This is a genomic window from Streptomyces griseoluteus (assembly GCF_004784465.1).
In the GTDB taxonomy this organism is placed as follows: Bacteria; Actinomycetota; Actinomycetes; order Streptomycetales; family Streptomycetaceae; genus Streptomyces; species Streptomyces griseoluteus.
On record NZ_SRRU01000001.1, the window covers coordinates 1 to 113922 of the forward strand.

At 70.9% G+C, this 113922-nt stretch carries 109 protein-coding genes, 2 rRNA genes and 1 riboswitch (1 of these 112 only partly in view); of the genes, 77 read left to right on the forward strand and 34 right to left on the reverse strand.

The window, feature by feature from the left end; translation table 11 throughout:
* From E5082_RS00005 to E5082_RS00055, 11 genes are all read left to right on the forward strand, one after another.
* Positions 1–106: ribosomal RNA gene (locus tag E5082_RS00005) — 23S ribosomal RNA — on the forward strand; the annotation flags it as partial.
* An 83-nt stretch (positions 107–189) separates the two neighbouring features.
* Positions 190–306 (forward strand): 5S ribosomal RNA (gene rrf, locus E5082_RS00010).
* A gap of 61 nt (positions 307–367) precedes the next feature.
* Complete coding sequence (locus E5082_RS00015; RefSeq protein ID WP_135789268.1) at positions 368–1012, forward strand: HAD family hydrolase; 645 nt, start codon at positions 368–370, stop codon at positions 1010–1012.
* Positions 1013–1104: 92 nt separating this feature from the next.
* Complete coding sequence (locus tag E5082_RS00020; RefSeq protein ID WP_229919011.1) at positions 1105–1878, forward strand: VC0807 family protein; 774 nt, start codon at positions 1105–1107, stop codon at positions 1876–1878.
* 43 nt (positions 1879–1921) lie between these two features.
* Entirely contained in the window at positions 1922–3175 is a 1254-nt protein-coding gene (locus E5082_RS00025; RefSeq protein ID WP_229919010.1) for an MFS transporter, read from the forward strand.
* On the forward strand, positions 3126–4298 hold the full coding sequence (locus tag E5082_RS00030) for an acetoin utilization protein AcuC (RefSeq protein ID WP_135789270.1): 1173 nt from the start codon (positions 3126–3128) through the stop codon (positions 4296–4298). Before E5082_RS00025 ends, E5082_RS00030 begins: the two co-directional genes overlap by 50 nt.
* Positions 4299–4393: 95 nt before the next feature.
* On the forward strand, positions 4394–5209 hold the full coding sequence (locus tag E5082_RS00035) for a phosphatase (protein ID WP_135789271.1): 816 nt from the start codon (positions 4394–4396) through the stop codon (positions 5207–5209).
* 129 nt (positions 5210–5338) lie between these two features.
* Entirely contained in the window at positions 5339–5551 is a 213-nt protein-coding gene (locus tag E5082_RS00040; RefSeq protein WP_051781202.1) for a helix-turn-helix domain-containing protein, read from the forward strand.
* A gap of 133 nt (positions 5552–5684) precedes the next feature.
* A complete protein-coding gene (locus tag E5082_RS00045; protein WP_003948845.1) occupies positions 5685–5783 on the forward strand; it encodes a 30S ribosomal protein bS22 in 99 nt (32 codons plus the stop codon).
* 180 nt (positions 5784–5963) lie between these two features.
* On the forward strand, positions 5964–7025 hold the full coding sequence (locus E5082_RS00050) for an NAD-dependent epimerase/dehydratase family protein (RefSeq protein WP_135789272.1): 1062 nt from the start codon (positions 5964–5966) through the stop codon (positions 7023–7025).
* Positions 7026–7039: 14 nt separating this feature from the next.
* Positions 7040–8056 (forward strand): lysophospholipid acyltransferase family protein, encoded by a 1017-nt coding sequence (locus tag E5082_RS00055; protein ID WP_135789273.1) that lies wholly within the window; start codon positions 7040–7042, stop codon positions 8054–8056.
* 102 nt (positions 8057–8158) lie between these two features.
* Here the strand turns inward: E5082_RS00055 and E5082_RS00060 are convergent, their stop codons facing one another.
* From E5082_RS00060 to E5082_RS00070, 3 genes are all read right to left on the reverse strand, one after another.
* Positions 8159–9406 (reverse strand): DUF5667 domain-containing protein, encoded by a 1248-nt coding sequence (locus tag E5082_RS00060; protein ID WP_135789274.1) that lies wholly within the window; start codon positions 9404–9406, stop codon positions 8159–8161.
* 166 nt (positions 9407–9572) lie between these two features.
* Positions 9573–10352, reverse strand: coding sequence for an ECF subfamily RNA polymerase sigma factor, BldN family (locus E5082_RS00065; RefSeq protein ID WP_135789275.1), 780 nt, complete (start codon positions 10350–10352; stop codon positions 9573–9575).
* A gap of 285 nt (positions 10353–10637) precedes the next feature.
* On the reverse strand, positions 10638–11564 hold the full coding sequence (locus tag E5082_RS00070; RefSeq protein WP_135789276.1) for an HAD family hydrolase: 927 nt from the start codon (positions 11562–11564) through the stop codon (positions 10638–10640).
* A 117-nt stretch (positions 11565–11681) separates the two neighbouring features.
* On the opposite strand from E5082_RS00070, the gene E5082_RS00075 reads away from it, so the two are divergent.
* The 10 genes from E5082_RS00075 (at position 11682) to E5082_RS00120 (ending at position 26779) form a co-directional block, all read left to right on the forward strand.
* Positions 11682–11963 (forward strand): glutaredoxin family protein, encoded by a 282-nt coding sequence (locus E5082_RS00075; protein ID WP_190045423.1) that lies wholly within the window; start codon positions 11682–11684, stop codon positions 11961–11963.
* A 221-nt stretch (positions 11964–12184) separates the two neighbouring features.
* Entirely contained in the window at positions 12185–12943 is a 759-nt protein-coding gene (locus tag E5082_RS00080; RefSeq protein WP_135789278.1) for a redox-sensing transcriptional repressor Rex, read from the forward strand.
* Positions 12940–14649 carry a glutamyl-tRNA reductase gene (locus E5082_RS00085; protein ID WP_135789279.1) on the forward strand — a complete coding sequence of 570 codons (1710 nt, stop codon included), beginning with the start codon at positions 12940–12942 and terminating at the stop codon, positions 14647–14649. The genes E5082_RS00080 and E5082_RS00085 overlap by 4 nt, the downstream gene beginning before the upstream one ends.
* Positions 14646–15605 carry a hydroxymethylbilane synthase gene (gene hemC, locus E5082_RS00090; RefSeq protein WP_135789280.1) on the forward strand — a complete coding sequence of 320 codons (960 nt, stop codon included), beginning with the start codon at positions 14646–14648 and terminating at the stop codon, positions 15603–15605. Before E5082_RS00085 ends, hemC begins: the two co-directional genes overlap by 4 nt.
* Positions 15602–17305 carry a bifunctional uroporphyrinogen-III C-methyltransferase/uroporphyrinogen-III synthase gene (locus E5082_RS00095; protein WP_135789281.1) on the forward strand — a complete coding sequence of 568 codons (1704 nt, stop codon included), beginning with the start codon at positions 15602–15604 and terminating at the stop codon, positions 17303–17305. The genes hemC and E5082_RS00095 overlap by 4 nt, the downstream gene beginning before the upstream one ends.
* A 654-nt stretch (positions 17306–17959) precedes the next feature.
* On the forward strand, positions 17960–18415 hold the full coding sequence (locus E5082_RS00100) for a hypothetical protein (RefSeq protein ID WP_341869137.1): 456 nt from the start codon (positions 17960–17962) through the stop codon (positions 18413–18415).
* A gap of 74 nt (positions 18416–18489) precedes the next feature.
* Positions 18490–20661 carry an N-6 DNA methylase gene (locus E5082_RS00105; protein WP_167513955.1) on the forward strand — a complete coding sequence of 724 codons (2172 nt, stop codon included), beginning with the start codon at positions 18490–18492 and terminating at the stop codon, positions 20659–20661.
* Positions 20662–20754: 93 nt separating this feature from the next.
* A complete protein-coding gene (locus E5082_RS00110) occupies positions 20755–22371 on the forward strand; it encodes a class I SAM-dependent DNA methyltransferase (protein ID WP_135789284.1) in 1617 nt (538 codons plus the stop codon).
* A complete protein-coding gene (locus E5082_RS00115; protein ID WP_135789285.1) occupies positions 22368–23561 on the forward strand; it encodes a restriction endonuclease subunit S in 1194 nt (397 codons plus the stop codon). Before E5082_RS00110 ends, E5082_RS00115 begins: the two co-directional genes overlap by 4 nt.
* A complete protein-coding gene (locus tag E5082_RS00120; protein ID WP_190045422.1) occupies positions 23558–26779 on the forward strand; it encodes a type I restriction endonuclease subunit R in 3222 nt (1073 codons plus the stop codon). Before E5082_RS00115 ends, E5082_RS00120 begins: the two co-directional genes overlap by 4 nt.
* A 60-nt stretch (positions 26780–26839) precedes the next feature.
* Here the strand turns inward: E5082_RS00120 and E5082_RS00125 are convergent, their stop codons facing one another.
* Positions 26840–27019, reverse strand: a complete 180-nt coding sequence (locus tag E5082_RS00125) for a DUF397 domain-containing protein (protein ID WP_135789286.1) — start codon at positions 27017–27019, stop codon at positions 26840–26842.
* Positions 27016–27855, reverse strand: coding sequence for a helix-turn-helix domain-containing protein (locus E5082_RS00130; RefSeq protein WP_135789287.1), 840 nt, complete (start codon positions 27853–27855; stop codon positions 27016–27018). Before E5082_RS00130 ends, E5082_RS00125 begins: the two co-directional genes overlap by 4 nt.
* A 385-nt stretch (positions 27856–28240) precedes the next feature.
* On the opposite strand from E5082_RS00130, the gene E5082_RS00135 reads away from it, so the two are divergent.
* The gene (locus E5082_RS00135; RefSeq protein ID WP_135789288.1) at positions 28241–29239 is read left to right on the forward strand and encodes a helix-turn-helix domain-containing protein; all 999 of its coding nucleotides are present in this window, start codon (positions 28241–28243) and stop codon (positions 29237–29239) included.
* Positions 29240–29304: 65 nt separating this feature from the next.
* Positions 29305–30297 (forward strand): porphobilinogen synthase, encoded by a 993-nt coding sequence (gene hemB, locus E5082_RS00140; RefSeq protein WP_135789289.1) that lies wholly within the window; start codon positions 29305–29307, stop codon positions 30295–30297.
* A 47-nt stretch (positions 30298–30344) separates the two neighbouring features.
* Here hemB and E5082_RS00145 read toward each other — a convergent pair whose 3' ends face one another.
* The 3 genes from E5082_RS00145 to argS all read right to left on the reverse strand — a co-directional run bounded on the left by E5082_RS00145 (position 30345) and on the right by argS (position 33714).
* Positions 30345–31520 carry a flotillin family protein gene (locus E5082_RS00145; protein ID WP_135789290.1) on the reverse strand — a complete coding sequence of 392 codons (1176 nt, stop codon included), beginning with the start codon at positions 31518–31520 and terminating at the stop codon, positions 30345–30347.
* A gap of 13 nt (positions 31521–31533) precedes the next feature.
* Entirely contained in the window at positions 31534–31785 is a 252-nt protein-coding gene (locus E5082_RS00150; RefSeq protein ID WP_135789291.1) for a hypothetical protein, read from the reverse strand.
* A 159-nt stretch (positions 31786–31944) separates the two neighbouring features.
* Positions 31945–33714, reverse strand: a complete 1770-nt coding sequence (gene argS / locus E5082_RS00155; protein WP_135789292.1) for an arginine--tRNA ligase — start codon at positions 33712–33714, stop codon at positions 31945–31947.
* Between the two features lie 97 nt (positions 33715–33811).
* Between argS and lysS the strand changes: the two genes are divergently transcribed.
* Entirely contained in the window at positions 33812–35608 is a 1797-nt protein-coding gene (gene lysS, locus E5082_RS00160) for a lysine--tRNA ligase (protein WP_135789293.1), read from the forward strand.
* A gap of 59 nt (positions 35609–35667) precedes the next feature.
* On the opposite strand, the gene E5082_RS00165 is transcribed toward lysS, so the two are convergent.
* From E5082_RS00165 to E5082_RS00175, 3 genes are all read right to left on the reverse strand, one after another.
* Entirely contained in the window at positions 35668–36894 is a 1227-nt protein-coding gene (locus tag E5082_RS00165) for a DUF2637 domain-containing protein (protein WP_135789294.1), read from the reverse strand.
* 97 nt (positions 36895–36991) lie between these two features.
* A complete protein-coding gene (locus E5082_RS00170; RefSeq protein WP_190045421.1) occupies positions 36992–37864 on the reverse strand; it encodes a DUF3558 domain-containing protein in 873 nt (290 codons plus the stop codon).
* A gap of 126 nt (positions 37865–37990) precedes the next feature.
* On the reverse strand, positions 37991–38827 hold the full coding sequence (locus E5082_RS00175; protein ID WP_135789295.1) for a DUF3558 domain-containing protein: 837 nt from the start codon (positions 38825–38827) through the stop codon (positions 37991–37993).
* A gap of 263 nt (positions 38828–39090) precedes the next feature.
* Between E5082_RS00175 and E5082_RS00180 the strand changes: the two genes are divergently transcribed.
* The gene (locus E5082_RS00180; RefSeq protein WP_135789296.1) at positions 39091–40284 is read left to right on the forward strand and encodes an RtcB family protein; all 1194 of its coding nucleotides are present in this window, start codon (positions 39091–39093) and stop codon (positions 40282–40284) included.
* A 6-nt stretch (positions 40285–40290) separates the two neighbouring features.
* Here the strand turns inward: E5082_RS00180 and E5082_RS00185 are convergent, their stop codons facing one another.
* Both E5082_RS00185 and E5082_RS00190 read right to left on the reverse strand, forming a co-directional pair.
* On the reverse strand, positions 40291–41064 hold the full coding sequence (locus E5082_RS00185; RefSeq protein ID WP_135789297.1) for an SDR family NAD(P)-dependent oxidoreductase: 774 nt from the start codon (positions 41062–41064) through the stop codon (positions 40291–40293).
* A gap of 51 nt (positions 41065–41115) precedes the next feature.
* Entirely contained in the window at positions 41116–41454 is a 339-nt protein-coding gene (locus tag E5082_RS00190; RefSeq protein WP_135789298.1) for a YnfA family protein, read from the reverse strand.
* A 111-nt stretch (positions 41455–41565) separates the two neighbouring features.
* Between E5082_RS00190 and E5082_RS32745 the strand changes: the two genes are divergently transcribed.
* The 4 genes from E5082_RS32745 to E5082_RS00210 all read left to right on the forward strand — a co-directional run bounded on the left by E5082_RS32745 (position 41566) and on the right by E5082_RS00210 (position 44959).
* The gene (locus tag E5082_RS32745; RefSeq protein WP_229919009.1) at positions 41566–42201 is read left to right on the forward strand and encodes a hypothetical protein; all 636 of its coding nucleotides are present in this window, start codon (positions 41566–41568) and stop codon (positions 42199–42201) included.
* Positions 42202–42223: 22 nt separating this feature from the next.
* Positions 42224–42718, forward strand: coding sequence for a MarR family winged helix-turn-helix transcriptional regulator (locus E5082_RS00200; RefSeq protein ID WP_135789299.1), 495 nt, complete (start codon positions 42224–42226; stop codon positions 42716–42718).
* 109 nt (positions 42719–42827) lie between these two features.
* Positions 42828–43532 carry a response regulator transcription factor gene (locus E5082_RS00205; protein WP_135790082.1) on the forward strand — a complete coding sequence of 235 codons (705 nt, stop codon included), beginning with the start codon at positions 42828–42830 and terminating at the stop codon, positions 43530–43532.
* Positions 43532–44959: a sensor histidine kinase gene (locus tag E5082_RS00210; RefSeq protein ID WP_135789300.1), complete on the forward strand. Its 1428-nt coding sequence runs from the start codon at positions 43532–43534 to the stop codon at positions 44957–44959. The genes E5082_RS00205 and E5082_RS00210 overlap by 1 nt, the downstream gene beginning before the upstream one ends.
* 19 nt (positions 44960–44978) lie before the next feature.
* Here E5082_RS00210 and E5082_RS00215 read toward each other — a convergent pair whose 3' ends face one another.
* The gene (locus E5082_RS00215; protein ID WP_135789301.1) at positions 44979–45278 is read right to left on the reverse strand and encodes a hypothetical protein; all 300 of its coding nucleotides are present in this window, start codon (positions 45276–45278) and stop codon (positions 44979–44981) included.
* Between the two features lie 198 nt (positions 45279–45476).
* Entirely contained in the window at positions 45477–45959 is a 483-nt protein-coding gene (locus E5082_RS00220; RefSeq protein ID WP_135789302.1) for a hypothetical protein, read from the reverse strand.
* A 184-nt stretch (positions 45960–46143) separates the two neighbouring features.
* Here E5082_RS00220 and E5082_RS00225 point away from each other — a divergent pair, with 184 nt between their 5' ends.
* Entirely contained in the window at positions 46144–47406 is a 1263-nt protein-coding gene (locus E5082_RS00225; RefSeq protein ID WP_135789303.1) for a hypothetical protein, read from the forward strand.
* Positions 47407–47468: 62 nt separating this feature from the next.
* Here the strand turns inward: E5082_RS00225 and E5082_RS00230 are convergent, their stop codons facing one another.
* On the reverse strand, positions 47469–48107 hold the full coding sequence (locus tag E5082_RS00230; protein ID WP_190045420.1) for a hypothetical protein: 639 nt from the start codon (positions 48105–48107) through the stop codon (positions 47469–47471).
* A 347-nt stretch (positions 48108–48454) separates the two neighbouring features.
* Here E5082_RS00230 and hemL point away from each other — a divergent pair, with 347 nt between their 5' ends.
* The 8 genes from hemL to E5082_RS00275 all read left to right on the forward strand — a co-directional run bounded on the left by hemL (position 48455) and on the right by E5082_RS00275 (position 56537).
* Entirely contained in the window at positions 48455–49771 is a 1317-nt protein-coding gene (gene hemL / locus E5082_RS00240) for a glutamate-1-semialdehyde 2,1-aminomutase (RefSeq protein ID WP_135789305.1), read from the forward strand.
* Between the two features lie 50 nt (positions 49772–49821).
* Entirely contained in the window at positions 49822–50478 is a 657-nt protein-coding gene (locus E5082_RS00245; RefSeq protein WP_135790083.1) for a histidine phosphatase family protein, read from the forward strand.
* Between the two features lie 81 nt (positions 50479–50559).
* Positions 50560–51855, forward strand: coding sequence for a polysaccharide deacetylase family protein (locus E5082_RS00250; protein WP_135789306.1), 1296 nt, complete (start codon positions 50560–50562; stop codon positions 51853–51855).
* Positions 51856–51958: 103 nt separating this feature from the next.
* Positions 51959–52549, forward strand: a complete 591-nt coding sequence (locus E5082_RS00255; protein ID WP_167513956.1) for a TlpA family protein disulfide reductase — start codon at positions 51959–51961, stop codon at positions 52547–52549.
* Between the two features lies 1 nt (position 52550).
* The gene (locus tag E5082_RS00260) at positions 52551–53324 is read left to right on the forward strand and encodes a cytochrome c biogenesis CcdA family protein (RefSeq protein WP_190045419.1); all 774 of its coding nucleotides are present in this window, start codon (positions 52551–52553) and stop codon (positions 53322–53324) included.
* 3 nt (positions 53325–53327) lie between these two features.
* The gene (gene resB / locus E5082_RS00265; protein ID WP_135789307.1) at positions 53328–55019 is read left to right on the forward strand and encodes a cytochrome c biogenesis protein ResB; all 1692 of its coding nucleotides are present in this window, start codon (positions 53328–53330) and stop codon (positions 55017–55019) included.
* Entirely contained in the window at positions 55016–56116 is a 1101-nt protein-coding gene (ccsB, locus tag E5082_RS00270; RefSeq protein ID WP_135789308.1) for a c-type cytochrome biogenesis protein CcsB, read from the forward strand. The genes resB and ccsB overlap by 4 nt, the downstream gene beginning before the upstream one ends.
* A gap of 25 nt (positions 56117–56141) precedes the next feature.
* Complete coding sequence (locus E5082_RS00275) at positions 56142–56537, forward strand: SRPBCC family protein (RefSeq protein ID WP_135789309.1); 396 nt, start codon at positions 56142–56144, stop codon at positions 56535–56537.
* A 15-nt stretch (positions 56538–56552) separates the two neighbouring features.
* Here the strand turns inward: E5082_RS00275 and E5082_RS00280 are convergent, their stop codons facing one another.
* Positions 56553–57947, reverse strand: coding sequence for a condensation domain-containing protein (locus E5082_RS00280; protein ID WP_135789310.1), 1395 nt, complete (start codon positions 57945–57947; stop codon positions 56553–56555).
* Between the two features lie 138 nt (positions 57948–58085).
* Positions 58086–58544, reverse strand: a complete 459-nt coding sequence (locus E5082_RS00285; RefSeq protein WP_135789311.1) for a nucleoside deaminase — start codon at positions 58542–58544, stop codon at positions 58086–58088.
* A 101-nt stretch (positions 58545–58645) separates the two neighbouring features.
* On the opposite strand from E5082_RS00285, the gene E5082_RS33635 reads away from it, so the two are divergent.
* The gene (locus E5082_RS33635) at positions 58646–58897 is read left to right on the forward strand and encodes a hypothetical protein (RefSeq protein WP_373310124.1); all 252 of its coding nucleotides are present in this window, start codon (positions 58646–58648) and stop codon (positions 58895–58897) included.
* A gap of 18 nt (positions 58898–58915) precedes the next feature.
* Here the strand turns inward: E5082_RS33635 and E5082_RS00300 are convergent, their stop codons facing one another.
* Complete coding sequence (locus E5082_RS00300) at positions 58916–59191, reverse strand: PLD nuclease N-terminal domain-containing protein (RefSeq protein ID WP_135789312.1); 276 nt, start codon at positions 59189–59191, stop codon at positions 58916–58918.
* Positions 59192–59266: 75 nt separating this feature from the next.
* Between E5082_RS00300 and E5082_RS00305 the strand changes: the two genes are divergently transcribed.
* The 8 genes from E5082_RS00305 (at position 59267) to E5082_RS00340 (ending at position 67344) form a co-directional block, all read left to right on the forward strand.
* The gene (locus E5082_RS00305; RefSeq protein ID WP_135789313.1) at positions 59267–60724 is read left to right on the forward strand and encodes a menaquinone biosynthesis decarboxylase; all 1458 of its coding nucleotides are present in this window, start codon (positions 59267–59269) and stop codon (positions 60722–60724) included.
* A gap of 79 nt (positions 60725–60803) precedes the next feature.
* On the forward strand, positions 60804–61703 hold the full coding sequence (gene mqnP, locus E5082_RS00310; RefSeq protein ID WP_135789314.1) for a menaquinone biosynthesis prenyltransferase MqnP: 900 nt from the start codon (positions 60804–60806) through the stop codon (positions 61701–61703).
* A 75-nt stretch (positions 61704–61778) separates the two neighbouring features.
* A complete protein-coding gene (locus E5082_RS00315) occupies positions 61779–62429 on the forward strand; it encodes a UbiX family flavin prenyltransferase (RefSeq protein ID WP_135789315.1) in 651 nt (216 codons plus the stop codon).
* Between the two features lie 67 nt (positions 62430–62496).
* A complete protein-coding gene (locus E5082_RS00320) occupies positions 62497–62952 on the forward strand; it encodes an Lrp/AsnC family transcriptional regulator (protein ID WP_135789316.1) in 456 nt (151 codons plus the stop codon).
* 62 nt (positions 62953–63014) lie between these two features.
* Entirely contained in the window at positions 63015–64178 is a 1164-nt protein-coding gene (gene mqnE, locus E5082_RS00325) for an aminofutalosine synthase MqnE (protein ID WP_086694190.1), read from the forward strand.
* A 51-nt stretch (positions 64179–64229) separates the two neighbouring features.
* Complete coding sequence (locus tag E5082_RS00330) at positions 64230–64754, forward strand: GNAT family N-acetyltransferase (protein WP_135789317.1); 525 nt, start codon at positions 64230–64232, stop codon at positions 64752–64754.
* 94 nt (positions 64755–64848) lie between these two features.
* The gene (locus E5082_RS00335; protein ID WP_086694192.1) at positions 64849–65136 is read left to right on the forward strand and encodes a DUF4229 domain-containing protein; all 288 of its coding nucleotides are present in this window, start codon (positions 64849–64851) and stop codon (positions 65134–65136) included.
* A gap of 243 nt (positions 65137–65379) precedes the next feature.
* Positions 65380–67344 (forward strand): AMP-dependent synthetase/ligase, encoded by a 1965-nt coding sequence (locus E5082_RS00340; RefSeq protein ID WP_244321562.1) that lies wholly within the window; start codon positions 65380–65382, stop codon positions 67342–67344.
* Here E5082_RS00340 and E5082_RS00345 read toward each other — a convergent pair.
* Positions 67331–67993, reverse strand: a complete 663-nt coding sequence (locus E5082_RS00345) for a class I SAM-dependent methyltransferase (protein WP_135789319.1) — start codon at positions 67991–67993, stop codon at positions 67331–67333. The two genes, E5082_RS00340 and E5082_RS00345, sit on opposite strands and share 14 nt — an antisense overlap.
* 213 nt (positions 67994–68206) lie before the next feature.
* Positions 68207–68410: a cold-shock protein gene (locus tag E5082_RS00350; protein ID WP_030813734.1), complete on the reverse strand. Its 204-nt coding sequence runs from the start codon at positions 68408–68410 to the stop codon at positions 68207–68209.
* Positions 68411–68695: 285 nt separating this feature from the next.
* On the opposite strand from E5082_RS00350, the gene E5082_RS00355 reads away from it, so the two are divergent.
* The 6 genes from E5082_RS00355 to E5082_RS00380 all read left to right on the forward strand — a co-directional run bounded on the left by E5082_RS00355 (position 68696) and on the right by E5082_RS00380 (position 74746).
* Entirely contained in the window at positions 68696–69544 is an 849-nt protein-coding gene (locus E5082_RS00355) for a menaquinone biosynthetic enzyme MqnA/MqnD family protein (protein ID WP_135789320.1), read from the forward strand.
* Between the two features lie 55 nt (positions 69545–69599).
* Positions 69600–71165: a serine/threonine-protein kinase gene (locus tag E5082_RS00360; RefSeq protein ID WP_135789321.1), complete on the forward strand. Its 1566-nt coding sequence runs from the start codon at positions 69600–69602 to the stop codon at positions 71163–71165.
* Positions 71158–71874, forward strand: coding sequence for a prepilin peptidase (locus E5082_RS00365; RefSeq protein ID WP_135789322.1), 717 nt, complete (start codon positions 71158–71160; stop codon positions 71872–71874). The genes E5082_RS00360 and E5082_RS00365 overlap by 8 nt, the downstream gene beginning before the upstream one ends.
* Before the next feature lie 143 nt (positions 71875–72017).
* Positions 72018–73232 (forward strand): cyclic dehypoxanthinyl futalosine synthase, encoded by a 1215-nt coding sequence (gene mqnC, locus E5082_RS00370; protein ID WP_135789323.1) that lies wholly within the window; start codon positions 72018–72020, stop codon positions 73230–73232.
* 7 nt (positions 73233–73239) lie between these two features.
* Entirely contained in the window at positions 73240–73839 is a 600-nt protein-coding gene (locus tag E5082_RS00375) for an imidazolonepropionase-like domain-containing protein (RefSeq protein WP_135789324.1), read from the forward strand.
* 211 nt (positions 73840–74050) lie between these two features.
* Positions 74051–74746, forward strand: coding sequence for a demethylmenaquinone methyltransferase (locus E5082_RS00380; protein ID WP_135789325.1), 696 nt, complete (start codon positions 74051–74053; stop codon positions 74744–74746).
* Positions 74747–74750: 4 nt separating this feature from the next.
* Here E5082_RS00380 and E5082_RS00385 read toward each other — a convergent pair whose 3' ends face one another.
* Positions 74751–75059, reverse strand: coding sequence for a PASTA domain-containing protein (locus E5082_RS00385; protein WP_268255647.1), 309 nt, complete (start codon positions 75057–75059; stop codon positions 74751–74753).
* A gap of 119 nt (positions 75060–75178) precedes the next feature.
* Complete coding sequence (locus E5082_RS00390) at positions 75179–75712, reverse strand: GNAT family N-acetyltransferase (protein ID WP_167513957.1); 534 nt, start codon at positions 75710–75712, stop codon at positions 75179–75181.
* A 20-nt stretch (positions 75713–75732) separates the two neighbouring features.
* Between E5082_RS00390 and E5082_RS00395 the strand changes: the two genes are divergently transcribed.
* On the forward strand, positions 75733–77067 hold the full coding sequence (locus tag E5082_RS00395; protein ID WP_086693599.1) for a geranylgeranyl reductase family protein: 1335 nt from the start codon (positions 75733–75735) through the stop codon (positions 77065–77067).
* A gap of 15 nt (positions 77068–77082) precedes the next feature.
* On the opposite strand, the gene def is transcribed toward E5082_RS00395, so the two are convergent.
* Complete coding sequence (def, locus tag E5082_RS00400; protein WP_135789328.1) at positions 77083–77703, reverse strand: peptide deformylase; 621 nt, start codon at positions 77701–77703, stop codon at positions 77083–77085.
* 128 nt (positions 77704–77831) lie between these two features.
* Positions 77832–78662 (reverse strand): C40 family peptidase, encoded by an 831-nt coding sequence (locus E5082_RS00405; protein ID WP_135789329.1) that lies wholly within the window; start codon positions 78660–78662, stop codon positions 77832–77834.
* A 764-nt stretch (positions 78663–79426) separates the two neighbouring features.
* On the opposite strand from E5082_RS00405, the gene E5082_RS00410 reads away from it, so the two are divergent.
* From E5082_RS00410 to nuoN, 14 genes are read left to right on the forward strand one after another with little or no spacing between them, the layout of a single operon-like run.
* The gene (locus E5082_RS00410; RefSeq protein WP_030813697.1) at positions 79427–79786 is read left to right on the forward strand and encodes an NADH-quinone oxidoreductase subunit A; all 360 of its coding nucleotides are present in this window, start codon (positions 79427–79429) and stop codon (positions 79784–79786) included.
* A 14-nt stretch (positions 79787–79800) separates the two neighbouring features.
* Entirely contained in the window at positions 79801–80355 is a 555-nt protein-coding gene (locus tag E5082_RS00415) for a NuoB/complex I 20 kDa subunit family protein (protein ID WP_130331281.1), read from the forward strand.
* Positions 80352–81095 (forward strand): NADH-quinone oxidoreductase subunit C, encoded by a 744-nt coding sequence (locus E5082_RS00420; RefSeq protein WP_135789330.1) that lies wholly within the window; start codon positions 80352–80354, stop codon positions 81093–81095. Before E5082_RS00415 ends, E5082_RS00420 begins: the two co-directional genes overlap by 4 nt.
* Positions 81092–82414 (forward strand): NADH-quinone oxidoreductase subunit D, encoded by a 1323-nt coding sequence (locus E5082_RS00425; RefSeq protein WP_135789331.1) that lies wholly within the window; start codon positions 81092–81094, stop codon positions 82412–82414. The genes E5082_RS00420 and E5082_RS00425 overlap by 4 nt, the downstream gene beginning before the upstream one ends.
* Positions 82411–83268 carry an NADH-quinone oxidoreductase subunit NuoE gene (gene nuoE / locus E5082_RS00430; RefSeq protein ID WP_135789332.1) on the forward strand — a complete coding sequence of 286 codons (858 nt, stop codon included), beginning with the start codon at positions 82411–82413 and terminating at the stop codon, positions 83266–83268. The genes E5082_RS00425 and nuoE overlap by 4 nt, the downstream gene beginning before the upstream one ends.
* Positions 83268–84617 (forward strand): NADH-quinone oxidoreductase subunit NuoF, encoded by a 1350-nt coding sequence (nuoF, locus tag E5082_RS00435; RefSeq protein ID WP_135789333.1) that lies wholly within the window; start codon positions 83268–83270, stop codon positions 84615–84617. The genes nuoE and nuoF overlap by 1 nt, the downstream gene beginning before the upstream one ends.
* Positions 84614–87118, forward strand: coding sequence for an NADH-quinone oxidoreductase subunit G (locus tag E5082_RS00440; RefSeq protein WP_135789334.1), 2505 nt, complete (start codon positions 84614–84616; stop codon positions 87116–87118). The genes nuoF and E5082_RS00440 overlap by 4 nt, the downstream gene beginning before the upstream one ends.
* Complete coding sequence (gene nuoH / locus E5082_RS00445) at positions 87115–88476, forward strand: NADH-quinone oxidoreductase subunit NuoH (RefSeq protein ID WP_135789335.1); 1362 nt, start codon at positions 87115–87117, stop codon at positions 88474–88476. The genes E5082_RS00440 and nuoH overlap by 4 nt, the downstream gene beginning before the upstream one ends.
* Complete coding sequence (gene nuoI, locus E5082_RS00450; protein ID WP_135789336.1) at positions 88469–89068, forward strand: NADH-quinone oxidoreductase subunit NuoI; 600 nt, start codon at positions 88469–88471, stop codon at positions 89066–89068. The genes nuoH and nuoI overlap by 8 nt, the downstream gene beginning before the upstream one ends.
* The gene (locus E5082_RS00455; RefSeq protein WP_135789337.1) at positions 89065–89907 is read left to right on the forward strand and encodes an NADH-quinone oxidoreductase subunit J; all 843 of its coding nucleotides are present in this window, start codon (positions 89065–89067) and stop codon (positions 89905–89907) included. Before nuoI ends, E5082_RS00455 begins: the two co-directional genes overlap by 4 nt.
* Positions 89904–90203, forward strand: coding sequence for an NADH-quinone oxidoreductase subunit NuoK (gene nuoK / locus E5082_RS00460; RefSeq protein ID WP_030742982.1), 300 nt, complete (start codon positions 89904–89906; stop codon positions 90201–90203). Before E5082_RS00455 ends, nuoK begins: the two co-directional genes overlap by 4 nt.
* A 15-nt stretch (positions 90204–90218) precedes the next feature.
* Positions 90219–92165 carry an NADH-quinone oxidoreductase subunit L gene (nuoL, locus tag E5082_RS00465; protein ID WP_135789338.1) on the forward strand — a complete coding sequence of 649 codons (1947 nt, stop codon included), beginning with the start codon at positions 90219–90221 and terminating at the stop codon, positions 92163–92165.
* Between the two features lie 5 nt (positions 92166–92170).
* Positions 92171–93742: an NADH-quinone oxidoreductase subunit M gene (locus E5082_RS00470; RefSeq protein ID WP_135789339.1), complete on the forward strand. Its 1572-nt coding sequence runs from the start codon at positions 92171–92173 to the stop codon at positions 93740–93742.
* Positions 93739–95388: an NADH-quinone oxidoreductase subunit NuoN gene (gene nuoN / locus E5082_RS00475; protein WP_135789340.1), complete on the forward strand. Its 1650-nt coding sequence runs from the start codon at positions 93739–93741 to the stop codon at positions 95386–95388. The genes E5082_RS00470 and nuoN overlap by 4 nt, the downstream gene beginning before the upstream one ends.
* A 66-nt stretch (positions 95389–95454) precedes the next feature.
* Here the strand turns inward: nuoN and E5082_RS00480 are convergent, their stop codons facing one another.
* Positions 95455–96057, reverse strand: a complete 603-nt coding sequence (locus E5082_RS00480; protein ID WP_135789341.1) for a Uma2 family endonuclease — start codon at positions 96055–96057, stop codon at positions 95455–95457.
* 247 nt (positions 96058–96304) lie between these two features.
* Here E5082_RS00480 and recQ point away from each other — a divergent pair, with 247 nt between their 5' ends.
* The gene (gene recQ / locus E5082_RS00485) at positions 96305–98287 is read left to right on the forward strand and encodes a DNA helicase RecQ (RefSeq protein ID WP_135790086.1); all 1983 of its coding nucleotides are present in this window, start codon (positions 96305–96307) and stop codon (positions 98285–98287) included.
* Positions 98288–98297: 10 nt separating this feature from the next.
* Here the strand turns inward: recQ and E5082_RS00490 are convergent, their stop codons facing one another.
* Both E5082_RS00490 and fahA read right to left on the reverse strand, forming a co-directional pair.
* The gene (locus E5082_RS00490) at positions 98298–99236 is read right to left on the reverse strand and encodes a M56 family metallopeptidase (RefSeq protein ID WP_135789342.1); all 939 of its coding nucleotides are present in this window, start codon (positions 99234–99236) and stop codon (positions 98298–98300) included.
* 187 nt (positions 99237–99423) lie between these two features.
* Positions 99424–100650 (reverse strand): fumarylacetoacetase, encoded by a 1227-nt coding sequence (gene fahA / locus E5082_RS00495; protein ID WP_135790087.1) that lies wholly within the window; start codon positions 100648–100650, stop codon positions 99424–99426.
* 245 nt (positions 100651–100895) lie between these two features.
* Between fahA and E5082_RS00500 the strand changes: the two genes are divergently transcribed.
* From E5082_RS00500 to E5082_RS00510, 3 genes are all read left to right on the forward strand, one after another.
* Positions 100896–102167 carry a carboxylate--amine ligase gene (locus tag E5082_RS00500; RefSeq protein ID WP_135789343.1) on the forward strand — a complete coding sequence of 424 codons (1272 nt, stop codon included), beginning with the start codon at positions 100896–100898 and terminating at the stop codon, positions 102165–102167.
* A 44-nt stretch (positions 102168–102211) separates the two neighbouring features.
* Positions 102212–103414, forward strand: coding sequence for an FAD-dependent oxidoreductase (locus tag E5082_RS00505; protein WP_135789344.1), 1203 nt, complete (start codon positions 102212–102214; stop codon positions 103412–103414).
* Positions 103415–103479: 65 nt separating this feature from the next.
* On the forward strand, positions 103480–104298 hold the full coding sequence (locus tag E5082_RS00510) for an HAD family hydrolase (RefSeq protein WP_135789345.1): 819 nt from the start codon (positions 103480–103482) through the stop codon (positions 104296–104298).
* A gap of 70 nt (positions 104299–104368) precedes the next feature.
* Here the strand turns inward: E5082_RS00510 and E5082_RS00515 are convergent, their stop codons facing one another.
* Positions 104369–104851, reverse strand: coding sequence for a transglycosylase SLT domain-containing protein (locus tag E5082_RS00515; RefSeq protein ID WP_135789346.1), 483 nt, complete (start codon positions 104849–104851; stop codon positions 104369–104371).
* 4 nt (positions 104852–104855) lie between these two features.
* Positions 104856–105055: riboswitch (cyclic di-AMP (ydaO/yuaA leader) on the reverse strand.
* A gap of 585 nt (positions 105056–105640) precedes the next feature.
* Between E5082_RS00515 and E5082_RS00520 the strand changes: the two genes are divergently transcribed.
* The 4 genes from E5082_RS00520 (at position 105641) to E5082_RS00535 (ending at position 109925) form a co-directional block, all read left to right on the forward strand.
* Positions 105641–106651 (forward strand): polyprenyl synthetase family protein, encoded by a 1011-nt coding sequence (locus E5082_RS00520; RefSeq protein WP_135789347.1) that lies wholly within the window; start codon positions 105641–105643, stop codon positions 106649–106651.
* Between the two features lie 248 nt (positions 106652–106899).
* Positions 106900–108078 carry a LolA family protein gene (locus tag E5082_RS00525; protein ID WP_135789348.1) on the forward strand — a complete coding sequence of 393 codons (1179 nt, stop codon included), beginning with the start codon at positions 106900–106902 and terminating at the stop codon, positions 108076–108078.
* A 25-nt stretch (positions 108079–108103) separates the two neighbouring features.
* Positions 108104–109066: an ABC transporter ATP-binding protein gene (locus tag E5082_RS00530; RefSeq protein ID WP_135789349.1), complete on the forward strand. Its 963-nt coding sequence runs from the start codon at positions 108104–108106 to the stop codon at positions 109064–109066.
* Positions 109053–109925 (forward strand): ABC transporter permease, encoded by an 873-nt coding sequence (locus E5082_RS00535; RefSeq protein WP_135789350.1) that lies wholly within the window; start codon positions 109053–109055, stop codon positions 109923–109925. Before E5082_RS00530 ends, E5082_RS00535 begins: the two co-directional genes overlap by 14 nt.
* 13 nt (positions 109926–109938) lie before the next feature.
* On the opposite strand, the gene E5082_RS00540 is transcribed toward E5082_RS00535, so the two are convergent.
* On the reverse strand, positions 109939–110520 hold the full coding sequence (locus tag E5082_RS00540) for a flavodoxin family protein (RefSeq protein ID WP_135789351.1): 582 nt from the start codon (positions 110518–110520) through the stop codon (positions 109939–109941).
* A 183-nt stretch (positions 110521–110703) separates the two neighbouring features.
* Here E5082_RS00540 and E5082_RS00545 point away from each other — a divergent pair, with 183 nt between their 5' ends.
* Positions 110704–111735: a tetratricopeptide repeat protein gene (locus E5082_RS00545; RefSeq protein WP_190045417.1), complete on the forward strand. Its 1032-nt coding sequence runs from the start codon at positions 110704–110706 to the stop codon at positions 111733–111735.
* 6 nt (positions 111736–111741) lie between these two features.
* On the opposite strand, the gene E5082_RS00550 is transcribed toward E5082_RS00545, so the two are convergent.
* The 4 genes from E5082_RS00550 to E5082_RS00565 all read right to left on the reverse strand — a co-directional run.
* The gene (locus E5082_RS00550; RefSeq protein WP_135789352.1) at positions 111742–112104 is read right to left on the reverse strand and encodes a hypothetical protein; all 363 of its coding nucleotides are present in this window, start codon (positions 112102–112104) and stop codon (positions 111742–111744) included.
* An 11-nt stretch (positions 112105–112115) separates the two neighbouring features.
* On the reverse strand, positions 112116–112589 hold the full coding sequence (locus tag E5082_RS00555) for a VOC family protein (protein WP_135789353.1): 474 nt from the start codon (positions 112587–112589) through the stop codon (positions 112116–112118).
* A gap of 90 nt (positions 112590–112679) precedes the next feature.
* Positions 112680–113636: an EamA family transporter RarD gene (gene rarD, locus E5082_RS00560; RefSeq protein ID WP_135789354.1), complete on the reverse strand. Its 957-nt coding sequence runs from the start codon at positions 113634–113636 to the stop codon at positions 112680–112682.
* Between the two features lie 141 nt (positions 113637–113777).
* Positions 113778–113922: the end of an SDR family oxidoreductase gene (locus E5082_RS00565; RefSeq protein WP_135789355.1), read on the reverse strand. The gene runs 719 nt beyond the window's last position; only the last 145 of its 864 coding nucleotides appear in the window; its start codon lies off the right edge, out of view; the stop codon is at positions 113778–113780.

Consider the following 113922-nt stretch of genomic DNA (forward strand, 5'->3'; position numbering starts at 1 on the left):
CTTGAGAGGGTAAGGCTCCCAGTAGACGACTGGGTTGATAGGCCAGATATGGAAGCCCGGTAACGGGTGGAGTTGACTGGTACTAATAGGCCGAGGGCTTGTCCTCAGTTGCTCGCGTCCACTGTGTTGGTTCTGAAACCACGAACAGCCTCATGTGCCACACATGACGGTTTGATAGTTTCATAGTGTTTCGGTGGTCATAGCGTGAGGGAAACGCCCGGTTACATTCCGAACCCGGAAGCTAAGCCTCACAGCGCCGATGGTACTGCAGGGGGGACCCTGTGGGAGAGTAGGACGCCGCCGAACTAATTTTATGGGAAACCCCCGCACCTTTGGTGCGGGGGTTTCTGCGTTTAGGGTCAGGGATATGCGCTACGACCTCATCCTCTTCGACAACGACGGCGTCCTGGTGGACAGTGAGCCCATCTCCAATCGGCATCTCGCCGCGTATCTGACCGAGCTGGGGCACCCGACGACCTACGACGAGTCGATACGGGACTACATGGGCTCCGCCATGCACCGCGTGCACGACATCGTGCTGGAGCGGTCCGGGGAGAGGCTGCCCGTGGACTTCGACGACGTCTTCCACGCAAGGGTGTTCGCGGCGTTCGAGGAGGAGCTGCGGCCCGTGGCCGGCGTCGAAGGGGTGCTGGAGAAGCTGACCGCCGACGGGGTGCCGTACTGCGTGGCCTCTTCCGGGAGCCATGAGCGGATTCGGGTCGGGCACCGGGTGACCGGGCTGGACCGGTGGTTCGACGACGACCGTATCTTCAGCTCGCAGGACGTCGGCCGGGGCAAGCCCGCTCCCGACCTGTTCCTGCATGCGGCCGAGCGGATGGGAGCCGCGCCCGAGCGGTGTCTCGTCGTGGAGGACTCCCCGCTGGGCGTACAGGCGGCTCGGGCCGCCGGGATGGACGTGTACGGGTTCACCGCGATGACCCCGCCCGAGAAGCTCGCGGACACCGATCAACTTTTCGCCAGCATGGGCGAGTTGGCTGACCTGCTGGTGTGACCGTGGACATCGGGCGGACCTGACGGATGTCATGCCGACCTCTGGACGTTCGTTTCTGTCGGCCGGGCCCCCTCGGCCGCCAAGCTGAGGGCATGACGAAGAACACGGGGAACCAGGGCCAGGACAGCCGGCTCCAGGACCAGCACCGCCCGCCGAGCGCGCTGGAGAACTTCAAGCCGCTCCTCATCGATGTGGCGCTGCCGCTCGGCTCGTACTACGTCTTCAAGGAAGCCTTCGGGATGAGCACGTTCGCCGCTCTCGCCTGGAGCAGTGTCGGGCCCGCGCTGCGGACGGTGTGGAGCCTGGCGCGGAAGCGGTCGGCCAATGGCCTCGCGCTCCTCATCCTGACCGTGAACGTGGTCGGCCTGGCGCTCAGCTTCGTCTCCGGGGACCCGCGGCTGATGCTCGCCAAGGACGGGGTGGTCAGCAGCACGGTCGCCCTTGGCATCCTTGTTTCCGTGGCACTGGGGCGGCCGATGATGACCGAGGGGATGAAGCCGTTCCTGGTGAAGGGGGACCCCGCCAGGGAGGGAGCCTGGCAGCGGCTCACCACCGGGGCGGCGGCCGGGTCCGCCGACTTCCGGCGCAAGGAGCGGGTGTTCTCCCTCGTGTGGGGGGTGGCGCTGCTCATCGAGTGTGTGGCACGTGTGGTGGGGTCGTACACCATTCCGGTCGACACCATGGTGTGGCTCGGTGGGGTGTTGATGGCCGTGGTGATGGTGGGGACCTTCGTGGTCAGCGGCGCGGTCGCGGTCGTGCCGCTGGAGTGCCTGCTGAGCGAGGAGACCTCCGCGAAGCACGGTGACCCCGTGGAGCCCGCCGGGCCGGCCCAGGACAGCCGTACCAAGCTCGCCGCCGCAGCCTGACCCGGACCGACCCGCACCGGCCGAAGATGAGCACAACTCATCTTTGGCCGGATCTGTTCAGCGCACCGCCCAGGGCCCTACGCTCGCCGCCATGACTGACGTGCTGCGGCGGGGCAGGGCCTCGCTGGCGTTCGGTTTCTTCGTGCAGGGCGTCGCCTTCGCCCTGCTGGTGACGCGCATCCCGGCCATGCAGGACCGGTACGGGGTGTCCGACGGGCTGCTGCCGGTGTTCCTGGCGGCGGTGCCGATCCTGGCCGGGGTCGGCAGTGTGACGACCGAGCGGCTGGTGCGCCGGGTGCGGCCCAGCCTGCTGCTGCGCTGGTCCCAGCCGGTGGTGCTGCTGGCGCTGCTCGGTGTCGGTGCCGGGGATCAAGTGGCCGAGCTGGCAGTCGTCCTGGGGGTGTTCGGGCTGTCCGTGGGGATGCTGGACGCCTCCATGAACATGCTCGGGGTGAGCCTGCAGCGGGCGTACGGGCGCAGCATCATGCTCAGCTTCCACGCGGCGTACAGCCTGGGCGGAATCCTCGGGGCGTCGCTCGCCTGGGTGGGCGCGCACGAGGAGCTGACGCTGTGGATGTCGTATCTCCCGGTCGTGGTCGTGCTGTTGCCGGCCGTGCTGGTGGGGAGCCGTTGGTACGTGGACGGCGAGGCGGAGCCTGCGGAGGCGGCCGAGGCCAAGGGGGTCGCCTTCCGGTTGCTGCTGCCGCTGTGTCTGGTGATGACGTTCGCGTACATCGGGGACTCGACGGTCTCCAACTGGAGCGCGAAGTACGTCAAGGACGTGCTGGGCGGGTCGGAGCAGTTGGCGACCGTTCCCTACAACGTGTACATGGTGACCACGCTGGTGGGGCGGGCCGTCGGGGATCTCGGGGTGCGGCGGTTCGGGGCCGTGGCGGTGGTGCGGCTGGGGGCGCTGGTGGCGGCCTGCGGGTTCGTGGTGGTGGCGGTGGCGCCGGGGGCCTGGGTGGGGATGCTCGGGTTCACCCTGCTGGGGATCGGGCTGTGCGTGCTGGTGCCGCAGACGTTCGCGGCGGCGGGACGGCTGTTCCCGGGGGCGTCGGACGCGGCGGTGGCGCGGCTCAACATCTTCAACTACGTCGGTTTCCTGATCGGTTCGCCGTTGGTGGGGGCGCTCGGGGACGCCTGGAGCTACCGGGGCGCGATGCTCGTACCGATGGCACTCGTGCTGGTGACGACGGTGTACGCCCGGTCGTTCGCGTCCGGCGGCGACCGATACGGTGGCGGGCATGAGCGGCCGCGCACAGTTGATGTGGGACGAGGCAGTAACGGGCTATGACTTCGGCCCGGACCATCCGATGGCTCCGGTGCGGCTGGAGCTGACCCGGAAGCTGGTGGCGGCCCTCGGCCTGGACCGGGAGCTGGAGGTCGTCGCGGCCAAGCCGGCCGGGGAGTCGACGCTGCGGCTGGTGCACCGGGAGGACTACATCGACGCGGTGCGGAGCGCCTCGGCGGACCCGCGCGCGGCGGACGGGTCCTACGGTCTCGGGACGGTCGACGATCCGGCGTTCGCCGGGATGCACGAGGTGTCCGCGCTGATCGCGGGCCAGTCGGTGGCGGCCGCCGAGGCCGTGTGGCGGGGGGACGCCGACCACGCGGTGAACTTCGCGGGCGGGCTGCACCACGCGATGCCGGGCGGGGCGTCCGGGTTCTGTGTGTACAACGATGCCGCGCTGGCCATCGCCCGGCTGCTGGAGCTGGGCGTGGAGCGGGTCGCCTATGTGGACGTGGACGTGCATCACGGGGACGGGGTGCAGGCGGCGTTCTGGGAGGACCCGAGGGTGCTGACCGTCTCGCTGCACGAGCATCCCCGCACCCTGTTCCCGGCGACCGGGTGGCCGCAGGAGACGGGCGCGGGTGCGGGGGAGGGGGCGGCGGTGAACGTGGCGCTGCCCGCCGGGACCGGGGACGCCGGGTGGCTGCGGGCGTTCCACGCGGTGGTCCCGGAGCTGCTGGCGGAGTTCCGGCCACAGGTGCTGGTGTCGCAGCACGGGGCGGACACGCACTTCGAGGACCCGCTCGCGCATCTCGCGGTCTCGCTGGACGCGCAGCGGGCGGTGCAGGTGGCCTGCCACGAGCTGGCGCACACCTACGCGGGCGGCAAGTGGCTGGCGCTGGGCGGCGGCGGGTACGCGGTGGTCGACGTGGTGCCGAGATCGTGGACGCATCTCGTGGGCATCGCGGCCGGGCGGGAGATCGCGCCGGAGACGGTGATCCCCGAGGGGTGGCGGCAGGAAGTGTACGCGCGCACCCGGCAGTTGGGGCCGCAGCGGATGACCGACGGCCGCTGGCCGGTGAGCTGGGCGCCCTGGGAGTCGGGGTACGACCCGGCCGACCGGCTCGACCAGGCGGTACTGGCCACCCGGCGCGCGGCGTTCCCGCTGCGGGGTCTGCTGGCCTGAGCGGGGGGTGGCGTGGCGAGTAATCGTTACGCCAACCGTGCGGTCTTTTTCCGTTCCCCGTCCGGTCGCCCGCCCGAGGGGCCACGATCGCACTCGTGTCGGACACTGGTGCCCTGCGCGCGCATCTGCTCGCCGCCCGTCTCGCCGGGGAGGTCGCCACCGCGCGGGAGGACAGCCTGCGCAACTACCGCCTGTTCGCCGCACGCGACCCCCGCGCGCTGATCGGGATCGATCCGGAGCGGTCCTGGGGGCAGCGGGAACTGCTTGGTCTGATGGCGGACCGGTGCGGGGTCTCGGCCGATCCGCTGCATACTTCGGGCCGGGACGTGATCGACCCGGAGCGGACGCTGGCCGCGCTGGACGCCTTCGCGCTGGCGATCGCCGGCGCGGCCCGGCGGGGGGTGCCGGTGCTGTTCGGTACCGGGCACCCGCGGCAGCTCCTGGGGTTCTACGCCGCCCTCGCGGACGCGGTGTCGGCGGCGGGATGTGAGATTCTCACCCCCGCGCAGGGTCGCTGTGTCGACATATTGACCCGGTTCGGTCTACGCACGCACCACCTCGACTACGTACGAGGGGTTGCCCTGGTGCGGGAACCGGCGAGCGGGCGCCGGGGTGGTGAGCCGGGTGCGCACAGCCATTCGCCGCTCCCGGTTCGGCTCGCGCTGGCGGCCGCGGCGGAGTCCGGCGGGCCCCTGCCCGGCCTGGTCGTGGGGGATCACGGATGGGTCTGCGGCGCAGGTCAGTTGGGGTTCGAGGCGATCGGTCTGGCGGACTCCGACGACCCCGCGCCCTTCGTCGGTGAGGCCGAGGGAACGGTGTCCGTGGTCGTTCCGCTTGACGACGCCGTACGGTCTGGTCACTACCGCCCGCTCACCCGCTACGTACTCAAACGAGCGTGTCTGTCACAGTAGGCCGCCGATGGGGACACCTCTTCCCCATTCGCATCACCCGCCCCTAGTCTGGGGAGTGAGCACGCAACGACGAAGAGTCACCGGAAGGGGAAGCCGGTGGCCGTCGAGTGCGGAAGGTTCAGGTGTGTCATGGCTGGTGCAGGCGAGAGGCCGTTGAACGAGGTCCAGTTCCTCACCGTGGCGGAGGTCGCCTCGGTGATGCGAGTGTCGAAGATGACCGTGTACCGCTTGGTGCACAGTGGTCATCTGCCCGCGATCCGGGTGGGGCGGTCCTTCCGCGTCCCCGAGCAAGCGGTTCACGAGTACCTCCGGGAGAGCTACGTGGGGGTGGAAACGGCCTGACGGCGGTCCGGAAGATCCCGGAACAAGCCCTCGATTACGACCACGGCGCTCGGGCGGGTAGGCTGACCCCTCGTAGGTCGTATGGGCCCATGGCGCCCAACAACCGAGTCATGAGAAGTGAGCGAGGGTAGTCGTGGGCTCTGTTATCAAGAAGCGGCGTAAGCGGATGGCCAAGAAGAAGCACCGCAAGCTGCTCAAGCGCACGCGCGTTCAGCGCCGCAACAAGAAGTAAGCGGCACCGCGCGAAGACGCGTCCCCGGTGGCCCCCTGTCCGACAAGGACCGGGGGCCACCGGCATGTCCGGTTCTCCTTCCGGTGACGGTGACCCGATAGGTTGGCCGCACACGGGGAACGCGGACGAGGACGCGGTCCTCGTGCGCGCTCCCGCGAGGTCGGAAGAGAGGCGCTGGTCTTGGGAAAGGTCGTGCTCGTCACCGGAGCCGCCCGGCAGCTCGGCGGCCGGTTCGTGCGGCGCGTCCAGCGGGACCCGGAGGTCGACCGGGTGATCGCCCTGGACGCCGTACCGCCCGCGCACGACCTTGGCGGGGCGGAGTTCATCCAGGCCGACATCCGGCAGCCGACCGTCGCCCGGGTGCTCGCGGAGACCGGCGCCGACACGGTCGTCCACATGGACGTGACCGGCACGGCGCTGGGCGGCGGCAGCCGGGCCACGGTCAAGGAGACCAATGTCATCGGCACCATGCAGCTGCTCGGCGCGTGCCAGAAGTCGCCCGCCGTCAAGCGGCTGGTGGTGAAGTCCAGCACCAATGTCTACGGCTCCGCCCCGCGCGACCCGGCCGTCTTCACCGAGACCACTCCCGCCAAGTCGCTGCCCAGCGGCGGCTTCGCCAAGGACGCCGTCGAGGTCGAGGGGTACGTACGCGGGTTCGCCCGGCGCCGGCCCGATGTCGCGGTGTGCGTGCTGCGGTTCGCCAACATCCTCGGGCCCACCCCGGACACCCCGCTCGCCTCCTACTTCGCGCTGCCCGTGCTGCCGACCGTGCTGGGCTACGACCCCCGGCTGCAGTTCGTGCACGAGGACGACGTGATCGAGGTGCTGCGGATCGCCTCGCACGAGCCGCGCCGGGGCACCCTCAACAGTGGCACCTTCAACATCGCGGGCGACGGGGTGCTGCTGCTCTCGCAAGTCTCGCGCCGGCTCGGCCGGCCCACCGTGCCACTGCTGCTGCCCGCGGTCACCTGGGCCGGGTCGCTGGTGCGTACGCTCGGTATGACGGACTTCTCACCCGAGCAGATCCGGCTGCTCACCCACGGCCGGGTGGTCGACACCGGCCAGATGCGCGACACCCTCGGGTTCGTGCCCACGTACACGACGGCGGAGACGTTCGCGGACTTCGCGCGCGGACAGGGTCCCGGGCTGCTGCCGCCCGAGACGCTCGCGGAGGCCGTCGATCGGGTCGCCGTGCTGACCGCCGGGAGCGGCGCCCGTGTCCCGCAGCCCGGCGCCAACTGAGGAGAGCGGCAACGATGGCGGACGCCAAGGTCATTCCGTTCGACGACGACCGGTCCCGCGGGGGCGCGGGGCAGCGGCCGCAGCGCCGCCGGAGCACGGGGGGCCGGCCCGGCGCGGTCCAGCCGCTGCCCACCAGAGGGGACGCCCATGACGAGAAGCCCCCGGCCGAGGACCGCGCGCGGGAGGCGGCCGACGCCCTGGAGCAGCGGGTCGCGCGCGGCCTCGCCTTCCTGCGCCGCCGGCTCACCGGGGAGTACGAGGTCGACGACTTCGGGTACGACGAGGAGCTGACCGACCAGGTCCTGATGTCCCTGCTGCGCCCGGTGTACGAGAAGTACTTCCGGGTCGAGGTGAAGGGCATCGAGAACATCCCGGCCGAGGGCGGGGCGCTGATCGTCGCCAACCACTCCGGGACGCTGCCGCTGGACGGGCTGATGATGCAGGTCGCCGTGCACGACCGGCATCCGGCCGGCCGGCATCTGCGGCTGCTCGCGGCCGACCTGGTGTTCGTGCTGCCGGTCGTCAACGAGCTGGCCCGCAAGCTCGGTCATACCCTCGCCTGTGCCGAGGACGCCGAACGGCTGCTGGGCCAGGGCGAGCTGGTCGGGGTGATGCCGGAGGGATTCAAGGGCATCGGCAAGCCGTTCGGGGAGCGGTACAAGCTCCAGCGGTTCGGCCGGGGCGGGTTCGTCTCCACCGCGCTCAGGCAGGGGGTGCCGATCGTCCCGTGCTCGATCGTCGGCGCCGAGGAGATCTACCCGATGATCGGCAACGCCAAGACGCTGGCGCGGCTGCTGGGTTTCCCGTACTTCCCGCTGACGCCGACCTTTCCCTGGCTGGGGCCGCTCGGGGCGATCCCGCTGCCGACGAAGTGGACCATCCAGTTCGGCGAGCCGATCCCCACGGACGGGTATCCGCCGGAGGCGGCCGAGGACCCGATGCTGATGTTCAACCTCACGGACCAGGTGCGTGAGCAGATCCAGCACACGCTGTACAAGCTGCTGGTGCAGCGGCGTTCGGTGTTCTTCTGAGTTCTTCTCACAGAGGTCTTTTGAAGGCCGTGCGCAAGGCGTACGTGAAAGCGGGGCGCCCCTGCTCGGAAAGGGGCGCCCCGCTCTCGTACGCGCTACGGGCTACTCGGCGTCCTTGCTGTCGATGCCCAGGCCGGGCAGGAGGCCCGGCAGGAGCGGCGGCAGGGTGACGTCCGGCTTGCCCGACGGGCCGGACGACTTGCCCGCGGACGGCGAACCGCCCTCGGAGCCACCGGTCTTCGGCGGGTCCAGCAGACCGCCGGTGTTGCCGCCGAGGAGTCCGTCGCCGCTGTCGCCGGTGGCGGAGCCGCTCGGGGTGCCGGGGCTGCTGTCCCGGTCCTTGGCCGCCGACGGGGTGTCACCGGTGCTCGGGGAGCCGGACCGGTGGCCGCTCGCGGAGCCGGACGGGGCCACGCCGGGACGCCCGGCGCTGTGACCGTCGTCGCCCTTGGTGGCGGGCGGCTTGGGCAGCAGCGACTCCAGCGGGGCGACCTCTTCGTCTATGGCGTCGAAGACCGAGGAGACCTCGTCCTTCACATCGCCGAGCTGGACCGGGAGCCGGTCGCTCAGCGTGCTCCACACCTCGCGGTGGGAGCGGGAGAAGGCGGAGAGGGCCTGGATCGGGCCGAGGGAGCCGGGGTCCGCCTCGTAGGCGGCGTGCAGGAGGCGGTGGCCCTCGGTGACGTCGTTGCGCATGCCGGAGAGGGTGCGGCGGATCTCACCGATGGACTCGTGGTCCAGCTGGCCGCTCCGGTCGCGCTCCATCAGCCTGCGGGCCTCGTTCAGCCGGGTGGAGGCGTGGTCCAGGTACGCCTGGCCGCGCTCCCCGTCGCCCTGGCTGAGGTAGTTGAGCTGGAAGTCCTCGATGCCGCGCTTCAGTCCGTAGAGCGAATCGCCGGGCAGGGCCTCGGAGCTGGCGGCGGCCACTCCGCCGAAGGCACCGGCGGCCACGCCCACGCTGAGTCCGCCCGCGGTGAGCCCCTTGGCCAGCCGGGACCTGGGGCGCAGCTTGCTCAGCGGGCCGGCCCGGTGCGCGCCCCGGCCTGCGGAACGCTGCCCGGGTACCGACGCCGGAGCCGCTCCGCCCAGGGTGCCCTCCTGGAGCATGGCCTCCATCGCGGCCACCAACTGGGCCCGCTGGACGACCTTGACCTCCGGGTCGAGCTGGGGCCTGGGCAGCTCACCGAGTCCTTCCGCCAGGGCCAGCAGCTCGCCCTGATCGGATCTGTCGTCGGCGGGCGGTGGTTCCGCCCGGTGTGCGTGCTCGGCCGCCGTGTCCCGGTCGGACTGCTCCTCCAGGGCCTGGGCGAAGGCGTTCGCCCGCCGGTGCGCCGATACGTTCGCAATCACTGGCGGCACCTCCTCTCGTCATGACGGTCGACTCACAGGGAGCCTGTATCCCGCACAACGAGCGGCTCGGCACTTGGGTTACGGACGTCGGGCCGTCGGATCGCAAAACCAACTCACTTTCACCAAGGGTGAGTTGGCCATCGCTCTGCGTCGCGGGCGGGCGCCCTCAGCGGGCGTCTTCCGGGAGGAGCCGGGCGAGCGTGCGCACGGCCCGGTACTGGAGGGTCTTGATGGCGCCCTCGTTCTTGCCCATCACCCGCGCGGTCTCGGCGACCGACAGGCCCTGGAGGAAGCGGAGCGTCACACACTCCTGCTGCTGGGGGTTGAGCCGGCGCACCGCGTCCAGCAGCGCGGCGTTGGAGAGCGACTCCAGGACGGAGTCCTCGGGGGAGCGCGCGACCTCGTTGGCGTCGAGCATCTCGCCGGTGGTGACCTCCAGCCGGAAGCGGCTGGACTTGAAGTGATCGGCGACCAGGTTGCGGGCGATCGTCACCAGCCAGGCGCCGAAGTCGCGGCCCTGCCAGGTGAAGGTGCCGATCCGGCGCAGGGCGCGCAGAAAGGTCTCGCTCGTCAGGTCCTCGGCCGTGGCCTTGCCGCCGACCCGGTAGTAGATGTACCGGTACACGGTGTCGCTGTACTGGTCGTAGAGGCGGCCGAACGCGTCCGCCTCACCTGCCTGGGCGCGTTCGACCAGGTCCATCATGCGGGCGCTGTCACTGTCCGCGGCCGGCCGGCGGGCGGCGGGCGCGCCCGTGGAGCGGGCTCGTCTGCCGACGGCCGCGCCGCGTTCGGCCAGTGCGTAGCACGGACCGAGGGGCGCGGCGCCGGCGAAGGCGGGGACGGTGTGCGCGGTGGGGACGAGGCCGCGCAGCGTGTCTTTGACCGTTGCGACAGTTGCGCGCAGCGTAGCCAGGCCCGAGGCGTCAACCCCGACGTGTGGGTACACGGGACTCCCAGAGGCAGAGCTTCCATCACGTGCAGTGCGGGACCTTTCACCCGTCGTAGCGACGGAGGGGTACCGGTTTGCGTCTGAGGAGAATAACGCTTCGTGAAGACCCTGCTACACCCAGTTGCTCAAATCGTCGATTAGGTCGCCTGTGTTAGCGATTGGTGACCCTTCAACTTGCGGAAAGTGACCGCTTGTTGATCGAAACTGGGCTGATTTCTGTGAAAGCTGAGGCGTGTTCGAAGGACAGATGCATACTTCGGGCGCGCGGGAGCCGTGGCCGGATCAGCGGCGGCGGCGGCTCAGGGCGATCGCCGCGGCCGTGCCGCCCGCCACCGCGCCGACCCCGGCGGCCGCCGGGATGCCGACCTTGGCGGCCTTGCGGCCGGTGCGGTAGTCGCGCAGTCGCCAGTCCTTGTCGCGGGCGTGCCGGCGCAGCTTGGTGTCCGGGTTGATCGCGTAGGGGTGGCCGACCAGGGAGAGCATCGGGATGTCGTTGTGGCTGTCGCTGTACGCGGCGCAGCGGGAGAGGTCCAGCCCCTCGGCGGCGGCCAGCGCCCGTACCGCCTCCGCCTTGGCCGGGCCGTGCAGCGGCTCGCCGACCAGCCGGCCGGTGTAGACGCCGTCGACGGACTCCGCGACCGTGCCGAGCGCGCCTGTGAGGCCGAGGCGGCGGGCGATGACCTGGGCGATCTCCACCGGGGCCGCCGTCACCAGCCAGACCTTCTGGCCCGCGTCCAGGTGGGCCTGGGCGAGCGCGCGGGTGCCGGGCCAGATGCGGTCGGCCATGTACTCGTCGTAGATCTCCTCGCCGATCGTCTCCAGCTCGGCCACGCGGTGGCCCTTGACGATGGAGAGCGCCGAGTCGCGGGCCTCCTGCATGTGCTCGGGGTCCTCGACCCCGGCCAGCCGGAACCACGCCTGCTGCCAGGCGAACCGGGCGAGTTCCCGGGTCTCGAAGAACTTCCGCTTGTACAGACCGCGCCCGAAGTGGAAGAGCGCGGCGCCCTGCATCACGGTGTTGTCGAGATCGAAGAAGGCGGCGGCCCGGTCGTCGCCGAGCACGGGGAACTCCGGTTCCCGCCCGGCGCCCGCGGGTTCCGGGTGTTCCTGCGTGGACTTGCGGGCGGCCTCGGCGGAAGCCTCGCCTGCCAACACGCTCCGCGCCGTGGCGGAGCGCCTACGGGGGGTGAGCCATCCAAGAGCGGCCATGGCGTGAGCATAGCCAGTCCGTCGGGCGGTTCCGGAGCCATGAGGTTCGGAGTCTGTGAACTCCGGGCATACGTACCGCTCCGGGCAAGGGCCGAGGCGGGGACACGGGGCGGGACAATGACTCGTATGAGTCCCCTCTTCCGGCGCAAGGCCGCTCCCCAGGAGCGACTGGTCACCCTGATCCGCAAGCCCGGCTGTCATCTGTGCGACGACGCGCAGGCCGTGATCGAGAAGGTCTGCGGCGAGCTCGGCGTGTCCTGGGAGGGGCGGGACACCACCGAGGACCGCGCGCTGCACGACCAGTACTGGGAGCAGATCCCGGTCGTCCTGGTCGACGGCGAGCAGCACACCTTCTGGCGGGTGGACGAGGGACGGCTGCGCCGCGCGCTGAGCGGGTGACGGACGGCTCCGGAGGGGCCTTGGGGGCGCGAAACGCGGCGAGTGTGTAGTTTTGCCCCCAGGTAGGGCCCCGCAACGGGCATGCGTGACCCCGGTCACGTTGGCCGGGCAAATCGGACACCATCTTTGTGCACACGTTCACAAAGACATAGCCTTCTTGTCGACGGGGCGGTCCGGGGAAGCATGACCGCTCGCAGCCCCGCTCTACCCGCAGGAGCACCGTGGCAACTGGCCGAACTCACCGACCGGCGACCCGCAGCCGAGGGATTCCCGAGGCCACCGTCGCCCGGCTTCCGCTGTACCTCCGAGCGCTGACGGCCCTGTCGGAGCGCTCGGTCCCCACGGTCTCCTCCGAGGAACTGGCCGCGGCGGCGGGCGTCAACTCCGCCAAGCTCCGCAAGGACTTCTCCTACCTGGGCTCCTACGGCACCCGCGGTGTCGGGTACGACGTGGAGTACCTCGTCTACCAGATCTCCCGCGAGCTCGGCCTCACCCAGGACTGGCCCGTCGTCATCGTCGGTATCGGAAACCTCGGCGCGGCCCTCGCCAACTACGGCGGCTTCGCCTCCCGAGGCTTCCGGGTCGCGGCGCTGATAGACGCCGATCCCGCGATGGCCGGCAAGCCGGTCGCGGGCATCCCGGTGCGGCACACCGACGAACTCGAGAAGATCATCGAGGACAACGGCGTCTCCATCGGCGTCATCGCCACCCCCGCCGGCGCCGCCCAGCAGGTCTGCGACCGGCTCGTGGCCGCCGGGGTCACCTCCATCCTGAACTTCGCGCCGACCGTGCTGACCGTCCCGGACGGCGTCGACGTGCGCAAGGTCGACCTCTCCATCGAGCTGCAGATCCTCGCCTTCCACGAGCAGCGCAAGGCCGGCGAGGAGACCGCGGCCGGCGACGGAGCCGTACCCGCCAAGCGCTCGAGCGCCGACGGCCAGGGACCCGACGGGGACGTGCCCGCCGTGATGCCGGCATGAGCCTCCTCGTCGTAGGGCTGAGCCACCGCAGTGCCCCGGTCAGCGTGCTGGAGCGGGCCGCGCTGAACGCGGACGCCCAGGTCAAGCTGCTCCAGGACACCGTCGCCGCCGACCCGGCCACCGAGGCCGCGGTGCTCGCCACCTGCAACCGCATCGAGCTGTACGCCGACGTCGACAAGTTCCACGCCGGTGTCGCCGAGCTGTCCACGCTGCTCGCCCAGCACAGCGGGGTGGGCCTGGAGGAGCTGACGCCGTACCTCTACGTGCACTACGAGGACCGGGCCGTCCACCACCTGTTCTCGGTGGCCTGCGGGCTGGACTCCATGGTCGTCGGCGAGGGGCAGATCCTCGGCCAGATCAAGGACGCCCTCGCCCGTGCCCAGGACCTGCACACCGCGGGGCGGCTGCTGAACGACCTCTTCCAGCAGGCGCTCCGCGTCGGCAAGCGCGCCCACTCCGAGACCGGCATCGACCGCGCCGGGCAGTCCCTGGTCACCTTCGGCCTGGAGCAGCTCGCCGCGGACACCGACGTGCCGGGCTGGGCGCGGGGCCGTACCGCGCTGGTCATCGGCGCCGGGTCGATGTCCTCGCTGGCCGCCGCCACGCTGGCGCGGGCCGGGGTCGGCGAGATCGTCGTCGCCAACCGCACCTTCGAGCGCGCCGAGCGGCTCGCGCAGATCCTCGCCGACGCCGAGGGCGCCACCGCCCGCGCGGTCCGGATGGACGCCGTGGCGGCCGAACTTACACGTGCCGACGTGGTCGTCTCCTGTACCGGCGCGACCGGTCTCGTACTGACGGCGGACGCCGTCGCCGAGGCCGTCGCCGGCCGCACCGGGGAGCCGGCGGCCGACGTGAGCGCCGAGGCTCCGGCCGGAACCACCGACCTGCCGCCGGCCAGTGCCGGCACCGACGAGAACTGCCCGCTGGACCTGGCCTCCGTACAGGGCACGCCCGGCTTCTCCGTGCACGGCGAGGCCGCCGTCGCCGGGATGGACGCGGCCACCCTGGAGCAGCACGCCGCCTGGGTGGGCGAGGGCACCTCCCTGCGGGAGCAGGGCCGCGAGCACGACGCGGGCGGCCGCTTCACCCCCGACGCCGACGCCGAACTGATCGCCGCGCTCGCCCAGGCCGTCGCCACCGCGGGCCGCGTCCCCGAGTACCGCAGGCCCGAACCGGTCGCCGGGATCCCACGCCCGGCCCCGGCCGTCTTCCTCCTCGACCTCGCCATGCCCCGCGACATCGACGCGGCCGTGCACCGGCTTGCCGGGGTGCGCCTGGTGGACATCGAGTCGCTGGCCGAGGCGTCCGCCGACGCCCCGATGGCGTCCGACGTGGACCAGGTTCGGCGTATCGTCTCCGACGAGGTCGCGGCGTTCGGCGCGGCACAGCGGGCGGCGCACATCACGCCCACCGTGGTCGCGCTGCGCACCATGGCCGCCGACGTCGTCGCCGCCGAGATCGCGCGGCTCGACGGACGCCTGCCCGGCCTGGACGACCGCCTGCGCGGCGAGATCCGGCAGACCGTGCACCGCGTGGTGGACAAGCTGCTGCACGCGCCGACCGTACGGGTCAAGCAGCTCGCGGCCGAGCCCGGAGGCACCGGGTACGCGGACGCGCTGCGCACCCTGTTCGACCTCGACCCGGAGACGGTCGCCGCCGTCTCGCGGGCCGTGGACAACACAGACGAGAAGGACCGACCGGCATGACTGACAAGGCACTGCGACTGGGGACGAGGCGGAGCAAGCTCGCCATGGCCCAGTCCGGGCAGGTGGCGGACGCCGTGAGCCGGGTGACCGGCCGGCCCGTCGAGCTGGTCGAGATCACCACGTACGGCGACGTCTCCCGGGAGGCGCTGGCGCAGATCGGCGGCACCGGGGTGTTCGTCACGGCGCTGCGGGACGCGCTGGTGCGCGGCGAGGTGGACTTCGCGGTTCATTCGCTCAAGGACCTGCCGACCACGCAGCCCGGGGAACTCGCGCTGGCCGCCGTGCCGGTGCGGGAGGACCCGCGGGACGTGATAGTGGCCCGCGACGCGCTGAAGTTCACCGACCTGCCGCGCGGCGCGCGCATCGGCACCGGCTCGCCGCGCCGCATGGCCCAGCTCAACGCGTACGCGCGGACCCACGGGCTGGACATCGAGACGGTGGCGATCCGCGGCAACGTGGACACCCGCATCGGGTACGTCCACGAGGGACGGCTGGACGCCGTCGTGCTCGCGGCCGCCGGACTCAACCGGATCGGCCGGATCGACGAGGTGACCGACTTCCTGTCGGTCGACACGGTCCTGCCCGCCCCCGGCCAGGGGGCCCTGGCGATCGAGTGCGCGGCATCTGACGCGGACCTCGTCGCGGCCCTCGGCGAACTCGACGACCCGCACACGCGGGCCGCCGTCACCGCCGAGCGGTCACTGCTCGCCGCGCTGGAGGCCGGCTGCAGCGCCCCTGTGGGTGCGCTGGCCGACCTCTTGATCGACGGGCCTGTAATCAAGGAAATGCGCCTGCGCGGCGTCGTCGGCACGACCGACGGCTCGCGGATGGTGCAGCAGTCCACCACCGGTTCCGTGCCCCTGACGCACGACGGGGCGATGGCACTCGGGCGCGAACTCGCCACCGAGATGCTCGCCCAGGGCGCGGCCGGTCTGATGGGGGAGCGAGCACATTGAGCCCCACCGCCTTTCCCGCCGGTCCCGAGCACGGGCACGTCACCTTCCTGGGTGCCGGACCCGGAGATCCGGGACTGCTGACTCTGCGCGCCGTGGAGGCGCTGTCCCACGCGGACGTCCTGGTCGCCGAGCACGAGGTGCTCGACGTGATCCGGACGCACGCCCGGCAGGGCGTCTCCGTCGTGCCGACGGAGGCGGTCTCCTCCCCGGACGCGCTTCCGGGCGCACCGCAGCTCACGGTGGTTGACGGTGCGTCAACTCCCGCTGTGGCCCCGGCCCCTGCCCAGGATGCGGCTCATCTTGTCATGGAGGCCGCACGGGGCGGCAGGCGGGTGGTCCGTGCGGTCGCCGGTGATCCGGGACTGGACACCGACGCCGCCGAGGAGATGCTCGCCTGCGCCGCCGCCGGGGTGCCCTTCGAGGTCGTCCCCGGTGTCGCGGCCGCGACCGGCGTGCCGGCGTACGCCGGTGTCCCGCTGCGCGACGCGCACGGCGCCGACGTGCGGTTCGTGGACGCGCGTACCGCCTCCGACCGGTGCTGGACGGAGGTGGGTGCCTCGGACGGCACGGTGGTCGTCTCCACCTCGCTGGACTCCGTCGCGGCCGCCGCCGCGGAGCTGGTGTCGGCGGGCCGCAAGCCGGACACCCCGCTCACCGTCACGGTCGCCGGTACGACGACCCGGCAGCGCACCTGGACGGCCACGCTGGGCACGATCGCGCAGACGCTGAAGCAGGCCAAGGTGCTGCCGTCCCCGGACGGCGGCCGCCCGGTGATAGCCGTGGTCGGCGAACGGTCCGCCGCCGCCCGCCGCGACCAGCTCTCGTGGTTCGAGTCCAAGCCGCTGTTCGGCTGGAAGGTCCTCGTGCCCCGCACCAAGGAGCAGGCCGCCTCGCTCTCCGACCAGCTCCGCTCCTACGGCGCGGTGCCGCACGAGGTCCCGACCATCGCCGTCGAGCCGCCGCGCACCCCGCAGCAGATGGAGCGCGCGGTCAAGGGCCTGGTCACCGGCCGCTACGAGTGGATCGCGTTCACCTCGGTCAACGCGGTCAAGGCGGTGCGCGAGAAGTTCGAGGAGTACGGGCTGGACGCGCGTGCCTTCGCGGGCATCAAGGTGGCCGCGGTGGGCGAGCAGACCGCCAACGCGCTGATCGCCTTCGGTGTGAAGCCGGACCTGGTGCCGAGCGGTGAGCAGTCGGCCGCGGGCCTGCTGGAGGACTGGCCGCCCTACGACCCGGTCTTCGACCCGATCGACCGTGTCTTCCTGCCGCGGGCCGACATCGCCACCGAGACCCTGGTGGCCGGGCTGATCGAGCTGGGCTGGGAGGTGGACGACGTCACCGCGTACCGCACGGTCCGCGCGTCGCCGCCGCCGGCGGACACCCGTGAGGCGATCAAGGGCGGCGGTTTCGACGCCGTGCTCTTCACCTCGTCCTCCACGGTCCGCAACCTGGTCGGCATCGCCGGCAAGCCGCACAACGTGACGGTGATCGCCTGTATCGGTCCCGCGACCGCCAAGACGGCCGAGGAACACGGTCTCCGCGTCGACGTCATGGCTCCGGAGCCCTCCGTCCACAAGCTGGCCGAGGCCCTGGCCACGTTCGGTATGAAGCGCCGCACGGCGGCGCTGGAGGCGGGCGACCCGGTGACCCGGCCGAGCGAGCGGCGGCCGGGTGCGCGGAGGCGTCGGTCGACGACGTAGTCCCGACCGGTGGTCTGCATGCACTGAGCGGTATCTGAACGCCCCGCTGTCCCCATGGACAGCGGGGCGTTCGAGCGAGTGTCGGGCACAGGAGCGTCACCAATTTTCAGGGTCGTGAAAGAAGCTAGGCACCTCTGAGAAGCGGGCTTCTCAGAGGTGCCTAGCTTGAAAGTGTTGACCTTGCGTTGCTGGACCTACTACTGTGGTTCGTGGGCGCCGCAGCCGAGGCGGTGTCGACCCAACCTGCCTGGCCCTAGAAGCAGTTGTGCCCCTGAGTCCGCCCGAGTCGAGCGGGCGGAGTCAAGGGTCACAACCAAGCACTGCCAAGGGCTGTTTGCGATGCAGTGACAGGGATCCGAGGCTTACTCGACAGACTCTACCACGGTCGGGTAACGGGGGAAAGGGAGCGGGATGACTCAGCGTGAGCGAGGGGCTGATGAGGACGGCCGGTTAATCGAGGTCATCTCTCCGGAGCGGTTCCAACCGTTCCTGCACAGGTGCGGAGGCGACCGCACTCGCGCGCTACGGCTGTACGCCTGGGACTCCGAGGTGGCCCGTGCTCTGCAGAGCCCCTTGCGTGACCTCGAAGTGAGCCTGCGAAACCGGCTCCACCGCCAGCTCGTGGGACGTCATGGCCAGGAGGCCTGGTGGGACGTGCCGAAGGCACGGCCCAACTACAAGGGCCAGGACATGCTGGACCGGGCTCGGGAGACCCTGGAGGACAGGCGACCATACCGCCCGTTCGCCCCGTGCGACATCGTCGCGCAGCTGTCGTTCGGCTTCTGGGTCAGCCTGCTCGGGCGTGGTGGCCGTGACAACTACGAGATGAAGTACTGGAACTCCTCGCTCCGTCATCTCTTCCGTGAGCATCGTGGTGGTCGAGAGGACCTGTACAAGAAGTTCCAGTTCATGCTCACGCTGCGGAACCGCATCGCGCACCACGAGTGCGTCTTCCAGCGGCATCTGGAGCGGGACCTGGACACCGCGCTGATGTTGCTGCGGTACGTCTCGCCGGAGATGGCCGACCGGCATGACAAGTACGGGCAGGTGCCCGCGGTGTTGGCGCGTAGGAAGGCCGTGCTCTCCGGAGAGGAGCCGATGCGGCTGTGAGGCCGTGGCTATAGAAGGGGCCATCACGGAAGTAGGGGCCACCGCGGAGGGGACGGAAAGGAATGGGAACGAGTATGACGACGCGGATGCCGGGGCGCGCGGACGAGGCGTCGTTGGTCTCGCTCGGTGAGATCAAGGAACTCGCCGAGGTCGGACGGCCCACCGTCAGCAACTGGCGGCGCAGGTTCGCCAAGGAGGTCCTGGGAACCGGCGGCAACGGACGCATGCCGTTCCCCGATCCCGTGGGAGGCAGCGACAGCAAGCCTCTTTTCGACGCCGGGGACGTGGCGTCCTGGCTGGACCTGCGCCCCATCCCCGACGCGGAGCCCGAGGAGGACGGCACCGTCCCCACCTACGGTGACCGGTTTCGGCGCGGGCTGCGGTTGCGCGGACTGGTGGCGTTGCGTCATGAGCTGGGTTCTGAGGACCGGCTCATCGTCGACGCGCTCGCTGTGTGCGCCATGGCGGGTGAAGGGGGCGACTGGTACCCGGAGTATCTCCCCGAGCACCTGCTGGAGGACGCGGAGAACGCTGATCCCCGTGTTGTCCGTGCCGTCCGCGACCTCATCGAGGAACTCGGCTCGCCGGCCGCTGCGGCTGACACCGTGCTGGGTCTGGCCGAACGACTGGAGTCGGACCTGACGACGGACACGACGCCGCTCGCTGTAGCAAGGCTGATCAGCACGCTGGCCGGTCCGGTAGGGGTGCTGTCGTCCGGCCCTGATCATCCAACGGTGATCAACCTGTGTGCAGGCACCGGGGAGCTGTTGTTCGCGCTCGACAGCATCAAGGGACGCGGGGGCATCGTCGCGGTGGAACCCGATCCGCTGCGCCGCAAGCTTCTCCTCTACCGGCTGTTCGCACACCACTGCACTGCCGTGGACATCTGCGCGCAAGCCGAAGAACTGGACACGCTGCGCCCGTGGGAACAGCGGGAGCTCGACCTGGACCCGGACCGTCCCTGGGGAATCCCGTCCGGCGACATCGTTCTCGCCGACCCGCCCTACGCCGCCGGGGAGCGGGAGTTTGACGAGGGCGGCCCGCTCGGCTGGGCCCTGGAGGCCGTGAACCGGCTGAAGCCTGGCGGCCGGGGTCTTGTCGTCGTGCCGTCCTGGACCCTGAGCCGACCGCGTGGCACGACACCGACACCGAACATGCGGATGCGGGAAGAACTGCTGAGCCGGGACGCGGTGGAGGCGATCATTCAACTGCCGCGCCGAATCCATCCGTTCCGCACGGGTGCGGAGCACGCGCTGCTGGTGTTGCGTGGTGAGGCGGCACCGGAGCAGCGGGGCGAGGTGCTGTTGGTCGACGCCGACCGGATCGCCCGCCGTGTCGGCGGCGCGTGGACGGCATACGTAACCGAAGTGGTGGATGCCGGGCGGTCCCCGGTGGACGAGGAGGCCGGGTACTTCCCCGTGTCGGCCGCAGGGCCGAGGGCAGACACGCTTTTGGACGGCCGCTCGGTCCTGCCGGCGCACCGGCTCGCCTCGAAGGAACAGGGCCTGGACCACTTCTCGGCCACCCTGGACGCGCGCCGTGAGGCTGCCGTCGCTCTGCCGGGGCTAAAGGAGTGGATCGGCAATCTGGGCATTGCCCGGCGGCCTGAGGACAGTGCGGTGACGCACCGCAAAGTCGGCGAACACCTGAGGGCCGGCCAGCTCCGGCTGCTGGCCGGGCACCGCATCCGCGAATCGGACATCGGGGACGCCGGTCTGATGGTCATCGGCCGCGAGGAGATGCTCGGCGCGCTTCCGCTCGGTCGGCGGCGGATCGCGTTGGAAGACCTGGCCGAGTACCCGCAGGCCCAGACCACCGAGCGCGGCGACGTCTTCCTCCTCGCCGAGCACGGGGTACGCACGCTTGTGGACGACGCGGGCGGCTGTGTATTGCTCGCCCCCGTCCAAGGGCTGCGGATCCGGGCATACCGGAAGTTCCTGGCCGGGGAAGTACTGTCCGACGAGGTGTGGATGCGGCCACACCCGCTCTCCCAACTGCTCGCAGCCCCGCGCAACCAGCATCGTGGCAGCGGCTCGCTGGTGCGCAGGGTGAGCGTGCGGGACATGGACCTGCCCGAGCTGCCACCCGAGGAGGTCGCCGAGCTGGAGGCCATCCTGAAGGAGACCGACCGACAGCGCGCCGACGTACGGCGGCAACTCGCGGCACTGGACAACCTGGCCCTGCGGCTGGCGGCCGGAGTCGCCGACGGGGACCTGGCGCTGCGCCGCAGACCCGGCTCCGCCTGAGGCGCGTCGGGCACAGCGACGAGAAACACGGCTGCGCCGGCCAACACGGCGTACGACGAAGAACACGACGATTAGGAAAGAAGTGAGGCACCCGTGCCGCCACGGAAGAAGAAGACGGCTGAACCCCAGGACATGAAGAAGGTGCTATGGGCGGCGGCGGACAAGCTGCGCGGCAGTCTGGACGCCGCCGGGTACAAGCACTTCGTCCTGGGCCTGGTCTTCCTCAAGTACGTCTCCGCCGCCATGGCCGAGAAGCGGGCCCAGTTGGAGGCCGAACTGCGCGAGGAGGGCGGCTGGAGTGAGGAGGACATCCTCGCCACCCTCGAAGAGCGCCGCGAGTACACCGGCTCCGGCATCTTCTACGTGCCGCCGGCCGCCCGCTGGGAGAGCGTGCTGGAGCGGGCGAAGGGCACGGTCGAGGGCGAGAGCGTCGGCGAGACCATCGACGCGGCCATGCGCGCCATCGAGAAGTTCAACCCGGCGCTGAACCGGACCCTGCCGAAGATCTACAACAGCGGCCAGGTGGACGAGGAACGCCTCGCCGGCCTGGTGAAGCTGCTGGACCGGCTGGTCTTCCAGGAGCAGCTGGGCGAGGACGGCAGGCGCAAGGGCGCGCGGGACATCATGGGCGAGGTCTACGAGTACTTCCTCGCCGAGTTCGCCCTGAAGGAGGGCCGCAAGGGCGGCGAGTACTTCACCCCCGAGAGCGTGGTGAAGCTCCTGGTCGAGGTGCTGGAACCGAAGCAGGGGGAGCGGGTCTACGACCCGGCGTGCGGCTCGGGCGGCATGTTCGTCCAGGCGGAGAAGTTCATCGAGACGCACGGCGGCAACCCGCTGAACGTCGCCGTCTACGGCCAGGAACTCAACCAGACCACCTGGCAGCTGGCCCATATGAACCTGGCGATCCACGGGGTCGAGGCCAAGCTGGGCGACGAGCCCGCCGACACGTTCCGCAACGACCAGCACCCGGAGCTGAAGGCGGACGTGGTCATGGCCAACCCGCCCTTCAACATCTCCGACTGGGGCGGGGAACTGCTCGGTATGGACAAGCGGTGGGTGTACGGCACCCCGCCGGTCGGCAACGCGAACTACGCCTGGCTCCAGCACATGATCAGCAAGCTGGCCCCGGGCGGCCGTGCGGGCGTCGTCCTTGCGAACGGCTCGATGAGCAGCAAGCAGTCCGGCGAGGGCGACATCCGCCGCGCGATCGTCGAGGCCGACGTGGTGGCGTGCATGATCGCCCTGCCGGGCCAGCTGTTCCGGTCCACTCAGATCCCGGCCTGTCTGTGGTTCCTGGCGGAGGGCAAGGGGCGGCACTCGGCTTGGGCCCCCGGGCGCAAGGGCGAAGTGCTGTTCATCGACGCGCGTGAGTTCGGCGAGATGGAGAACCGCACGCTGAGGAAGCTGACGGAGACGGAGATCGTCCACCGCATCGGTGACACGGTGCGTGCGTGGCGGGGCGTGGAGGGGGCCGGCCCTTACGAGGACGTGCCGGGCTTCTACGTGAGCGCTTCGCTGGATGTCATCGCCGAGCACGACTTCGTGCTGACGCCGGGGCGGTACGTGGGTACGGCTGAGGCGGAAGTGGACCCGGACGCGGAGCCGGTGGCGGAGAAGATCGCCCGCCTGACGGCTCTGCTGCGGGAGCAGTTCGCGGAGTCGGAGCGGTTGGCGAAGGTTGTGGATGAGCAGATGGGAAGGTTGACGTGAACGGCTGGTGCAAGCGCGAGCTTGGTGATTTGTGCGAGCGGATCACAGTTGGACATGTTGGTTCAATGGCCTCTCGATATGTGACAGCGGGAGTCCCGTTTCTCCGATCGCAGAACGTCAAGGCCGGTCGTCTGGACCTGTCTGCGCTGAAATACATCGATCAAGAATTTCATGCCCAGTTGTCCAAGTCCAGGCTCGATGCTGGTGACCTGGTCATTGTGCGTACGGGTGAGCCGGGCACGGCGGCCGTTGTTCCGAAGGGAATTGGCCCGCTGAACTGTGCGGATCTTGTCATCGCCAAACCAAGGCGTGATGTATCTGCTGAGTTTCTTAGCTATGCCATCAATGAGACTGCTCAGGAATTCGTGAGAGCGCATACAGTCGGGGCTGTACAGCAGCATTTCAATGTCACCTCTGCGAAGAAGCTCGTTTTGCACGTGCCGCCCATGGCTGAGCAGCGGGCCATCGTCGAAGTGCTCGGCGCCCTGGACGACAAGATCGCGCTCAACGAGCGGATCCGCGAGACGACTCTAGGCCTTGCTCGTGCCTGCTACGAGGAATCCGGGGCCGGCGGTGAGCCGGAGTTTATCCGTGACCTTGCTGAACTCTTCGACGGTCCGCACGCCACTCCGCAAAAGACGGAGACCGGCCCATGGTTCCTCAGTATCAGCAGTCTTAAGAACGGCTATCTCGACCTATCCGAGTCGGCACATCTTTCGGAGGAGGACTTTCCCCGCTGGACGCGGCGCGTGCACCCGCAAGCCGGAGATGTTCTCTTCTCCTACGAGACGAGGCTCGGTGATGCAGCGCTTATGCCGTCCGGAATTCGCGGCAGCCTCGGGCGTCGGATGGCATTGCTGCGCAGCAAGTCCGCTACTATCAGCGGCTCCCTGCTGCTGCACGCGTATCTCAACCCGGCATTCCAAGAGGAGATCAAGCGGAGGACCGTCCACGGCGCTACGGTCGATCGACTGCCACTCAAGGAGATGCCTGGCTGGCGCATTTCGCTACCTGCTCAAGGAGAGCGAGAGCGACTGTCCGCAAAGTTCGACGCGCTGCACGCCTCCGTAACACAGGGCGCCAACGAGAACCGCACCCTCGCCGACCTCCGAGACACCCTCCTCCCTCAACTGCTTTCCGGCCAGCTGCGCGTCAAGGACGCCATCCGTACCGTCGAGGAGGTCGTATGACCGCAGGTGCCGAGCCGCCGATAGACCGGCTGACCGAGAAGGAGCTGGAGTCGCATGCGCTCGAACTGCTCGCCGAGTACGGATGGCAGCACATTTCGGGGCCGGAGCTCGGTCCCGCCTACGGCGTGCGGGCGGACTGGGACGATCTGGTCCTCCGCCCGCGCCTGCTCAAGGCCATCCGGGGCCGCTACCCGCGCCTGCCCGACCACGTGGCCGACGACGCTCTCACCGAACTGCTGCGCTGGCACACCCGGAACGACCTCCGCGAGAACCACCGGTTCTACGAGCGCCTGACCGGCGGCGTCCGTATCCCTTACGACGACCCCGCCACCGGCGAGAAGCGCCACGCCACCATTCGCCCCGTCGACTTCGCCGACCCGCACGGCAACGACCTCGTCGCCGCCTCCCAGGTACGGGTGCGCAGTACCAAGAACCGGACCTTCGTCTTCGACATCGTCCTGTACGTCAACGGCCTGCCCCTCGCCGTCGTAGAGCTGAAGAAGGCCGACAGCAACGACAGCGCCCGTACCGCGTACGACCAGCTCCAGGGCTACCGGCGTGAGCTGAAAGAGACCGGCGCCTTCCACACGCTCCTCCTCACCCTCGTCTCCGACGGCATCACCGCCCGCATGGGCACCCCCTTCACGCCCTGGCAGCACATGGCCCCCTGGCACGCCGACGAGCATGACGTGATGCTCCGCAAGGACGAGCGCCAGGACGGCCGTGCGTTGGAGCGGATGATCTACGGCGCGTTCGAGCCCAACCGCTTCCTGGACCTGATCGCGAACTTCCTGTCCTACTCCGCTCCGGAGTCCGGCGCCGTCGACACGGTCAAGCTCGCCAAAGCCCACCAGTACATCGCCGTGAACGCCGCCGTAAGGGCCACCGAGTCCGCCGTGGCCACCGACGGTCGTGCCGGCGTTGTCTGGCACACGCAGGGTGCCGGCAAGAGCGAGGAGATGCTGTTCTATGTCGGCAAGGCGGCCCGCACTCCCGAGCTGTCCAACCCGACCTTCGTTCTTCTCACCGACCGCATCGACCTGGACACCCAGCTCTACGAAACCTTCGCCACCAGCCGCACCCTGGGGAAGATCACCGGGCCTCCGGAGAAGGCCGTGGACGCGGGCCAGTTGCGGCAACTGCTCCAGCGGCAGGAAGGCGGCGGCGGAGTCGTCTTCACCACGTTGCAGAAGTTCCGCCTCACTGAGGAGGAGCGGGCAGCCGGGGTCCGGCATCCGCTGATCTCTCCGCGCCGCGACGTGATCGTCGTCGTAGACGAGGCGCACCGCAGTCACTACGACTTCATCGACGGCTACGCCCGCAACCTGCGTGACGCCCTGCCCAACGCCACCTTCATCGCGTTCACCGGCACGCCCATCGAGAACCGCGTCGGCAGCACTCGGGGTGTCTTCGGCGAGGACATCCACACCTACGACCTCACCCAGGCCGTGGACGACGGAGCGACCGTCCCCGTCTTCTACGAGCCGCACCTGGTCCGGGTACGCCTGCCCGCGGACGTCGACCTCGACGACCTGGACGCACGCGCCGAGGGGTTGATAGAGGGGCTGTCGGAAGAGGAGAAACGTAAGGCCCGCCGGGAGTTCGGGAAGTACGAGAACCTGATCGGCGCCCAGGATCGGATCAGGGAACTCGCCGGAAAGGTGCTCGCCCACTGGGACGCGCGCAGCAGCGAGATGGTCAAGCTCACCGGTTACCGGGGCAAGGGGATGATCGTTTGCGCGTCCCGGGTCATCGCGGCTCGGCTCTTCGAGGAGATCACCCGCCAGCGGCGTGACTGGGAGGGTGAGCGAGACCCGAAGTCCCAGTTGCTGACGGACGACAGCGGCCGGATCAGGGTGGTGTTCACCGGCAATCCGGCCAAGGACGACGAGGAGGTCGCCGACTACGTCCGCACCCCCGCCCAGCTCAAGAAGATCCAGCAGCGGGTGACCGACGCGGACGATGAACTGGAACTCGTCATCGTCCAGTCCTTGTGGCTGACCGGCTTCGACGCTCCGCCGCTGCACACCCTCTACCTCGACAAGCGCATGCGAGGCGCGGCCCTCATGCAGGCCATCGCCCGAGTGAACCGCACCTGGCCCGGCAAGCCGTCCGGTCTGGTAGTCGATTTTCAGGGCGTGATCCGGGAGATCAAGGAGGCTCTGGCCGAGTACTCCGAGCAGGACCAGAAGCATCCGATGCTCGGCGCGGACCTCGACGGGGCTGTCAAACTCGTACGGGAGAGTCACCAGCACATCGACGCCCTCCTCGCGGGCTGCGCCTGGCGGAGCATCCGCGACGCGGGCGGACCCGGCGCCTACCGGGAAGCCCTGACGGAGGCGCTGGAGTTCCTGATCACGCCGGAACCAGGGCTGGAGCCCGGCAAGGCCACCCGTAGGCAGCGGTTCATGCACCACGCCAAGCTGCTGCAGCAGGCGTTCTCCCTCTGCCCGACCGACCGGCGGGTGCAGGACCTGCTCCCCGACATCCGCTTCTTCGAGGCCGTACGCACTTCGCGCGAGAAGTACGCCATGGACGAGCGGGAGGAACAGGGCATCGCCACTGCCGCCGACGTACGCCTGCTGATAGCCCAGTTCAACGAGTCCGCCGTCGCCGCCGACGGCGTGGTGGACATCTACGACGCGGCCGGCCTGACCAAGCCCGACCTGTCCCACCTGGACGACCGGGTGCTGCGCGACCTCCAGGCCAGCAAGCACCCCAACCTCGCCATCGCGGCACTGCGGCGCGCGCTGATGAAGGAGATCAAGGACGCCCACCCCAACAACCTGACCCGCCAGCACACCTTTACCGAGAAGATGCAGCGCGCCATGAACCGGTACACCAACGGCCTGCTGACGGCCGCCGAGTTTATGAAGTTCCTGGTGGAACTGGCGCGGGAGGTGTCGGCCGACCGCGGCAGGGCGAAGAAGCTCGGCCTGAGCGAGGACGAACTCGCCTTCTATGACGCCCTCGCCGCCGACCCTTCCGTGCTGGAAGAAATGGAAGACAGCGTCCTCGCCAAGATCGCTCATGAGCTTTACGAGCAGATCCGGAATGATGTCACGGTCGACTGGAAGGTGAAGGAGCAGGCCCGGGATCGGATCATGGCCCGAGTGCTGCGTCTGCTGCGCAAGCACGGCTATCCGCCGGGCAAGCGGCCTGCGGCGATCGAGCGGGTGCTGAAGCAGGCCGAGGAGATGGCGGAAGGCCTGGCCTGATCAGCAGAAGTGTGCCCTCGCAGCCGCGGTGGCGGATGCGAGGGCACCTTCGCTCGTGTGTCAGCGCCCGGAAGCGTACGGCAGGAAGGTCGCCCAGGCGGTGGGGGTGAGGGCGAGGCGGGGGCCCTCCGGGTTCTTGGAGTCGCGGATGAGGATGTGCTCCGGGTCGGGGGCGGCCACCTCGATGCAGTCGGGCCCATCAGGCGTGCTGTAGCTGCTCTTTATCCACTCCAGCTTCATGTCTCTCCAAGCACTTTCTCGATGAAGGCCAATGACTCCCGAGGGGTGAGAGCCTGTGCGCGGATGATCCCATAGCGGATGTCCAGCACCTGGACCTCTTTCGGGTCGGTGATCACGCGGCTGACGAGTTGGACCTCGTTGTGTCCGGCAGTGCTGCCGTCCCGCAGCCGTAGCAGCCTGAACGAACCCGCCAGACCGGCGTTGTCCTCCCGGTCCAAGGGCAGGACCTGCAAGTCGACGTTCCTGAACCGACCGGCGTCCAGCAGGTGTTCGAGCTGCCTTCGCATGACCATCCTGCCACCGACAGGGCGCCGCAGCGTCGACTCACATTGGACGAAGCTGAAGACTCGCAGGGGCACTTCCGTGAGGATGTCCTGGCGCGCCAGGCGGGCGGCAACCTGCTGTTCCAGCTCCTCCTCGGTGAACGGAGGCCGTCGGGTGGCCATCGAGGCGCGCACGTACTCCTCCGTCTGCAACAGCCCATGGATCACGGAGTTGTTGTACGCGCACAACTCGACCGCATCCGCCTCCAGTTTCTTCAGATCCCGCACCTTCTTCGGGTACCGGACCTCCGCCACGTCCTGCTTGAGCGCGGCGATCTTCCCGCCCGCCCCCAACACCTCGTCGGCCCCCTCCAGGTACTCCGGCCGGGGAATGCGGCGCCCTCTCTCCACGGAGGAGACCAGTTCCTCTCCGTACCCGATGGCCGCGCCGAACTCCGCCTGTGTGAGGCCGGCCGCCTCCCGCCACAGCTTCAACTGGCGGCCGGCCGCCCGGATCACCGCCCCGGCCTCGTCGTCCTCCAGCTCCGAGTCCCAATCCCTCACGCTCGCCATCCCTTCGTGCACTCCTTGTGCCCAACAGGGCGTTTTCACAAGGTACGCAGGGGTGAATACGCTGTGTGACGTGATTTGGTGAAATCGCCTCAGTCGTCGGCCCACCGGTGCCAGGGAGTCCGTAGGGCGGTCGGGTGGGAGCCGGGGCCGCGGGACGTAAAAAGACCAAAGAACCCGGGGAAAGAACCTACCTACCAAGCCAAACTCCGAGTCGATCACTCGGCCGGGTGAAATGGGGTGAACCGGCTGGCGTGGCGCAGCCGTTGGGGTGCACTCTCACCACGAGGCGTTGACGCGCCTTGACAAACCCACACATGCATCGGCCCCCGCCGGGACGGCAATCCCAGTGCGAGGGCCTGACCAACGAGGAAGAAGCAGCTTCCCCATGGCTGAGAAGAAGCCTAACTCCGTCCCGCGCCGGATTCATGAGGTTCGGCGGACCGACACCCCGTCCGGTGTCACCCACGTACGGGCCCACCAGCCGGACCGGTTCACGGTCGTCGGAAACCACCTGGCCCAGCACCCAATGTTGTCGCTGACCGCCATCGGCCTCGCCGCGCACATCCTGTCGCTGCCGGAGGGCGCCCCCGTGGACATCCGCAGCCTTGCCGAGCGCTTTCCCGAGGGGCGCGACCGAATCGCCTTCGCCCTGCGCGAGCTGGAGACGCACGGGTACCTCCGGCGGGTGCGGGAGCGTACGGAGAGCGGGCGGATCGCCACCCGCACCTACGCTCACCACCTTCCGGTCCACGTACCCGCCGTACCCGGTCCTGCCGCGGCGCCCCGAGCCCGCAGGCCGGTGTCCCGGCCCTCGCGGGACGCCCAGACCCCGCCGCAGGAGGAGGACCGGGGCGCGGGCCGGGCGGAACCGGCGCCCACCGGGATGACTGCTGTCCCCTCGGCGACGCCGGCACCCGAGGCTCCCGTCGTGGCGGTCTCGCCGCCCCCTTCCCCCGCACGGGCGGACCAGCCCGACCCACCCCCCGCCGAGGCCACACCACACCCCCGCGACGACAGGGCCGTCGCGCTTCTCGCAGGCCTGCGCCGCTGCGACGACCGGCTCACCCTGTCCCGCAGGGACGTGTACCGGCTCGCGCCCGCCGTCACCGCCTGGTTCGACGTCGGTGCGACCGCCGCCACCGTCATCCACACCTTGACGGCGGGTCTGCCGACGGCCCTGGAGAGTCCGGCGGCGCTGATCGCCTACCGCCTGCGCAATCAGATCCCGCTGCCCCTGCCCGAGCCCACCGTGCTGCCTGCCCGTCCCGCGACCGCACCCCATCCCATGCGGAACTGTGACGGCTGCGACCGCGGATTCCGCGCACCGGAACCCGGGCGTTGCCGCGATTGCCGGGCCGCTCCCGCGACGATGTACGCGGCCTGAAGCCGCCCCAGGGGCCGACTGTGCGTCGGTAAAGGCATGGGAGGAGCGGGCGTAGCGTAGACGGCATGTCGAAGTACGGTTCCTTTCCCGGTGCGCGGCCGCGGCGGCTGCGGACCTCGCCCGTCATGCGTCGGATGGTCGCGGAGACGCGGCTGCATCCGGCCGACTTCATCCTTCCGGCGTTCGTCCGGGAGGGCGTGAGCGAGCCGGTGCCGATCGCCGCGATGCCCGGTGTCGTGCAGCACACCCGCGACAGCCTGAAGAAGGCCGCGCTGGAGGCCGCCGAGGCGGGCGTCTCCGGGATCATGCTCTTCGGGGTGCCGGAGGAGTCGAAGAAGGACGGGCTCGGCACGCCGGGCACCGACCCCGACGGCATCCTTCAGGTCGCCCTGCGCGACGTGCGCGCCGAGGTCGGCGACGACCTGCTGGTCATGGCCGACCTGTGCCTGGACGAGTTCACCGACCACGGCCACTGCGGGGTGCTGGACGCCGAGGGCCGCGTCGACAACGACGCCACCCTGGAGCGGTACGCCGAGATGGCGCAGGTCCAGGCCGACGCGGGCGCCCATGTGGTGGGCCCGAGCGGCATGATGGACGGCCAGATCGGGGTCGTCCGGGACGCGCTGGACCAGATCGGCCGGGAGGACGTGGCGGTCCTCGCGTACACCGCGAAGTACGCCTCCGCCTTCTTCGGGCCCTTCCGCGAAGCGGTCGGCTCCTCCCTGCAGGGCGACCGCAAGACCTACCAGCAGGACCCGGCGAACCTGCGCGAGTCGCTGCGCGAGCTGGAGCTGGACCTCGCCGAGGGCGCGGACATGGTCATGGTCAAGCCGGCCGGGCCCTACCTGGACATCCTGGCGCGGGTCGCCGACGCGGTGGACGTGCCGGTCGCCGCGTACCAGGTCTCCGGCGAGTACTCGATGATCGAGGCCGCCGCCGAGAAGGGCTGGATCGACCGCGACCGGGCCATCCTGGAGTCCCTGACGGGGATCAAGCGGGCCGGGGCGCGGAACATCCTCACCTACTGGGCCACCGAGGTGGCGCGGAAGCTGCGCTAGCGGGTCGCCGGTCACCGCGCCCGATGCGGCGCGGTGACCGGGGCCGGCTACTTCGCCCCGTCACCCTCGGAGGTGCGCGGACCCTGGATCTCCAGGCGGCCATTGTGCTGCTCGGGGTGGTCCGACGGCTGGGCGGCGCCGTTCTGGCCGCTGAGGTTGTTGCGGACCGAGTCCAGGATCGTCAGGCCCTGGGCGACCAGCCCGGCCGCTATCTCGCCGAGGCCGTCCGCGCCGTTCAGGACGTTGACGTTGGCCCCCTTGAGGCCGCCCGCGGCCTCCTTCACGATCTGCGGGAGCTGGTCGATCAGCATCCGGTCCAGGGCGACCCGGTCGTGCGAGGCCGCCGCCTCGGCCTGGATCTTCATCCGCTCGGCGTCCGCGATGGCGAGCACCCGGACCCGCTCCGCCTCCGCCTCCGCGGGCTTCACGATCTCCGCGACCAACTCCTGCTGACGCAGCTTCGCCTTGCGCAGCGCCAGTTCGGTCTGCGCGGCCAGCACCTCCTGCTGCGCGTGCGCCTGCGCCAGCGGACCGGCCTGGGCGGCCTCGGCCTGAGCGCGGTCCACCTGCGCCGAGTACTCGGCCTGCACCACCGCGGTCTGCCGGGCGTACTCCGCCTGCTTGCGGGCCGCGACCTGCTCCGCCTCGGCGGCGGCCTGGTTGGCCTGGGCCTGGGCGATCTGGGCCTGGCGCCGGATGGCCGCCTTGTGCGGGGCGGACATCGCGTCGATGTAACCGGTGTTGCCGTCGTCGATCGACTGGATCTGGAGCGAGTCCACGATCAGGCCGATCTTCGCCATCTCCGTCTTCGAGGTGTCCAGCACCTCGGCGGCGAGCTTCTGCCGCTCGGTGACGATCTCCTCGACCGTCATGGAGCCGATGATCGCGCGCAGGTGGCCCGCGAAGATCCGCCCGGTCAGCACCGACATCTGCTCCTGGTCGGAGAGGAAGCGCTGGCCTGCGTTGATGATGCTCTCCGGGTCGTTGCCGACCTTGAACGCGATCACGGCGCGGACGTGCAGGGCGATGCCCTGCTTGGTCACACAGGTCTCGGTGACCTCGGCCTCGCACATCGACAGCGTGAGGAAGCGGACCTTGCGGAACACGGGGAGCACGAACTTCCCGTGCCCCGTCACCACCCGGAACGGCGCGCCCCCCAGTCCCCGCCTGCCACCCGAGATCAGCATCGCCTCGTCGGGAGCGGGAACGCGGTAACCGAACATACTGCTCGTCTCCTCAGTCGACGCCGGCGGACATCCCGCCCAGCGTGTCCAATGGATCGCCCCACGCGATGACATCGACCTCACGCAGCCCCCGTGACTCGATCACGAGTACGGTCGCCCCGCGCGGCAGCGGCTCCTGCGACCAGGCGAGGAAGGTCTCGGAGCCGCCTCTGACCCGCACCAGGATCTCGCCGGGACCGGCGGAGCCACGCGTGCCGATGAGCAGTTCCCCCGTGCAGCCGATCACGGCTTCGTCCTGTGCCATCGCCCGGCTGCCTCCCGTCGTTTCTGGTCCTCCGGTCCGACGATAGACCCGCTGTTGACGGGCGTACACCAAGGTTTTCTCTGGCTTTTGAAGGGCCGCCGGGCATGCGAATCGGCCCGGTCCGCACAGGGCGGGCCGGGCCGATCCGGGTCGTACGGGTCAGAGCTTCCCGGGCGTCCGGATGCCCAGCAGCGCCATGCCCTCGTGCAGGGTGCGCGCGGTCAGGTCGACCAGGAACAGGCGGTTCTCCACCTGGGCGGGGGAGTCGGCCTTCAGCACCGGGCACTGGTCGTAGAACGACGTCAGCAGCGAGGCGAGCTGGTAGAGGTAGGCGGCCATCTTGTGCGGCTCCCGGGCCGCGGCCACCTCCAGGACCGTCTCCGCGAACTGGTCCAGGTGCAGGCCCAGCGCGCGCTCCGCCGGGGCCAGCGCCAGCTCCGGGTGGGCGGCGGGGCGGGCCTCGCCGGCCTTGCGGAGGATGGACTGGATACGGGCGTACGCGTACTGGAGGTACACCGAGGTGTCGCCGTTGAGCGAGACCATCTGGTCCAGGTCGAACTTGTAGTCCCGCACGGCCGAGGTGGAGAGGTCGGCGTACTTCACGGCGCCGACGCCGACGTACCGGCCGTTCTCGACGATCTCGTCCTCGGTCAGGCCCACCTTCCCGGCCTTCTCCCGGACCACCGCGGTGGCCCGCTCGACGGCCTCGTCCAGCAGGTTCTCCAGCTTGACCGTCTCGCCCTCACGGGTCTTGAACGGCTTGCCGTCCTTGCCGAGGACGGTGCCGAAGGCCAGCTGGACGGCGGTCACGTCGTCGTTCAGCCAGCCCGCGCGGCGCGCGGTCTCGAAGACCATCCGGAAGTGCAGGGCCTGCCGGGCGTCCACCACGTACAGCAGGGTGGACGCCTTGAGGTTGAAGACGCGGTCGCGGATCGCGGAGAGGTCGGTGGCCGCGTACCCGTAGCCGCCGTCGGACTTCTGGACGATCAGCGGGACCGGGTTGCCCTCCGGGCCCTTGATGTCGTCGAAGAACACGCACAGCGCGCCCTCGGAGCGGACCGCGACGCCGGACTCCTCCAGCAGGCGGCAGGTCTCCGCGAGCATGTCGTTGTACCCGGACTCGCCGACGATGTCGGGGTCGCGGACCTCCATGTCCAGCTTGTCGAAGACGGAGAAGAAGTAGATCTTCGACTCGTCCACGAACTTCTGCCAGATGGCGAGGGTCTTCGGGTCGCCCGCCTGGAGGTCGACCACCCGGCGCCGGGCACGGGTCTTGAACTCCTCGTCGGAGTCGAACAGCCTGCGCGCGGTCTTGTAGAGGCGGTCCAGGTTGGACATCGCCTCCTCGCCGGACACCTCGGACTCCTTGTGGTCCAGCTCGTGCGGGTGCTCGTCCAGGTACTGGATGAGCATGCCGAACTGGGTGCCCCAGTCGCCGATGTGGTGCCGGCGGACCACGTTCTCCCCGGTGAACTCCAGCAGCCGCACCATCGCGTCGCCGATGACCGCCGAGCGCAGGTGGCCGACGTGCATCTCCTTGGCCACGTTCGGCTGCGCGTAGTCGATCACCGTGGTGCCGGGGTGCGCGGCGTACGGCACGCCGAGGCGGCCGGTGTCGTCCGTGTACCGGGCGGCCAGGTTCTCGGTGATCGCCCTGTCCGCGACGGTGATGTTGAGGAAGCCGGGGCCGGAGACCTCGACGTCCGCGATCACCTCGCCGGTGACGATGCCGGAGACGACCCGGGTCGCCAGCTCACGCGGGTTGGCCTTGGCCTTCTTGGCGAGCGCGAGGATGCCGTTGGCCTGGTAGTCGGCCCGGTCACTTCGTCGCAGCAGCGGGTCCGCGTCCGCGGCCTCCGGCAGGGCGGCCGAGAGGGCGGAGGCGAGATGCTGCTGGACGGAGTCGCTGAGGGACGTGACCGAGGCCATAGGTAAGGGTGCCGTTCTCCTCGTGGGAATGGATGGTCCCGGCCAGTATCCCACGGGGGGTAAAGGCGTTTTTTCGCGCGCGGGAGTGTCTGGGATTATGGGAGGAGGCCGGCGGAGGACAACCGCCGGACCGACACCCCGAACTGAAGGAGCACCGATCGTGGCTCAGAGCCCCGACACCGCCGACTGGGTCTCCCGTTTCGCGGACGACGTCATCCAGGAGTCGGAGCGTCGGGCTCCGGGCAAACCGGTCGTCGTCGCCTCCGGGCTCTCCCCGTCCGGCCCGATCCACCTGGGCAACCTGCGCGAGGTGATGACCCCGCACCTGGTCGCCGACGAGATCCGGCGACGCGGGTACCAGGTCAGGCACCTGATCTCCTGGGACGACTACGACCGCTACCGCAAGGTCCCGGCCGGGATCGCGGGCGTCGACGAGTCCTGGGCCGAGCACATCGGCAAGCCGCTGACCTCGGTCCCGGCGCCGGCGGGTTCCGCGTACCCGAACTGGGCCGAGCACTTCAAGGCCGCCATGGTCGAGGCGCTCGCCGAGCTGGGTGTGGAGTTCGACGGGATCAGCCAGACCGCGCAGTACACCTCGGGCGTCTACCGCGAGCAGATCCTGCACGCGATGAAGCACCGCGGTGACATCGACGCGATCCTCGCCCAGTACCGCACCAAGAAGGCGCCGGGCAAGAAGCCGCAGCAGAAGGCGGTCGACGAGGCCGAGCTGGAGGCCGAGGAGGGTTCCGGCGCGGCCGCCGAGGACGACGGCAGCTCCGGCTCCGCGGGGTACTTCCCGTACAAGCCGTACTGCGGCGAGTGCGGCAAGGACCTCACCACCGTCACCTCCTACGACGACGACACCACCGAGCTGGCCTACACCTGCGCCGCCTGCGGCTTCGGCGAGACGGTCCGGCTCAGCGAGTTCAACCGGGGCAAGCTGGTCTGGAAGGTCGACTGGCCGATGCGCTGGGCCTACGAGGGCGTCATCTTCGAGCCCTCCGGCGTCGACCACTCCTCGCCGGGCTCCTCCTTCCAGGTCGGCGGCCAGATCGTCGGGATCTTCGAGGGCGAGCAGCCCATCGGCCCGATGTACGCCTTCGTCGGCATCTCCGGCATGGCCAAGATGTCGTCCTCGCGCGGCGGTGTGCCCACCCCGGCCGACGCGCTGAAGATCATGGAACCGCAGCTCCTGCGCTGGCTGTACGCCCGCCGCCGCCCCAACCAGTCCTTCAAGATCGCCTTCGACCAGGAGATCCAGCGCCTCTACGACGAGTGGGACAAGCTCGCCGGCAAGGTCGCCGAGGGCTCCGCGCTCCCCGGTGACGTCGCCGCGTACACCCGCGCGGTGGGCACCGCCGCCGGTGAGCTGCCGAAGACCGCGCACCCGCTGCCGTACCGTACGCTGGCCTCGGTCGCGGACATCACCGCCGGACACCAGGACCAGGCGCTGCGCATCCTGTCCGAGCTGGACCCGGCCAACCCGATCACCGACCTCGCCGACGCCCGCCCCCGGTACGACAAGGCCGAGGCGTGGATCAACACCTACGTCCCCGCCGACCAGCGCACCGTCGTGCGCGAGGAGCCGGACGCCGAGCTGCTGAAGTCGCTGGACGACGAGGCCCGCCAGTCGCTGCGCCTGCTGCTCGACGGGCTGGCGGACAACTGGTCGCTGGACGGCCTGACCCACCTCGTCTACGGCGTCCCGAAGGTACGCGCCGGCTTCTCCGCCGACGCCACGCCCAAGGAGCTGCCGCCGGAGATCAAGACGGCCCAGCGGACGTTCTTCGCCCTGCTGTACCACCTGCTCGTCGGCCGGGACACCGGCCCGCGCCTGCCCACGCTGCTGCTGGCGGTCGGTCAGGAGCGGGTGCGGGCCCTGCTCGGGGAGTAGGCCGCGCATACGAGGAGGGGGCGCCCGGTGTCATCACCGGGCGCCCCCTCTTTCGCGTGTCACGCGATGTGGTCCTCCTCCAGCTCCGCCATGTGGCGCTGCTGGAAGCGCTCCACCAGGGCCTTCAGCCGGCCGGAGTCCGGTGAACTGCCGTAGGTGGCCTGGATGTTGTCGCCGAGCACCAGCGGGGTCGGGTAACTGCCGTCTATCGACCGGCGGAAGACCTGGTACAGGTCCTCCTCGTCCGGCTCCGCCGGCCCTCCGCCCTCGCCCAGCTCGCGGGTGCGATGGGGGCCGACGGGTATCGGGAAGCTGCCGGTCTCCTCCGGGGAGGGCTGCTGGAACCGCTCCGGGGGCTGCTCCTCGTACCAGTCCCCGTACTGCTCCTCGGGGAAGTACTGGGGGTCCGGGCCGGGGTCGAAGGCCGGGTCGTAGCCGCCGTGGTAGTCGATGTCACGCGGGGGTGTGTGGAACCACGGGCTGCTCTCGTCCTCGGCCTCCGGGGGCGGTCCGGCGGGCGTCGGCCCGGCCGCGGGCGCCTGCGCGGGCGCGGCCTGGAGCGCGGCCTGGGCCGGCTGGGGGAGTCCGGGTGCCGGTTCCGGTGCCGGGGGCAGCAGGACGGGCTCGATGCCCGCCGCCGCGAGGCCCGCCGGGGCGGTCTCCGCGAGCGGGACGCCGTAGCGGGCCAGGCGCAGCGGCATCAGGGACTCCACCGGGGCCTTGCGGCGCCAGGCGCGGCCGAAGCGGGAGCGCAGCCGGGCCTGGTAGACGAGACGTTCCTGCTCCAGCTTGATGACCTGCTCGTAGGAGCGCAGCTCCCACAGCTTCATCCGCCGCCACAGCAGGAAGGTGGGCAGCGGGGAGAGCATCCAGCGGGTGAGGCGGACGCCCTCCATGTGCTTGTCGGCGGTGATGTCCGCGATCCGGCCGACCGCGTGCCGGGCCGCCTCCACGGAGACCACGAACAGGATCGGGATCACCGCGTGCATGCCGGTGCCCAGCGGGTCGGGCCAGGCGGCGGCGCCGTTGAAGGCGATCGTCGCGGCCGTGAGCAGCCAGGCCGTCTGACGCAGCATCGGGAAGGGGATGCGCATCCAGGTCAGCAGCAGGTCGAGGGCGAGCAGTACGCAGATGCCCGCGTCGATGCCGACCGGGAACACGTACGAGAAGTTCCCGAAGCCCTTCCGCAGGGCCAGCTCCCGGACCGCCGCGTACGAACCGGCGAAGCCGATACCGGCGATGACCAGCGCGCCGGTGACGACCACGCCGATCAGAACGCGGTGCATCCGAGTCAACTGCATTGGCGCGGCCACTCGTACTCCCTCCCTTGCGTGTTGTTGCGCGCAACAGAGTGGCACAGGTGTGCGCCGAACGTGGTGCCGGTCAGCCCTTCTTGGGGGCGGCGGAGGACGCCGAGCCCTTGGGGGAGGGGGACTTGGAGGTGCCCTTGGAGGGGTCGGCCGAGGGGGAACTGCCCTCCGCGGAACGGCCGTTGGCACTGGCCACCGCCGTGACCGCCTCCTTGGCCGCCTTCTTGGCGTCCGCCGTCAGGTCGTCCGCGTCCGGGGTCTTGTCGCCCGCGAGACCGGCGCCGTTGTAGTCGAGGGTGATCACGACGTTCTCCACGCGCGCGACCACCGTCTGCTGCTTGAAGGCGCCTTCCTTCTTCTTCAGGTCGTAGTGCACCGCGGTCGCCTCGTCGCCGGTGTTGCCGAGCGCCTCCGACTTGGTGTTCTTCGCGCCCGAGGCGGCCTTGGCGTCCTGGACCTGGCGCGTGTAGTACGCGTGCGCCTGGTCGTTGCCGCTGCCGCGCGAGGTGTCGGAGTCGAAGCGGAGCAGGGAGACGTTCAGCCAGCGGAACTGCGAGCCCTTGACGCCGTTGTTGTCCAGGCTGGTCCAGGAGCAGGAGGACCGGTTCGCGGTGTCGTCGCCCGATCCCTTCTTGCCGTCCGTGTCCGCCTCCGGGACCAGGTCGCCCAGCGTCTTCCTGGGCAGCACCTTGCACGGCTCGGGCAGCTTGCGGAACACCGACGCCTGCACGGTCGGGGAGGGCTTCGCCGAGGGCTGCCCGGAGCCGCTGCCGGCCGACGGCTTGGCGGAGGCACCCGCCTTGCCCGGGGCATCGCCGGAGTCCGAGGAACAGGCCGCGGTGATCAGTACCGCGGGAACGGCTGCCGCGCACACCAGGGCACGGCTCAGACGCGTGGCACGCGGTCCACGCTGGGCACGGTCGTCTCGCTGGGCTGCTCGCTGCATGGTTCCTTCACTCGTGACGCTCGGTGTTCGTGCGGGTTCCTGCGGGGCCACCGTACGCGGTACGCGCGGCCCGCGGTCGCCGGTCGAGCGACTTCGGGGAGGGGGACCAGGGCGGGCGAGGGGGCGTCAGCCGTCCAGCACGTCGGCCAGTTGAGAGGCCAGATCGCGTGCCCTGTCCTGCATTTCCTTGCTGTCCGGGACCACACCGACGGCCATCGGCTGTTCCTCGTAGTCGATGGTGACGACCACGTTGGACGTGCGGAACACCACAGTCACCGTCCGGGGTTCGGCGGTCGAACCGGACGAGCCGAGCTGGTCGTCCAGGTACGCCTCGTCACCGAGGTCGGGCAGGACGCGGGGCTGGAGGTCGGTGGGCGCGGCGCTGCCGGAGCCGCCCGCCGCCGGGTCGGTGGAGGCGTCCGAGGAGGGGCTGCCGGAGGGGTCGGCGGACGGGGAGGGGGTGCCGCTGCCGCTCGGGCCGGTGCTGGGGGAGGCGGGCGCGGAGAGGGAGGGCACGGGGACGTCGGCGGCCTTGGCCATGCCCTGGAACAGCTTCTGCGCCTGGGTGTCGTCACTGACCGCCCCGTCGTACGACACCACGCGCTCGAAGTCGACCGAGAGCCGGTCGGTGGCGAGGGTGGACTCCACCTTCCAACGGCAGCCCACCTTGCGGTCGGTGTCGTAGGTCAGCGCGGGCACGCCCCGGTACGCCTTGTCGCGCTGGTCGGGGTCGGTGAGCTGCTGGATGCCGGGGAGCAGGGTGCCGAGAGTGTCGTGGCCGACGGCGCCGCAGGGCTCGGGCAGGGTGCGGTACCGGCCGGGCTGGGCGGCGGCCGGGGCGGAGGCGGCGTCACCGGGGTTGGCGTCGTCGGTGGGCGTGCCGCCGCCGGAGCCCGAGCTGCAGCCTGCCAGCAGGGCCGCGAGGAGGGCGGCGGTGCCGGTGATGTACGCCTTCCGCTGCACGGTCGGGCTCCTTAGGACGGTGTGCGACCCGACGGCGGTGCCCGGTCGATGCTCCAGTGTCCCCGCTGGTTAATCGCTTGCCGCGGCGGGGCGCCTGCTGGACACAATGTGTATCGCACGCACCGCCGTGGTCGCCGGTCCCCTGTCCCATTTCACCGGCCCTGGCGCCGCTTTTGCGTTCTGCCGGTTCGGGTGACTTCCGTGAGCAATGACCCTTGCCCGGCCTATGAGTTGTCACGTCACCTTTGGGGGATTGATCGGTTATGTCGTACGTGGAGATACCGGGCGCCCGCGTCCCGGTGCGGATGTGGACCGACCCGGCCACCGTGGAGGACGGCGCGCTGCGCCAGCTCCAGAACGTGGCCACGCTGCCCTGGATCGAGGGGCTCGCCGTGATGCCGGACGTGCACTACGGCAAGGGCGCGACGGTCGGCTCGGTCATCGCCATGCGCGACGCGGTCTGCCCGGCGGCGGTGGGCGTCGACATCGGCTGCGGCATGTCCGCGGTCCGGACCTCCCTCACGGCCAACGACCTCCCCGGCGACCTCACCCGCCTCCGCTCCCGCATCGAACAGGCCATCCCGGTCGGCCGGGGCATGCACACCACCGCCCTCGACCCGTCCCGCTTCCACGCCCTCCCCACCGCGGGCTGGGACACCTTCTGGTCCCGCTTCGACACGGTCGCCCAGCCGGTCCACTTCCGCCGGGAGCGGGCGGCTCTGCAGATGGGGACGCTGGGCAGCGGCAACCACCTGATCGAATGCTGCCTGGACACCGAGGGCGCGGTCTGGCTCATGCTGCACTCCGGCTCCCGCAACATCGGCAAGGAACTCGCCGAGCACCACATCGGCGTCGCTCAGAAGCTCCCGCACAATCAGGGGCTGGTCGACCGCGACCTCGCGGTGTTCGTGTCGGACACCCCGCAGATGGCCGCGTACCGCAACGACCTCTACTGGGCGCAGGAGTACGCGAAGTACAACCGCACCCTCATGATGGCGCTCCTGAAGGACGTCATCCGCAAGGAGTTCAAGAAGGCGAAGCCGTCCTTCGAGCCGGAGATCTCCTGCCACCACAACTACGTGGCGGAGGAGCGGTACGACGGCAAGGACCTGCTCGTGACCCGCAAGGGCGCGATCCGGGCCGGCTCCGGTGAGTTCGGAATCATTCCAGGCTCGATGGGGACCAGTTCGTACGTCGTGAAGGGACTTGGGAACGAGAAGTCCTTCAACTCGGCCTCGCACGGCGCCGGCCGGCGGATGAGCCGGTCCGCCGCGAAGCGCCGGTTCACCGTGCGGGACCTGGAGGCCCAGACGCGAGGCGTCGAGTGCCGAAAGGACGCGGGCGTCCTGGACGAGATCCCGGCCGCCTACAAGGACATCGACCAGGTGATGGCCCAGCAGACGGACCTCGTCGAGGTCGTCGCCAAGCTGAAGCAGTTCGTCTGCGTGAAGGGCTGAGGCGCCTCACAGTTCCCGGTGGACCTTCGTGTTGCTGGCCTGGGCTCGGGGGCGGAGGACCATCAGGTCGATGTTGACGTGGCTGGGGCGGGTCACGGCCCAGGTGATGGAGTCGGCCACGTCGTCGGCGGTGAGGGGGGCCGCCACGCCCTCGTAGACCTTGGCGGCCTTCTCCGTGTCGCCGGCGAAGCGCGTGAGGGCGAATTCGTCGGTCTTGACCATGCCGGGGGCGATCTCGATGACGCGGACCGGCTTGCCGACGATCTCCAGGCGGAGGGTCTCGGCAAGGACGTGCTCGGCGTGCTTGGCGGCGACGTAACCCGCGCCGCCCTCGTAGGTGGAGAGGCCGGCGGTGGAGGAGACGACGACCACCGTGCCGTCGCCGCTCGCCTCCAGCTTGGGCAGCATGGCCTGGGTGAGGTTGAGGGTGCCGAGGACGTTCGTCTCGTACATCGTGCGCCAGTGCTCCGGGTCGGCGCTGGCCACCGGGTCCGCGCCGAGCGCGCCGCCCGCGTTGTTGACCAGGACGCCGATGGTGCGGAACGCCCCGGCGAACTCGTCCACGGCCGCCCGGTCCGTCACGTCCAGCGGGTACGCGGTGGCCGAGTGGCCCGCCTCGGTCAGCTCCTTCGCCAGCGCCTCGATACGGTCCGCCCGGCGCGCGGTGAGCACCACCCGGTACCCGGCCTCGGCGAGCCGCCGCGCGGTGGCCGCGCCGATACCGCTGCTCGCGCCCGTGACGACGGCGATACGGGACGCGGCGGAGGGGGCGCTGGCCATGGGCTGCTCCTGGGAGAGGGATCGCGGACTCGCGTCCAGCCTAGGCGAGCCTCAGCCGGCGTTCCTCGGGGCCCACATGATGACGGCCATGCCGGCCAGGCAGATCAGGGCGCCGGTGAGGTCGAAGCGGTCGGGGCGGTAGCCGTCGGCGACCACGCCCCACAGGATCGACCCGGCGACGAAGATGCCGCCGTACGCCGCGAGGATGCGGCCGAAGTGGGCGTCCGGCTGGAAGGTGGCGACGAACCCGTACGCGCCCAGCGCCAGCACCCCGCCGGTCATCCACAGCCAGCCGCGGTGCTCGCGCACGCCCTGCCAGACCAGCCACGCGCCGCCGATCTCGAAGAGGGCGGCGACGACGAACAGGGCGGCGGAGCGCAGGATCAGCATGGGGGAAGCCTGGCACGCGCCCTGCGTTCACCTGTTGGAGGGCGCCTGCGGTCCGGCTCGCGTGGCATACATCGGGTGGGCGGAACGGTGACGGGAACGGGAGTGGTCGGCGTGCGCGTACGGACGAGGGCATGGCTGCTGCTGGTCGCCTGCGCGGGCGCGGCCCTGTGGGCCGGGGGGCCGGCCCGGGCGACGGACCGATCCGGCTCCGCCTCCCCGGCACCCGGCCCCGGCCCGGCGACCGTACCCGGCGTCGGCTCCGCGGCCGCCTCCCCGGCACCCGGCCCTGGCCCGGTGGCCGCACCCGGCGTCGGCTCCGCGGCCGTCTCCCCGCCGCACACCGGCCCGGTGCCGGCCCCCACCCCGCGCGCCGACCTCGCCTTCCACGGCCACGCCGTGATCGACGGCGACCGGATGGAGGTGCGGCTCACCCCGCGCGACCACGGCCCGGCCGCCGTGCCGGAGGCGAGTGTGCGGGTGCGATGGTCGGCGGGGCCCGCCGGGACGGTGACGCGGTCGCCGGGGTGCGCGCGGACCGGGGAGCGGACGGTGGTCTGCGGGACCGGCGCGCTCCTCGCGGGCCAGACGGGGGAGGAGATCCGGCTGGGCGTCCGGCTGCGGGTGCCCGCGCCGGAGGTGACCCTGGAAGTGGAGACCGCGTGGAACGGCGGGGTCACCGACCCCGACCGCACCAACGACCGGCTGCGGGTGCTGGTCCTGCCCACCGGCGACGAGTACTCGTTCTGACCCGCGACGCGAGGAGGCCGGCATGGCCGGGAACGACAGCGCGCGGCCCCGGCTGCTCGCGGAGCTGGACGCGGTGTCCCGCCGCTACATCGCCTCCTACGCCCTGTTCAACCAGGCCGTCGCCGACCGCATCGGCCTGCACCCGACCGACCTCCAGTGCCTGAACCTGCTCACCCTGGAGCCCGAGCCCGTCACCACCGGCCATGTCGCCGAGCTGACTGGCCTCACCACCGGCTCGGCGACCCGCCTGGTGGACCGGCTGGAGCGCGCCGGGTACGTCGTACGCCGCCGGGACGCGGGCGACCGGCGCCGGGTGCTGGTCATCCCCGTACCGGAGAGGATCGCGGAGTTCCGGCGCGTCTGGGATGAGCTGTCCGGCGACTGGTCGCGCATCTTCGGGGAGCTGGACGACACCGAACTCGCCGTGATCATCGGGCACATGCAGCGCACGGTGGAGTTCACCAAGGAGCGGATCGCCCGGCTGCGCGAGGGCCGGGACGCCGACGGCGCGGGGTGAGAGCCGGGTAAAAAGGGCGCCCCCGGGCCCCGGGCCCCGGCCGGAGTGCCGTCGCCCTTGGCAGACTGGGGGCGTGCCCCACACCGTGCCCCACACCACGCCCCCCACCGTGCTCCTCGCCGAGGACGACCGCGCCATCCGTCATGCCCTGGAGCGGGCCCTGACCCTGGAGGGCTACGCGGTGACGGCGGTCGCCGACGGCGTCGAGGCGCTGGCGCAGGCCCACCGCACCCCGCCGGACGTGCTGCTGCTGGACGTGATGATGCCCGGCATCGACGGTCTCCAGGTCTGCCGGGTGCTGCGCGCCGAGGGCGACCGCACCCCGATCCTGATGCTCACCGCGCTGGTGGAGACCGCCGACCGGATCGCGGGCCTGGACGCGGGCGCCGACGACTACGTGGTCAAGCCCTTCGACGTCGAGGAGGTCTTCGCCCGCCTGCGCGCCCTGCTGCGCCGCACGAGCCCCGCCCTCGCGGGCGAGCCCGGCCCGGCGCGCGACGCGCAGCTGTCCGACCGGCAGATCGAGGGCGCGGGCATCCGCATGGACCTCCAGGCCCGCCGCGCCTGGCGCGCCGGGCGTGAATTGGAGCTGACCCGCACCGAGTTCGAGCTGCTGGAGCTGCTGGTGCGCAACGCGGGCATCGTGCTCGACCACGCCACCATCTACGACCGCATCTGGGGCTACGACTTCGGCCCCGGCTCCAAGAACCTCGCCGTCTACGTCGGGTATCTGCGCCGCAAGCTGGACGCGCCCGGCGCCCCGCAGCTCATCCACACCGTGCGCGGTGTGGGGTACGTGCTGCGGGAGGAGTAGTGGGCCGCACCTGGCGGCTGCCGGGCGGCTCCCGCACCGGGCTGCGCTCGCTGCGCACCACGTTCGCCGTGTCGTTCGCGGCCGTCACCGCCGCCGTCACGATCCTGGTCGGCATCCTGTCGTACGGCTCGGCCGCGCGGCTGGTGCGGGTGGACCAGCAGTCGGTGTTCACCCAGGTCGTGCGGGACGTCCGGGCCGAGGTGCGGCAGCACCCGATGACCCCGGACGACTTCTCCTCCGCCCGGCCCGGTCACGACCTGGTGCGGCCCGCCCGCACCGACGTGCAGGTGCTCGGGCCGGGCGGCGAGGTCGTGGACCACGGCAGTCCCGGCCTGCCCGTCACCGCCCGCGACCGCGAGGTGGCGGGCGCGCCGGGCGCGGGGAAGCTGGCCGAGCACAAGGACGTACGGGTCGGCGAGGATCTCTTCCGGGTCGCCACCGTCTCGCTCGGCCGGGGGCGGGGCGCGGTGCAGGTGGCGCAGGAGTTCAGCGACACCGAGGACCTGCTGCGCACCCTCCAGCAGCGCACGCTGATCCTGATGGCGGCCGTGGTGGTGGGTGCCGGACTGTTCGGCTGGTGGCTGGCCCGCCGCATCACCCGGCGCCTGGTGCTGCTGACCTCGGCCGCCGAGGACGTGGCCCGCACCCGCCGCCTCGGCATCCAGGTGCCGGTCACCGGGCCGGACGAGGTGGGGCGCCTCGGCCGCGCCTTCGACCGGATGCTGGGCCGGCTCGCCCAGTCCGAGGAGGACCAGCGGCGGCTGGTGCAGGACGCGGGCCACGAGCTGCGCACCCCGCTGACCTCGCTGCGGACGAACATCTCGCTGCTGCGCCGGATCGACGAGCTGCCGCCGGAGACGCGGGAGGACCTGGTGGCGGACCTGACACTGGAGGCGCGGGAGCTGACCGACCTGGTCAACGAGCTGGTGGACCTGGCCGCCGGGCAGTCGGACTCCGAGCCGCCGCAGCGGGTCGACCTCGCGGACGTGGCGGAGGACGTGGTGGGGCTGGCGGGGCGCCGTACCGGGCGGCGGATCGTGCTGGCGGTGAGCGGGGACACGTACGCGGAGGGCCGTCCCGGGCTGCTCCAGCGGGCGCTGTCCAACCTGGTGGAGAACGCGGCCAAGTTCGACCGCGAGGGGACGGAGCCCATCGAGGTGCGGGTGACCGGGGCGGCGGCGGGGACGGTCCGGGTGGAGGTGCTTGACCGGGGACCCGGTGTCGCCGAGGGCGACCTGCTGCGCATCTTCGACCGCTTCTACCGGGCCGCGGACGCCCGCTCCCAGCCCGGCTCGGGGCTCGGGCTGTCCATCGTCCGGGAGATCGCGATGTCCCACGGCGGGGCACCGTTCGCCTACCGCAGGGAAGGCGGGGGCGCGGTGATCGGGTTCACGGTCGGCGGGGGAGCGGGTCCGTCGGAGGGCTAGGGCCTGTCCCGGACAGGCCCTAGGAGCGCTCGTCCTCGGGGCCCCGGCGGGCCGCCGAGAGGGTCCAGGCCAGGTTGCCGACCGCCGCTCCGGCCGCGACCGCGGCGACGATCACCCCGCCTGTGGTCAGGCCGTCGCTGAACAGATGGGGGCGCTGGTCGAGGCTGTGCAGGCCGAAGCCGCACAGTTCGTAGACGCCGACGGCCGCGACGGCGAGGCTGACGAAGAGCAGGGTCAGGGTGGGTTTCAGGTCCCGCACATCGACGACCGGCGTCGACGCGGTCCCCGCCGGTTCGGTCTCGGATCGTGTCTGGTGCATGTCTCCCCGATGAACTGGCTTGTGGCTGGGGGCGGTTGAAAACCTACGATACGTAGGCTCGGCCCGGTGCGGGCGTGATTGCCGTGCGGTTGCTCCCTGGGTGTGGACAACGACGGCCGGCCCCTCCGGGCGACGGCTCTGGCGTCCGGACTGGCGAGCGAGGCCGTGTATACGACCCCCTCCATCATGGCCGACGGCTCAGTGCCGCAGCGCCGTCCCCACGTCGGCCCGTATGTCGCCGGACAGCTCGCGGTGGCTGCGGGCGGTGGCCCGGCCGGTCGCCCCGGCCGCGACATCGTCGATGTTCACGATCACCGTGTCCTGCAGATCGCCCTTCGCGTCACGGAAGTTGACCTGCACGGTGAAGGACTTCTTCTCGCCGGTGGTGTTCTTCGCGGACACCTCGGCCGTGGGTACGTTGTCCTTGCCGGTGGTGACCTTTCCCACCGAGACGTCCTTCTTGGCGTCCACCCCGCCCTTTACCTGGTCCAGCTTCCGCTTGGCCTCCGCCGTGGCCGAGGCCACCGTGCCGGAGGCGCGCGAGGCGAGGGAGGAGGCGGCCGAGGCGGCCTTGCTGGCCTGGCCGGAGGGGCTGTTGCCGTCCGAGCAGCCGGTCACCGCGACCACGAGCGCCACCATCAGGGCCGTACCGGCCGCCCGCCGTGTCCCGCACCCAGCCATGCCAGCCTCCTGAATTCGGCTCCGCTGCCCCCAGTGAAGGCGGGGTCACCGCTGTCCGCACGCCGGGTGTGGCAGGCGTGGGGCGCGCACACCTGAACGGCCCACCGTCGCTCGCGCCCGCCCGGGGCTCGGGATGTGCTGCTCCTACGGCAGCAGGGCACGGCTTCGACGGAGGTGGACCGGCATGGCGGATCGGGAGCCGGGCGACGACGAGATGGCCCGGCTGCGGGAGCGCGTCGACGCGCTGGAGTCCCGCCCGGCGCCCGTACGGCACCGCCTGCGCTCGGCGTGCGCGGCCGTACTGATCATTCTCGGCTGCCTGCTGGCGCCGCTGGCCCTGGTCGCCACCTGGACCGCCGACCTGGCGGACGACACCGACCAGTACGTCGCCACCGTCGCGCCCCTGGCCCACGACCCCGCCGTGCAGGACGCGGCCGCCGCCCGGATCACCGACGAGCTGATGCGGTACCTGAACCTGTCCGACCTGCTGAAGGACGTGGCCCCGGCCGACCGGCCCCGGCTGGAGAAGGCCCTCGGCGCGCTCGGGAAGTCGCTCGACGAGGCGATCTCGGGGTTCGTCCGGGACAAGGCGCGCGAGGTCGTCGCGTCCGATACCTTCGCCCGCTTCTGGACCGACGCCAACCGCCGGCTCCACACGACGGTGGACAAGGCGCTGACCGGCAGCGGCGGGGGAGCGGTACGGATCGAGGGTGACGCGGTGACGGTCGATCTGGCCCCCGTCGTCCAGGAGGTCAAGTCCCGGCTGGTGGACGCGGGTCTGAAGCCCGCCGCCAAGATCCCGGACGTGCATACGGACTTCACGGTCCTGCGGACGGAGAAGGTCGCCGATCTCCAGACGTACTTCCGGCTGCTGCAACTGGCCGGGGTGTGGCTGCCCGTCGTCGCCGCGCTGCTGCTCGCCGGCGGGGTGCTGCTCGCGGTCCGCCGCCGCCGGGCGCTGGTCGCGGCGGCTCTCGGGTTCGCCGTCACCGCCCTCCTGCTGGGCGTGGGCCTGACCGTCTTCCGGGCCTTCTACCTGGACGCGCTGCCCGCCTCGGTGTCCCAGCCCGCCGCCGGGGCGGTCTACGACACCCTGACCCGCTTCCTGCGCACGGCGGTACGGGCGGTGGTCGCCCTCGGCGTGGTCCTCGCCCTGGCCGCGTGGCTCAGCGGCCCCGGCCGCCACGCCCGCGCCCTGCGCGAGATCTGGCACGCGGGCATCGGTGCGGCCCGCGCCCAGACCGACCGCCTCGGCCTACGCACCGGCCCGGTGGGCCCCTTCGTCCACCGCCACCGGGTCTGGCTCGGCTGGCTGCTGGTGGCGGGGGCGGTGGTCGCGTTCGTCCTGTGGCCGCATCCCACCGGCTGGGTGGTCGTGGGTATCGCGCTGGCGTTGCTGTTCGCGTTGGCGGTGGTGGACTTCGTGGGGGAGGAGCGGACGGCCTGAGCCGTCAGACGGCGTCGCGGCGGAGGCGGGGGCACGGATGGTCCCACCTCGGAGCCCTCCGCTCAGGGCCACACCAGGCAGTAGGGCTGGTGGCCCGCCTCGTGCAGCCTGTGGCTGAAGTCCTGCCACTCGTGCAGGAGTTGGTACACGTTGAAGGCGTCGCGGGGGCCGCCGCGGTCCGGGACCGTGGACCAGATGAAGGCGGCCGCGCCGACCGCTTCCTCGCCGATGTCGCGGAGGGGGTCGACGACGGTCATGGGGAGTTTGACGACGGCGTAGTCGGGGTGGAGGACGACGAGTTCGAGGGGCGGGACCTTGTGGAGAGGGACGCCCTCGATGCCGGTCAGCACCATCGCGGCCATCGTCTCCGGCTTGATCTTGGTGAACATGCCGTTCATGCCCAGCTCGTCGCCGCCGAGTTCCTCGGGACGCATCGAGATGGGGACACGAGCGGCGGTCGCGCCGTCCGGCGCGCCGAAGTATTTGTACGTCACCCCCACCCGACCACCATTTCTGCTCCCCGCCCCGAGGTCGGCGGTCCGGTCGCCCCGCTCGGGCTCACTCGGTAGTCCCTGTGTCTGTCGTGCGTCGGCCTGACGTGTTTCGGTCGCTTCCTCCGCTTCGCGCCGGTGCCTTCCCCGCCGGGCTCGCCGAGGACCCAGGTCGTCAGTCCCCTCGCCCAGTCCGCCACCGCGATGCATATCTCCACCCGAGTGCTTTTCTAGGACGCGTGGCCCCCGCCGCGCAACCCGATCATCGTGTCAGTGACCTCCCCCACGGCCGCCCGCCGAAACGTGCGGTGAAACCGAAGTCCGCAGGATCTTCCCGGTCTCAGATCACTACGTGCCGCGGAGGTGTGTGTATCAGGTGTCAGTCTCGCAGATCGTGAAACAGCGGCCAGGAAGGTCGGCCGGATCGGCCCGCAAGAGCGGCGGGAGGAGCGCTGGACCGGCCCCGACGGGGCACGGCGCCGCCGCCGGGCCGCTCCGCCTACCCTGAAGGGGTCACCACCCCACCGGAGTCCGAGAAGTCGGAGAAGCCGCACGTCATGAGCGAAACGCCCTACCCCTACGACGCGCCCGCCTCGCAGGCGCTCTTCGACCGCGCCTCCGAGGTCACGCCGGGTGGCGTGAACTCGCCGGTGCGCGCCTTCCGCGCGGTCGGCGGCACGCCCCGGTTCATGGTCTCGGGCAGCGGGCCGTACCTGACCGACGCCGACGGGCGGGAGTACGTCGACCTGGTGTGCTCCTGGGGTCCGATGATCCTGGGCCACTCGCACCCCGAGGTCATCGCCGCCGTCCAGGAGGCGGTCTCGCGCGGCACCTCCTTCGGCACGCCCGGTGAGGGCGAGGTCGCGCTCGCCGAGGAGATCGTCGCCCGCGTCGAGCCCGTCGAGCAGGTCCGTCTCGTCAGCAGCGGCACCGAGGCCACCATGTCGGCGATCCGGCTGGCCCGCGGCTTCACCCAGCGGTCCAAGGTGATCAAGTTCGCCGGCTGCTACCACGGCCACGTCGACTCCCTGCTGGCCTCCGCCGGCTCGGGCCTCGCCACCTTCGCGCTGCCGGACACCCCCGGTGTCACCGGTGCGCAGGCGGGCGACACCATCGTGCTGCCGTACAACGACCTCGAGGCCGTGCAGGAGGCGTTCCACCGGCACCCCGGCGAGATCGCCTGCGTGATCACCGAGGCGTCGCCGGGCAACATGGGCGTCGTCCCGCCGGAGCCCGGTTTCAACCAGGGCCTGAAGGACGCCTGCGCCAAGAACGGCGCGCTGTACATCTCCGACGAGGTGATGACCGGCTTCCGCACCTCCCGCGCCGGCTGGTACGGCGTCGACGGGGTGAAGCCCGACCTGATGACCTTCGGCAAGGTGATGGGCGGCGGCTTCCCCGCTGCCGCGTTCGGCGGGCGCGCCGACGTCATGGCGCACCTCGCCCCGGCCGGCCCGGTGTACCAGGCGGGCACCCTCTCCGGTAACCCGGTCGCCACCGCCGCCGGTCTCGCCCAGCTACGGCTGCTGGACGACGCGGCGTACGACAAGGTCGACGCGGTCTCCGCGCAGATCCAGGCGCTGGTCACCGAGGCGCTCACCAAGGAGGGCGTGGCCCACCGGCTGCAGCACGCCTCCAACATGTTCTCGGTGTTCTTCACCGACCGGCAGGTGCGCACCTACGAGGACGCCAGGCGGCAGGAGTCGTTCCGCTTCACCGCGTTCTTCCACTCGCTGCTGGCGAACGGCGTGTACCTGCCGCCGTCGTCCTTCGAGTCCTGGTTCGTGTCCACGGCCCACGACGAGCGGGCCATCCAGAAGATCGCCGACGCCCTCCCGGCGGCGGCCCGAGCCGCCGCGGAGGCGACCGCGTGACCACCCCCGAGAGCAACGCCGGTGAGAAGGACGTCACCGTCGTCCACCTGATGCGCCACGGCGAGGTGCACAACCCCGACGGCCTGCTGTACGGACGGCTGCCCGGCTACCACCTCTCCGAGCTGGGCCGGAAGATGGCCGAGCGGGTCGCCGAGCACCTGGCCCCGCGCGACATCACCCATGTCGCCGCCTCCCCGCTGGAGCGGGCGCAGGAGACGGCCGCCCCGATCGCCAAGGCGCACGGTCTCGACCTCGCCACCGATGCCCGGCTCATCGAGGCGGACAACGTCTTCCAGGGCAAGACCTTCGGGGTCGGGGACGGCGCGCTGCGCAACCCGGACAACTGGAAGCACCTGGTCAACCCGTTCAAGCCGTCCTGGGGCGAGCCGTACGTCGACCAGGTGGTGCGGATGATGGGCGCGCTGAACGCGGCCAAGGACGCGGCGCGCGGGCACGAGGCGGTGCTGGTGAGCCATCAGCTCCCGATCTGGATCGTGCGCAGCTACGTCGAGCGGCGCCGGCTCTGGCACGACCCGCGCAAGCGGCAGTGCACGCTGGCCTCGCTGACGTCCTTCACCTACCTGGGCGACAAGATCGTGTCCGTCGGCTACAGCGAGCCCGCGATCGACCTGGTCCCGGCGCATCTGCGCGCGGGGGCCAAGCCGCAGAAGGGCTCCGAGGCGCAGGGCAAGGCTTTCGGCGCCTGAACCGGCCGATCGAGGAACCTCCCCGTTCGTCACATCATCTGACTGTGTGAATCCAGTGAGTGTGACGAATCGGGGAGCTTCATGCAGACCATCACCCGGCGGGGAATACTCGGCCTCGGCGCGGGAGCGGCGGCGGCCGGACTCGTCGGCTGCGGCACCTCCGCCTCCGTGGGCGGCGGAAAGCACCCGAGCGGTTCGGACAAGCCCTCGCCCAGTGGCAGCACCCCCGCCAAGGCCCGCCCCATCGGCGACGGCTCCACCGCCTTCACCGGCAAGCAGCCCCATCAGCCCGCCCGCCCCCAGCCGCTGGAGCCGGGTCAGACCCCGCCCCAGTTCGTGGTCTTCTCCTGGGACGGCGCCGGCGAGGTCGGCAACGGCCTCTTCCCGCGCTTCCTGGACCTGGCCAAGGAGTACGGCGCGAGCATGACCTTCTTCCTCTCCGGGCTGTATCTGCTGCCCGAGTCGAAGAAGCGCCTCTACAGCCCGCCGAACAACCCGCGCGGGGCCTCCGACATCGGCTACCTCACCGACGAGCACGTCAAGGCCACGCTGACCAACGTGCGCCGGGCCTGGCTCGAGGGCCACGAGATCGGCACCCACTTCAACGGGCACTTCTGCGGCGGCTCCGGCACGGTCGGCAACTGGACGCCCGCCCAGTGGCGCAGCGAGATCGACCAGGCCAAGAAGTTCGTCAAGGAGTGGCGCACCAACACCGGCTGGACCGACCTGCCCGCGCTGCCCTTCGACTACGAAAAGGAACTCGTCGGCGGCCGCACCCCCTGCCTGCTCGGCCAGGACAACCTGCTGCCCACCGCCCGAGAGCTGGGCTGGCGCTACGACGCCTCCTCGCCCGGCGGCCGCCAGATGTGGCCGGTCAAGCGCCAGGGCATCTGGGACCTGCCGCTCCAGCAGGTGCCGTTCCCCGGACACTCCTTCGAGGTGCTGTCCATGGACTACAACATGCTGGCCAACCAGTCGGTCAACTCGACCAAGGCCCCCTCCTACAACTATCCGGGCTGGCGCAAGCAGTCGGCGCAGGCGTACATCAGCGGATTCCAGCGCGCGTACGAGACCAACCGGGCGCCGTTCTTCATCGGCAACCACTTCGAGGAGTGGAACGGCGGGATCTACATGGACTCCGTCGAGGAGGCGTTCAAGCACATCGCGCGCGAGAAGGAGAAGGGCGGCGATGTGCGCCTGGTCTCCTTCCGGCAGTTCACCGACTGGCTGGACGTGCAGCGGCCCGAGGTGCTGGAGAAGCTGCGCACCCTGGAGGTCGGCCAGAAGCCGGCCGGGGGCTGGAAGGGCTTCCTGGCCGACGGCGGGAGCGGCACGGGCGGCGCGGGCGACAAGGGCGCCGGTCCGGACGCCGCGTGACGATACGTCCGTAATGCCCGGTGTAAATGCCCCCTGAAAGGCACTTTTCGGCCCGGCAGGGGGCCGGGCGAAACCGCCGGAACCGCCATGCGAAACTTTTCACATGAGTACCCGTAGCCGCGCCGCCCTGCTCGGTGCCGTGGCCGCCGCCGCGGCCCTGACCCTGTCCGCGTGCGGCAGCGGCGGGACCTCCGGCGGTGGCGGCGACACCAACTTCGTCACCGGCCACAACGGCATAGACACCGCCGCGAAGAGCGAGCGCGCCGAGGCCCCCGCCCTGTCCGGAAAGACGATCGACGGCAAGACCCTCGACGTCGCCGGCTACAAGGGCAAGGTCGTCGTCCTCAACGTCTGGGGCTCCTGGTGCGGACCGTGCCGGGAGGAGGCCAAGTACTTCTCCAAGGTCTCCAAGGCGTACGCCGACAAGGGTGTGCAGTTCGTCGGGATCAACACCCGCGACACCAGCACCACCCCGGCCCTCGCCTTCGAGAAGGCCAACGGGATCACGTACCCGAGCCTGTACGACCCGACCGGCAAGCTGATGCTCCGCTTCCCCAAGGGCACGCTCAACCCGCAGCTCATCCCGTCCACGCTGATCCTGGACCGGGACGGGAAGGTCGCCGCGCGGGCGCTTCAGGCGCTCGACGACACGGCCCTGCTGAAGATGCTCAAGCCGGTCCTCGCGGAGAAGTGACGTGAGCGCCCTGCTGACGCTGGCCGCCGTGACGAGCCGCAACGAGACCGTGCTCAACGGCGCCCTGCTGCTCGCCCTGCCCGTCGCGGTGCTGGGCGGGCTGGTCTCCTTCTTCTCGCCCTGCGTGCTCCCGCTGGTCCCCGGCTACCTCTCCTACGTGACCGGCGTCACCGGCACCGACCTCGCCGACGCCCGGCGCGGCCGGATGACCGCCGGCGCCACCCTCTTCGTCCTCGGCTTCACCGTGGTCTTCGTCTCCGGCGGCGCCCTGTTCGGGTACTTCGGGCAGACGCTCCAGGGCTACAAGGACGTGCTCACCCACGTCCTGGGCGTCCTGATGATCCTGCTCGGCATCTTCTTCATGGGCCTGATGCCCTGGCTGACCCAGCGCGAGTTCCGCTTCCACAAGCGCCCCGCGACCGGCCTGATCGGCGCGCCGGTGCTCGGCGCGCTCTTCGGGATCGGCTGGACGCCCTGCATCGGCCCGACCCTCGCCTCCGTCGTCGCCCTCTCCTCCCAGCAGGCGAGCGCGGGCCGGGGCGCGATACTGACCGTCGCGTACTGCCTCGGGCTCGGCGTGCCCTTCGTGCTCACCGCGATCGCCTTCCGCAAGGCGCTCGGCGCCTTCGGCTGGGTCAAACGCCACTATGTCTGGGTGATGCGCGCCGGCGGCACGATGATGATCGTGACCGGCGTGCTGCTGCTGACCGGTGCCTGGGACAGCCTGGTGCAGGACATGCAGACCTGGTCCGACGGCTTCTCTGTGGGGATCTGAACGATGAGCGACACCGAAACCGAGCAGAGCCAGGACCAGGAGGGTCTCGGCGCGGCCGGACAGCAGCTCTCCACCGCGCCCCAGGAGGACACCGGCACCCTGCCGGGCCTCGGCGTCATCGGCTGGGCCCGCTGGTTCTGGCGGCAGCTCACCTCCATGCGGGTCGCGCTGCTGCTGCTCCTGCTGCTCTCCCTCGGCGCGATCCCCGGCTCGCTGATCCCGCAGACCGGCGCGGACGCCGGCAAGGTCGAGGCGTTCCGGGCGGCGCACACCACGCTGGCGCCGGTCTACGACAAGCTCGGGCTGTTCCACGTGTACAGCTCGGTGTGGTTCTCCGCGATCTACATCCTGCTGTTCGTCTCCCTCATCGGCTGCATCGTCCCGCGCACCTGGCAGTTCGTCGGCCAGCTCCGCGGCCGCCCGCCGGGCGCCCCGCGCCGCCTGGACCGGCTGCCCGCGTACACCACCTGGCGCACCACCGCCGACCCCGAGCAGGTACGCGCCGACGCGCTGGCCCTGCTGAAGAAGCGCCGCTTCCGCGCGCACACCGCCGGTGACGCGGTCGCCGCCGAGAAGGGGTACCTGCGCGAGCTGGGCAACCTGGCCTTCCACATCGCGCTGATCGTGCTGCTGATCGCCTTCGCCTCCGGCCAGCTGTTCAAGTCCGACGGCACCAAGCTGGTGGTCGAGGGCGACGGCTTCTCCAACGCGCTGCCGATGTACGACGACTTCAAGTCCGGCAGCCTGTTCCGCAACGACGACCTGGTGCCGTTCAGCTTCGACCTCAAGGACTTCAAGGGCACCTACGAGCTGTCCGGCCCCAACCGCGGCACCCCGCGCACCTTCGAGGCGAAGATCGACTACAGCGTCGGCGCGGACGGGAGGACCCGCGCCAAGACGGTCCAGGTCAACCAGCCGCTGAAGATCGACGACTCCAAGGTCTACCTGGTCAGCCACGGCTACGCGCCGGTCATCACCGTCCGCGACGGCAAGGGCGAGGTGGTCTACAAGGACGCCGTGCCGCTGCTCCCGCTGGACGGCAACGTCACCTCGCAGGGCGTCATCAAGGTCATGGACGGCTACCACGACGCCAAGGGCCGGTACGACCAGCTCGGCATCCGGGCCTTCTTCCTGCCGACCTACGGCGGCGGTGCCTCCGTTCTCTCCCAGTTCCCCGCACTGCTCAACCCGGTGCTCAACCTGGAGCCGTACCACGGCGACCTCGGGGTGGACTCCGGGCTGCCGCAGAGCGTGTACCAGCTCGACAAGAAGCACATGAAGGGCTTCAAGGACGACCAGGGCAAGCAGCTCCGGGCCAACCTGAAGCCCGGGCAGACCATGAAACTGCCCGGCGGTGCCGGCACCGTCACGTTCGAGAAGGACGTCAAGGAATGGGCCGGCTTCGAGATCGTCCAGGAGCCGGGCGGCGCCTGGGCACTGGGCGGCGCCATCGCCGCGATCCTCGGCCTCGCCGCGTCCCTCTTCATCCAGCGCCGCCGGATCTGGGTGCGGGCCGTGCGCGGCGCCGACGGGGTCACGGTGGTCGAGATGGCCGGGCTCGGCCGCAGCGAGTCCGCCAAGGTCCCCGAGGAACTGGGCGACCTCGCCGGAACCCTCTACGACCGGGCGCCGGGCGCCCCCGACACCCACGAAGACGCATCCCACGCCGTACCTGCCGAAGGGGCTGAGCAGTGACTCTCGCCGCCGCAACCGACCTCGCCGCCGCGACCAACGAGCATCTGGCGAGCATCAGCAACACGCTCATCTACTCCTCGATGGCCGTGTACACGCTGGCCTTCTTCGCCTACATCGCCGAGTGGCTGTTCGGCAGCCGCAGCAAGGTCGGCCGCACGGCCGCCGCGCTCACCGCCGGCACCGAGCCGGCCAGGAGCGCCCCGGCCGTCACCGTGAAGCGGGCGGGCGGCACCACCGTGCTGGAACGTCCGCAGGTCGTCGTGCGCTCCGCCGCCGGTGCCCGTGACGTGCCGGACGGGCCCGGCGCCCACGGCGGGGACGTCCAGGGCGACATGTACGGCCGGATCGCGGTCTCCCTCACCGTGCTCGCCTTCCTGGTGGAGCTGGCCGGTGTGGTCGCCCGCGCGGCCTCCGTGCAGCGCGCCCCCTGGGGCAACATGTACGAGTTCAACCTGACCTTCTCCACGGTCGCGGTCGGCGTGTACCTGGGCCTGCTCGCGCTCAAGAAGAACGTGCGCTGGCTCGGCCTGTTCCTGATCACCACGGTCCTGCTGGACCTCGGCCTCGCCGTCACCGTGCTCTACACCGCCAGCGACCAGCTCGTCCCGGCGCTGCACTCGTACTGGCTGTACATCCACGTCTCCACCGCCATCTTCTGCGGCGCGGTGTTCTACGTGGGCGCGGTCGCCACGATCCTGTACCTCTTCAAGGACTCCTACGAGAACAAGCTGGAGAGCGGTGGCACACCGGGCACCTTCGCCCGCTCGGTGCTGGAGCGGCTGCCCGCCTCCGCCTCGCTGGACAAGTTCGCCTACCGGGTCAACGCGGCCGTCTTCCCGCTGTGGACGTTCACGATCATCGCGGGCGCGATCTGGGCGGGCGACGCCTGGGGCCGGTACTGGAACTGGGACCCCAAGGAGACCTGGTCCTTCATCACCTGGGTCGCCTACGCCTGCTACCTGCACGCCCGTGCCACGGCCGGCTGGAAGGGCCGCAAGGCCGCCTACCTGGCGATGATCGCCTTCGGCTGCTGGCTGTTCAACTACTACGGCGTCAACATCTTCGTCAGCGGCAAGCACTCGTACGCGGGCGTCTGAGCGCGGGGTCGTAGACACTGGGGGCATGCACGGTTCCATCGAACAGGGCATGAGCCAGACGCACGGCAACACGCACATCCGGCACTTCCTGGTGCGGCTGCCGAGGTCCATGGAGGAGGTCTGGCCCGCGGTGGCCGACGCCGAGGGCCTCTCCGCCTGGTGCACCCCGGTCGACGTGCTGGAACCCCGCCTGGACGGCATGGTCGCGCTGCGCGACCTGGGCGCCGGGCGGATCACCGCCTGGGACGTGGACCGGGTCGCGGAGTACACCGTCGAGGGCGGCGGCCGCCTCCGCTTCCACCTCGAACGGGACGGTGAGCGGGGCAGCACCCTGCGCTTCACCCACGAGTACCAGGGCGAGGGCGCCACGGAGACGGAGTGGCGCAACCGTTTCGAACGCCTGATCGAACAACTGGACTAGCCGGCCACGTCCCGCTCAGGCGGGCACCGCCGACATCAGGTCCCGCAGGCGCTCCACGTACAGGCCCATGTTCTTGGCGGCCACGTCCGTGTCCGGGTGGCGGCTGGCCAGCCAGAGGCCGTCGTGGACGCGGTTGACCCACACGCAGACCTGGTCGCCGTAGGAGACCCGGAGCAGGGCGTGGGCGTTCTGCTCCGCCCAGCGGGCGGCGCCGGGGATGCCACGGGTGTCGACGAAGGACACGATCGAGTACAGGTCCGGGGACGTGGGCCGGAAGTCCGCGCCGAGCAGGCTCAGCACCCGGGCCAGCGGCATCCGGGCCAGGGCGCGGTTGGCCTGCAACTGCGCCCGCACCGCGCGCAGGGTGGCGGCCAGGTCGGGGGCGTGGTCCAGCGGCACCTCGATGGGGGCGCCGCCGACGAACCAGCCGACCGAGTCGCTCCACTGCGACTTCACCCGCGTGTGGAACGGCACCACCGTCCGGTACACCGACTGCTCGCCCAGCTCCTGCACGATCAGCGCGGTCGCCGCCAGCAGCCCGACCAGGCTCCCCCCGTACGGCCGGCAGTACGCCTCGAACGCGGCCGCCGCCTCCGCGTCCACCAGCGGCTCGCAGATCATCCGCTGCGGGGGCAGAGACCCGCCCGGCTCCACGCCCAGCTCCACCGGGAACGAGGGCAGCGTGCCGTCACAGCGGCGGATGAACTCCCGCCAGCGGGCCACCGTCTCGTGCTCACCGTCCAGCCGGTCCGCGTCCGCCCGCTCGATCTCGCAGAAGTCCACGTAACTGGCGGCCGGGGTGCGCACCACCGGCCCGCGCCCCTGAAGGCCCGCCGTGTACAGCTCCTCGATCTCGGCCGGGATGCCGTGCAGCGAGTAGGCGTCCACATTGCTGTGGTCGAAGGCGAGGAAGACGGTGGCCGACTCGTCCCGGACCACGGCCGCGTAGATCAGGTTGGGCCAGCGCAGCGCGTCCGCGACCGTGTCGAAGCGGGCCTGGAGATGAGCGGTCAGCGCGGCCGCGTCCGTGAACTCGCCCCCGGCCTCCTGGTGCAGGGTGACGTCCCCGGCGTCCAGGGTGAAGCGGCGCAGCTCCTCCCCGTCCTCACCGGCCCAGCGGAAGCCGCTGCGGAGCGTCTCGTGCCGCACCGTCCAGGCCCGCAGGGACTCCTCGAGCACATCGAGGTCGACCGGTCCGGCCAGGTCGAAGGAGGTGCCGAGCCAGGTCGGCACGAACAGGCCGTCCTCCCGGACGTGCCGGGCCGTGCGGATGTGCGACTCCTGGATGTAGGCGGGCGGGCGGGAGTCCTCCGGCAGGCCGTGCGCGGTGGCGACGGTCGCCGGACTCAGCGTCCACTCGACGAGCCGTCCCGGCCGGACCTCGCAGCGCTGGATGTCAGTGATTCGCACGCGTCTCCGATCGCAGAAGGGGACCCCGGTGTGGTGGGGCCCCCGCCAAGGGAATGCCGTCGCACGGGGTGGAGACATGCCCGCGTGGGCCTTTTCAGCGGAACGGATGGCGGGCCGAACGCCTGACCGTGCGCGCGGTCAGCCCCCGGCGAACCCGATGTCCTCGTTCCACAGTTCGGGATTCCCCGCCACGAACTCCCGCATCAGCGCGCCGCATTCGGGATCGTCCAGCAGTACGACCTCCACCCCGTGCGCGGCCAGCCACTCGTGCCCGCCGCTGAAGGTCCCCGCCTCCCCGACCACCACCCGCGAGATCCCGAACTGCCGCACCAGCCCGGAGCAGTACCAGCACGGCGACAGGGTGGTCACCATCGTCGTCCCCCGGTACGACGGGCGCCGCCCCGCGTCCCGGAAGGCCGCCGTCTCCGCGTGCGTGGCCGGGTCCCCGTCCTGCACCCGGCGGTTGCGCCCCCGCCCGAGCACCTCACCCCGGGAGCCGTAGAGCGCGGCCCCGATCGGGATGCCCCCCTCCGCGTGTCCCGCCCGCGCCTCTTCGACGGCGGTACGCAGCCAGTCCCGCGCCAGCTCCAGATCCATGGGGGCACTGTCCCCGGAGGGGCACGGGGACCAAACGCGCCCCCGCCTGCCTCCACCCGCAGCAGCAGCTTCCCCGTGCTCGTCCGGCTCCCCATCAGCCGGTGCGCCCCGGCCGCCTCCGCCAGCGGGAACTCGGCGGTGACCGGCAGCGACAGCGTCTCCGGCCGGCCGCGGGCGCTCGGTTCGGGCGTCCAGGGCCTCACCGGCGGCCAGGCCACCACTTCACGGTGCCGCGGGCGGCCGGGCTGGTCGAGCAGCGTGACGAGGGCGCCCGGCGCGTGAACCGGCTCAGGCGGGCCGAGTTCGAGGCGCGTTTCCCCGGACTGCTGGACCTGGTCCTCCGGGGCGACTGAACTCTGCCGCCCCCCGGGTCACTCCGTACCCGGCTCGTCCTTCTTCAGGGAGCGCAGGAAGTCCGGGTTGTCGTCGGGGGCCACCCAGGTCGGGGCCGGACCGGCCGGGTGGCGGACCTTGCCGGTGATCAGCCAGGCCAGCGGGCCGACCAGAACCTCGCCGAAGAGCAGGACGATGAACACCCAGGCCACCTTGGGCAGATGGCGTACCTCGTCCTCGGGGGTGTTCAGACAGTCCACGAACGCGTAGATCCACAGGGCCAGGACCAGCAGGAACGGCAGATACCTGAGCATGGTCGCGCGATCTCCCCACGGTGTGGACGGCCCCGGTGACCGGGCCAGCGTAGCCGGTGGCCGATACTGGGACACATGGCTTACGACGATCTTCGCTCCCTGCTGCGGGCGCTGGAGCGCGAGGGAGACCTCAAGCGCATCAAGGCAGAGGTCGACCCACACCTGGAGGTCGGTGAGATCGTCGACCGCGTGCAGAAGGCCGGCGGACCGGCGCTGCTCTTCGAGAACGTCAAGGGCTCGGCGATGCCCCTGGCGATGAACGTCTTCGGCACCGACCGCCGCCTGCTCAAGGCGCTCGGGCTCAAGTCGTACTCGGAGATCTCCGACAAGATCGGCGGGCTGCTGCGGCCCGAGCTGCCGCACGGCTTCGTCGGTGTCCGCGAGGCGTTCGGCAAGCTCGGCGCGATGGCGCACGTACCGCCGAAGAAGGTCAAGGGCGACCACGCGCCCGTCCAGGAGGTCGTCCTCACCGGTGACGACGTGGACCTGGACATGCTCCCGGCCCTGTTCACCTGGCCCCAGGACGGCGGGTCCTTCTTCAACCTCGGGCTCACCCACACCAAGGACCCCGACACCGGCGTCCGCAACCTCGGTCTGTACCGGCTCCAGCGGCACGACAAGCGCACCATCGGCATGCACTGGCAGATCCACAAGGACAGCCGGAACCACTACCAGGTCGCCGCGCGCCGGGGCGAGCGGCTGCCGGTCGCCATCGCCTTCGGCTGCCCGCCCGCCGTCACCTACGCCTCCACCGCGCCGCTGCCCGGCGACATCGACGAGTACCTGTTCGCCGGGTTCATCGCGGGCAAGCGGATCGAGATGGTCGACTGCAAGACCGTCCCGCTCCAGGTGCCGGCCAATGCCGAGGTCGTCATCGAGGGGTGGCTGGAGCCGGGCGAGATGCTGCCCGAGGGGCCCTTCGGCGACCACACCGGGTTCTACACCCCGCAGGAACCGTTCCCCGCGCTGAAGATCGACTGCATGACGATGCGGAAGCGGCCGCTGCTGCAGTCCATCGTGGTCGGCCGTCCGCCCACCGAGGACGGGCCGCTCGGCCGTGCCACCGAGCGGTTCTTCCTGCCGCTGCTGAAGATCATCATCCCGGACATCGTGGACTACCACCTCCCCGAGGCGGGCGGCTTCCACAACTGCGCGATCGTCTCGATCGACAAGAAGTACCCGAAGCACGCGCAGAAGGTGATGTCCGCGATCTGGGGGGCGCACATGATGTCGCTGACCAAGCTGATCGTGGTCGTCGACTCCGACTGCGACGTGCACGACCTGCACGAGGTGGCCTGGCGGGCGCTGGGCAACACCGACTACGCCCGTGACCTGGTGGTCGCCGAGGGCCCCGTCGACCATCTCGACCACGCCTCCTACCAGCAGTTCTGGGGCGGCAAGGCGGGCATCGACGCGACGAAGAAGCTGCCCGAGGAGGGCTACACGAGGGACGGGGGCTGGCCGGAGATGGTCCTGTCCGACCCGGATACGGCCGAACGGGTGACCCGGCGCTGGAAGGAGTACGGACTGTGAAGGACATCGGAATGATGGCGTCGAGCAGCGCGAAGACGGGGTTTCCCCGCCGGCGCGGGGATGATCCGGAGTACGGGCTGTGAGTACCGCTGCCGCCGTCCCGCAGCCGGGGCGCACCAAAGCCTTCCTGCGCCTGGTGATGATCGAGCACTCGGTCTTCGCGCTGCCCTTCGCGTACATCGCCTCGCTCACCGCCATGTACCAGTGGGACAGGAACGTCCACTGGGCGCGGCTGCTGCTGGTCACCATCTGCATGGTCGGCCTGCGCACCTTCGCCATGGCGGTCAACCGGATCATCGACCGCGAGATCGACGCCCGTAACCCGCGCACCGCCCACCGCGAGCTGGTCACCGGCGCGATGTCGGTACGGCACGCGTGGACCGGCGCGCTGGTCGCGCTGGTGGTCTTCCTCGGCTCGGCCGCCCTGCTGAACCCGCTGTGCCTGGCGCTCGCGCCGATCGCGGTGATCCCGATGGTGGTCTATCCGTACGGCAAGCGGTTCACCAACTTCCCGCAGGCGATCCTCGGCCTCGCGCAGGCGATCGGCCCGGTCGGCGGCTGGCTGGCGATCACCGGCACCTGGTCCTGGGACGCGGTGATCCTCGGCTTCGCGGTCGGCATCTGGATCGGCGGCTTCGACCTGATCTACGCCTGCCAGGACGTGGAGACCGACCGCGAGGTCGGCGTGAAGTCGGTCCCGGCCCGCTTCGGCGTCCCGGCCGCGATCTGGGGCGCGCGGGTCTGCCACGCGATCACGATGGTCCTGTTCGTCTGGTACGCCGTCCTCACCCAAGCGGGTCCGTTCTTCTGGCTGGGCCTGGTCATCGTGGGTTCGGCCTTCGTCTATGAACACCGCATCGTCCGCCCCCACGACCTGTCCCGCCTGAACCGGGCGTTCTTCCAGGTCAACGGCTTCATCGGGATCGCGCTGTTCGTGTGCGCGCTGCTCGATCTGCTCGTACGGGGGCTGACGGTCTGACCAAGGCCCACCCGGCCTGAGCACAGTGCGTCACGCCGGTACTCTCAAGGTGTGAACGCAGGACAAACGCAGCGCGTGCCTTGGATCGTGGGGGTTTCGGGAGCTTCCGGGACGCCGTACGCGGCGGCGGTGCTGCGGGCGCTGCTGGAGGCCGGGGAGGACGTCGACCTGGTGGTCAGCCGGGCCTCGCGGCTGACGCTCCTGGACGAGACGGGGATCTCGTTCCGGGACGCCCACTGGCGCGAGGACCTCGGGGACTGGCTGGCGCGCGGTGCCGACGGCAAGCCGGACACGTTCGCGCCGGATCTCGGCCGGGTGCGGTACTGGAACGCGGGCGACCTCGCGGCGGGACCGTCCTCGGGGTCGTACCCGGTCAAGGGCATGCTGATCGTGCCGGCGTCGACCGCGTGCGTCGCGGGGGTGGCCCTCGGCCTGTCCAAGGACCTGCTGCAGCGGGCGGCGAGCGTGACGCTGAAGGAGCGCAGGCCGCTGGTGGTGGCGGTGCGCGAGACCCCGCTGAACGGGCAGACCCTGCGCCAGCTCGTCGCGCTGGACGACGCCGGGGCGAGCGTGGTTCCCGCCTCGCCGGCCTTCTACGCGGGCGCCACCCACATCCAGGACCTGGTGGACTTCGTCGCCGGCCGGGTGCTGGACGCGGCGGGCGTGCGGCACGGCCTGTACCGGCGCTGGAAGGGCGAGCTGGGCGGCGGCGCGCGGGACGAGTAGGCGCGCAGGGCAAGTAGCGGTACCTCATATCTCTACGGCGAATTTCACACCGGAAGGCTTCGATCGCATGGACGCGGTGGACAGGCAGCTCATCCAGGCCCTGAGGGAGAACGGCCGGGCCTCGTACGCGGAGCTGGGGCGCCTCGTCGGCCTGTCGGGACCCAGCGTCACCGACCGCATCAACCGGCTGGAGGCGGCCGGGGTCATCACCGGTTACCGCGCCACGGTGGACGCGGCCTCGCTGGGCCTGGGTGTCACCGCGCTGATCGGCATCTCGCTGTCCGACGCCGCCGACCACGAGGACGTGGCCCGCAGGCTGAAGGACCTCACCGAGATCGAGGACTGCTGGTTCATCGCCGGTGACGACTCCTTCATGCTCAAGGTCCGCTCCTCCGACGTGGACGGTCTGGAGAAGACGATCCGCCGGCTGAGCGGCACCAGGGGCGTCTCCCGTACCCGCACCACGATCGTGCTCTCCACCAAGTGGGAGAACCGGGTCGGGGAGCTGCCCGAAGAGGTGTAGCCGCGGGGGAACGCGGGTGCGGGGGAGTACGGTTGGGCAGGTTGTCGTGGAAAGGTGTTGGTATGGACGTCGGACTCAAGCGCGAGCTGGAGGACAAGGTCCGCTCCGGTGAGCGGCTGACCCGTGAGGACGGCATCGCGCTCTACGAGTCGGACGACCTGGCGTGGCTCGGCGGCCTCGCCCACGAGGTGCGCACGCGCAAGAACGGCGACGTGGTCCACTTCAACGTCAACCGTCACCTCAACATGACCAACGTGTGCACGGCGTCCTGCGCCTACTGCTCGTTCCAGCGCAAGCCAGGCGAGAAGGACGCGTACACGATGCGCATCGAGGAGGCCGTGAAGCTGGCCAAGGCGATGGAGTCGGAGAACCTGACCGAGCTGCACATCGTCAACGGCCTGCACCCGAACCTGCCGTGGCGCTACTACCCGCGCTCGCTGAGGGAACTGAAGGCCGCGCTGCCGCACGTCTCGCTGAAGGCGTTCACGGCCACCGAGATCCACCACTTCGAGACGATCTCCGGGCTGAGCGCGAGCGAGATCCTGGACGAACTCATCGACGCCGGGCTGGAGTCGCTGACCGGCGGCGGCGCCGAGATCTTCGACTGGGAGGTCCGCCGGCACATCGTGGACCACCGCACGCACTGGGAGGACTGGTCCCGTATCCACCGCCTGGCGCACGAGAAGGGTCTGAAGACCCCGTGCACCATGCTGTACGGGCACATCGAGGAGCCCCGGCACCGGGTGGACCACGTGCTGCGGCTGCGCGAACTCCAGGACGAGACCGGCGGTTTCCAGGTCTTCATCCCGCTGCGCTACCAGCACGACTTCGTGGACATGAAGGACGGCAAGGTCCGCAACCGCCTCCAGGCGCGCACCCAGATGGCGACCGGCGCGGAGGCGCTGAAGACGTTCGCCGTCTCCCGGCTGCTGTTCGACAACGTGCCGCACGTGAAGGTGTTCTGGGTGATGCACGGCGTGCAGACCGCCCAGCTCGCCCTCCAGCACGGCGCGGACGACATGGACGGCTCGGTCGTCGAGTACAAGATCACGCACGACGCGGACAACTACGGCACGCCGAACAAGCTGACCCGCGAGGACCTGCTCGACCTGATCCGCGACGCGGGCTTCCGCCCGGTGGAGCGCAACACCCGGTACGAGATCATCCGCGAGTACGAGGGGCCGGACCCGCTGCGCCGGGAGACCCCGCAGGCGATGCGCGTCTGACGTCACGGACGCTGGTTGAGCCGGGGCCGAGGTAATGACTACCTTGGCCCCGTGTCTCTTACCTTCACCCTGGACCCCGCCGTCACCTCCGAGCTGCGCGACGGCCTGCTCGACCTGTGGGCGGACGTCACCAACGCGGGCGGCGCCGTCGGCTTCGTGGCGCCCGCCACCGTCGAGGACATACGTCCCGAGCTGGTCCGCTCACTGGCGCGGCTCGCCCAGGGGCACAGCAGGCTGCTGGTCGGGCACGACGAGGAGGGGCGGGTCGCCGCGACCGCGTTCCTCACCTTCAACACCCACCGGCTGATGGGCCACTGGCTCTGGCTGTACACGGTGATGGTCCACCCCAAGCACCAGGGTCTCGGGTACGGCCGCGACCTGCTGGCGGCCGCCGCCGACGCCGCGCGCGGGATCGACGGCATCGAGGCGATACGGCTGGGCTGCCGGGGCGGCCTGGGCCTGGAGCGCTTCTACGCCTCCTGCGGCTACCGCGAGGTGGGCCGGGTGCCGGACGCCATCCGGGTCGCGCCCGGCGAGTACCGCGACGACGTCACCATGCTGCTGACCCTGCGCTGAGCCCGCCCACCCCCTGCCAAGATCGGGTAGAGGGCGTGCTTCACTGGACGGTGCACGCCTTTGGGGCCGAAACGACACGGAAGAGTGGATTGAGATGCTCCGCTACACGCTGATGCGCCTCGGCGTCTTCGCCGGCTGCCTCGTGGTCGCCTGGGGAGCCGTCTACTCCGGGATCTTCCCGCGCGGGTTCGGCGCCTCCAACCTCTTCTGGATCGTGCTGCTCGCCATGATCCTCTCGGCGCCCATCAGCTGGGTGGTGCTGCGCAAGGAGCGCGAGCGGGCCTCGGTCCAGGTGGCCGGCCGGGTGGAGCGGATGAAGGCCAACCTGGACGCCAACCGCAACCAGGAGGACGCGGCCGAGACGGCCGGCCGGGCTTCCTGACTCCGGCCGGGCTTCCTGACTCCGGCCGAGAAGCGGAACATCCCTCACCGAAACTCCGGGACTGCACACATCCGGTGCCGGACCACCGCCCGATGCGCACAGGGTCACCACAGGTGCCTCGTACGATCGCCAGCCTGACGGCGGCGCACCGGTGCGACGGACGGCCGCCCTGAACGCCCCGGTGCGCGGGGCGCGTATGTCATGCAGCAAGCAGTACGCCGCTGCACGTCCCAGGAGTCGCCCGTGACCGCCCCGTACCCCAACGCCCCCGTCTCACCCGCCCCGCACGTCTCGGCGCTCGACTACGACGGCCGCCCGGTGCTGGTGGAACCGGAGATCCGGCGCCTGGACGGGGCCGTCCGGGAAGTGGCGGTGCCCCCCTTCGCGCCCCCGGTCACCCACGGCTCGCTGGCCGACCTGCCCTTCGACAACGCCGAGGCCGCGCCCGGCGCGGTGGTGCTCAGCCGGAAGAACGCCTCCGGCGAGTGGGAGGACGTGACGGCCGGGCAGTTCGCCGCCGAGGTGCTGGCGGTGGCGCGCGGGCTGGTCTCGGAGGGGCTGATGCCGGGCGAGCGGATCGCCGTCATGGCCCGCACCCGGTACGAGTGGACCCTGCTGGACTTCGCCGCCTGGGCGGCCGGCCTGGTCACCGTGCCCGTCTACCCGACCTCCTCGGTCTACCAGACCCGCTGGATACTCCAGGACTCCGGCGCCGTCGCCCTGATCACCGAGACCACCGCCCAGGGCGCCGCCATCGCGCCCGAACTGGCCCGACTCCCCGGCCTGCGGCACGTCTGGGTCATCGACGAGGGCCACGTGGAGCTGCTCGCCGAGGCGGGCACGGGCACACCGGACGGTGAGCTCGCCGTACGCCGGGGCATGCTGGGCCCCGACACGCTCGCCACCCTGATCTACACCTCGGGCACCACCGGCCGCCCCAAGGGCTGCGCCCTCTCGCACGGCAACTTCTTCGCCGAGGTCGACAACGCCATCGAACTCCTGCACCCGGTGTTCAAGGTGACGACCGGTGAGGAGGCGTCGGTGCTGCTGTTCCTGCCGATGTCCCACGTCTTCGGCCGCATGGTCGCCATCGCCTGCGTCCGGGCCCGCGTGCGCCTCGGCCACGCGCCCAGCCTCAAGCCCGAGCATCTGCTGCCGGACCTGGCCGCGTTCCGGCCGACCTGTCTGCTGACCATCCCGTACATGCTGGAGAAGGTGTACAACACCGCCCGCGCGAAGGCCGAGTCGAGCGGCAAGGCCGCCGCCTTCGACCGCGCCGCCGCCACCGCCGTGCGCTACGGCGAGGCGCTGGAGGCCCGCCGGGCCGGCACCGGCAACGGCCCCAACGCGGCCCTGAAGGCCAGCCGTTCCTTCTACGACCCGCTCGCCTACCGCAAGCTGCGCGCCGCAATGGGCGGCAAGGTCCGCTACGCCATCTGCGGCGGCTCCCCCCTCGGCCGCCGGCTGGCCGCCTTCTTCGCGGGCGCCGGCATCGAGATCTTCGAGGGGTACGGCCTCACCGAGTCCACCGCCGCCGCCACGGTCACTCCGCCGCTGCGGCCCCGCCTCGGCACCGTCGGCTGGCCGCTGCCCGGCACCCGGGTCCGGATCGCTGCCGACGGTGAGATCCTGATCTCCGGCGACCATGTGCTGCGCGGCTACTGGGACCAGCAGGCGGGCGGTGTCGTCCCCGCGACCCGCGACGGCTGGCTGGCCACCGGCGACCTCGGCGAGCTGGACGACGACGGCTACCTCACCATCACCGGCCGCAAGAAGGAGCTGCTGATCACGGCGGGCGGCAAGTCGGTCGCCCCGGCCCCGCTGGAGAACTGGCTGCGCCAGCACCCCCTGATCTCCCACTGCCTCCTCGTCGGCGACGGCCGCCCCTACATCGGCGCCCTCATCACCCTGGACCCGGACGGCATCCACCACTGGCGCCAGGTGAACGGCAAGCACCCGGTACCGCCGGAACTCCTCGTCGGCGACCCCGACCTGAACGCCGCGCTGTGGGACGCGATCGAGCAGGCCAACCAGCTCGTCTCCCGCCCTGAGTCCATCCGCCGCTTCACCGTCCTTGCCGGCGACTTCACCGAGCACAACGGCCACCTCACCCCCTCCATGAAGCTCCGCCGCGCCCGCATCCTGCGGGACTTCGCGGACGCGGTGGAGGGGCTGTACGAGGGCTCGGGTCAGGTCACCGGGCCCTAGAGTCCACTTGGGCCAGCAGGTACGCCTGTGGGACGGGTTCCGTGGGGCCCGGCGCGCGGACCGTGCGGGAGGTGAGGGCGAACCCAGCCTCCTCCAGCAGCGCGACCATGCGCTCCGGGTCGCGGCGGAGGAAGTCCAGGCTGACCGGGTGGCCCCAGGGCCGGTCGTGGCGCCGGGGTTCCTCGCCCGCCTGGAAGGCCAGCAGCAGATGTCCGCCCGGCGCCAGCACGCGGCGGAACTCGGCGAACAGCGCGGGCAGTCGCTCCACCGGGGTGTGGATGCTGGAGTACCAGGACACGACACCGGCCAGCTTCCCGTCCGGGAGGTCCAGCTCCAGCATGGAGCCCTGCTCGAAGCGCAGGCCGGGGTTCTCGCGGCGGGCGACCGCCAGCATGGCGGGGGAGAGGTCGAGCCCGAACACGTCGAGTCCCTCGGCGGCGAGGAACCCGGTGACCCGGCCCGGCCCGCACCCCAGGTCGGCCACCGCCGCGCCCGCCCCCACCAGCTCCGCGAACACCTTCAGCAGGGCCCGGTCGAAGGGCTGGGCGAGATGCGCCCGGCGGAAATGATCGGAGTAGTCCTCGGCGATCGCGTCGTAGAACGTCCGGGTCGCGGCAAGGAAGTCGGGGGAGGCGGGGGAGTCGGTCATGGGCAGCGACCCTAGGGGTTCCGGCGACTTCCCCGCGGCCGTTCGGGTGAGAACTCCGGGACCGGAATGCCCCCGGTGATCAATGCACGGCGGGCGGGACGCGGAATTCGCCCGCAATTCATCGGAACGTCACGAGGAAAAGGCAGGAGCCCCGTCGCCGGAAGGCGTGGGGCTCCTTGGGTACTGCACTCAGGTTCTGCGATCAGGCAGTGATCAGACGGGGGTGACGTTCTCCGCCTGCGGACCCTTCGGGCCCTGGGTCACGTCGAAGTTCACCTGCTGGTTCTCCTCGAGGGAGCGGAAGCCGGTGGCGTTGATCGCGGAGTAGTGAACGAAGACGTCGGGGCCGCCGCCCTCCTGGGCGATGAAGCCAAAGCCCTTTTCGGCGTTGAACCACTTAACGGTTCCGGTAGCCATAAGCCCTCCTTGGGCCCAAAAGGGTTGCCCTGCTCCAGAACCTGCAAGTGCGAACGGTGCTGCACGACTGCATTCATCTGAAAACGACGAGAGCCCGCGGTCACATGCTCCGCAGGCTCTGTACTGCAAGGGAAACCAAACTGCAACTTGCGGCGAGCCTAGCACGCGGGCACCGGAAAGCAATAGAGGTCAAGATCACGTCACCCGAATGTTTGAACCGGCTGCCCGGAGCGCACACGACGGGCCGGTCGGAGCCTCGTATCGCAAGGGGTCTAGTCTCGCGATGTGGACAATTCTCGCACCCGGCCGCGCGTCGGCCACATCCAGTTCCTCAACTGCCTGCCCCTCTACTGGGGGCTCGCGAGAACCGGCACGCTCCTCGACTTCGAGCTGACCAAGGACACCCCGGAGAAGCTCAGCGAGCAGCTTGTGCGCGGTGATCTCGACATCGGCCCCATCACGCTCGTGGAATTCCTGCGCAACGCCGGTGACCTGGTCGCTTTCCCCGACATCGCGGTGGGCTGCGACGGCCCGGTGATGTCCTGCGTGATCGTCTCGCAGCTGCCGCTGGACCGGCTCGACGGTGCGCGTGTCGCCCTCGGCTCGACCTCGCGGACCTCGGTCCGGCTGGCCCAGCTGCTGCTGGCCGAGCGGTACGGGGTGCGCCCGGATTACTACACCTGCCCGCCCGACCTGAGCCTGATGATGCAGGAGGCGGACGCCGCCGTCCTCATCGGTGACGCGGCCCTGCGCGCCAACCTGGTCGACGCGCCGCGGTACGGCCTTCAGGTGCACGACCTGGGCGCGCTGTGGAAGGAGTGGACGGGTCTGCCGTTCGTCTTCGCGGTGTGGGCCGCGCGGCGCGATTACGCCGAACGCGAGCCGGAGATCACCCGCAAGGTGCACGAGGCGTTCCTCGCCTCCCGGAACGTGTCCCTGGAGGAGGTCGGCAAGGTCGCCGAGCAGGCCGCCCGCTGGGAGGCGTTCGACGAGGCGACCCTGGAGCAGTACTTCACCACCCTCGACTTCTCCTTCGGCCCCCCGCAGCTGAAGGCGGTCGCGGAGTTCGCCCACCGCGTCGGCCCCACGACCGGCTTCCCGGCCGACGTGAAGGTGGAACTGCTCGGGGCGTAATCACTACGCTGCGAGGGCGCGGCTTTACGGGGGAGCCCGCGGGGGAGGGGTCGCCATGCAGCCGCTCGGAGCGGACGAACCGGCCGCCGTCGGCCCGTACCGGCTGCTGGGCCGGCTCGGCTCCGGCGGCATGGGCCGCGTCTACCTGGGCCGCAGCGCGGGCGGCCGGACGGTCGCCGTGAAGATCGTCCACCCGCAGTACGCGCTGGACGAGGAGTTCCGGGCGCGCTTCCGCCGCGAGGTGGCGGCCGCGCGCCGGGTGGGCGGCGCCTGGACCGCGCCGGTGCTCGACGCCGACCCGGACGCGCCCGTCCCCTGGGCCGCCACGGCGTACGCGGCGGGTCCCTCCCTCGCCCGGGCCGTCACCGCCCACGGCCCGCTGCCCGCCCCCACCGTGCGGGCGCTGGGCGCCGGCCTCGCCGAGGCGCTGGCCACCGTGCACGCGCTGGACCTAGTCCACCGGGACGTGAAGCCGTCCAACGTGCTGCTCACCCTGGACGGTCCGCTGCTGATCGACTTCGGCATCGCCCGCGCCACCACCGGCACCGCCTCCCTCACCGCGACCGGCGCCTCGGTGGGCTCACCCGGCTACATGGCCCCCGAACAGATCCTGGGCGGCCGGGTCACCGGCGCGGCGGACGTCTTCTCCCTGGGCGCGGTCCTCGCCTACGCGGCGACCGGCACCCCGCCCTTCCCCGGCGACTCCTCGGCCGCCCTGCTCTACAAGGTGGTTCACGAGGAACCGGAACTCGGCTCGCTGGACGGTGAGTTGCGTGAGATCGCCGCCGCCTGCCTGGCCAAGGACCCCGCCGGCCGTCCCGCACCCGCCACCCTCGCCCGGCGCCTGGCCCCGCAGGGCGCCGCCGCCCTGATCACCGGCGGCTGGCTCCCCGGTCCCCTCGTCGAGCAGGTCAGCCGGAGCGCGGTGCAGATCCTCAACCTGGAGGCGTCCGCCGACGCGCCCTCGGGCCCGGTGGACTTCAGCAGCCCGGCGGTGCCGGGGGAGTTCGGCCCGGCCCCGGTGATGACCCCGGCTCCTGAGACGGCGCCCGGCAAGGTGAGCGTCAGCCTGGCGGCGACCTCGGCACCGGGGGAGCGGGGACGCGGGCGCCGGATGAGCTGCACGGTGGCCCTCGCGGTGGCGGGCGCCCTGGCGGCGGTCTCCCTGGGCGTCACGACCTGGCTGCGCCCCGGCTCCGGCGACGGCGACGACACGGCGGGCAGCGCCCCGGCCCACTCCGCCCCAGCCGACCGCGCCGGCGCGATCCCGGCCCGCTACCTGGGCACCTGGGAGGGCAGGGCAACCGCCCTGGACGGCGCCCTGCCCATGGGCACCTTCCGCGTCACGGTCCACCAGGCGACGCCGGGCAAGGAGCTGGGCAACCTCCGCCAGACGGACCAACTGGGCGGAACCTGCGTGGACATCCTGACCCTGAAGCAGGCCGACTCCACCCGTCTGCTGGCCACGTCCACCGGCGCCAGGACCAACCACAAGGGCTGCGACCCCGCCCCGCACGAGATCCGCCTGACCCCCACCGGCGACGACCTCACCTACACCTCCACCGCCGCGGCGGAGGGCAACCCCGAGGCCCGCCTGTCCAAGGTGGCCCCCGATGACTGACGTGCTCCCCGTGGCACTGGCCGCCCTGTGGGGCGCCCTGACGGGCGCCCTGCTCCCGAGAGCCGCGTACCGCTTCACGACCCCCCAGGGCACGCCGTGGCGCACGACGTGCGAGGCGGACCACCCCCTGACCGGCTGGCTGGGTGCGACCCCGTGCCGCCGGTGCCCCCGCACGACTACGCCGGCCCTTCCCACGGTCACGGCACTGGTGTGCGCCCTGCTGGCCCTGGCGACGGGCCCCCGCCCGGAACTGGCGGCCTGGCTGACCCTGGCCCCGGTGGCGACCCTCCTGACCGCGGTCGACCTGCGAGTCCACCGCCTCCCGGACCCCCTGACCCTCCCGCTCACCCCCGCGGTACTGACGCTGCTGGCCCTGGCGGCACAGCTCCCCGACCACACCGGCAGCTACCGCACAGCCCTCTACGGAGCCCTGACCCTGGCCGCCGCCTACCTGGCCCTCCACCTCCTCAACCCCTCCGGCATGGGCTTCGGAGACGTGAAACTGGCCCCGGCCCTGGGCGCGTCCCTCGGCTGGTACGGCTGGCCGACCCTGATGCTCGGCACCTGCGCCACCTTCACGACAGGCGCCCTGTACGGCCTGGCCCTCCTCCTCACCCGCCGGGCCACCCGCAAGTCGGCCATCCCGTTCGGCCCCTTCCTGCTGACCGGCACGCTGCTGGGCGTACTGCTGGGCGCGTACACGTCCTGACCGCCCACACGGCCTGAAGTCGGGTGATCCAAGACGCTGGCGTAGGCTGACTGGGTCCGCCCACCCGCCTCCGCTCGCACCCTTGTTACGAGCGCTACGCGCACTGTCCTTCCTTGATTAACCCTTGACGAAAGGGACGCCCGGTGACCGAGAAGGCCGAACTCGCTTCTTTGGATGTCGCAGCCGTGCTGGACCGAGCCGCAGCGGGCGGACGCATCACGCCCGAGGAAGCGCTCGTCCTCTACCGCGACGCCCCCCTGCACGCGCTCGGCGCGGCCGCCGACGCCGTGCGCCGCCGCAAGTACGCGGGCACCGAGCACATCGCCACGTACATCATCGAGCGCAACATCAACTACACGAACGTGTGCGTCACGGCGTGCAAGTTCTGCGCCTTCTACGCGGCCCCGAAGGACACCAAGAAGGGCTGGTCCCGCGACCTGGACGACATCCTGCGCCGCTGCGCGGAGACGGTCGAACTGGGCGGCACCCAGATCATGTTCCAGGGCGGTCACCACCCGGACTACGGCGTCGAGTACTACGAGTCGCACTTCAAGGCGATCAAGGACGCGTTCCCCCAGCTGGTCATCCACTCCCTCGGCGCGTCCGAGGTCGAGCACATGGCCAGGATCTCCAAGGTCTCGGTGGAGGAGGCCATCACCCGCATCCACCAGGCGGGCCTGGACTCCTTCGCCGGCGCCGGCGCCGAACTCCTCCCGGCCCGCCCCCGCAAGGCGATCGCCCCGCTGAAGGAGAGCGGCGAGCGCTGGCTGGAGATCATGGAGACGGCGCACAACCTGGGTGTGGAGTCGACGTCCACGATGCTGATGGGCACGGGCGAGACGAACGCCGAGCGCATCGAGCACCTGCGCATGATCCGGGACGTGCAGGACCGTACGGGCGGCTTCCGGGCCTTCATCCCGTACACCTACCAGCCCGAGAACAACCACCTGAAGGGCCGTACGCAGGCGACGCTCTTCGAGTACCTGCGCATGATCGCGATCGCGCGCCTGTTCATGGACAACGTCCAGCACATCCAGGGCTCGTGGCTGACCACGGGCAAGGAGGTGGGCCAGCTCTCGCTGCACTACGGCGCGGACGACCTGGGCTCGATCATGCTGGAGGAGAACGTGGTCTCCTCGGCCGGTGCAAAGCACCGCAGCAACCGCCTGGAGATCATCGACCTGATCCGCAAGGCGGGCCGCACGCCGGCACAGCGGGCGACCACCTACGAGCACCTGGTGGTCCACGAGGACCCGGCGAACGACCCGGTCGACGACAGGGTGGTCTCCCACATCTCCTCGACCGCGATCGAGGGCGGCACGGCCCACCCCGAACTGAAGCTGATCGCCTCCAACTAGCCGCAAAGTGCTGACACTTCACGTAGCCGAGAACTCCCCGGAGACAGCGGTCCTGGTCGACGGCGCGACGATCGCAGCCGTAGCCCCGTACGAAGAGCTGACCGCGGCGGCCCCACGGGCGAGAGTACGAAGGTGGCCCGGCATCCTCACGCCGGGCCTCCTGAACCCGTACGCCCCGGAACTCCTGGAGTCGACCTACCACCCGGACCCCCGCGAGGCGGACGCCCTGGGCACCGACCCCATCACCGGCGAACGCGCACAGGCGATCTTCCGCCGCGACCCTTCCCTCCTCGGCGCGAGCGCCCGAAGAGGCGTACAACGCATGCTGGCCCACGGCACGGTGGCGGTGGCAGGCGAGCTACGCACCCGCACGGTGGCGGACGTGGTCCGCAGAGCAGGCTTGGCAGTAGGCCAACGCCCACCCCGCCTGCCGGGCCCCCCATCACTGTCTCCCCGCCCCCTGATCCTCCTGCCGCCTCTGGCGCGGGGCGGCGCGGCCCGCTTCGCGGTGTTCGACGTAGCGTCGCGCGACGACTTGGTGAACCGAGGCGCAAGCACCTGCGTGGCGACGGTGATCGAGGGCCGAATCGTCCACAGAAGCCGCTGACCGAGACGGCGGGAGACCCGGCGACGGCGGCGAGGGGACGTGTCGGGGGGTGTCCGCCCGCAGCGGCCGGCGATGAGGCAAGCCGAACGCATCCAAGAAACAGAAGTCGCCGGACCGAGGACGGACACCCCCCGGCGCGGCCCCGCCCCCAAGACGCACCGGACCCCGTGCCGCCCCGAACCACAGCGGACGAGCCTGCAACAATGACACGGTGACCCGCGCTTCCTTGAACAAGCAGCCCCACGAAGTCGCCGAGATGTTCGACGACGTGGCGGAACGGTACGACCTCACGAACGACGTGCTGTCACTGGGCCAGGACCGCCGCTGGCGCAAGGAGGTGGCGAAGGCGGTGGACGCCCGCCCCGCGCAGAAGGTGCTGGACCTGGCGGCGGGCACGGCGACGTCGTCGCTCCCGTTCGCGAGGGCGGGCGCCTATGTGGTCCCCTGCGACTTCTCCCTGGGCATGCTCCAGGTGGGCAAGAAGAAGCACCCGTGGCTCCCGATCACAGCGGGCGACGCGACAAGGCTCCCGTTCAGGGACGACACCTTCGACGCGGTGACGATCTCCTTCGGCCTGCGCAACGTCCAGGACACGGACGCCGCGCTGAGCGAGCTGTACCGGGTGACGAAGCCGGGCGGCAGGGTGGTGATCTGCGAGTTCTCGCACCCCACGTGGGCCCCGTTCCGCACGGTGTACACGGAGTACCTGATGAGGGCGCTCCCCCCGGTGGCACGTTCGGTGTCGTCGAACCCGGACGCGTACGTGTACCTGGCGGAATCCATCCGCGCCTGGCCCGACCAGCCGGCGCTGGCGGAGAAGCTCCAGAAGGCCGGCTGGTCGAAGGTGGCCTGGCGCAACCTGACCGGAGGCGTGGTGGCCCTGCACCGGGGCTTCAAGCAGCTCTGACCGCTCAGCGCCCGATCATCTCGAACGCGTCCCCGGGCTCCCCGAGTTCCCGCTGCAGCCCCCCGGAGGGCGGCGCGGGCAACCGGGGTTCCCGCACACCCCCGCCCCCTTCGCCCTCCCCGAAGTCGAACCACACGTAGACGACGGAGTCAGGCGGAACTTCCGCACCGGGCGCGGGAAACTGCCGTACGACGTAGTCCACGACGACGCCCGCGAACTCGGGCCGGTCCGGCGCGTTGAGAAACAGCCCCCGGGCCCGAGCGGCCGCGCGGGCGTCCACGGCCATGAGCCCGACAAACCGAGGCACACGCACCTCGGACGTTTTGGGTGGTATTCGCACTGATGTCACCCCCAGCGGTACTGGCAGGGTAACTCCGGGGAAGAGCACCCGGAAATGACATCTCTCTTTCTGTGACAATCAAATACGGAGAGTCACAACTCAAGGGAGTAGCAAAGCCCTTGCCGCTCGGACGCGGGAGTGACGAACCGCTCGGAGAGCCGCATCCCCAGCCGCTGGGTGACAGCGATGGACCGCTCGTTCTCGGCGTCGACCATGGCGACCACCCGCCGCACCCCGGCGGAGCGAACCCGCGCGAGACAATCGGCCGCGGCGACAGACGCGTACCCCAGCCCCCAGTGCGCCCGCCCCAGCCGCCACCCGATCTCGATCTCCCCGACGGGCCCCCAGGCGTGCGGCCAGGGCTGGGCCCCGGTGAACCCGACGACGTCCCCGGAGGCGTCGAGCACGGACCACAGACAGAACCCGAGCTCGGCGTCGTGCCGCCGCTGCCGGGCGGTGAGTTCCTCGTACACGGACAGCTCGGCCGCCCGCCCCCCGTGGAACCGCATGACCTCGGGATCGGCGAAGACCCGGTGCCAGGCGAAGGCGTCCTCGTCGGTGGGCACACGCAGCCGTACTACAGGGGGAGTTGGGTTCACGGAGCAGCCCTTCAGCCGGTTGATCAATTCTGCTGAATAGACTGCCCATGTCCAGTGCCCGTCGGCACGAAGATTCACAACCTTGGGGAGAACCCGCCGTGACTGAGCCCCTCTCCGACAACACCGCAGACGTGATCGTCGTGGGCGCGGGGCCGGCCGGCTCCACCACGGCCTACCACCTCGCCAAGGCCGGACTCGACGTCCTGCTGCTGGAGAAGACCGAGTTCCCGAGGGAGAAGGTCTGCGGTGACGGCCTGACCCCGCGCGCGGTCAAGCAGCTCGTGGCCATGGGTATCGACATCTCCGAGGAGGCGGGCTGGCTGCGCAACAAGGGCCTGCGCATCATCGGCGGCGGCTCCAGGCTCCAGCTGGACTGGCCCGATCTCGCCTCGTACCCGAACTTCGGGCTGGTGCGGAAGCGGGACGACTTCGACGAGCAGCTGGCCCGGCAGGCGCAGAAGGCGGGCGCCCGGCTGTTCGAGCTGTGCAATGTGAGTGGCCCGATCATCGACGACCGTACGGGCCGGATCACGGGCGTGACGGCGAAGCTGGGCGACGACAAGCGCCCGGTCACCTTCCACGCACCCCTCGTCGTCGCCGCCGACGGCAACTCCACCCGGCTCTCCCTCGCCATGGGCCTGCACCGCCGGGAGGACCGTCCGATGGGCGTGGCGGTGCGTACGTACTTCGAGTCGCCGCGTCACGAGGACGACTACCTGGAGTCCTGGCTGGAGCTGTGGGACCGCCGGGGCGCCCAGGACCGCCTGCTGCCCGGCTACGGCTGGATCTTCGGCATGGGCGACGGCACGTCCAACGTGGGCCTCGGCGTGCTGAACACCTCGGAGTCCTTCAAGGAGCTGGACTGGCGCGAGGTGCTCAAGGCGTGGTGCGCGTCGATGCCGGAGGAGTGGGGCTACACCCCGGAGCACATGACGGGCCCGATCCGGGGCGCGGCCCTGCCGATGGCCTTCAACCGCCAGCCGCACTACACCAAGGGCCTGCTGCTGGTCGGTGACGCCGGCGGCATGGTGAACCCCTTCAACGGCGAGGGCATCGCCTACGCCATGGAGTCCGGCCAGCTCGCTGCCGACGTCATCGTCCAGGCCCACGCCCGCCCGACCCCGGCCACCCGCGAGATCGCCCTCCAGCGCTACCCCCGCGTCCTCAAGGACACCTACGGCGGGTACTACACCCTCGGCCGCGCCTTCGTGAAACTCATCGGCAACCCCAAGGTCATGCAGATCGGCGCCCAGCGCGGCCTCACCCACCCCCTCCTGATGAAGTTCGTTCTCAAGCTCCTCGCCAACCTGACGGACCCCACGGGCGGCGACACCATGGACCGTGTCATCAACGGCCTGACGAAGGTGGCCCCGAAGGCGTGATCCCCCCGGGGGGAATCAGCTCAGCCGAGTCGCCCGGGCGGCCCGGCGGGACAGCACCTCGTCCCGCCGGGCCGCGGTCTGCCGCAACGCATCCCGTTTGTCCCGCCTGGAGAGGCGGTCCAGGTAGACGACGCCGTGGGTGTGGTCGGTCTCGTGGGCGAGGCAGCGGGCGAAGTAGCCGGTGCCTTCGACGACCAGGGGGCTGCCGGTCCTGTCCTGGCCGTGGACGACGGCTCGTCCGGGGCGGGGGACGGACATCGTCGCGCCGGGGACCGAGAGGCAGCCCTCGATGTCGTCGAGCAACGGCCGTCCGGGCGGGGCGGGTTCCAGGACCGGGTTGACGATGTGCCCGACGTGGCGGACGCCGTCGTCGTCGGGGCAGTCGTAGACGAAGAGCCGGAGCCCGACGCCGACCTGGTTCGCCGCGAGGCCGGCGCCCTCGGCGACGTACATCGTGCGGAACATGTCGTCGATGAGGGCCGCGAGGTCGGGCCCGAACTCCGTGACGTCCCGGCACGGCTTGTGCAGGACCTCCTCGCCGGTCTCGGTGATGCGGCGCACCGCACCCCGTCCGGCCTCCGGGGCGTGCCGGGGGTAGTGGCCGACGGGACTTCCCTGGACGAACACGCGTGGCATCGCGCTGTCTCCCTCTGCTCCGTGGAAGGCCGCCGGGCGGCGGCCCGGGCCCGAGCATGGCAGGAGACGCACGAAGGCCGCTGCCCCCCGAGGGCAGCGGCCTTGTCGTGCGGGTGGGGCGGAGGGGGTCAGAGGACCCGGACCGCGCCGGTGGGCTGGTCGTAGGAGAGGGGACGCTCCACGACGCCCGTGGAGGGGTTCTGGGCGCCGACGAACATGCCGTCGCCGACGTAGACGCCCACGTGGTACGCGCTGCCCGCGCTGCCCCAGTAGAGGATGTCGCCGGGCTGGAGGTTGCTCAGGGAGACCTGGGTGCCGGCCGTGGACTGGTCCTGGGAGACGCGCGGCAGGCTGATGCCGACCTGCTTGAACGCCGTCTGGACCAGGCCCGAGCAGTCGTAGGCGGAGGGGCCGGTGGCGCCGGAGACGTACGCCTTGCCGACCTGGGACTTCACGAACGACACGATGGCCGCGGCCGAACCGGTCGCGCTGGACGAGCCGGTGACCGTGGCGGTGCCCGCGTCGGTGCTCGCGGACGCGGACGCGGAGAGCACGGTGCGCTCGGCGTTGCGGGTGGCACGGGCGGCGGCCTCCTTACGGGCCTCCTCCTGCGCCTTCTTCTTCGCCTCGGCCTTCTGCCGCGCCTCGGCGAGGTCCGCCTTGGCCTGCTTCGCGGCGCTGGCGGCGGCCGCGTCACGCTCGGCCTGCAGCTCGTAGTTCGCGGCCGCCTGCTGGGTGGCGTCCGCGGACTGAGCGACCTGGGTGGCCACGTCGGCGGTGAGGGTGGGGAGTTCGAGCGTCTGCGTCACGGGCTCGGCCTCGGCCGCGTTCGCGTAACCGGCCGCTCCGGCGACCGCCAGGGTGCTGAGGACGCCGCCGGCGACACCGGACCGCACGACGATGGACGACGCGCTGCGGCGGGGCTTCCGGTGGCTGCGTATGTGAGCGGTGTGGGACATGGGAACAACCGGTACCAGGGGCTCCTTCATATCTTCAACAAACGTGTGCTGCGCCACAATTGTTCAATCGGATCTCCGAAACCCGGTCGCGTCACTCTTTATTGACGCCGTAACGGACATAGCGGACGGGCGCCATTGGGCCGTTGATCACGGTCTTTGATCATTACGTCCGAATTGCCCCGCGCCTACCATCGGTTGGGGTCGATGGCCAAGCCCGGCTCCGGAACGCCCGCCACCGGTGTGGCGGAGGTCACGGAACGGTCACCGGAAGAGTCGCGTCCGCGCCGACCGGCCGCGCGCCGGGACTTCGTGAACGCGCGCACGCGCTCCGGCCGCGTCCACACCGCGCCCCGGATCTCCCCCCGAGGTGTGAATGCCCTCCACTAGCAGTCGCATGCGTCCAGCACCAATTTGCATGCACCGGAACCCTCTTGATATTGAGCCAACCCTCCCGCACCCCTTCTGGCGTGCGCCGACGGGCGGGATTGTCACTTCTGGTGATCAACTGAACGCTTCGCGTGCGAAGATCACCCATCCTCCGGCTTCATGATCGTTCGTCAGGTGGTGGAGATCACAAAGCTTGTGCAATACCCCGTGTCGCAGATCACAGAGCGGCGGGCATAAGATGCGGAGCAGTTGGGCTTGTGACCTGCTTCACATGTTCTCGATCTTCGCCGGGACGGGTGGGGTCGGTGGGACGGAAGAGGCGGCTGTGAGCCCGTGATCCGCCACCAGTCAATGCCGACTGAAGGGAGCGAGGAGCGGTGAACGCGTACGCGCCCATCCTCGTACTGGGAGCCCTCGGGGCAGGCTTTGCGATCTTCTCCGTGGTCATGGCCGCGCTGATCGGTCCGAAGCGCTACAACCGCGCGAAGCTCGAAGCCTACGAATGCGGCATCGAGCCGACCCCCACGCCGGCCGGCGGCGGGCGCTTCCCCATCAAGTACTACCTGACGGCGATGCTCTTCATCGTCTTCGACATCGAGATCGTCTTCCTCTACCCCTGGGCCGTCACCTTCGACGCGCTCGGGGTCTTCGGGCTCGTGGAGATGCTGCTCTTCGTGCTCACCGTCTTCGTCGCGTACGCGTACGTATGGCGGCGCGGCGGCCTGGAATGGGACTGAGGGGCCTTTAAGTCATGGGACTCGAAGAGAAGCTGCCGAGCGGCTTTCTGCTGACCACCGTCGAACAGGCCGCGGGCTGGGTGCGCAAGGCGTCCGTCTTCCCGGCCACCTTCGGACTCGCCTGCTGCGCCATCGAGATGATGACCACCGGCGCCGGACGCTACGACCTCGCCCGCTTCGGCATGGAGGTCTTCCGCGGCTCACCGCGCCAGGCCGACCTCATGATCGTCGCGGGCCGGGTCAGCCAGAAGATGGCACCGGTGCTGCGGCAGGTCTACGACCAGATGCCCAACCCGAAGTGGGTCATCTCCATGGGCGTCTGCGCGTCCTCGGGCGGCATGTTCAACAACTACGCGATCGTCCAGGGCGTCGACCACATCGTGCCGGTCGACATCTATCTCCCCGGCTGCCCGCCCCGCCCCGAGATGCTGATGGACGCGATCCTCAAGCTCCACCAGAAGATCCAGGGCGGAAAGCTCGGCGTCAACGCCGAGGCGGCGGCCCGGGAGGCCGAGGAAGCCGCGCTGCAGGCACTGCCCACGATCGAGATGAAGGGGCTGCTGCGGTGAGCGAGGGCAACGGCACCAACGGTGTGAACCCCGAGAAGGACCTCTCCGCCTCCAACCTCCCCGGCCAGCGCGGCCAGGGGGGCGAGGAGATCCGCGTCCAGCGCGGCATGTTCGGCGCCAACAACGGCGGCGACACCTCCGGCTACGACGGCCTGGTCCGCTCGATCCGGCTCCCCGGCGCGGCGAGCCGCCCCTACGGCGGCTGGTTCGACGAGGTCGCCGACGAGCTGGAGGGCGCGCTGGAGGAGCAGGGTCTGCTTCCGGAGAACGCCATCGAGCGCACCGTCGTCGACCGCGGCGAGCTGACCTTCCACATCGAGCGCGAGCACCTGCTCCGCGTCGCCCGCACCCTGCGCGACGACCCGGCGCTCCGCTTCGAGCTGTGCACCGGCGTCAGCGGGGTGCACTACCCGAGCGACAAGGGCCGCGAGCTGCACGCCGTCTACCACCTGCGCTCGATCACCCACAACCGGCTGATCCGGCTGGAGGTCAGCGCCCCCGACGCCGACCCGCGCATCCCGTCCCTGGTCGCGGTCTACCCGACCAACGACTGGCACGAGCGCGAGACGTACGACTTCTTCGGGATCGTCTTCGACGGCCACCCGGCCCTCACCCGGATCATGATGCCGGACGACTGGCAGGGCCACCCGCAGCGCAAGGACTACCCCCTCGGCGGCATCGCCGTCGAGTACAAGGGCGCCCAGATCCCGGCTCCGGACCAGCGGAGGTCGTACTCGTGAGCACTTCCCACGCGTCAGCGCGCGAGACCACCGAGGGGACCGTCTACACGGTCACCGGTGGCGACTGGGACGAGGTCGTCCAGTCCGCGGCCAAGGCGGACGACGAGCGCATCGTCGTCAACATGGGTCCGCAGCACCCGTCCACCCACGGAGTGCTCCGGCTCATCCTGGAGATCGAGGGCGAGACGGTCACCGAGGCCCGCTGCGGCATCGGCTATCTGCACACCGGCATCGAGAAGAACCTCGAGTACCGCACCTGGACGCAGGGCACCACCTTCGTCACGCGGATGGACTACCTGACGTCCTTCTTCAACGAGACCGCCTACTGCCTCGCCGTCGAGAAGCTGCTCGGCATCGAGGACCAGATCACCGAGCGGACCGACATCATCCGGGTGCTCCTGATGGAGCTGAACCGGCTGTCGTCGCACCTGGTGTGCATCGCCACCGGCGGCATGGAGCTGGGCTCCACCACGATCATGATCTACGGCTTCCGCGACCGGGAGATGATCCTCGACATCTACGAGCTGATCACCGGCCTGCGCATGAACCACGCGTACATCCGCCCCGGCGGACTCGCGCAGGACCTGCCGCCGGGCGCGGTCGACCAGATCCGCGAGTTCGTCAAGAAGATGAAGAAGAACCTCCCGGAGTACGACAAGCTGGCCACCGGGAACCCCATCTTCAAGGCCCGTATGCAGGACGTCGGCCACCTCGACCTGGCCGGCTGCATGGCGCTCGGCGCCACCGGCCCGATCCTGCGCGCCACGGGCCTGCCGCACGACCTGCGCAAGACCCAGCCGTACTGCGGTTACGAGACCTACGACTTCGACGTCCCCACCGCCGAGACCTGCGACTCCTACGGCCGCTTCCTGATCCGGCTGGAGGAGATGCGCCAGTCGCTCAGGATCATCGAGCAGTGCCTGGACCGGCTCCAGCCGGGCCCGGTCATGGTCGCCGACAAGAAGATCGCCTGGCCCGCGCAGCTCGCGCTCGGCCCGGACGGGCTCGGCAACTCGCTGGACCACATCAAGAAGATCATGGGCACCTCCATGGAGGCCCTGATCCACCACTTCAAGCTGGTCACCGAGGGCTTCCGGGTCCCGCCGGGCCAGGCGTACGCGGCCGTCGAGTCACCCAAGGGCGAACTCGGCGTGCACGCCGTCTCCGACGGCGGCACCCGTCCCTTCCGGGTCCATTTCCGCGACCCGTCCTTCACCAATCTCCAGGCCATGGCGGCGATGTGCGAGGGCGGCCAGGTCGCCGACGTCATCGTGGCCGTGGCGTCCATCGACCCCGTGATGGGAGGCGTCGACCGGTGACCACCTCTTCTTCCGAGCGGGGCGTCGGCCTGGGCATGCCGGAACTGCCCCCGCCCGCCTACCCGGACGACGTCCGGGCCCGGCTGGAGGCGGACGCGCGCGAGGTGATCGCGCGCTACCCCGACTCCCGCTCCGCCCTGCTGCCGCTGCTGCACCTCGTGCAGTCCGAGGACGGCTACGTCACCCGGACCGGCATGAAGTTCTGCGCCGACGTGCTGGAGCTGACCACCGCCGAGGTCACCGCGGTCGCCACCTTCTACTCCATGTACCGGCGCCGCCCCTCCGGCGACTACCAGGTGGGCGTCTGCACCAACACGCTGTGCGCGGTCATGGGCGGCGACGCCATCTTCGAGACCCTCCAGGAGCACCTGGGCGTCGGCAACGGCGAGACCACCGGCGACGGCAAGGTCACCCTGGAGCACATCGAGTGCAACGCGGCCTGCGACTACGCGCCGGTGGTGATGGTCAACTGGGAGTTCTTCGACAACCAGACCCCGGCCAGCGCCACCCGCCTCGTCGACGACCTGCGCGCCGGGCAGAGCGTGGAGCCCACGCGCGGCGCCCGGCTGTGCACCTTCAAGGAGACCGCCCGCATCCTGGCCGGCTTCCCCGACGAGCGCCCCGGCGCCGTCGAGGAGGGCGGCAGCGCGGGCCACGCCTCCCTGGTCGGCCTCCGCCTGGCCAAGGGCGAGACCCAGCCCGCGCGCGTGGTCCACCCGCGCGACGCGGCCCCGCGCGAGGAGCCGGTGCACGAGCCCTCGCCCACCGAGCGGCTCAGCGCCCACGACCCGGTCGACACCTCGGCCTCCGACCCGGCGCACCCGTCCGGCCCGACCGCAGAGGAGGGGGAGTGATGACCGTGGTCACCGACGTCAAGGACGACACCAGCCCCGAGAAGCTGCTCGCCCCCGTGCTCTCGGCCTTCTGGGACGAGGACCGCTCCTGGACCCTGGACGTCTACCGGCGGCACGACGGCTACGAGGGCCTGCGCAAGGCGCTCGCCATGTCCCCGGACGACCTGATCGCCTACGTCAAGGAGTCCGGTCTGCGCGGCCGCGGCGGCGCGGGCTTCCCGACCGGCATGAAGTGGCAGTTCATCCCGCAGGGCGACGGCAAGCCGCACTACCTCGTCGTCAACGCCGACGAGTCCGAGCCCGGCACCTGCAAGGACATCCCGCTCCTCTACGCCAACCCGCACAGCCTCATCGAGGGCATCGTGATCGCCTGCTACGCGATCCGCTCCTCGCACGCCTTCGTCTACCTGCGCGGCGAGGTCGTCCCCGTCCTGCGCAGGCTGCACGAGGCGGTGCGCGAGGCGTACGAGGCCGGGTACCTCGGCCGGGACATCCTCGGCAGCGGACTCGACCTCGAACTCACCGTGCACGCGGGCGCGGGCGCGTACATCTGCGGCGAGGAGACCGCGCTGCTCGACTCGCTCGAAGGCCGCCGGGGCCAGCCGCGGTTGCGGCCCCCCTTCCCGGCCGTCGAGGGCCTGTACGCCTGCCCCACCGTGGTGAACAACGTCGAGTCGATCGCCTCGGTCCCCGCGATCCTGCACCAGGGCAAGGACTGGTTCCGCTCGATGGGCAGCGAGAAGTCACCCGGCTTCACGCTGTACTCGCTCAGCGGGCACGTCGCCAGCCCCGGCCAGTACGAGGCGCCGCTCGGCATCACCCTGCGCCAGCTGCTCGACATGAGCGGCGGCATGCGCCCCGGCCACCGGCTGAAGTTCTGGACGCCGGGCGGGTCCTCCACCCCGATGTTCACCGACGAACACCTCGACGTCCCCCTCGACTACGAGGGGGTCGGCGCCGCCGGCTCCATGCTCGGCACCAAGGCGCTCCAGTGCTTCGACGAGACCACCTGCGTGGTGCGGGCGGTCACCCGCTGGACCGAGTTCTACGCCCACGAGTCCTGCGGCAAGTGCACGCCCTGCCGCGAAGGGACGTACTGGCTGGTGCAGTTGCTGCGGGACATCGAGGCGGGCAAGGGGTCGATGAGCGACCTCGACAAGCTGAACGACATCGCCGACAACATCAACGGCAAGTCCTTCTGCGCCCTGGGCGACGGCGCGGCCTCGCCGATCTTCTCCTCGCTGAAGTACTTCCGCGAGGAGTACGAGCAGCACATCACGGGCCGGGGCTGCCCCTTCGACCCGGCCAAGTCGACGGCCTGGGCGGACCGCCCGGAGGTGAACGCATGACCGTGACCACCAGTGCCCTCTCAGGCGGGGGGCAGGCGGCGGTCCCGCCGGAGGACCTCGTCTCGCTGACGATCGACGGCATCGAGATCAGCGTGCCCAAGGGCACCCTGGTCATCCGGGCCGCCGAGCAGCTCGGCATCGAGATCCCGCGCTTCTGCGACCACCCCCTGCTGGACCCGGCCGGCGCCTGCCGCCAGTGCATCGTGGAGGTGGAGGGCCAGCGCAAGCCGATGGCGTCCTGCACCATCACCTGCACCGACGGCATGGTGGTGAAGACCCAGCTCACCTCGCCGGTCGCCGAGAAGGCGCAGCACGGGGTGATGGAGCTGCTGCTCATCAACCACCCGCTGGACTGCCCGGTCTGCGACAAGGGCGGCGAGTGCCCGCTGCAGAACCAGGCCATGTCGCACGGCAACGCCGAGTCCCGCTTCGAGGGCCGCAAGCGCACCTACGCCAAGCCGGTGCCCATCTCCACCCAGGTGCTGCTCGACCGCGAGCGGTGCGTGCTGTGCGCCCGCTGCACCCGGTTCTCCAACCAGGTGGCGGGCGACCCGATGATCGAGCTGATCGAGCGGGGCGCGCTCCAGCAGGTCGGCACCGGAGAGGGCGACCCGTTCGAGTCGTACTTCTCCGGCAACACCATCCAGATCTGCCCGGTGGGCGCGCTCACCTCGGCCGCCTACCGGTTCCGCTCGCGCCCCTTCGACCTCATCTCCTCGCCGTCGGTGTGCGAGCACTGCTCGGGCGGCTGCGCCACCCGTACCGACCACCGGCGCGGCAAGGTCATGCGGCGGCTCGCCGCCAACGACCCGGAGGTCAACGAGGACTGGGTCTGCGACAAGGGCCGGTTCGCCTTCCGCTACGCCCAGCTGCGCGACCGGCTCGACACCCCGCTGGTCCGCAACGCCGAGGGCGTGCTGGAGCCCGCCTCCTGGCCGGAGGCGCTGGACGCGGCCGCGCGGGGCCTCGGCGCCGCCCGCTCCCGCGCCGGCGTGCTCACCGGGGGTCGGCTGACGGTCGAGGACGCGTACGCGTACAGCAAGTTCGCGCGAGTGGCGCTCGACACCAACGACATCGACTTCCGCGCCCGCGTGCACAGCGGCGAGGAGGCCGACTTCCTGGCCGCCCGGGTGGCCGGCCGGGGCCGCGACCTCGACGGCACCGGGGTCACCTACACCGCGCTGGAGCAGGCGCCCGCCGTGCTGCTGGTCGGGTTCGAGGCCGAGGAGGAGGCGCCCGGCGTCTTCCTGCGGCTGCGCAAGGCGTGGCGCAAGCGCGGCCAGAAGGTGTACTCCCTGGCCACGCACGCCACCCGGGGCCTGACCAAGGCGGGCGGCACGCTGCTGCCGGCCGCGCCCGGCACCGAGCCCGAGTGGCTGGACGCGCTGGCCGGCGGGGTCGGCCTGGAGGACGCCGGCACCGAGGCGGCCGAGGCGCTGCGCGCCGAAGGCGCCGTGATCGTGGTCGGCGAGCGGCTCGCGGGCGTCGCGGGCGGCCTGACCGCCGCCACGCGCGCGGCGGCCGCGACCGGCGCCCGCCTGGTGTGGATTCCCCGGCGGGCGGGGGAGCGCGGCGCCGTCGAGGCGGGCGCGCTGCCCTCGCTGCTGCCGGGCGGCCGTCCGGCCACGGACCCGCGCGCGCGGGAGGAGGTCGCCGCCGCCTGGGGGCTGGCCGAGCTCCCCGCCCGCTACGGCCGCGACACCCAGCAGATCGTGGAGGCCGCCGCCACCGGCGAGCTGTCCGCGCTGCTCGTCGCCGGGGTGGAGGTCGCCGACCTGCCCGACCCGGCACGTGCGCGTGAGGCGCTCGACAGCGTCGGCTTCCTGGTCTCGCTGGAGCTGCGGCCCAGCGAGGTCACCGAGCGCGCCGACGTGGTGCTGCCGGTCGCGGCGGTGGTCGAGAAGACGGGCACCTTCCTCAACTGGGAGGGCCGGGTCCGCTTCTTCGAGGCCGCGCTCAAGCCCGACCAGATGGCCCGCCGTCTCGCCCCGGCCGACGCCCGCGTCCTGCAGATGCTGGCCGACGCCATGGACGTCCACCTGGGCCTGCCGGACCTGCGCACCGCCCGCGCGGAGATCGACCGGCTCGGCGGCTGGACCGGGGCCACGGCCGCCGACCCGCTGCACAGCGGGGCCGCGCTGCCCCGCCCGGCGGCCGGGGAGGCCGTGCTCGCCGGACACCGGCTCCTGCTCGACCTCGGCGTCCTCCAGCAGGGCGACGAGGCGCTGGCCGGCACCCGGCACGCCGCCCACGCGCGCGTGTCCGCGGCGACAGCCGCCGAGGCGGGCGTCAAGGACGGCGACACGCTCGCCGTCACCGGCCCCGCCGGGACGACCGAATTCCCGTTGGAGATCACGGAGATGCCCGACCGGGTGGTCTGGCTCCCCCTGGACTCGGCCGGCCGGGGCGTCGCCTCCGACACCGGGGCCCGGCCCGGCTCCCTCGTCCGTATCGGCCCGGCGGTGCACGCCGACGAGGCCCCCAAGGAGGTTCGAGGATGAGCCCGTTCCTCGCCGCTGAAGACCTCTCGCTGTTCGGCCGCGACCCGTGGTGGCTGGTCGTCGTCAAGGCGGTGTTCTGCTTCGCGTTCCTGATGCTGACGGTGCTGCTGTCCATCGTCTGGGAGCGCAAGGTCGTCGCCTGGATGCAGTTGCGCATCGGCCCCAACCGGCACGGCCCCTGGGGCATGCTCCAGTCGCTCGCCGACGGCGTGAAGCTGATGCTCAAGGAGGACGTCGTCGTCAAGCGCGCGGACAAGGTGATCTACGTCCTCGCGCCGATCGTCGCCGCCATCCCGGCCTGCATGGCGATCGCGGTCATCCCGTTCGGCCCGGCCGGCAACGAGATCTCGATCTTCGGCCACCGCACCACGATGCAGCTCACCGACCTGCCGATCGCGATGCTGTACATCCTGGCCGTCGCCTCGGTCGGCATCTACGGCATCGTGCTGGCCGGCTGGAGCAGCGGCTCGACCTACCCGCTCCTGGGCGGTCTGCGCTCCTGCGCGCAGATGATCTCGTACGAGATCGCCATGGGCGCCGCGTTCGCCTCGGTGTTCCTGTACTCGGGGTCGATGTCGACCTCCGCCATCGTGGAACAGCAGCACGACCGCTGGTACATCCTGCTGCTGCCGGTCTCCTTCGTCCTCTACGTCATCACGATGGTGGGCGAGACCAACCGCGCCCCCTTCGACATGCCGGAGTCCGAGGGCGACCTGGTCGGCGGTTTCAACACCGAGTACTCGTCGATCAAGTTCGCGCTGTTCATGCTCGCCGAGTACATGAACATGGTGACGGTGTCGGCGGTGACGGCCACCCTCTTCCTCGGCGGCTGGCGGGCCCCCTGGCCCATCAGCACCTTCTGGGAGGGCGCCAACCACGGCTGGTGGCCGATGCTCTGGTTCGTCATCAAGGTCCAGCTCCTGCTGTTCTTCTTCATCTGGCTGCGCGGCACGCTCCCCCGCGTCCGCTACGACCAGCTCATGAAGCTCGGCTGGAAGGTCCTGATCCCGGTCTCGGTGGTCTGGCTGATGCTGGTGGCGACCGTGCGGGTGCTGCGCAACGAGAACTACGACTTCGCCGACATCGCGCTCTACGTCGGCGGCGGTGTGCTCGCCCTGCTGCTGATCTCCTTCGTCGCCGACATGTTCCGCGACAAGGCCAAGACGGCCGAACAGCAGGCCCCGCAGCCCGCGTTCGATCCGCTGGCGGGCGGTTTCCCCGTACCGCCGCTGCCCGGACAGCAGTTGCCCGCGGTGCCCAGGCGCCGTCCGCGCCAGGAGCGGGAGCTGATTGTCAGTGGTGGAGTGGACACTGTCAGTGACGGAACTTCGGATGGAAAGGAGGCGTCCGATGGCTGAGGAGCCCAAGGAGACCGCACCCGGTTTCCAGAATCCCGTGGCCGGCTTCGCCGTGACCTTCAAGGCCATGTTCAAGAAGCGGCTGACCGAGCAGTACCCGGAGCAGAAGAAGACCACCGCTCCCCGCTTCCACGGACGGCACCAGCTCAACCGCCATCCGGACGGCCTGGAGAAGTGCGTCGGCTGCGAGCTGTGCGCCTGGGCCTGCCCCGCCGACGCCATCTATGTCGAGGGCGCCGACAACACCGACGAGGAGCGCTACTCGCCGGGCGAGCGGTACGGCCGCGTCTACCAGATCAACTACGCCCGCTGCATCCTGTGCGGCCTGTGCATCGAGGCGTGCCCAACCCGCGCGCTCACGATGACCAACGAGTTCGAGCTGGCCGACTCCAGCCGGGCCAACCTCATCTACACCAAGGAGCAGTTGCTCGCCGGTCTGGACGAGGGCATGGTCGACACCCCGCACGCGATCTTCCCCGGCACCGACGAACAGGACTACTACCGGGGCCTGGTGACCGAGGCCGCCCCCGGCACGGTCCGCCAGGTGGCCACCTCCAAGGGCGAGAAGCCCGAAGAGGGGGTGGAGGCATGAGCACACAGCTCGCCGCCTACTCCACTTCCACCGGAGAAGCGGTCCAGTTCTGGATTCTCGGCAGCGTCGCCGTGATCGGCGCCCTGTGCACCGTCCTCATGCGGCGCGCGGTGCACAGCGCGCTCTGTCTCGCCGGGACCATGATCGTCCTGGCGGTGTTCTACCTCGCCAACGGCGCCTATTTCCTGGGGGTCGTGCAGATCGTCGTCTACACCGGCGCGATCATGATGCTCTTCCTCTTCGTGGTGATGCTCGTCGGCGTGACCGCCGCGGACTCCCTGAAGGAGACCATCAGGGGCCAGCGCTGGCTGGCCCTGCTCTGCGGGCTCGGCTTCGGCGTCCTGCTGCTGGGCGGCATCGCCCACGCCTCGCTCACCCAGTTCAACGGCACCGGCCAGGCCAACGCGGGCGGCAACGTGGAGGGCCTGGCGACCCTCATCTTCACTAAGTACGTCTTCGCCTTCGAGCTGACCGGCGCCCTGCTGATCACCGCCGCGATCGGCGCCATGGTGCTCACCCACCGCGAGCGCACCGAGCGGGCCAAGACCCAGCGCGAGCTGGCGGCCGAGCGGGTCCGCGAGGGCAAGCACGTACCGCCGCTGCCCGCCCCCGGCGTCTACGCCCGGCACAACGCGGTGGACATCGCGGGCCTGCTGCCCGACGGCACCCCCGCCGAGCTGAGCGTCAGCCGGACGCTGCGCGAACGCGGTCAGATCCGGGACGTCTCCGCCCAGGCCCTCGGCGACCTCAAGGCGCTGGAACAGCGCGCGGAGGAACGCCTGGAGCGCACGGAGAACACCCCGGCCACCTTCAAGCGGACGGAGGACGCGGCGCAGTGAACCCCGTCAACTACCTCTATCTCGCGGCCCTGTTGTTCACCATCGGCGCCACCGGCGTGCTGATCCGGCGGAACGCGATCGTGGTGTTCATGTGCGTGGAGCTGATGCTCAACGCCTGCAACCTCGCCTTCGTCACCTTCTCCCGGATGCACGGCAACCTCGACGGCCAGATCATCGCGTTCTTCACGATGGTCGTCGCCGCCGCGGAGGTCGTGGTGGGCCTGGCGATCATCGTGTCGCTGTTCCGCACCCGCCACTCGGCCTCGGTCGACGACGCCAGCCTGATGAAGCTGTAAGGGGTCGGAAGAATCGTGGAGAACCTGATCGCGCTGCTCATCGCGGCGCCCCTGCTCGGAGCCGTCGTGCTCCTGCTCGGCGGCCGGCGCCTCGACGCCGTCGGCCACTGGGTCGGCACCCTGCTGTCGACCGCCTCCTTCGTCGTCGGCCTGGTCCTGTTCGCCGGGCTGCTCGGCAAGGACGCCGAACACCGCACCTGGACCCAGCACCTGTGGAGCTGGATCCCGGTCGGTGACTTCCAGGCCGACGTCACGCTGCGGCTCGACCAGCTGTCGATGACGTTCGTGCTGCTGATCACCGGGGTCGGCTCGCTGATCCATCTGTACTCCATCGGGTACATGGAGCACGACGAGCGGCGCCGCCGCTTCTTCGGCTACCTCAACCTGTTCCTCGCGGCGATGCTCCTGCTGGTCCTCGCCGACAACTACCTGCTGCTGTACGTCGGCTGGGAGGGCGTGGGCCTCGCCTCGTACCTGCTGATCGGCTTCTGGCAGCACAAGCCCAGCGCCGCGACCGCCGCGAAGAAGGCGTTCCTGGTCAACCGGGTCGGCGACGTGGGCCTGTCCATCGCCATCATGCTGATGTTCACCACCTTCGGCACCTTCGCCTTCGGCCCGGTGCTGGAGCACGCGGGCGACGCGTCCGAGGGCCGGCTCACCGCGATCGGCCTGATGCTGCTGCTCGCCGCGTGCGGCAAGTCCGCCCAGGTGCCGCTCCAGTCCTGGCTCGGGGACGCGATGGAGGGCCCGACCCCGGTCTCGGCCCTGATCCACGCGGCCACCATGGTCACGGCGGGCGTCTATCTCATCGTCCGCTCCGCCGCGATCTTCAACGGCGCGCCGGACGCGCAGCTCGTGGTCACCGTCGTCGGCGGGGTCACGCTGCTGTTCGGTGCGATCGTCGGTTGCGCCAAGGACGACATCAAGAAGGCGCTGGCCGGCTCGACCATGTCGCAGATCGGCTACATGGTCCTCGCGGCCGGCCTCGGCCCGATCGGGTACGTCTTCGCGATCATGCACCTGGTCACCCACGGCTTCTTCAAGGCCGGGCTGTTCCTCGGCGCCGGTTCGGTGATGCACGGCATGAACGACGAGGTCGACATGCGCAAGTACGGCGGCCTGCGGAAGTACATGCCGATCACCTTCGTCACCTTCGGCCTCGGCTACCTCGCGATCATCGGCTTCCCGGGTCTGTCCGGCTTCTTCTCCAAGGACAAGATCATCGAGGCGGCCTTCGCCAAGGGCGGCGCCGAGGGCTGGATTCTGGGCGGGGTGGCCCTGCTGGGCGCGGCGATCACCGCCTTCTACATGACCCGCGTGATGCTGATGACGTTCTTCGGCGAACCCCGCTGGAAGAACCAGCCGACCAAGTCCCCCGAGGCCCCGAGCGCCGAACCCGCCGCCGAGCACCAGGGCGCGCACGGTGAGCCGCACCCGCACGAGTCCCCGCGGACCATGACGATCCCGATGATCGTGCTGGCCGTCGGTTCGGTGGCCGGGGGTGCCTTCTTCGACGTGGGTGACCGCTTCCTGCACTGGCTGGAGCCGGTCACCGGGCACAGCGAGGGCCACTCCCCGCTGAGCGCGCTCACCGTCACCGGCGCCACCATGGTCTGCCTGGTCCTCGGCGTGGGCCTGGCCTGGGCGCAGTACGGCCGCAAGCCCGTACCCGCGCACGCCCCGCGCGGCTCCGTGCTCACCCGCGCCGCCCGGCGCGACCTCTACCAGGACGACTTCAACCATGTCGTGCTGGTGCGCGGCGGCGAGCATCTGACGCGCTCGCTGGTCTATGTCGACCACACCCTGGTCGACGGTGTCGTCAACGGCTCGGCGGCCGGTTTCGGCGGCCTGTCCGGGCGGCTGCGCCGTGTCCAGAACGGCTTCGCCCGCTCCTACGCGGTCTCGATGTTCGGCGGCGCGGCCCTCCTGGTCGCCGCGACGCTGCTGATGAGGGCGGTCTGATACCGATGTCCTTTCCTCTGCTGACAGCGACAGCCGCGCTCCCGGCGCTCGGTGCGGTGGCCACGGCCGCCGTGCCGGCCCGGCAGCGCACCGCCGCCAAGTGGCTGGCCCTGCTGGTCTCCCTGGCCACGCTCGCGCTGGCGATCGTCGTCCTGGTCCGCTTCGACCCGGACGGCGCCCGCTACCAGCTCACCGAGTCCCACTCCTGGATCAGGGACTTCGGGGTGCGCTACGAACTGGGCGTGGACGGCATCGCGGTGGCCCTGATCGGGCTGACCGCGGTGCTGATGCCGTTCATCGTGCTGGCGGGCTGGCACGACGCCGACCCCCTGGAGACGGGCAGCAGGCGGTGGCGGCCCACGCAGGGCTTCTTCGCGCTGATCCTGGCCGTCGAGGCGATGGTGATCATCTCCTTCGAGGCGACCGACGTCTTCGTCTTCTACATCTTCTTCGAAGCCATGCTGATCCCGATGTACTTCCTCATCGGCGGCTTCGGGGACCGGGCCCACAGCCAGGGCGAGGAGGCCGCGTCCACCCAGCGGTCGTACGCGGCGGTGAAGTTCCTCCTCTACAACCTGGCCGGCGGTCTGATCATGCTGGCCGCGGTGATCGGGCTGTACGTGGTCGCCGGGAGTTTCAGCCTCCAGGAGATCGTCCAGGCGCGGGCCGACGGCTCGCTGACCATGGCGACGAGCACCGAACGCTGGCTGTTCCTCGGCTTCTTCTTCGCCTTCGCGGTGAAGGCCCCGCTGTGGCCGCTCCACACCTGGCTGCCCAACGCCATGCAGGAGTCCACCGCGCCGGTCGCGGTGCTCATCACCGCGGTGGTCGACAAGGTCGGCACCTTCGCCATGCTCCGCTTCTGCCTCCAGCTCTTCCCGGAGGCGTCGAAGTGGGCGACGCCGGTGATCCTCGTCCTCGCCCTGATCAGCATCGTCTACGGGGCGCTGCTCGCGGTCGGCCAGCGGGACATCAAGCGGCTGGTGGCCTACGCGTCGATCTCGCACTTCGGCTTCATCGTGATGGGCATCTTCGCCATGACGACCCAGGGCCAGTCCGGCGCGACCCTCTACATGGTCAACCACGGCATCTCGACGGCCGCGCTCATGCTGGTCGCGGGCTTCCTGATCTCCCGGCGCGGCTCCCGGCTCATCGCGGACTACGGCGGTGTGCAGAAGGTCGCCCCGGTGCTCGCCGGCACCTTCCTGATCGGCGGCCTGGCGACCCTGTCGCTGCCCGGACTGGCGCCGTTCGTCAGCGAGTTCCTGGTACTGGTCGGCACGTTCAGCCGGTACCCGGTGATCGGGATCATCGCCACGGTCGGCATCGTGCTGGCCGCGCTGTACACGCTGGTGCTGTACCAGCGCACGATGACCGGTCCGGTGAAGCCGGAGGTCTCGGCGATGCCCGACCTGAGGGTGCGTGAGGTGCTGGTGGTCGCGCCGCTGATCGTGCTGCTGGTCTTCCTCGGTGTCTACCCGAAGCCGCTGACCAGCATCGTCGACCCGGCGGTCAAGCAGACCATGTCCGATGTCCAGCAGAAGGACCCCAAGCCCGCGGTGGAGGCGGCCAAGTGAGCGCAGCAGCCGTCCACAGCCTGTGGACAACGGCGGCCGATCCGATCTCGAAGATCGACGCGCCGAAGATCGAATACGGACAATTGTCGCCGACGCTGATCGTCATCGGCGCCGCCCTCATCGGGGTGCTCATCGAGGCGTTCGTGCCGCGCCGCTCCCGTTACTACGCCCAGGTGTTCGTCTCCGCCGTGGCGCTGTGCGCCGCCTTCGCGGCGGTCGTCGCGCTCGCGGCGGGCGGGTACGGCACCACGAAGGCGCACATCGCCGCCATGGGCGCGGTCGCGGTGGACGGCCCGGCGCTGTTCCTGGAGGGCACGATCCTGCTGGCCGCGCTGGTAGGCCTGTTCACCTTCGCCGAGCGGCGCCTCGACCCGGCGGCGCACGGCAACCGGGTCGACTCCTTCGCGGCGCAGGCCGCCTCGGTACCGGGCGGTGAGGGTGAACAGGCGGCGGTCAAGGCCGGGTTCACCACCACCGAGGTGTTCCCGCTGCTGCTCTTCGCGGTCGCGGGCATGCTGGTCTTCCCTGCGGCGAACGACCTGCTGACGCTGTTCGTCGCCCTGGAGGTGCTCTCCCTCCCGCTGTACCTGCTGTGCGCGCTGGCCCGCCGCAAGCGGCTGATGTCGCAGGAGGCCGCGGTCAAGTACTTCCTGCTGGGCGCGTTCGCCTCGGCGTTCACCCTGTTCGGCATCGCCCTGCTGTACGGGTACGCGGGCTCGGTGTCCTACGCGCGCATCGCGCAGGTCGTGGACGGCACGGTCAGCGGGGTCGACCCGGCGCTCGCGAACACCATGGGCAACGACGCGCTGCTGCTGATCGGCATGGCGCTGCTGGTGATGGGCCTGCTGTTCAAGGTGGGCGCGGTGCCGTTCCACATGTGGACCCCGGACGTGTACCAGGGCGCCCCGACCCCGGTGACCGGCTTCATGGCGGCCGCGACCAAGGTGGCCGCGTTCGGCGCCCTGCTGCGGCTGCTGTACGTGGTGCTGCCGGGACTGCGCTGGGACTGGCGGCCGGTGATGTGGGGCGTGGCGATCGTCACCATGCTGGCCGGCGCGATCGTCGCGATCACCCAGACCGACATCAAGCGGCTGCTGGCGTACTCGTCCATCGCGCACGCGGGCTTCATCCTCGCCGGTGTGATCGCGACGACGGAGGACGGGGTCTCGGCGGTCCTCTTCTACCTCGCCGGGTACTCCTTCGTGACGATCGGCGCCTTCGCCGTGGTCACCCTTGTCCGCGACGCGGGCGGCGAGGCGACGCACCTCTCCCAGTGGGCCGGCCTCGGCCGCCGCTCACCCCTGGTCGCCGCGGTCTTCGCCGTCTTCCTGCTCGCCTTCGCCGGCATCCCGCTGACCAGCGGCTTCGCGGGGAAGTTCGCGGTCTTCCGGGCGGCGGCGGAGGGCGGCGCGGCTCCCCTGGTCGTGGTCGGCGTCATCTCCTCGGCCATCGCCGCCTTCTTCTACATCCGCGTCATCGTCCTCATGTTCTTCAGCGACCCCCAGCCCAACGGCCCCACGGTCGCGGTCCCCTCCCCCCTGACCATGACCGCCATCGCGGTGGGCGTGGCGGTGACGGTGGTCCTGGGCGTGGCACCCCAGTACTTCCTGGATCTGGCGGGGCAGGCGGGGGTGTTCGTCCGCTGACCCGACACGACGGCCCGGCACCCCGCAGTTGCGGGGGCCGGGCCGTCGTGCGTGTGCGAGCGGTGGCTACTCGGCTGTGTCCCGGCGGGTCTTGATCCTGGTGAGGTCCAGGTCGATGGGGAACGGCGCCTCGACCTTCATCCGATCCCGGAAGATGCCCACGCTGGTGTACGTACCAGTGGTCGGCTCCAGCTCGAAGGCGTGGATCACGGCGCGCCCCCGCTCGTTCTCGACCCGCCAGTAGTGCGGGATCTTCGCGCGGGCGTACTTCATCGGCTTGGTCTCTCGGTCGCGGGAGGCGGACTCCTCGGACATGACCTCGATGGCCAGCAGGACCGCGCTCACGGGAAATCGCGTCTGCGTCAGGTCTTCCGCTGCGTCCGCGCGCACCACGACCACGTCGGGTTCCGGCCTGTTCTGCTGGTCCAGATCGATGGTGAGTTCGCGGAAGATCTCGAAGTCGTCCGGTGCGACGGACTGAAGCTGCCACTTGAGGAAGTCGATGGCACGCTCATGAAAGATGGTCTGCGGACTCACGAAGACGAGGCGCCCGTCGATCAGCTCCGTGTGCGGAGGAAGATTCGGAAGCTGGTCCAGGTCGTCGGCGGTCCACCCGCCCTTCGGCGGGGTCGGCCAGGCGGGTGTGGACGCCTTCGGTGCGACGCTCATCAGTGCTCCCATGGGACGGAGTCTCGCCGGAGCATCCAGACTATCGACGGGAAACGGGCAGGTCTCCCGCGAACGTGTGAACTATGACCGTGTTCCGGACGAGTGGCCAGGCATATGCCTGAGGCACACACAGCCGAGATCCTGTGGATAACTTCCGGGGCTGTCGGTGGCGGCACCTATGGTGGAGGCGGTGGTCGAGGGACGGCGCACGGGGTACGGCGATGAGCGGGACAGGTGGATCAGCGAGATGACGACGGTGACCGAGGGGCCGGGCGCGGACCGGAGTGAGGCGCTTGGCGCACTGCACCGGGTGTTCGGGTATGACGCGTTCCGGGGGGAGCAGGAAGCGATCATCGAGCATGTGGTGGCCGGCGGGGACGCGCTGGTGCTCATGCCGACCGGTGGCGGCAAGTCGCTGTGCTACCAGATTCCGGCCCTGGTCAGGCCGGGTACCGGTGTCGTGGTCTCGCCGCTGATCGCGCTCATGCAGGACCAGGTGGACGCGCTGCGGGCGCTCGGCGTGCGGGCGGGGTTCATCAACTCCACGCAGGACTTCGACGAGCGCCGGACGGTGGAGGCCGAGTTCCTCGCCGGTGAGCTGGACCTGCTCTACCTGGCCCCGGAGCGGCTGCGCGTGGACGCCACGCTCGACCTGCTCTCCCGCGGCAAGATCTCCGTCTTCGCCATCGACGAGGCGCACTGCGTCTCCCAGTGGGGCCACGACTTCCGCCCGGACTACCTGAACCTCTCGCTGCTCGGCGAGCGCTGGCCGGACGTGCCCCGGATCGCCCTGACCGCCACGGCCACCCGTGCCACCCACCAGGAGATCACCCAGCGGCTGAACCTCCCCGAGGCCCGCCACTTCGTCGCCAGCTTCGACCGCCCCAACATCCAGTACCGCATCGTCCCCAAGGCCGACCCCAGGAAGCAGCTCCTCGCCTTCCTCCGCGAGGAGCACGCGGGCGACGCCGGCATCGTCTACTGCCTCTCCCGCAACTCCGTCGACCGCACCGCCGAGTTCCTCACCGCCAACGGCATCGCGGCCGTCCCGTACCACGCGGGCCTGGACGCGGCCACGCGCGCCCGCCACCAGTCCCGGTTCCTGCGCGAGGACGGCCTGGTGGTCGTCGCCACCATCGCCTTCGGCATGGGCATCGACAAGCCCGACGTCCGCTTCGTCGCCCACCTCGACCTGCCGAAGTCCATCGAGGGCTACTACCAGGAGACCGGCCGCGCGGGCCGTGACGGACTGCCCTCCACGGCCTGGATGGCGTACGGCCTCAACGACGTCGTGCAGCAGCGCAAGCTGATCCAGTCCGGGGAGGGCGACGAGGCGTTCCGCCGCCGCGCCGCCTCCCACCTGGACGCGATGCTCGCCCTGTGCGAGACCGTCCGGTGCCGCCGGGGCCAGCTCCTCGCCTACTTCGGCCAGGACGCCACCGAGGAGGGCTGCGGCAACTGCGACACCTGCCTCACCCCGCCGGAGACCTGGGACGGCACGGTGGCCGCGCAGAAGGTGCTCTCCACCGTGGTCCGGCTCCAGCGTGAGCGCGGCCAGAAGTTCGGCACCGTGCAGATCGTGGACATCCTGCTCGGCAAGCGCACCGCCAAGGTGATCCAGTTCGACCACGACCAGCTCTCCGTCTTCGGCATCGGCGACGACCTCGCCGAGGGCGAATGGCGGGGCGTGGTACGGCAGTTGCTCGCGCAGGGACTGCTGGCCGTCGAGGGGGAGTACGGCACGCTGGTGCTCACCGAGGCCAGCGGCGAGGTGCTGCGCCGGGAGCGCGAGGTGCCGCTGCGCAAGGAGCCCAAGCGCCCGACCACCGCACGGGCAGCCGGCCGGGGCGACCGCAAGGGGAAGACGGCGGCGGCCGAACTGCCCGCCGAGCTGGTCCCCGTCTTCGAGGCGCTGCGTGCCTGGCGCGCGGAGCAGGCGAAGGAGCAGGGCGTTCCGGCGTACGTCATCTTCCACGACGCCACCCTCCGCGAGATCGCCACCAGCAACCCCCGCTCGGTGGCCGAGCTGGGCACGCTGAACGGGGTCGGCGAGAAGAAGCTCGCCACGTACGGGGAGGGGGTCCTCGCGGTGCTGGAGGCCCAGTCCGCCCCGGCCGGCGCAGCGGAAGCGGCACCGAAGGCCCCGGCCTCCGCCGCCATCCCGGCCCCCGCCGCCGAGTCCCCCGACCTCCACTGGCCCGACGGCGAGGAGGAGCCCGACTGGTCCTGACCGGCAGGGCTTACGCCAGCGCCGTCAGCCCCGGCGCGAACGTGATCAGCAGGGGCAGCAACGGCACCAGCGCCGCCAGGGCCGTGGTCAGCGCCCGGTGCCCCCGAGGCAGCCGGGGCGGCGGTTCCAGCAGCCGGTCGACCCGCTCGCCGAGCAGCCGTCGGCTGGAGGCGCAGGACAGCACGCCCCGGTGCTGGTTCAGCTCGATCAGCGCCAGCGCGGTGGTGACGTGCCCGCAGCGCCGCGAGGCGGTGTCGTCGGCGGCCAGCTCCACCAGCCGGTGCGTCTGGTCGCAGAAGTGCGCGAAGAGCGGGATGCGCGGAAAGCCCGTGGCGAGCGCGCTGGACAGATGCAGCAGCCAGTCGTGGTGGGCGCGGGCGTGCCCCCGCTCATGGGTGAGCACCGCGTCGACCTGATGGCCGGTGAGCCGGTGCAACGCACCTGTGGTCACCACCAGTTGGGCCGGATGGCCGGGCATCCACCAGGCGTCCGGGTACTCGTCCTCCAGCACCAGCAGCGGCCCGCGCGCCGGGGGCAGCCCGCCGGGCAGGTCCGGCGCCCGCTCCCGCAGTCGCGCGCGGGCCACCCCGCGCCGGCGCCGCGCCTCGGTCAGCTCGCGGCCCAGCATCGCCGTGGTCCAGGCCGCGCCGGAGGCCAGGAGCAGGGTGAGGGCGGTGGCCCAGGCGGGCGCGGCCGACAGGTCGTAAGCGGCGGTGACGGCGGGCGGAGCAGGGGCGAAGACATGGTCGCGGACGGTGTGGAAGACGGCCGCCGCGCCCAGGACCAGCGCGGTCAGGCAGCACAGCAGCACCGTGGCGACCAGGCACTGCCACACCCACAGCGCCACCACCGGCTCCCGCTCCGGCCACTCGGCACGGGTCAGCGCCCGGGGCACCGGTACGGCGGCCGTCAGGGCGAGGGCGGTCAGCAGGAGCAGGCAGACGGTCATGCCGGGGCTCCGGTTCCTGGTCGGACGTGCCTGGTCGGAAGGGGCGTGCGGCTCGCCGGCGAGCAGGGTGCGGGCCGCCTGTTGCGTATGCCGTCAGTATGACGGCCCACGCCCGCCGAAAACAGGCGTACGGCACACCCGCACCCCCTCGGCCCCGGCCGTCCGCATCCCCGCCCCCCGGCAGGCCTCAGCCGCCGACGATCCGCCCCTCGACCTCCCCGAGCCCGATCCGCCCCCCGTCCTTGCCGGGCGCCCACGCCGTGAGGGTCACCACGTCCCCGTCCTCCAGGAACGCCCGCTTGCCGTCGGGGAGTTCGAGCGGGTCACGCCCGTTCCAGGTCAGCTCCAGCAACGACCCCCGCTGCCCCTCCTCCGGCCCGCTGACCGTGCCGGAGGCGTAGAGATCGCCGGTGCGCAGCGAGGCCCCGTTCACCGTGAGGTGGGCGAGCTGCTGGGCGGCGGTCCAGTACATGGTGGAGAAGGGCGGCTCGGCCACCACCTGGCCGTTGATCGCGACGGAGATCCGCACTTCGTAGCCGCCGGGCTCGACGCCGGGCGCGGAGTCGTCGAGGTAGGGCAGCAGCGGGTGGGTGCGGTCGGGCGGGGCTACCCGCGCGTCCTCCAGCGCGGCCAGCGGGGTGATCCACGCCGAGACCGAGGTGGCGAAGGACTTGCCGAGGAAGGGCCCGAGGGGCACGTACTCCCACGCCTGGATGTCGCGCGCGGACCAGTCGTTGAGCAGGCACAACCCGAAGACGTGGTCCCGGAACCCGGTCAGCGGGACCGGGGTGCCCTGCGCGGAGGGCACGCCCACCACGAAGCCGACCTCCGCCTCGATGTCCAGCCGGATGGAGGGCCCGAAGACCGGCGCCGGGTCGGCGGGAGCCTTGCGCTGGCCGGAGGGGCGGACCACATCGGTGCCGGAGACCACGACCGTGCCCGCCCGGCCGTGGTAACCGATGGGCAGGTGCTTCCAGTTGGGGGTGAGCGGGTCGGGGGAGTCGGGGCGGAAGATCTGGCCGACGTTCCGGGCGTGGTGCTCGGAGGCGTAGAAGTCGACGTAGTCCGCCACCTCGAACGGCAGGTGCAGCGTGACCTGTGACAGCTCGTGGAAGTGGGGCTCGACGGCCGCCCGGTGCGCGGGCCGCGTGACCCACTCGGTGAGCGCCGCGCGCACCTCGGACCAGACGGCGGGGCCGGCGGCCAGCAGCGGGTTGAGGTCCGGCGCGGAGAGCGGGTCCGCGTGCGGGAAGTCCAGCGCGCGAGCGGCGGCGCCCGCGTCCAGTACGTGGTCGCCGAGCCGGACGCCGACCCGGCGACCGGCGCTGCCGGCGCTGCCGGCGGGCGAGAACACGCCATAGGGAAGGTTGTGCGGACCGAAGGGGTCGCCCTCGGGAACGTCGAACGGTGGCACGGGGGGCATGGGGTACTGCCTCACTCTCATCCGCGTCGGCCTGGGTTGATGATCCATAGCGTCGGGCCACACGTTACGGCCGGAACCGGTGTGTTGGGCAGGGTGCGGCCGCCGGTGGGGGCGGTGTCTAAAGAGTTCGCAATGTCCGAATAGCACTTGTCGGAGGGAAGTGTTCCGGCTTAGCGTCCTTCGGGGGACACGGACGGGGTGGGTCCGGTCCAAAGGGGGGACACGTGGGGGGACCCGTGGCCGGAAGACGCTTTGGCGCGCCCATCGAGGCGGACCGCGAAGTGCCGGGCCTGATAGTGAAGTTCGGCGGATATCCGCTGCACCACGGAGGAGTCGGCGCGATCCGCAGCCTGGGCCGGCTGGGCGTGCCGATGTACGCCATCACCGAGGACCCGTACACCCCGGCCGCCGCCTCCCGCTATCTGGAGCGGGCGTTCGTCTGGCCGACGACCGGCGCGGAGGAGCCGGAGCACCTGGTCGAGGGGCTGCGCCGGATCGGGCGCCGGATCGGCCGGCCGACGGTCCTGATCCCGACCGACGAGGAAGCGGCCGTACTGATCGCCGAGCACCAGGACGAGCTGTCCGGTGCCTTCCTCTTCCCGCCCGTCGACCCGGCCCTGCCGAGGCGGCTGGCCAGCAAGCAGGGGCTGCACGAGCTGTGCGAGGAGCACGGCGTCGCCAGCCCCACGACCGTCTTCCCGACCTCGTACGACCAGGTCGTGGCCTTCGCGGACGAGGCGCTGTTCCCGGTGGTGGCCAAGAACCGGGAGGCGTTCGTCCGGCGCAGCCGCCCCGCCGTGGGCGGCACCACCCGGATCGGCAGCCGCGCCGGTCTGCTGGCCCTCGCCCGCGACTGGGGCGACGACCCCGGTGTGATCCTCCAGGAGTACCTGCCGAGGGAGGCGGCCGAGGACTGGATCGTGCACGCCTGCTTCGACGCGGACGGGAATCCGCTGGCCGTCTTCACCGGCGTCAAGGTCCGCTCCTGGCCCCCGCACGCGGGCATGACGGCCCACGCCTATGTCGTCGACAACCCCGAACTCGCGGATCTGGCGACCCGGTTCGTGAAGCAGCTCGGCTTCGCCGGGGTCGTCGATCTCGACCTGCGTTTCGACCGCCGCGACGGCCAGTACAAGCTGCTGGACTTCAACCCCCGCATGGGCGCGCAGTTCCGGCTCTTCGAGAGCGAGTCGGGCGTGGACGTCGTACGGGCTCTGCACCTGCACCTCACCGGCCGGGCCGTCCCCGAGGGGGAGCAGCGGGCCGGGCGGCGGTTCGTCGTGGAGAACATCGACCTGCCCGCTTGGCTCGCCTACCGGCGCAGCGGTTACACCACGCCGTCCGCCCCCGCGCGGGCCGAGGGCACGGAGCTGGCGTGGCTCGCGGGCGACGACCCGATGCCGTTCCTCACGATGCTCGCCCGCTTCGGCCGCCCCGGCGCGAAGCACCTCTACCAGCTCTGGCGGACCAGCCGCCGGGGCGGCGGCACCTCGCACTCCACGAAGTAGGCAAGGCCACACACGTGGCGCACCGCGTCCTGGGGAGGGACTTCGTGATCCGACCGGTTGCAGTCATCGGGGCCGGGCCGTACGGCCTGTCCACCGCCGCCCATCTGCGGGCGCGCGGCATCCCCGTACGGGTCTTCGGCGACCCCATGGTGAGCTGGCGCGCGCACATGCCGGAGGGGATGCTGCTGAAATCCACCCCGGCCGCCTCGAACCTCGACTGCCCGCAGCCCGGCCACACGCTCGCCGACTTCTGCGACGCGGCGGGTGTCCGGCGGCTGGTCACCGATGAGGACATCATCCCGGCGGAGACCTTCATCGCCTACGGGGAGTGGTTCCAGCAGCGTTTGGTGCCGGACCTCGAGCAGGTCCGGGTGGTCTCGGTCGAGCGGGGACGGCCCGGCGGGTTCGAGCTGAAGCTGGACTCGGGGGAGCAGTTCGGCGCCCGCGCGGTGGTCGTCGCCACCGGGCTCTCCGGCTTCGCCCACCTGCCGCCCGAGCTGGCCGGAGCGGCGTTCGGCGGCCCCGCGCTGGTCACGCACAGTTCCCTCCACCACGACCTGGGCCGGTTCGCGGGCAAGGAGCTGATCGTCGTCGGCGCCGGCCAGTCCGCGCTGGAGACCGCCGCCCTCGCCGCCGAGGCGGGCGCCGGCGTACGGGTCGTCTCGCGCGGCCGGGGGAAGGTCGCCTTCGGCGCGCCGCCCTGGAAGCAGCCGAGGTTCCGCCCCGAGTCGCCGTTCGGCCGCGCCTGGTCGCTGTGGGCGCTCAGCTACCACGCCCAGCCCTACCGCTTCCTGCCCGAGAGCGTCCGGCACCACCTGGTCCGCCGGGTACTCGGGCCGCTCGGCGCCTGGTGGCTGAGGGAGCGCTTCGAGGGCCGGGTGCAGGTGAAGGAGGTGGCGCGAGTGGTGTCCGCCGAGGCGGTGGACGGCGCGCCGGTGCTCACCGTACGTACCCACGGCGGGCGCACCGACCGGCTCACCGCCGACCACGTCATCGCGGCCACCGGCTACCGGGTCGACCTGGCCGCGCTGGACTTTCTCGGCCCCGGCCTGCGCACGGACCTGGCGGTCACGCGGGGCGCGCCGCGCCTCGGCCCCGGCTACGTCTCCTCGCTGCCCGGCCTCTACTTCACCGGTCTGCCCGCGGCCGCCTCGTACGGGCCGGTGATGCGCTTCGTGTGCGGCACGGAATTCGCCTCCCCGAGGCTGGCGAAACACCTGGCCGCGGCACACGGCGCGCGGAGCTGAGCCACGCGTCAACTCCGGTGCGCGCGGGGTGAGTCGGCAGGACCGGCGATCCGTATTCTCTGATCATGGCCGCACCCTCCCCTCTCTCCCGTCCCTCGCTCATCGCCACCGACCTGGACGGGACGCTGCTGCGCGGCGACGACACGGTCTCCGCCAGGTCGCTCGCCGCGCTGGCGGAGGCGGCCCGCGCGGGCGCCCGGCACCTGGTGGTGACGGGCCGCCCGGCGCCCCGGGTGCGCCCCCTGCTGGCCGCGCTCGGCGGTACGGGGCTCGCGGTGTGCGCGCAGGGTGCCCAGGTGTACGACGCCGCCACCGGCACCCTGCTGTGGTCGGTCCGGCTGGACCGGGAGCTGGCCGAGACCGCGCTCGGCAAGATCGAGGCCGAGGTCGGCCAGGTGCACGCGGCCGCCGACCAGGACGGCGTGGACGGGCTCACCCTGGTCGAGTCCGGCTACCGGATGCCGCACCCGACCCTGCCCGCCGTACGGGTGGAGCGGCGCGAGCAGCTCTGGCGGGCACCGATCAGCAAGGTGCTGCTGCGCCACGACCGGCTGTCCGACGACGAACTGGCGGCCACCGCCCGCTCGGTCGTCGGTTCGCTGGCCACGGTCACCATGTCGGGACCCGGCACGGTGGAGCTGCAGCCGTGCGGCATCACCAAGGCGACCGGTCTCGCGCTGGCCGCCGAGCACCTGGGCCTCGGCCGCGCGGACGCCGTCGCCTTCGGCGACATGCCGAACGACATCCCGATGTTCCAGTGGGCGGCCCACGGCGTCGCCATGGCCGGCGCCCACCCGGAACTGAAGGCGGTGGCCGACGAGGTGACCCTCTCCAACGAGGACGACGGGGTGGCCGTCGTCCTGGAGCGCCTGTTCACCCCCTGACGCCGACGGCCCCCGCCGCACGCGCGAGGCGTGCGGCGGGGGCGCGGTGCACAGTGATCGTGCGGGCGGCTTAGTACGGGCCGTTGACGTTGTCGATCGAGCCGTAGCGGTGGTACGCGTAGTTGCAGGCGGCGGTGATGTTGGCGACCGGGTCGTACGGGTCGAAGGACGTGCCGGCGACGTGGTACGTACGGAAGGTCGGGTCGATCACCTGGAGCAGGCCCTTGGACGGGGTGCCGTTGACGGCGTTGATGTCCCAGTTGTTGATGGCCCGCGGGTTGCCCGAGGACTCGCGCATCACGTTGCGGTGGATGCCGTTGTAGGTGCCCGGGATGCCCTTCTCGGCCATGATCGCCAGGGACTGGCGGATCCAGCCGTCGAGGTTGTTCGAGTACGCGGCGGAGGCGGCGGCGGGCTTGGCGGCCGGGGCGGCGGAGGCGCTGGTGGCGCCGATGAGGGGGAGTGCGAACATCGCGGCACCGGTACCGGCGACGGCGAGCGTGCGGACGAGGCGCTTGGTGCGGGCACGGCGCGGCTGAGCAGCAGCAGACATGTCGGTGTTTCCTCTCCGTCGCCTGCGAGGTGAGCTGTCGGGTTCGGGCGGGGAGGTGCCCGGCCGCGTCGTCCCCGGTGCCCGTCGGACACCGGGGACGATCACGGCTTCACCCCTAGCCGTCCCGGCGCGACATGGGTCGCGCCGGTCCGGCGGCTTACCTGGGTCCCCCGCTCCTGCCGTACGAATGAGTTCGTGAGTGGGTGTGCCAGGCGCGGCAGGATTCGGCGTTCGCCTGACAGGGCCGGAACGTATGCGACCGCACATGTCCGGAACAAGTACTGGATTCACCCAAAGCCCTAATTGACCTTGGTCTGTCCCAAATGGCCCACTTGATCCTTTGCGTCTGCCAATCCCTCAACTCCCGTCCCGCGCACGGTAAGAAGGGGGTGAGAGGGGGGCCTGGCGGGGTACACGCGACTGGGCGGTCCACGTGAGCCAACTCACGGAATCGCAAAATACGCAAAATCAGACATGGGGGATTATGCGGATTTGGGCCGTCTGTGGGTATTAGGGAGTGTCGGTCCCCCGCAGGCGGAACCTCTCGCACTCTCCCGTTCGTTGGCCCGGTGTGACCCCCGGAGTGTCGGATCGTCCGACCGACCCCCCCTATACCGACCGTTGTCCACCCATTCGGTACATGACGGACGAAATCCGATACCTCACGAGCTGGACCGGTGGGTGCGATCGGTGATCGAAAGAGGACCGGATACGCTGACTTGACTGATGGCAGCGACCTATCGACAAGCCGTGAAGTCGCCAGCAGACACCAGCAGACAGGAGAACCTCGTGACCGTCGTCGGGCCGTTCGGGCTGAGCGTGCGGGACCAGGCACTGGAAGCCGATGTCCAGGCCGGACTGGCGGCTGTCGAGGCGGGCCTGCTAGAGGCCACCAAGAGCGACGTCCCCTTCATCACCGGGTCCGCCCAGCACCTGGTGCGGGCCGGCGGCAAGCGGTTCCGTCCGCTGCTCGTGCTGCTGTCCGCCCAGTTCGGCGACGGGCACGCCCCGCGCGTCATCCCCTCGGCCGTCGTCGTCGAGCTGACCCACCTGGCCACGCTCTACCACGACGACGTCATGGACGAGGCGGCCGTGCGGCGCGGCGTGGCCAGCGCCAACGCCCGCTGGGGCAACTCGGTCGCGGTCCTCACCGGCGACTTCCTCTTCGCCCGCGCCACGCAGATACTCGCCGATCTCGGCCCCGAGGCCGTCCGGGTGCAGGCCCTCGCCTTCGAGCGCCTCGTCACCGGCCAGATAATGGAGACCGCGGGTCCCCAGGACGGCCGCGACCCGGTCGAGCACTACCTCGACGTGCTCTCCGGCAAGACGGGCTCGCTGGTCGCCGTGTCCTGCCGGTTCGGTGCCATGATGTCCGGCGCCGACGAGAGCGTGGTCGACGTGCTCGCCCAGTACGGCGAGCGGCTCGGCGTCGCCTTCCAGCTCGCCGACGACGTGCTGGACATCGCCTCCGACTCCGACGAGTCCGGCAAGACCCCCGGCACCGATCTGCGCGAGGGCGTGCCCACGCTGCCCGTGCTCCGGCTGCGCGAGCGCGCCGCCCGGCTCGGCGAGCCCGCCGACCTCGCGCTGTGCGAGCTGCTGGACTCCGACCTCAGCGACGACGCCCGGCTCGCCGAGGCGCTGACCGCCCTGCGCGCCCACCCCGCGCTGGAACAGGCCCGCCGCGACGCGGTCCGGTACGCGGAGGAGGCCCGCGCGGCTCTCGCCCCGCTCAAGGACTGCACCGCCAAGTCGGCCCTGGTCGAACTGTGCGACGCCGTGGTGCACCGGGCGGGCTAGGGCCTGCCGGACAGGCTCTGGTGCGTGCGGGCGCTCGTACGACCCCTACGGGTCGGTGCGGGCGCCCGGTCCGTACGTCATACCGCAGGTGTACGCCGAGTTGGCTCCGTGGGCTGACGTACGAGGACTGTCGTATTGGTGTGATGGGAACCAGGGAAACCACCACTCCTCACCGATCCGGGTGAGAATGGCGGCTCAGGTGGAACCCATCGAGCGCAGCCGCCGCCGACGACGGAGGTAAGGCAGACATGGCACCGTACGAATCCGACCACGCGACCGGCGCCGGCCCCGACGAGGACCCGCGTACCGGACGCCGCAAGGCCGCCCGGTACGTGGTGCCCGTCGCGGTGGTGGGTGTCGCGGCCGCCACCATCGGGCTGGTCCCGGCGCTCGCCGCCTCCGGCGACCCGGACCTGCCGAAGATCACCGCGCAGCAGCTGGTCGAGAAGATCGCCAAGTCCGACGTCCAGCGGATGTCCGGCACCGTCAAGATCAGCACCGACCTCGGCCTGCCCGACCTCGGCAGCCTCCAGGAGGGCATGGGCTCCGGCCACGAGGACTCCTCCGCCGACCCGCGGACCAAGCTCACCGAGCTGGCGTCCGGCACCCACACCCTGCGCGTGGCCGCCGACGGCCCCGAGAAGCAGAAGGTCTCGCTGCTGGAGCGCGACGCCGAGTACAGCCTCATCCACAACGACAAGGACGTGTGGGGCTACGACAGCGCGAGCAACGAGGTCTTCCACACGACCGCCCAGCACACCGGCGAGAAGCGCGAACACCGGCCGAGCGCCACGCCCGACGACTTCGCCGAGGAGGCGCTGAAGTCGGTCGACTCCACCACCTCGGTCACCGTCGACGGCACCGCCCGCATAGCCGGCCGGGACGCCTACCAGCTCGTGATCAAGCCCAAGCAGTCCGGCTCCACCGTCCGTGACGTCACCATCGGCGTCGACGCCAGGACCGGCCTGCCGCTGAAGTTCACCCTCACCCCGAAGAGCGGCGGCGCCCCCGTCCTCGACGCCGGCTTCACCAAGGTCTCCTTCGCCGCCCCGCCCGCCTCCACCTTCGACTTCCGCCCGCCCAGGGGCGCGAAGGTGACCGAGGAGAAGCCGGGCAAGGACGAGCACAGCCCCGGCTTCGGCGGGCAGTTCGCGCCGGGCGGTCTGAGCGGCGCCGACACCATCGGCGAGGGCTGGACCACCATCGCCAAGTTCGACACCGGCGCCAAGGGGGACAAGACGTCCCAGCAGGGCGGCGCGATGGGCGGCTTCCTCGGCTCGCTGGGCGACCAGGTCTCCGGCGACTTCGGCAAGGGCACCGTCTTCTCCACCCGCCTGGTCAACGCCCTGATCACCGACGACGGCAAGGTCTACGCGGGCGCGGTCACCAAGAGCGCCCTGGTCAAGGCGGCCGACGCGGACAAGTAACCCGCCCGACACGCGAGGGGACCCGATGGAGCCGGCGTCCGTCACCGGGGAAGGGGCCGCGCCCGTCATCGCCACGCGCGGCCTCACCAAGCGGTACCGGGGTGGACAGCTCGCCGTGGACGGTCTGGACCTGACCGTCCCGGCGGGCAGCGTCTTCGGCTTCCTCGGCCCCAACGGGTCAGGCAAGACCACCACCATCCGCATGCTGATGGGTCTGATCGAACCGACCTCGGGCACCGCGCACGTCCTGGGCCGCCCCATTCCGGGGGCCACCCGTGCCGTACTGCCCGAGGTCGGCGCCCTCATCGAGGGCCCCGCGCTCTACGGCTTCCTCTCCGGCCGGGACAACCTGCTGCGCTACGACTCCGCCGACCCGGCCGCCGACCCCCGCACCCGGCGCGCCCGCACCGCCGCCGCGCTGGAGCGGGTGGGGCTCGCCGCGGCCGGGGGCAAGAAGGCGAGGGCGTACTCGCTCGGCATGAAGCAGCGTCTCGGGCTGGCCGCCGCGCTGCTCCGCCCGCGCCGCCTGCTCGTGCTGGACGAGCCGACCAACGGGCTCGACCCGCAGGGCATGCGTGAGATCCGCGGTCTGATCCGGGAACTGGCCGCCGACGGCACCACCGTCTTCCTCTCCTCCCACCTCCTCGACGAGATCGAGCAGGTCTGCACCCACGCGGCGGTGATGACCCGCGGCCGGCTCGTGACCCAGGGCGCGGTGGCCGACCTGGCCGCCGGGGCGCGCGGCCGGCTCGCCGTGACCACACCGGACCCGGCCGACGCGGCCCGTGTGCTCAAGGAGCAGGGCGTCACCGGCCTCACCGTGGCCGGCGAGACGGTCACCGGGGAACCGCCCGACCGCGACCTCGCCGAGGTGAACGCCGCCCTGGTCGCGGCGGGCGTGCGGGTACGGGGGTTCACGCTCGAACGGGCCTCGCTGGAGGACGCGTTCGTGGCACTGACCGGAGAGGGCTTCGATGTCGCGGGCTGAGACCACCTGCCCCCCTGCGGCCCGGCCGCTGTGGACCTTCGGGCTGCTGCGCAGCGAGCTGGTCACCACCTTGCGCCGCTGGCGCACCCTGGTGCTGCTCGCGGTGCTGGCCGCGGTGCCGGTGCTGATCGGGATCGCGGTACGGGTCGAGACGGGGGGCGGCGGGGACCCGGACCGGGGCGGCGGGGGTCCCGCCTTCATCGCGCAGGTCACCAACAACGGGCTGTTCCTGGTCTTCACCGCGCTCGCGGCGACCCTGCCGTTCTTCCTGCCGATGGCGGTCGGGGTGATCGCCGGGGACGCGGTGGCGGGGGAGGCGGGCGCGGGCACGCTGCGCTATCTGCTGGTCGCCCCGGCGGGCCGTACCCGGCTGCTGCTGACCAAGTACGCGACCGTCCTGGCTTTTTGCCTGCTGGCCACGCTGGTGGTCACGGTCTCCGCGCTGGCCGTGGGCGCGCTGCTGTTCCCGCTGGGGGAGGTCACGACGATCTCCGGTACGCGCATCGGCTTCGGCGACGGGCTGCTCCGGGCGCTGCTGATCGCCCTCGCCGTGGCGGCCTCGCTGACCGGGGTGGCGGCGCTCGGGCTGTTCGTGTCGACGCTGACCCACAGCGGGATCGCGGCGATGGCGACCACGGTGGGGCTGCTGATCACCGTCCAGATCCTCGACCAGATCCCGCAGCTCCACGCGATCCAGCCGTACCTGTTCTCGCACTACTGGCTGTCCTTCGCGGACCTCCTGCGCGACCCGGTCCTCTGGGACGACCTCCGCCGCAACCTGGTCCTCCAGGGGGTCTACGCCGCGGTGTTCGGCACGGCGGCGTGGGCGCGGTTCACGGCGAAGGACATCACGGCCTAGGGGGAGACACCCCCTAGCGGCCCGGGAAGCGGGCCGGTGGGGTCTCGCTCGTGAAGAAGGTCTTCGCGCGGGCCAGTGCCCCGGTGTCGTCGCGTACGTCTCCCGGCCCACTGCCGTTGCCGAGCAGCACCCCGCCGAAGCGCATCTTCAGGTAGGCGGCGGAGTTGTTCAGGCTGCCGATCAGGGGGTCCGCGACCGAGGGGTCCCGGTCGGCGAGCGCCGTCACGCCCCACAGGGTCCGGCCGGCCATCGCCTCCTTGAAGCCGGCCTCGGGGATGCGGAGCCAGCCCGACCAGTGGTCCAGGTAGCGCTTGGTGAGGCTGGAGAGGGAGTACCAGTACAGCGGCGAGGCGATCACCACGTCCGTCGCGGCGAGGGTGGCGTCCAGCAGCATCCCGGCGGGGGTGTCGGGGGCGGGGCGCACGTGGTCGCTGTCGTGCCGCAGGTCCTCCGCCTCGGGCAGCGGCAGCCCGGCCAGCCTGATCCACTCCTGCTCCACCCCCTCCGGCAACTGCTCGGCGGCGGTCCGGGCCAGGAACTCGGTGTTCCCCTGGGTGCGGGCGCTGCCCAGGACGAAGAGGAATCTGCGGCTCATGAGGACCCCTGGGGCGAGAGAAGTTGAATCCGCGTGCATCTTATGCACATGCAAGTACTCTCGCAAGGGTGGCTGGTGCGAGGCTGTGACGTCGCGGTGACGCGCGGGCGTGTCGCGGGCGGCGAGACTGGACGCAGGAGGCGTACGACCGGGCGCGGCGCCGGGGGGAATGAGGGAACAGGGATGTCTCGACTCAGCTTCGAGAAGCGGCGCGCGGACCGGCCGGTCCAGGTCCGCGTCTCGGCCGGCGGCACGGCGTCGGTCGCCGGTGCCCCCGTCCTCAGGGCCCCGGACGAGGACATCCATAACGCGGTCCTCAACCACCTCCGCGATCTGGCCACGTCCCACGGCACCCCGATACGGGCCACCATCCACGACGAGGCGGCGGGGTGCCTGGTCCCGCTGGAGGTCTCGCCGGACGGGACGACACGGATGACGGGCGAGCCGACGAGGCTCCCCGCGGCGCCGGGGACGGTGCAGCCGCCTCGGGGGGTGTTCGGGCCGCCGCCGGTGATGGGGGGTGCGGCGGCGGAACCCATACCGGAGCGGAAGCCTCGGGCTGCTTCCGGCACCGTCAACTTCAGGAAGCCCAAGCCTGGTTCGGGGCCCAAGGCCGCCCCCGAGCCGGCTCCCGAACTCGTCCTCGGTCCCAAGCCCGCCCCCGAGGCCGAGCCCGAGCCCATTCCGCCGAGCCGGTTCGATGCCATCGCGGAGGAGATGCTCGCGGAGGTGCCGGTGGGGGAGACGGCGGACGGGGCGCAGGTGTGGACGGCGGCGCTGGGACGGGTCGGGGATGCCGTACGGGGCGGAGACGTCGAGCGGGCGGCCGAGTTGGCGAGCCGGGCCGTGGCGAAGGCGTCCGGTGCGCTCGGACCCCGGCACCCCGAGGTGCTGCACCTGCGCGAACTCTGCGCGTACATCTCGTACTTGACCGGCGACCCGGCCCGCGCCTTCGACCTCTCGCTGGACCTGGCCCGCAAGCGCGCCGAGTCGGGCGACCCGGCGGCGGCCTACGGCAACGTACGCAGCGCGGCGACCGCGTGGCGCGTGGTGGGCGACGCGGAGCAGGCCCTCCGGATGGGTCGCGAACTCATCGCCGTATGGACCGCGTTGGCCTCGAAGCCGGGCCCGGCCGCGTCCGACCCCCGCCCCCTGGAGTCGGCCCACACCCGGATGACCCGCCTGACGGCACGCGCGGCGGCGGCCGAGGCGTGAGCCGGCTCACTCGCAGCTCTCCGCGACCCGTACCACCCCGAGCACGACCGGGTAGCCGGTGATCTGCTGGTTCGGTCCCGGCCGGGTCTCACAGATCTTCCACTCGGCCGGATCGTCCACCGAACGCCCCTTCCCGCTCACGTCCTTGAAGGCCACCTCGGTGTCGGGGCCCATCTGCACGGCCGCGCGGCCGGCGTTGCCGCCGATGAGGTCCATCATGACGGCGGTGACGGGCTGAGGGCGCGCACTCGCGGACGCGGAAGCGGTGGCCGTGGCGGCGGGGGCGGGGCGCCCCGCCCCCGCACACGCGGTGACCGAGGCCAGCAGGGCGACGGCGGCGAGGGGCCCCAGGAACTGTCTTTTCGTCATGCCCCTGTCTACTACTGAACGCAGAACTCGTTCCCCTCGGGGTCTGCCAGTACGGTCCACACGCCCGCCGGCTCACTCACCTCACGCAGCACGGTGGCCCCCAGCGCGGTGAGCCGAGCCACCTCCCCGGCCCTCCGCTCCGGCCCGGCGTGCAGATCGAGATGCAGCCGGTTCTTGCCGCTCTTGGCCTCCGGCACCCGCTGAAAAAGCACCCGCCGCCCCAGCCCGGTCCCCGTCTCGGGGTCGTACGGGTCATCGGGATGCCGCACAGCCACCAGATCCCGGAACGCGGGCCGCCCGTGGTACTCCACGGTCGCCTCCCCGGCCAACGCCCCGACCGCCAACAACCGCTCGATCAGCGCACTGTTGTCCTCCGGCTCATAGCGCAACGCGGCCCCCCAGAAGTCCGCCTGCCCATGCGGATCGACCGCGTCGACCACAACTTTCCAGTGCAGCGGCTCAACCCGCGAAGAAGAAGTCACCATGCAGCCCTTTTATAGGGCCGGCACCCACCCCGCATGGCGAGTTACGCCACTTCCGCGTGCCTGGATACGTCGCCCGGCCCCACGTACCCCTCAGACATCCACCGCATCCACCGCAGCCGCAGCCGGGTCCGTCCGGCGGGACATCGCCACCACCCGGGCGCGTCGCGCGGAGCGCATCGCGTCCCAGGTCAGGAGGATCAGGGCCAGCCAGACCAGGGCGAAGCCGGCCCAGCGCTCGGGGGGCATGGCCTCGTGGAAGTAGAGGATGCCGAGGAGGAACTGGAAGACCGGGGCCAGGTACTGGAGGAGGCCGAGGGTGGAGAGGGGGACTCGGATCGCGGCGGCGCCGAAGCAGACCAGGGGGAGGGCCGTGACGATGCCGGTGGAGGCCAGGAGGGTGGCGTGGGCGGCGCCCTCCGTGGCGAAGGTGAGGTCGCCCCGGGTGCTGAGCCAGATCAGGTAGGCGAGGGCGGGGAGGAACTGGATGGCCGTTTCGGCGGCCAGGGATTCCACGCCCCCCAGACCGACCTTCTTCTTCACCAGGCCGTACGTCGCGAAGCTCACCGCGAGGCAGAGGGAGATCCACGGGGGCCGGCCGTAGCCCACCGTCAGGACGACGACCGCCGCGAAGCCGACGCCCACCGCCGCCCACTGCGCCGGCCGCAGCCGCTCCTTCAGCAGCAGCACGCCCAGCCCGATCGTCATCAGCGGATTGATGAAGTACCCGAGCGACGCCTCCACCACGTGACCCGAGTTCACCGCCCAGATGTAGACGCCCCAGTTCACCGTGATGACAGCGGCGGCCACCGCGATCAGCGCGAGCCGCCGCGGCTGGCGCAACAGCTCGCCGGCCCATGCCCACCGCCGCACGAACACCAGTGCCACGGCGACGAAGACCAGGGACCACACCATCCGGTGGGCCAGGATCTCCATGGCCCCGGCCGGCTTCAGCAGCGGCCAGAAGAGGGGAACCAGCCCCCACATCCCGTACGCCGCGATGCCGTTCAGCAGCCCTATTCGGTGTTCACCCTTGGACGTCCCGGCCACGGGCTCCTCCTTCTCGCAATCCGCCACGCGGGAACGAAGGTAACGCCGCCCCACCCCGCCTGTCATGCCCGTATCGCCATACGGTCATGACGGGGAAGGAGGGGTGGCGCACCCGGCCCCGACCCCGCCCGGCGGAACCCCTCAGCCGGCCGTCGCCTTCAGGCCCTCCTCCACCGCCACCGACAGCGGCGTCGTCGGCCGCCCGATCAGCCGCGACAACTCCCCGCCCGGCACCACCAGCTCGTCCCGCGCGATCGACTCGTCCACCCCGGCCAGCATCTCCGCG

Coding starts and splice junctions, on each gene's coding strand:
- E5082_RS00015 (WP_135789268.1), top strand. CDS start 368: ATGCGCTACGACCTCATCCTCTTCGACAACGACGGCGTCCTGGTGGAC.
- E5082_RS00020 (WP_229919011.1), top strand. CDS start 1,105: ATGACGAAGAACACGGGGAACCAGGGCCAGGACAGCCGGCTCCAGGAC.
- E5082_RS00030 (WP_135789270.1), top strand. CDS start 3,126: ATGAGCGGCCGCGCACAGTTGATGTGGGACGAGGCAGTAACGGGCTAT.
- E5082_RS00040 (WP_051781202.1), top strand. CDS start 5,339: ATGGCTGGTGCAGGCGAGAGGCCGTTGAACGAGGTCCAGTTCCTCACC.
- E5082_RS00055 (WP_135789273.1), top strand. CDS start 7,040: ATGGCGGACGCCAAGGTCATTCCGTTCGACGACGACCGGTCCCGCGGG.
- E5082_RS00070 (WP_135789276.1), bottom strand. CDS start 11,564: ATGGCCGCTCTTGGATGGCTCACCCCCCGTAGGCGCTCCGCCACGGCG.
- E5082_RS00075 (WP_190045423.1), top strand. CDS start 11,682: ATGACTCGTATGAGTCCCCTCTTCCGGCGCAAGGCCGCTCCCCAGGAG.
- E5082_RS00085 (WP_135789279.1), top strand. CDS start 12,940: ATGAGCCTCCTCGTCGTAGGGCTGAGCCACCGCAGTGCCCCGGTCAGC.
- hemC (WP_135789280.1), top strand. CDS start 14,646: ATGACTGACAAGGCACTGCGACTGGGGACGAGGCGGAGCAAGCTCGCC.
- E5082_RS00105 (WP_167513955.1), top strand. CDS start 18,490: ATGACGACGCGGATGCCGGGGCGCGCGGACGAGGCGTCGTTGGTCTCG.
- E5082_RS00120 (WP_190045422.1), top strand. CDS start 23,558: ATGACCGCAGGTGCCGAGCCGCCGATAGACCGGCTGACCGAGAAGGAG.
- E5082_RS00125 (WP_135789286.1), bottom strand. CDS start 27,019: ATGAAGCTGGAGTGGATAAAGAGCAGCTACAGCACGCCTGATGGGCCC.
- E5082_RS00130 (WP_135789287.1), bottom strand. CDS start 27,855: ATGGCGAGCGTGAGGGATTGGGACTCGGAGCTGGAGGACGACGAGGCC.
- E5082_RS00135 (WP_135789288.1), top strand. CDS start 28,241: ATGGCTGAGAAGAAGCCTAACTCCGTCCCGCGCCGGATTCATGAGGTT.
- hemB (WP_135789289.1), top strand. CDS start 29,305: ATGTCGAAGTACGGTTCCTTTCCCGGTGCGCGGCCGCGGCGGCTGCGG.
- E5082_RS00145 (WP_135789290.1), bottom strand. CDS start 31,520: ATGTTCGGTTACCGCGTTCCCGCTCCCGACGAGGCGATGCTGATCTCG.
- E5082_RS00150 (WP_135789291.1), bottom strand. CDS start 31,785: ATGGCACAGGACGAAGCCGTGATCGGCTGCACGGGGGAACTGCTCATC.
- argS (WP_135789292.1), bottom strand. CDS start 33,714: ATGGCCTCGGTCACGTCCCTCAGCGACTCCGTCCAGCAGCATCTCGCC.
- lysS (WP_135789293.1), top strand. CDS start 33,812: ATGGGAGGAGGCCGGCGGAGGACAACCGCCGGACCGACACCCCGAACT.
- E5082_RS00165 (WP_135789294.1), bottom strand. CDS start 36,894: ATGCACCGCGTTCTGATCGGCGTGGTCGTCACCGGCGCGCTGGTCATC.
- E5082_RS00170 (WP_190045421.1), bottom strand. CDS start 37,864: ATGCAGCGAGCAGCCCAGCGAGACGACCGTGCCCAGCGTGGACCGCGT.
- E5082_RS00180 (WP_135789296.1), top strand. CDS start 39,091: ATGTCGTACGTGGAGATACCGGGCGCCCGCGTCCCGGTGCGGATGTGG.
- E5082_RS00185 (WP_135789297.1), bottom strand. CDS start 41,064: ATGGCCAGCGCCCCCTCCGCCGCGTCCCGTATCGCCGTCGTCACGGGC.
- E5082_RS00190 (WP_135789298.1), bottom strand. CDS start 41,454: ATGCTGATCCTGCGCTCCGCCGCCCTGTTCGTCGTCGCCGCCCTCTTC.
- E5082_RS00200 (WP_135789299.1), top strand. CDS start 42,224: ATGGCCGGGAACGACAGCGCGCGGCCCCGGCTGCTCGCGGAGCTGGAC.
- E5082_RS00215 (WP_135789301.1), bottom strand. CDS start 45,278: ATGCACCAGACACGATCCGAGACCGAACCGGCGGGGACCGCGTCGACG.
- E5082_RS00220 (WP_135789302.1), bottom strand. CDS start 45,959: ATGGCTGGGTGCGGGACACGGCGGGCGGCCGGTACGGCCCTGATGGTG.
- E5082_RS00225 (WP_135789303.1), top strand. CDS start 46,144: ATGGCGGATCGGGAGCCGGGCGACGACGAGATGGCCCGGCTGCGGGAG.
- E5082_RS00230 (WP_190045420.1), bottom strand. CDS start 48,107: ATGCATCGCGGTGGCGGACTGGGCGAGGGGACTGACGACCTGGGTCCT.
- hemL (WP_135789305.1), top strand. CDS start 48,455: ATGAGCGAAACGCCCTACCCCTACGACGCGCCCGCCTCGCAGGCGCTC.
- E5082_RS00245 (WP_135790083.1), top strand. CDS start 49,822: ATGCGCCACGGCGAGGTGCACAACCCCGACGGCCTGCTGTACGGACGG.
- E5082_RS00250 (WP_135789306.1), top strand. CDS start 50,560: ATGCAGACCATCACCCGGCGGGGAATACTCGGCCTCGGCGCGGGAGCG.
- E5082_RS00255 (WP_167513956.1), top strand. CDS start 51,959: ATGAGTACCCGTAGCCGCGCCGCCCTGCTCGGTGCCGTGGCCGCCGCC.
- resB (WP_135789307.1), top strand. CDS start 53,328: ATGAGCGACACCGAAACCGAGCAGAGCCAGGACCAGGAGGGTCTCGGC.
- E5082_RS00275 (WP_135789309.1), top strand. CDS start 56,142: ATGCACGGTTCCATCGAACAGGGCATGAGCCAGACGCACGGCAACACG.
- E5082_RS00285 (WP_135789311.1), bottom strand. CDS start 58,544: ATGGATCTGGAGCTGGCGCGGGACTGGCTGCGTACCGCCGTCGAAGAG.
- E5082_RS00300 (WP_135789312.1), bottom strand. CDS start 59,191: ATGCTCAGGTATCTGCCGTTCCTGCTGGTCCTGGCCCTGTGGATCTAC.
- E5082_RS00305 (WP_135789313.1), top strand. CDS start 59,267: ATGGCTTACGACGATCTTCGCTCCCTGCTGCGGGCGCTGGAGCGCGAG.
- E5082_RS00320 (WP_135789316.1), top strand. CDS start 62,497: ATGGACGCGGTGGACAGGCAGCTCATCCAGGCCCTGAGGGAGAACGGC.
- mqnE (WP_086694190.1), top strand. CDS start 63,015: ATGGACGTCGGACTCAAGCGCGAGCTGGAGGACAAGGTCCGCTCCGGT.
- E5082_RS00335 (WP_086694192.1), top strand. CDS start 64,849: ATGCTCCGCTACACGCTGATGCGCCTCGGCGTCTTCGCCGGCTGCCTC.
- E5082_RS00345 (WP_135789319.1), bottom strand. CDS start 67,993: ATGACCGACTCCCCCGCCTCCCCCGACTTCCTTGCCGCGACCCGGACG.
- E5082_RS00350 (WP_030813734.1), bottom strand. CDS start 68,410: ATGGCTACCGGAACCGTTAAGTGGTTCAACGCCGAAAAGGGCTTTGGC.
- E5082_RS00360 (WP_135789321.1), top strand. CDS start 69,600: ATGCAGCCGCTCGGAGCGGACGAACCGGCCGCCGTCGGCCCGTACCGG.
- E5082_RS00365 (WP_135789322.1), top strand. CDS start 71,158: ATGACTGACGTGCTCCCCGTGGCACTGGCCGCCCTGTGGGGCGCCCTG.
- E5082_RS00395 (WP_086693599.1), top strand. CDS start 75,733: ATGTCCAGTGCCCGTCGGCACGAAGATTCACAACCTTGGGGAGAACCC.
- def (WP_135789328.1), bottom strand. CDS start 77,703: ATGCCACGCGTGTTCGTCCAGGGAAGTCCCGTCGGCCACTACCCCCGG.
- E5082_RS00405 (WP_135789329.1), bottom strand. CDS start 78,662: ATGTCCCACACCGCTCACATACGCAGCCACCGGAAGCCCCGCCGCAGC.
- E5082_RS00415 (WP_130331281.1), top strand. CDS start 79,801: ATGGGACTCGAAGAGAAGCTGCCGAGCGGCTTTCTGCTGACCACCGTC.
- nuoF (WP_135789333.1), top strand. CDS start 83,268: ATGACCGTGGTCACCGACGTCAAGGACGACACCAGCCCCGAGAAGCTG.
- E5082_RS00440 (WP_135789334.1), top strand. CDS start 84,614: ATGACCGTGACCACCAGTGCCCTCTCAGGCGGGGGGCAGGCGGCGGTC.
- nuoH (WP_135789335.1), top strand. CDS start 87,115: ATGAGCCCGTTCCTCGCCGCTGAAGACCTCTCGCTGTTCGGCCGCGAC.
- nuoI (WP_135789336.1), top strand. CDS start 88,469: ATGGCTGAGGAGCCCAAGGAGACCGCACCCGGTTTCCAGAATCCCGTG.
- E5082_RS00455 (WP_135789337.1), top strand. CDS start 89,065: ATGAGCACACAGCTCGCCGCCTACTCCACTTCCACCGGAGAAGCGGTC.
- E5082_RS00470 (WP_135789339.1), top strand. CDS start 92,171: ATGTCCTTTCCTCTGCTGACAGCGACAGCCGCGCTCCCGGCGCTCGGT.
- E5082_RS00480 (WP_135789341.1), bottom strand. CDS start 96,057: ATGAGCGTCGCACCGAAGGCGTCCACACCCGCCTGGCCGACCCCGCCG.
- recQ (WP_135790086.1), top strand. CDS start 96,305: ATGACGACGGTGACCGAGGGGCCGGGCGCGGACCGGAGTGAGGCGCTT.
- E5082_RS00490 (WP_135789342.1), bottom strand. CDS start 99,236: ATGACCGTCTGCCTGCTCCTGCTGACCGCCCTCGCCCTGACGGCCGCC.
- E5082_RS00510 (WP_135789345.1), top strand. CDS start 103,480: ATGGCCGCACCCTCCCCTCTCTCCCGTCCCTCGCTCATCGCCACCGAC.
- E5082_RS00515 (WP_135789346.1), bottom strand. CDS start 104,851: ATGTCTGCTGCTGCTCAGCCGCGCCGTGCCCGCACCAAGCGCCTCGTC.
- E5082_RS00525 (WP_135789348.1), top strand. CDS start 106,900: ATGGCACCGTACGAATCCGACCACGCGACCGGCGCCGGCCCCGACGAG.
- E5082_RS00530 (WP_135789349.1), top strand. CDS start 108,104: ATGGAGCCGGCGTCCGTCACCGGGGAAGGGGCCGCGCCCGTCATCGCC.
- E5082_RS00535 (WP_135789350.1), top strand. CDS start 109,053: ATGTCGCGGGCTGAGACCACCTGCCCCCCTGCGGCCCGGCCGCTGTGG.
- E5082_RS00540 (WP_135789351.1), bottom strand. CDS start 110,520: ATGAGCCGCAGATTCCTCTTCGTCCTGGGCAGCGCCCGCACCCAGGGG.
- E5082_RS00545 (WP_190045417.1), top strand. CDS start 110,704: ATGTCTCGACTCAGCTTCGAGAAGCGGCGCGCGGACCGGCCGGTCCAG.
- E5082_RS00550 (WP_135789352.1), bottom strand. CDS start 112,104: ATGACGAAAAGACAGTTCCTGGGGCCCCTCGCCGCCGTCGCCCTGCTG.
- E5082_RS00555 (WP_135789353.1), bottom strand. CDS start 112,589: ATGGTGACTTCTTCTTCGCGGGTTGAGCCGCTGCACTGGAAAGTTGTG.